This is a genomic window from Lonsdalea quercina subsp. quercina, assembly GCF_000688655.1.
GTDB classification, from domain to species: domain Bacteria; phylum Pseudomonadota; class Gammaproteobacteria; order Enterobacterales; family Enterobacteriaceae; genus Lonsdalea; species Lonsdalea quercina.
Map to the genome: position 1 here is coordinate 1 of NZ_JIBO01000008.1, position 115,343 is coordinate 115,343.

General features: G+C 52.3%; 102 protein-coding genes, 5 tRNA genes and 2 pseudogenes (1 of these 109 running past the window's edge). 32 read left to right on the plus strand and 77 right to left on the minus strand.

Annotated features, from left to right (window positions below):
• Positions 1 to 341: 341 nt before the first annotated feature.
• From phoH to fliF, 19 genes are all read right to left on the minus strand, one after another.
• Positions 342 to 1,130, minus strand: coding sequence for a phosphate starvation-inducible protein PhoH (gene phoH / locus RZ35_RS08910; protein WP_026742992.1), 789 nt, complete (start codon positions 1,128 to 1,130; stop codon positions 342 to 344).
• A gap of 494 nt (positions 1,131 to 1,624) precedes the next feature.
• A complete protein-coding gene (fliZ, locus tag RZ35_RS08915) occupies positions 1,625 to 2,161 on the minus strand; it encodes a flagella biosynthesis regulatory protein FliZ (RefSeq protein ID WP_026742993.1) in 537 nt (178 codons plus the stop codon).
• Positions 2,162 to 2,213: 52 nt separating this feature from the next.
• Positions 2,214 to 2,936, minus strand: a complete 723-nt coding sequence (locus RZ35_RS08920) for an RNA polymerase sigma factor FliA (RefSeq protein WP_036153050.1) — start codon at positions 2,934 to 2,936, stop codon at positions 2,214 to 2,216.
• A gap of 405 nt (positions 2,937 to 3,341) precedes the next feature.
• Positions 3,342 to 4,172, minus strand: coding sequence for a glycosyltransferase family 2 protein (locus tag RZ35_RS08925; protein ID WP_139171444.1), 831 nt, complete (start codon positions 4,170 to 4,172; stop codon positions 3,342 to 3,344).
• Positions 4,173 to 4,245: 73 nt separating this feature from the next.
• Positions 4,246 to 7,791 (minus strand): glycosyltransferase, encoded by a 3,546-nt coding sequence (locus tag RZ35_RS08930; protein WP_026742995.1) that lies wholly within the window; start codon positions 7,789 to 7,791, stop codon positions 4,246 to 4,248.
• A 235-nt stretch (positions 7,792 to 8,026) separates the two neighbouring features.
• Entirely contained in the window at positions 8,027 to 9,133 is a 1,107-nt protein-coding gene (locus RZ35_RS08935) for a FliC/FljB family flagellin (protein WP_026742996.1), read from the minus strand.
• A gap of 305 nt (positions 9,134 to 9,438) precedes the next feature.
• Positions 9,439 to 10,221, minus strand: coding sequence for a flagellar biosynthetic protein FliR (gene fliR / locus RZ35_RS08940; RefSeq protein WP_026742997.1), 783 nt, complete (start codon positions 10,219 to 10,221; stop codon positions 9,439 to 9,441).
• 2 nt (positions 10,222 to 10,223) lie between these two features.
• Positions 10,224 to 10,493 (minus strand): flagellar biosynthesis protein FliQ, encoded by a 270-nt coding sequence (fliQ, locus tag RZ35_RS08945; RefSeq protein ID WP_026741107.1) that lies wholly within the window; start codon positions 10,491 to 10,493, stop codon positions 10,224 to 10,226.
• Between the two features lie 21 nt (positions 10,494 to 10,514).
• Entirely contained in the window at positions 10,515 to 11,279 is a 765-nt protein-coding gene (fliP, locus tag RZ35_RS08950; protein WP_026742998.1) for a flagellar type III secretion system pore protein FliP, read from the minus strand.
• Positions 11,276 to 11,692, minus strand: coding sequence for a flagellar biosynthetic protein FliO (fliO, locus tag RZ35_RS08955; protein WP_026742999.1), 417 nt, complete (start codon positions 11,690 to 11,692; stop codon positions 11,276 to 11,278). The genes fliP and fliO overlap by 4 nt, the downstream gene beginning before the upstream one ends.
• 3 nt (positions 11,693 to 11,695) lie before the next feature.
• Positions 11,696 to 12,109, minus strand: coding sequence for a flagellar motor switch protein FliN (gene fliN, locus RZ35_RS08960; RefSeq protein ID WP_026741104.1), 414 nt, complete (start codon positions 12,107 to 12,109; stop codon positions 11,696 to 11,698).
• Complete coding sequence (gene fliM, locus RZ35_RS08965; protein WP_026743000.1) at positions 12,102 to 13,115, minus strand: flagellar motor switch protein FliM; 1,014 nt, start codon at positions 13,113 to 13,115, stop codon at positions 12,102 to 12,104. Before fliM ends, fliN begins: the two co-directional genes overlap by 8 nt.
• 5 nt (positions 13,116 to 13,120) lie before the next feature.
• Positions 13,121 to 13,600, minus strand: coding sequence for a flagellar basal body-associated protein FliL (fliL, locus tag RZ35_RS08970; protein WP_026743001.1), 480 nt, complete (start codon positions 13,598 to 13,600; stop codon positions 13,121 to 13,123).
• Between the two features lie 133 nt (positions 13,601 to 13,733).
• A complete protein-coding gene (locus tag RZ35_RS18185) occupies positions 13,734 to 15,227 on the minus strand; it encodes a flagellar hook-length control protein FliK (RefSeq protein ID WP_051625527.1) in 1,494 nt (497 codons plus the stop codon).
• Positions 15,224 to 15,670, minus strand: a complete 447-nt coding sequence (fliJ, locus tag RZ35_RS08980) for a flagellar export protein FliJ (protein ID WP_026743002.1) — start codon at positions 15,668 to 15,670, stop codon at positions 15,224 to 15,226. The genes RZ35_RS18185 and fliJ overlap by 4 nt, the downstream gene beginning before the upstream one ends.
• Positions 15,671 to 15,764: 94 nt before the next feature.
• The gene (gene fliI / locus RZ35_RS08985; protein WP_026743003.1) at positions 15,765 to 17,123 is read right to left on the minus strand and encodes a flagellar protein export ATPase FliI; all 1,359 of its coding nucleotides are present in this window, start codon (positions 17,121 to 17,123) and stop codon (positions 15,765 to 15,767) included.
• Positions 17,120 to 17,821: a flagellar assembly protein FliH gene (gene fliH, locus RZ35_RS08990; protein ID WP_026743004.1), complete on the minus strand. Its 702-nt coding sequence runs from the start codon at positions 17,819 to 17,821 to the stop codon at positions 17,120 to 17,122. Before fliH ends, fliI begins: the two co-directional genes overlap by 4 nt.
• The gene (gene fliG, locus RZ35_RS08995) at positions 17,814 to 18,806 is read right to left on the minus strand and encodes a flagellar motor switch protein FliG (RefSeq protein ID WP_026741098.1); all 993 of its coding nucleotides are present in this window, start codon (positions 18,804 to 18,806) and stop codon (positions 17,814 to 17,816) included. Before fliG ends, fliH begins: the two co-directional genes overlap by 8 nt.
• Positions 18,803 to 20,527, minus strand: a complete 1,725-nt coding sequence (fliF, locus tag RZ35_RS09000) for a flagellar basal-body MS-ring/collar protein FliF (RefSeq protein WP_071999785.1) — start codon at positions 20,525 to 20,527, stop codon at positions 18,803 to 18,805. The genes fliG and fliF overlap by 4 nt, the downstream gene beginning before the upstream one ends.
• Positions 20,528 to 20,780: 253 nt before the next feature.
• Here fliF and fliE point away from each other — a divergent pair, with 253 nt between their 5' ends.
• Positions 20,781 to 21,098: a flagellar hook-basal body complex protein FliE gene (fliE, locus tag RZ35_RS09005; protein WP_026741096.1), complete on the plus strand. Its 318-nt coding sequence runs from the start codon at positions 20,781 to 20,783 to the stop codon at positions 21,096 to 21,098.
• Between the two features lie 383 nt (positions 21,099 to 21,481).
• Here fliE and fliT read toward each other — a convergent pair whose 3' ends face one another.
• The 14 genes from fliT to flgB all read right to left on the minus strand — a co-directional run bounded on the left by fliT (position 21,482) and on the right by flgB (position 34,266).
• The gene (gene fliT, locus RZ35_RS09010) at positions 21,482 to 21,853 is read right to left on the minus strand and encodes a flagellar protein FliT (protein ID WP_026743006.1); all 372 of its coding nucleotides are present in this window, start codon (positions 21,851 to 21,853) and stop codon (positions 21,482 to 21,484) included.
• A gap of 119 nt (positions 21,854 to 21,972) precedes the next feature.
• Entirely contained in the window at positions 21,973 to 22,377 is a 405-nt protein-coding gene (fliS, locus tag RZ35_RS09015; RefSeq protein WP_026743007.1) for a flagellar export chaperone FliS, read from the minus strand.
• Positions 22,378 to 22,402: 25 nt separating this feature from the next.
• A complete protein-coding gene (gene fliD, locus RZ35_RS09020) occupies positions 22,403 to 23,896 on the minus strand; it encodes a flagellar filament capping protein FliD (RefSeq protein ID WP_051625528.1) in 1,494 nt (497 codons plus the stop codon).
• Between the two features lie 302 nt (positions 23,897 to 24,198).
• Positions 24,199 to 25,179, minus strand: coding sequence for a flagellar hook-associated protein FlgL (gene flgL / locus RZ35_RS09025; RefSeq protein ID WP_026743009.1), 981 nt, complete (start codon positions 25,177 to 25,179; stop codon positions 24,199 to 24,201).
• A 57-nt stretch (positions 25,180 to 25,236) separates the two neighbouring features.
• On the minus strand, positions 25,237 to 26,892 hold the full coding sequence (gene flgK, locus RZ35_RS09030; RefSeq protein WP_026743010.1) for a flagellar hook-associated protein FlgK: 1,656 nt from the start codon (positions 26,890 to 26,892) through the stop codon (positions 25,237 to 25,239).
• A gap of 104 nt (positions 26,893 to 26,996) precedes the next feature.
• Positions 26,997 to 27,980, minus strand: coding sequence for a flagellar assembly peptidoglycan hydrolase FlgJ (gene flgJ / locus RZ35_RS09035; protein ID WP_051625529.1), 984 nt, complete (start codon positions 27,978 to 27,980; stop codon positions 26,997 to 26,999).
• Positions 27,980 to 29,089 (minus strand): flagellar basal body P-ring protein FlgI, encoded by a 1,110-nt coding sequence (locus RZ35_RS09040; protein WP_036153053.1) that lies wholly within the window; start codon positions 29,087 to 29,089, stop codon positions 27,980 to 27,982. Before RZ35_RS09040 ends, flgJ begins: the two co-directional genes overlap by 1 nt.
• A 10-nt stretch (positions 29,090 to 29,099) precedes the next feature.
• Complete coding sequence (locus tag RZ35_RS09045; RefSeq protein WP_026743013.1) at positions 29,100 to 29,765, minus strand: flagellar basal body L-ring protein FlgH; 666 nt, start codon at positions 29,763 to 29,765, stop codon at positions 29,100 to 29,102.
• A 105-nt stretch (positions 29,766 to 29,870) separates the two neighbouring features.
• Positions 29,871 to 30,653, minus strand: coding sequence for a flagellar basal-body rod protein FlgG (gene flgG / locus RZ35_RS09050; RefSeq protein WP_026743014.1), 783 nt, complete (start codon positions 30,651 to 30,653; stop codon positions 29,871 to 29,873).
• 20 nt (positions 30,654 to 30,673) lie between these two features.
• Positions 30,674 to 31,429, minus strand: a complete 756-nt coding sequence (locus RZ35_RS09055) for a flagellar basal body rod protein FlgF (RefSeq protein WP_026743015.1) — start codon at positions 31,427 to 31,429, stop codon at positions 30,674 to 30,676.
• A gap of 22 nt (positions 31,430 to 31,451) precedes the next feature.
• Entirely contained in the window at positions 31,452 to 32,657 is a 1,206-nt protein-coding gene (gene flgE / locus RZ35_RS09060; RefSeq protein WP_026743016.1) for a flagellar hook protein FlgE, read from the minus strand.
• 86 nt (positions 32,658 to 32,743) lie between these two features.
• The gene (gene flgD, locus RZ35_RS09065; protein WP_026743017.1) at positions 32,744 to 33,424 is read right to left on the minus strand and encodes a flagellar hook assembly protein FlgD; all 681 of its coding nucleotides are present in this window, start codon (positions 33,422 to 33,424) and stop codon (positions 32,744 to 32,746) included.
• An 18-nt stretch (positions 33,425 to 33,442) separates the two neighbouring features.
• Positions 33,443 to 33,847 carry a flagellar basal body rod protein FlgC gene (flgC, locus tag RZ35_RS09070; RefSeq protein WP_026741083.1) on the minus strand — a complete coding sequence of 135 codons (405 nt, stop codon included), beginning with the start codon at positions 33,845 to 33,847 and terminating at the stop codon, positions 33,443 to 33,445.
• Between the two features lie 5 nt (positions 33,848 to 33,852).
• Positions 33,853 to 34,266 (minus strand): flagellar basal body rod protein FlgB, encoded by a 414-nt coding sequence (gene flgB / locus RZ35_RS09075; RefSeq protein ID WP_026743018.1) that lies wholly within the window; start codon positions 34,264 to 34,266, stop codon positions 33,853 to 33,855.
• Between the two features lie 454 nt (positions 34,267 to 34,720).
• Here flgB and flgA point away from each other — a divergent pair, with 454 nt between their 5' ends.
• The 3 genes from flgA (at position 34,721) to RZ35_RS09090 (ending at position 35,989) form a co-directional block, all read left to right on the plus strand.
• A complete protein-coding gene (flgA, locus tag RZ35_RS18675; protein ID WP_410425607.1) occupies positions 34,721 to 35,146 on the plus strand; it encodes a flagellar basal body P-ring formation chaperone FlgA in 426 nt (141 codons plus the stop codon).
• Between the two features lie 80 nt (positions 35,147 to 35,226).
• Positions 35,227 to 35,523: a flagellar biosynthesis anti-sigma factor FlgM gene (flgM, locus tag RZ35_RS09085; RefSeq protein ID WP_026743020.1), complete on the plus strand. Its 297-nt coding sequence runs from the start codon at positions 35,227 to 35,229 to the stop codon at positions 35,521 to 35,523.
• Between the two features lie 28 nt (positions 35,524 to 35,551).
• Positions 35,552 to 35,989, plus strand: coding sequence for a flagella synthesis protein FlgN (locus RZ35_RS09090; RefSeq protein WP_026743021.1), 438 nt, complete (start codon positions 35,552 to 35,554; stop codon positions 35,987 to 35,989).
• A 22-nt stretch (positions 35,990 to 36,011) separates the two neighbouring features.
• On the opposite strand, the gene RZ35_RS09095 is transcribed toward RZ35_RS09090, so the two are convergent.
• The 14 genes from RZ35_RS09095 to flhD all read right to left on the minus strand — a co-directional run bounded on the left by RZ35_RS09095 (position 36,012) and on the right by flhD (position 51,020).
• Positions 36,012 to 36,422 (minus strand): flagellar protein FlhE, encoded by a 411-nt coding sequence (locus tag RZ35_RS09095; RefSeq protein ID WP_139171446.1) that lies wholly within the window; start codon positions 36,420 to 36,422, stop codon positions 36,012 to 36,014.
• The gene (flhA, locus tag RZ35_RS09100; RefSeq protein ID WP_026743023.1) at positions 36,419 to 38,512 is read right to left on the minus strand and encodes a flagellar biosynthesis protein FlhA; all 2,094 of its coding nucleotides are present in this window, start codon (positions 38,510 to 38,512) and stop codon (positions 36,419 to 36,421) included. The genes RZ35_RS09095 and flhA overlap by 4 nt, the downstream gene beginning before the upstream one ends.
• Complete coding sequence (gene flhB / locus RZ35_RS09105) at positions 38,505 to 39,656, minus strand: flagellar biosynthesis protein FlhB (RefSeq protein ID WP_026743024.1); 1,152 nt, start codon at positions 39,654 to 39,656, stop codon at positions 38,505 to 38,507. Before flhB ends, flhA begins: the two co-directional genes overlap by 8 nt.
• Before the next feature lie 227 nt (positions 39,657 to 39,883).
• Positions 39,884 to 40,531, minus strand: a complete 648-nt coding sequence (gene cheZ / locus RZ35_RS09110) for a protein phosphatase CheZ (protein ID WP_026741075.1) — start codon at positions 40,529 to 40,531, stop codon at positions 39,884 to 39,886.
• 9 nt (positions 40,532 to 40,540) lie between these two features.
• Positions 40,541 to 40,930, minus strand: coding sequence for a chemotaxis response regulator CheY (gene cheY, locus RZ35_RS09115; protein ID WP_026741074.1), 390 nt, complete (start codon positions 40,928 to 40,930; stop codon positions 40,541 to 40,543).
• 37 nt (positions 40,931 to 40,967) lie between these two features.
• A complete protein-coding gene (locus tag RZ35_RS09120) occupies positions 40,968 to 42,020 on the minus strand; it encodes a protein-glutamate methylesterase/protein-glutamine glutaminase (RefSeq protein ID WP_026743025.1) in 1,053 nt (350 codons plus the stop codon).
• Positions 42,020 to 42,895: a protein-glutamate O-methyltransferase CheR gene (gene cheR / locus RZ35_RS09125; RefSeq protein ID WP_026743026.1), complete on the minus strand. Its 876-nt coding sequence runs from the start codon at positions 42,893 to 42,895 to the stop codon at positions 42,020 to 42,022. The genes RZ35_RS09120 and cheR overlap by 1 nt, the downstream gene beginning before the upstream one ends.
• Positions 42,896 to 43,542: 647 nt before the next feature.
• On the minus strand, positions 43,543 to 45,240 hold the full coding sequence (locus RZ35_RS09130; RefSeq protein WP_026743027.1) for a methyl-accepting chemotaxis protein: 1,698 nt from the start codon (positions 45,238 to 45,240) through the stop codon (positions 43,543 to 43,545).
• Positions 45,241 to 45,376: 136 nt separating this feature from the next.
• A complete protein-coding gene (gene cheW, locus RZ35_RS09135; RefSeq protein WP_026741070.1) occupies positions 45,377 to 45,874 on the minus strand; it encodes a chemotaxis protein CheW in 498 nt (165 codons plus the stop codon).
• A gap of 36 nt (positions 45,875 to 45,910) precedes the next feature.
• Complete coding sequence (cheA, locus tag RZ35_RS09140; protein WP_026743028.1) at positions 45,911 to 47,932, minus strand: chemotaxis protein CheA; 2,022 nt, start codon at positions 47,930 to 47,932, stop codon at positions 45,911 to 45,913.
• A 17-nt stretch (positions 47,933 to 47,949) separates the two neighbouring features.
• Positions 47,950 to 49,071, minus strand: a complete 1,122-nt coding sequence (motB, locus tag RZ35_RS09145; protein ID WP_026743029.1) for a flagellar motor protein MotB — start codon at positions 49,069 to 49,071, stop codon at positions 47,950 to 47,952.
• A complete protein-coding gene (gene motA, locus RZ35_RS09150; protein WP_026743030.1) occupies positions 49,068 to 49,955 on the minus strand; it encodes a flagellar motor stator protein MotA in 888 nt (295 codons plus the stop codon). The genes motB and motA overlap by 4 nt, the downstream gene beginning before the upstream one ends.
• 133 nt (positions 49,956 to 50,088) lie before the next feature.
• Positions 50,089 to 50,667 carry a flagellar transcriptional regulator FlhC gene (flhC, locus tag RZ35_RS09155; RefSeq protein ID WP_026741066.1) on the minus strand — a complete coding sequence of 193 codons (579 nt, stop codon included), beginning with the start codon at positions 50,665 to 50,667 and terminating at the stop codon, positions 50,089 to 50,091.
• 2 nt (positions 50,668 to 50,669) lie between these two features.
• A complete protein-coding gene (gene flhD, locus RZ35_RS09160; protein WP_026743031.1) occupies positions 50,670 to 51,020 on the minus strand; it encodes a flagellar transcriptional regulator FlhD in 351 nt (116 codons plus the stop codon).
• Positions 51,021 to 53,146: 2,126 nt separating this feature from the next.
• Here flhD and RZ35_RS18585 point away from each other — a divergent pair.
• The 3 genes from RZ35_RS18585 to RZ35_RS09170 all read left to right on the plus strand — a co-directional run bounded on the left by RZ35_RS18585 (position 53,147) and on the right by RZ35_RS09170 (position 55,305).
• On the plus strand, positions 53,147 to 53,224 hold the full coding sequence (locus RZ35_RS18585) for a tail fiber assembly protein (protein WP_139171464.1): 78 nt from the start codon (positions 53,147 to 53,149) through the stop codon (positions 53,222 to 53,224).
• Between the two features lie 267 nt (positions 53,225 to 53,491).
• Positions 53,492 to 54,625, plus strand: a complete 1,134-nt coding sequence (locus tag RZ35_RS09165; RefSeq protein ID WP_026743032.1) for a DUF3289 family protein — start codon at positions 53,492 to 53,494, stop codon at positions 54,623 to 54,625.
• Positions 54,622 to 55,305 (plus strand): hypothetical protein, encoded by a 684-nt coding sequence (locus RZ35_RS09170; RefSeq protein WP_026743033.1) that lies wholly within the window; start codon positions 54,622 to 54,624, stop codon positions 55,303 to 55,305. The genes RZ35_RS09165 and RZ35_RS09170 overlap by 4 nt, the downstream gene beginning before the upstream one ends.
• A gap of 40 nt (positions 55,306 to 55,345) precedes the next feature.
• On the opposite strand, the gene RZ35_RS17960 is transcribed toward RZ35_RS09170, so the two are convergent.
• The 3 genes from RZ35_RS17960 to RZ35_RS09185 form a co-directional block, all read right to left on the minus strand.
• Positions 55,346 to 55,495 (minus strand): hypothetical protein, encoded by a 150-nt coding sequence (locus RZ35_RS17960; protein WP_157755375.1) that lies wholly within the window; start codon positions 55,493 to 55,495, stop codon positions 55,346 to 55,348.
• 538 nt (positions 55,496 to 56,033) lie between these two features.
• Positions 56,034 to 56,120: transfer RNA gene (locus RZ35_RS09180), tRNA-Leu, on the minus strand.
• 7 nt (positions 56,121 to 56,127) lie between these two features.
• A tRNA-Cys gene (locus RZ35_RS09185) sits at positions 56,128 to 56,201 on the minus strand.
• Positions 56,202 to 57,796: 1,595 nt separating this feature from the next.
• On the opposite strand from RZ35_RS09185, the gene RZ35_RS09190 reads away from it, so the two are divergent.
• Together RZ35_RS09190 and RZ35_RS09195 are read left to right on the plus strand one after the other, a co-directional pair.
• Positions 57,797 to 59,026 (plus strand): hypothetical protein, encoded by a 1,230-nt coding sequence (locus RZ35_RS09190; protein ID WP_139171448.1) that lies wholly within the window; start codon positions 57,797 to 57,799, stop codon positions 59,024 to 59,026.
• 21 nt (positions 59,027 to 59,047) lie between these two features.
• Positions 59,048 to 62,449: a TIM-barrel domain-containing protein gene (locus tag RZ35_RS09195; protein WP_026743036.1), complete on the plus strand. Its 3,402-nt coding sequence runs from the start codon at positions 59,048 to 59,050 to the stop codon at positions 62,447 to 62,449.
• A 282-nt stretch (positions 62,450 to 62,731) separates the two neighbouring features.
• On the opposite strand, the gene RZ35_RS09200 is transcribed toward RZ35_RS09195, so the two are convergent.
• Positions 62,732 to 64,663 carry an oxidoreductase gene (locus RZ35_RS09200; protein ID WP_026743037.1) on the minus strand — a complete coding sequence of 644 codons (1,932 nt, stop codon included), beginning with the start codon at positions 64,661 to 64,663 and terminating at the stop codon, positions 62,732 to 62,734.
• A gap of 1,339 nt (positions 64,664 to 66,002) precedes the next feature.
• Here RZ35_RS09200 and RZ35_RS17965 point away from each other — a divergent pair.
• Positions 66,003 to 66,167: a hypothetical protein gene (locus RZ35_RS17965; RefSeq protein WP_157755376.1), complete on the plus strand. Its 165-nt coding sequence runs from the start codon at positions 66,003 to 66,005 to the stop codon at positions 66,165 to 66,167.
• Between the two features lie 281 nt (positions 66,168 to 66,448).
• On the opposite strand, the gene RZ35_RS09210 is transcribed toward RZ35_RS17965, so the two are convergent.
• The gene (locus RZ35_RS09210; protein WP_026743039.1) at positions 66,449 to 67,636 is read right to left on the minus strand and encodes a YbfB/YjiJ family MFS transporter; all 1,188 of its coding nucleotides are present in this window, start codon (positions 67,634 to 67,636) and stop codon (positions 66,449 to 66,451) included.
• Positions 67,637 to 67,747: 111 nt separating this feature from the next.
• Here RZ35_RS09210 and RZ35_RS09215 point away from each other — a divergent pair, with 111 nt between their 5' ends.
• Genes RZ35_RS09215 through RZ35_RS09225 form a run of 4 tightly spaced genes read left to right on the plus strand, consistent with a single transcriptional unit; the run spans position 67,748 to position 70,148 of the window.
• Positions 67,748 to 68,311 (plus strand): TetR/AcrR family transcriptional regulator, encoded by a 564-nt coding sequence (locus RZ35_RS09215; protein WP_026743040.1) that lies wholly within the window; start codon positions 67,748 to 67,750, stop codon positions 68,309 to 68,311.
• On the plus strand, positions 68,312 to 69,013 hold the full coding sequence (locus tag RZ35_RS18455; protein ID WP_051625532.1) for an aromatic ring-hydroxylating oxygenase subunit alpha: 702 nt from the start codon (positions 68,312 to 68,314) through the stop codon (positions 69,011 to 69,013). It begins immediately after the preceding gene.
• Between the two features lie 29 nt (positions 69,014 to 69,042).
• On the plus strand, positions 69,043 to 69,441 hold the full coding sequence (locus RZ35_RS18460) for an RHO alpha subunit C-terminal catalytic domain-containing protein (protein ID WP_051625533.1): 399 nt from the start codon (positions 69,043 to 69,045) through the stop codon (positions 69,439 to 69,441).
• A 44-nt stretch (positions 69,442 to 69,485) separates the two neighbouring features.
• The gene (locus tag RZ35_RS09225) at positions 69,486 to 70,148 is read left to right on the plus strand and encodes a class I SAM-dependent DNA methyltransferase (RefSeq protein ID WP_026743041.1); all 663 of its coding nucleotides are present in this window, start codon (positions 69,486 to 69,488) and stop codon (positions 70,146 to 70,148) included.
• Positions 70,149 to 70,936: 788 nt separating this feature from the next.
• Here the strand turns inward: RZ35_RS09225 and RZ35_RS09230 are convergent.
• From RZ35_RS09230 to uvrY, 4 genes are all read right to left on the minus strand, one after another.
• Positions 70,937 to 71,012 (minus strand) — tRNA-Gly (locus RZ35_RS09230).
• A gap of 140 nt (positions 71,013 to 71,152) precedes the next feature.
• The gene (gene pgsA, locus RZ35_RS09235) at positions 71,153 to 71,701 is read right to left on the minus strand and encodes a CDP-diacylglycerol--glycerol-3-phosphate 3-phosphatidyltransferase (RefSeq protein WP_026741056.1); all 549 of its coding nucleotides are present in this window, start codon (positions 71,699 to 71,701) and stop codon (positions 71,153 to 71,155) included.
• Between the two features lie 59 nt (positions 71,702 to 71,760).
• Entirely contained in the window at positions 71,761 to 73,599 is a 1,839-nt protein-coding gene (gene uvrC / locus RZ35_RS09240; RefSeq protein ID WP_026743042.1) for an excinuclease ABC subunit UvrC, read from the minus strand.
• Positions 73,592 to 74,248 carry a UvrY/SirA/GacA family response regulator transcription factor gene (uvrY, locus tag RZ35_RS09245; protein WP_026741054.1) on the minus strand — a complete coding sequence of 219 codons (657 nt, stop codon included), beginning with the start codon at positions 74,246 to 74,248 and terminating at the stop codon, positions 73,592 to 73,594. The genes uvrC and uvrY overlap by 8 nt, the downstream gene beginning before the upstream one ends.
• A 626-nt stretch (positions 74,249 to 74,874) precedes the next feature.
• Here uvrY and RZ35_RS09250 point away from each other — a divergent pair.
• Positions 74,875 to 75,099, plus strand: a complete 225-nt coding sequence (locus tag RZ35_RS09250; protein WP_026743043.1) for a DUF2594 family protein — start codon at positions 74,875 to 74,877, stop codon at positions 75,097 to 75,099.
• Positions 75,100 to 75,416: 317 nt separating this feature from the next.
• On the opposite strand, the gene RZ35_RS09255 is transcribed toward RZ35_RS09250, so the two are convergent.
• A tRNA-Lys gene (locus RZ35_RS09255) sits at positions 75,417 to 75,492 on the minus strand.
• A 350-nt stretch (positions 75,493 to 75,842) separates the two neighbouring features.
• On the opposite strand from RZ35_RS09255, the gene cycA reads away from it, so the two are divergent.
• Entirely contained in the window at positions 75,843 to 77,249 is a 1,407-nt protein-coding gene (gene cycA, locus RZ35_RS09260) for a D-serine/D-alanine/glycine transporter (protein WP_026743044.1), read from the plus strand.
• Between the two features lie 130 nt (positions 77,250 to 77,379).
• Here the strand turns inward: cycA and RZ35_RS09265 are convergent.
• Positions 77,380 to 77,646, minus strand: a pseudogene (locus RZ35_RS09265) (LysR family transcriptional regulator); the annotation flags it as partial.
• A gap of 371 nt (positions 77,647 to 78,017) precedes the next feature.
• On the opposite strand from RZ35_RS09265, the gene RZ35_RS09270 reads away from it, so the two are divergent.
• From RZ35_RS09270 to RZ35_RS09280, 3 genes and pseudogenes are all read left to right on the plus strand, one after another.
• Positions 78,018 to 78,093, plus strand: a tRNA-Asn gene (locus RZ35_RS09270).
• Positions 78,094 to 78,256: 163 nt separating this feature from the next.
• Positions 78,257 to 78,596, plus strand: a pseudogene (locus RZ35_RS17340) (Arm DNA-binding domain-containing protein); the annotation flags it as partial.
• A 138-nt stretch (positions 78,597 to 78,734) separates the two neighbouring features.
• Positions 78,735 to 79,403, plus strand: a complete 669-nt coding sequence (locus RZ35_RS09280) for an HAD family hydrolase (RefSeq protein WP_026743046.1) — start codon at positions 78,735 to 78,737, stop codon at positions 79,401 to 79,403.
• 59 nt (positions 79,404 to 79,462) lie between these two features.
• Here RZ35_RS09280 and RZ35_RS09285 read toward each other — a convergent pair whose 3' ends face one another.
• The 7 genes from RZ35_RS09285 to RZ35_RS09315 all read right to left on the minus strand — a co-directional run bounded on the left by RZ35_RS09285 (position 79,463) and on the right by RZ35_RS09315 (position 85,670).
• Positions 79,463 to 80,713, minus strand: coding sequence for a vWA domain-containing protein (locus RZ35_RS09285; RefSeq protein WP_026743047.1), 1,251 nt, complete (start codon positions 80,711 to 80,713; stop codon positions 79,463 to 79,465).
• 341 nt (positions 80,714 to 81,054) lie between these two features.
• On the minus strand, positions 81,055 to 81,630 hold the full coding sequence (locus tag RZ35_RS09290; protein WP_026743048.1) for a TerD family protein: 576 nt from the start codon (positions 81,628 to 81,630) through the stop codon (positions 81,055 to 81,057).
• Positions 81,631 to 81,730: 100 nt separating this feature from the next.
• Positions 81,731 to 82,309, minus strand: coding sequence for a TerD family protein (locus RZ35_RS09295; RefSeq protein WP_026743049.1), 579 nt, complete (start codon positions 82,307 to 82,309; stop codon positions 81,731 to 81,733).
• Between the two features lie 52 nt (positions 82,310 to 82,361).
• Positions 82,362 to 83,405 carry a TerC/Alx family metal homeostasis membrane protein gene (locus tag RZ35_RS09300; protein ID WP_026743050.1) on the minus strand — a complete coding sequence of 348 codons (1,044 nt, stop codon included), beginning with the start codon at positions 83,403 to 83,405 and terminating at the stop codon, positions 82,362 to 82,364.
• 27 nt (positions 83,406 to 83,432) lie between these two features.
• Positions 83,433 to 83,888 carry a tellurite resistance TerB family protein gene (locus tag RZ35_RS09305; RefSeq protein WP_026743051.1) on the minus strand — a complete coding sequence of 152 codons (456 nt, stop codon included), beginning with the start codon at positions 83,886 to 83,888 and terminating at the stop codon, positions 83,433 to 83,435.
• A gap of 22 nt (positions 83,889 to 83,910) precedes the next feature.
• Positions 83,911 to 85,083, minus strand: coding sequence for a TerD family protein (locus RZ35_RS09310; protein ID WP_026743052.1), 1,173 nt, complete (start codon positions 85,081 to 85,083; stop codon positions 83,911 to 83,913).
• Positions 85,083 to 85,670, minus strand: a complete 588-nt coding sequence (locus tag RZ35_RS09315; RefSeq protein ID WP_026743053.1) for a TerD family protein — start codon at positions 85,668 to 85,670, stop codon at positions 85,083 to 85,085. The genes RZ35_RS09310 and RZ35_RS09315 overlap by 1 nt, the downstream gene beginning before the upstream one ends.
• 321 nt (positions 85,671 to 85,991) lie before the next feature.
• Here RZ35_RS09315 and RZ35_RS09320 point away from each other — a divergent pair, with 321 nt between their 5' ends.
• The 6 genes from RZ35_RS09320 to RZ35_RS09345 all read left to right on the plus strand — a co-directional run bounded on the left by RZ35_RS09320 (position 85,992) and on the right by RZ35_RS09345 (position 92,453).
• A complete protein-coding gene (locus RZ35_RS09320; RefSeq protein ID WP_026743054.1) occupies positions 85,992 to 87,086 on the plus strand; it encodes an ATP-grasp domain-containing protein in 1,095 nt (364 codons plus the stop codon).
• A complete protein-coding gene (locus tag RZ35_RS09325; protein ID WP_036153062.1) occupies positions 87,076 to 88,218 on the plus strand; it encodes a phosphoribosyltransferase domain-containing protein in 1,143 nt (380 codons plus the stop codon). The genes RZ35_RS09320 and RZ35_RS09325 overlap by 11 nt, the downstream gene beginning before the upstream one ends.
• Positions 88,211 to 88,984, plus strand: a complete 774-nt coding sequence (locus RZ35_RS09330; RefSeq protein WP_026743056.1) for an HAD family hydrolase — start codon at positions 88,211 to 88,213, stop codon at positions 88,982 to 88,984. Before RZ35_RS09325 ends, RZ35_RS09330 begins: the two co-directional genes overlap by 8 nt.
• Positions 88,985 to 90,064 carry a cysteine protease StiP family protein gene (locus RZ35_RS09335; protein WP_026743057.1) on the plus strand — a complete coding sequence of 360 codons (1,080 nt, stop codon included), beginning with the start codon at positions 88,985 to 88,987 and terminating at the stop codon, positions 90,062 to 90,064. It begins immediately after the preceding gene.
• Positions 90,064 to 91,020 carry an HpcH/HpaI aldolase/citrate lyase family protein gene (locus RZ35_RS09340; RefSeq protein ID WP_026743058.1) on the plus strand — a complete coding sequence of 319 codons (957 nt, stop codon included), beginning with the start codon at positions 90,064 to 90,066 and terminating at the stop codon, positions 91,018 to 91,020. Before RZ35_RS09335 ends, RZ35_RS09340 begins: the two co-directional genes overlap by 1 nt.
• A gap of 959 nt (positions 91,021 to 91,979) precedes the next feature.
• Positions 91,980 to 92,453 (plus strand): hypothetical protein, encoded by a 474-nt coding sequence (locus tag RZ35_RS09345; protein WP_026743059.1) that lies wholly within the window; start codon positions 91,980 to 91,982, stop codon positions 92,451 to 92,453.
• A gap of 295 nt (positions 92,454 to 92,748) precedes the next feature.
• On the opposite strand, the gene RZ35_RS09350 is transcribed toward RZ35_RS09345, so the two are convergent.
• Both RZ35_RS09350 and lysM read right to left on the minus strand, forming a co-directional pair.
• Positions 92,749 to 93,144: a YidB family protein gene (locus RZ35_RS09350; RefSeq protein WP_026743060.1), complete on the minus strand. Its 396-nt coding sequence runs from the start codon at positions 93,142 to 93,144 to the stop codon at positions 92,749 to 92,751.
• A 44-nt stretch (positions 93,145 to 93,188) separates the two neighbouring features.
• A complete protein-coding gene (gene lysM / locus RZ35_RS09355) occupies positions 93,189 to 93,638 on the minus strand; it encodes a peptidoglycan-binding protein LysM (protein WP_026743061.1) in 450 nt (149 codons plus the stop codon).
• A gap of 845 nt (positions 93,639 to 94,483) precedes the next feature.
• On the opposite strand from lysM, the gene RZ35_RS09360 reads away from it, so the two are divergent.
• Positions 94,484 to 95,878 (plus strand): MFS transporter, encoded by a 1,395-nt coding sequence (locus RZ35_RS09360; RefSeq protein WP_036153125.1) that lies wholly within the window; start codon positions 94,484 to 94,486, stop codon positions 95,876 to 95,878.
• 160 nt (positions 95,879 to 96,038) lie between these two features.
• Here the strand turns inward: RZ35_RS09360 and RZ35_RS09365 are convergent, their stop codons facing one another.
• Positions 96,039 to 96,998 (minus strand): chemotaxis protein, encoded by a 960-nt coding sequence (locus tag RZ35_RS09365; RefSeq protein WP_026743063.1) that lies wholly within the window; start codon positions 96,996 to 96,998, stop codon positions 96,039 to 96,041.
• Between the two features lie 556 nt (positions 96,999 to 97,554).
• Between RZ35_RS09365 and RZ35_RS09370 the strand changes: the two genes are divergently transcribed.
• A complete protein-coding gene (locus RZ35_RS09370; protein WP_026743064.1) occupies positions 97,555 to 98,778 on the plus strand; it encodes an EAL and HDOD domain-containing protein in 1,224 nt (407 codons plus the stop codon).
• A gap of 171 nt (positions 98,779 to 98,949) precedes the next feature.
• Here the strand turns inward: RZ35_RS09370 and RZ35_RS09375 are convergent, their stop codons facing one another.
• The 3 genes from RZ35_RS09375 to RZ35_RS09385 are packed head-to-tail and all read right to left on the minus strand — an operon-like array spanning position 98,950 to position 101,892.
• Entirely contained in the window at positions 98,950 to 99,276 is a 327-nt protein-coding gene (locus RZ35_RS09375) for a metal-sensitive transcriptional regulator (protein WP_036153065.1), read from the minus strand.
• Positions 99,263 to 99,475 carry a heavy-metal-associated domain-containing protein gene (locus tag RZ35_RS09380; protein ID WP_026743066.1) on the minus strand — a complete coding sequence of 71 codons (213 nt, stop codon included), beginning with the start codon at positions 99,473 to 99,475 and terminating at the stop codon, positions 99,263 to 99,265. Before RZ35_RS09380 ends, RZ35_RS09375 begins: the two co-directional genes overlap by 14 nt.
• A gap of 2 nt (positions 99,476 to 99,477) precedes the next feature.
• A complete protein-coding gene (locus tag RZ35_RS09385; protein ID WP_051625535.1) occupies positions 99,478 to 101,892 on the minus strand; it encodes a heavy metal translocating P-type ATPase in 2,415 nt (804 codons plus the stop codon).
• A 1,229-nt stretch (positions 101,893 to 103,121) separates the two neighbouring features.
• Here RZ35_RS09385 and RZ35_RS09390 point away from each other — a divergent pair.
• Genes RZ35_RS09390 through RZ35_RS09410 form a run of 5 tightly spaced genes read left to right on the plus strand, consistent with a single transcriptional unit; the run spans position 103,122 to position 110,136 of the window.
• Positions 103,122 to 104,711, plus strand: a complete 1,590-nt coding sequence (locus tag RZ35_RS09390) for an ABC transporter substrate-binding protein (RefSeq protein WP_026743067.1) — start codon at positions 103,122 to 103,124, stop codon at positions 104,709 to 104,711.
• Positions 104,711 to 105,658 carry an ABC transporter permease gene (locus tag RZ35_RS09395; protein WP_026743068.1) on the plus strand — a complete coding sequence of 316 codons (948 nt, stop codon included), beginning with the start codon at positions 104,711 to 104,713 and terminating at the stop codon, positions 105,656 to 105,658. The genes RZ35_RS09390 and RZ35_RS09395 overlap by 1 nt, the downstream gene beginning before the upstream one ends.
• Before the next feature lie 7 nt (positions 105,659 to 105,665).
• On the plus strand, positions 105,666 to 106,496 hold the full coding sequence (locus tag RZ35_RS09400; protein WP_026743069.1) for an ABC transporter permease: 831 nt from the start codon (positions 105,666 to 105,668) through the stop codon (positions 106,494 to 106,496).
• A complete protein-coding gene (locus RZ35_RS09405) occupies positions 106,493 to 108,115 on the plus strand; it encodes an ABC transporter ATP-binding protein (RefSeq protein WP_026743070.1) in 1,623 nt (540 codons plus the stop codon). The genes RZ35_RS09400 and RZ35_RS09405 overlap by 4 nt, the downstream gene beginning before the upstream one ends.
• On the plus strand, positions 108,115 to 110,136 hold the full coding sequence (locus RZ35_RS09410) for a CocE/NonD family hydrolase (RefSeq protein WP_026743071.1): 2,022 nt from the start codon (positions 108,115 to 108,117) through the stop codon (positions 110,134 to 110,136). The genes RZ35_RS09405 and RZ35_RS09410 overlap by 1 nt, the downstream gene beginning before the upstream one ends.
• A 97-nt stretch (positions 110,137 to 110,233) precedes the next feature.
• On the opposite strand, the gene hisP is transcribed toward RZ35_RS09410, so the two are convergent.
• The 6 genes from hisP to astD form a co-directional block, all read right to left on the minus strand.
• Positions 110,234 to 111,010, minus strand: coding sequence for a histidine ABC transporter ATP-binding protein HisP (gene hisP / locus RZ35_RS09415; RefSeq protein WP_036153069.1), 777 nt, complete (start codon positions 111,008 to 111,010; stop codon positions 110,234 to 110,236).
• A 30-nt stretch (positions 111,011 to 111,040) separates the two neighbouring features.
• A complete protein-coding gene (locus RZ35_RS09420) occupies positions 111,041 to 111,745 on the minus strand; it encodes an ABC transporter permease (RefSeq protein ID WP_026743073.1) in 705 nt (234 codons plus the stop codon).
• Positions 111,742 to 112,428, minus strand: coding sequence for a histidine ABC transporter permease HisQ (gene hisQ, locus RZ35_RS09425; RefSeq protein ID WP_026743074.1), 687 nt, complete (start codon positions 112,426 to 112,428; stop codon positions 111,742 to 111,744). Before hisQ ends, RZ35_RS09420 begins: the two co-directional genes overlap by 4 nt.
• A gap of 139 nt (positions 112,429 to 112,567) precedes the next feature.
• Positions 112,568 to 113,572: a succinylglutamate desuccinylase gene (gene astE / locus RZ35_RS09430; protein WP_026743075.1), complete on the minus strand. Its 1,005-nt coding sequence runs from the start codon at positions 113,570 to 113,572 to the stop codon at positions 112,568 to 112,570.
• 12 nt (positions 113,573 to 113,584) lie between these two features.
• The gene (gene astB, locus RZ35_RS09435; protein ID WP_026743076.1) at positions 113,585 to 114,925 is read right to left on the minus strand and encodes an N-succinylarginine dihydrolase; all 1,341 of its coding nucleotides are present in this window, start codon (positions 114,923 to 114,925) and stop codon (positions 113,585 to 113,587) included.
• 74 nt (positions 114,926 to 114,999) lie between these two features.
• A protein-coding gene (astD, locus tag RZ35_RS09440; protein WP_026743077.1) for a succinylglutamate-semialdehyde dehydrogenase crosses the window boundary here: on the minus strand, positions 115,000 to 115,343 show its final stretch. Its footprint extends 1,141 nt past the window's final position; only the last 344 of its 1,485 coding nucleotides appear in the window; its start codon lies off the right edge, out of view; it ends in the stop codon at positions 115,000 to 115,002.

Consider the following 115,343-nt stretch of genomic DNA (forward strand, 5'->3'; position numbering starts at 1 on the left):
TCGGGCCACCCGCAGGGCAAGGCGCGTAGCGCCGCAGTGAATCCCTCCCTCACCGCCATATTTACAGAGAAAGTCTGAACTCACGTTCGGGCTTTTTTGTATGCAGAAATCCCCTCAGGGAGGGTGAGNACCCTCGTCAGGGTTCGACAAAACGGCATCGCCGTTTTGCATGGCCGTCAGGCCACCCGCAGGGCAAGGCGCGCAGCGCCGCAGTGAATCCCTCCCTCAGCGCGGTAAGCAACGATCGCCATCTCCATAGGAGAGGCTTTAAGAGCGGCAAGAAAAAGCCCCTAACACAGGTCCGGGGCTTTCAACAGCAAAAGTGCGATGACGCGTTTAAATCAGGCGTAAGCCAGTAAGGTGCGCTGACACAGCTCTGAACGGACACAATCATGTTTGTTAAAAGAGATCACACCCACCATTTCATCTTCCGTGAACCGTTCCAGCGCGTCGCGCAGACCCGACTTTACGCCTGATGGCAAGTCGCATTGGGTGACGTCGCCATTGACAATAACGGTAACATTTTCCCCCAACCGCGTCAGGAACATCTTCATTTGATTTACCGTGACATTTTGTGCTTCATCCAGAATGACGACGGCATTTTCAAAGGTTCGCCCACGCATATAGGCGAAGGGTGCAATCTCAACCTTTGCAATTTCGGGACGCAGGCAGTACTGCAGGAAGGAAGCGCCCAGACGTCGCTGCAAAATGTCATAGACCGGGCGGAAATAAGGCGCAAACTTTTCAGAGATATCACCAGGTAAAAAACCAAGATCTTCATCTGCCTGCAAAACCGGGCGAGTTACGATAATCCGCTCAATCTCTTTATGAATCAGCGCTTCCGCCGCTTTAGCGGCACTCAAAAACGTTTTACCACAGCCGGCTTCTCCGGTGGCAAAGATTAACTGTTTGTCGTCTATTGCAGACAAGTATTGTTCCTGGGCTTCAGTGCGGGCTTCAATCAGGGAGGTGTCACGATTTTCTCGCGCCATCCCGATGGACTCAATGCCCCCCAACTGAACCAGAGAAGTGACCGAATCTTCTTCACGCTGACGATGATTGCGGGCTTCACGTCTGATGACGCGTTTCGCTTCACGGCGTGCTTTGATCACTGCTTTTTGTCTTCCCATAGTGCCACCTTACAGTTTGTTTCACATACCGCATGAATAAGCTTCTACGGCGCTGCATGTACAAATGAGGTTTGGCTTCCTTATTAAGCCACTCGACAACACAAGGGGGGAAAAGCCGCCTGCATAAACGGTTAGACCACAGAACGTCGATGCAGTCGGTTTTCGATTAAAATGGATAACGCTTGATCGGAGACAGGAGGTTGATGATTTAGAACTGGGATGTTGAGAGAGAATGATAAAGGTAGAATAACCGCCGCAGTCGTTACGCGGTATTTGACGATGAAGCTTCGAACTATATCGTCCCTTTAAGGACTTCACCATTCTCACTCCTTACTATGACAATAACTATTCACAAGAATAATAATTGACAGACTAATATCCTGGCTAAAAATACGGCGAGAGGATGACAGCAATATGACAGTGCAATATTCTTTTCCTCCTGGCAAGACTTTTTACACCGTCATATTATAAACGTATAGTTGAAGATTCCCGGTTTACAACATCAACGCGGTTTCGCGGGAAAGATTTTTCTCCCAGTCCAAAAATTGATCGTATTTACGCAACGCGCTACGGTAGGTATTTTGTTCCAAATTGGGAATGTCGCTGCAAATTTGCTGCTGAACNCTTTCATTTTCAGCCAGACGCTCGGAAGGATAACGACGGGCAATAAGCAATTCATCCAATCTACGCAGACGAATAACATATTCTCGCATCGTGCTGTATTGCACTTCCGTTTGGTCAATAAGATAGCGAGTGAATGATTTTATATTGAAGTAATGCGCTGGCGGCTTGCAGAAGACCTCGCTGCAGAATCGGCATAGAGGTATTAATTCCTCCTGCATAGATTCCCAGGTATCGTCATCTATCTTCCTGTCCAGATATTCAAGCGCTTTTTTGTTGAGGGGCTTGGATTGATAAACCAATGAGACGCGGTCGAGCGATTTACCGCAGTTGGAACAATGAGTTTGTTTGTGTTTGAAATCTTTTAAATAACGACTAAGAAGCAGTTTCTTCCTGGCTGACTGAGACATGAATCCATTCCATGACAGTAAAAAGGGATAGCGACCTGCCTACGCTTCCAAATTAACTTTCATTCATTAATTTAACGCGCAGGCGCTTAATCGCTTGGCTATGTAATTGACTCACCCGTGACTCCCCAACCTCCAGAACCGCACCGATCTCTTTTAAATTGAGCTCTTCCTGATAGTAGAGGGTCAAGACGAGTTTTTCGCGTTCTGGAAGGTTATCGATGGCATCCATCACGCGCTGACGAAGATTGACATCCATAAGTTGTTGCAATGGATTAGCATCTTCGTTGCCTTCCAGCAATGCTTCGGCGCTGTCGCCATGTTCCTCACGCCATTCGTCGTAAGAAAAGAGCTGGCTGTTGTTGGTGTCGAGCAGGATCTGACGATAGTCCTCGAGGGAGATGTCAAGAATTTGCGCGACTTCTTGTTCCGTCGGAGCGCGTCCCAACTGTTGCTCGGCCTTTTGCATGGCATGAGCAACTTCGCGGGCATTACGACGCACGCTACGGGGAGCCCAGTCGCGGCTTCTCAACTCATCCAGCATCGAGCCTCGGATGCGCTGAACGGCATAAGTGGTGAACGCCGTCCCTTGCAAGGAGTCGTAGCGCTCTACTGCGCTGAGCAGCCCGATGCCGCCGGCCTGAAGAAGGTCGTCAAGTTCCACGCTCGCGGGCAAACGAACCTGCAAACGGAGAGCCTCATGGCGCACTAACGGTATATAGCGCTTCCATAAGGAATTTTTGTCCATTGTTCCTTCAGCGGTATACAGCTCACTCACAGTGACAAACACCTAGATAATAAAGTTATCGGTACTATTATGCGTTCGTATAGTGCAGACAATCGAATGAATAGGCGTTAAAAAGACATGCTATTTAAGATATACATGAAAGGTAAGGAAGTTTTACACCATAATCTGACAACGGCCAGCTTATTGAAAAATAAGAAAGATAAAGAATCACAAGACGTAATGAATGGGACAATAGGGTGTCTGAAATCGAAAATTTTGGCGGCGTATTCTAACCCCTGTAATTAAACATGTCTTCACGCTTTGAAAATTATTTTCTCGATAAAATCGTTTAGCTCGGAAACCATTACGCCCAGAATCCCTCCCCCATTTTATTTCAGCCGACAAAACGAACTTGGTTGATCTCGATGAACCAGGGAGGAGGGAGACGCTCAATAGCTACCGTCTGGTCTGACGCGATTTAGTTTGAAACAGCACGGGCTTGGCGTGCCGCCGCTTTATATCTCTCAATATTTTTAACGTTTCCGTCGGACCTAAGTCCGGGACATCCTTCACGCGCACACCGTGTTTATCACGAAAATAGTTGAGCGCCGTTTTTTGATTCTTCGTGTAATTTTCCTGAGTGAAAATCGTCGAATGCTCAAAGTCCTTATGGTCGAAGCCGATAAAATCTTTTGAGTTATCGATATCAGCGAAATACCAAAATGGTGGATGCATGCCCGCGTTAATTATCGCTAACGTATGATCCACATGCTCCAGGGCGTTATAATAAGTTTCATCCATATATCCTACACGGTCGATGCACGCCTTCGAGTAGTAAACGAATGCGCCGTCACACGTCTGGTAAAGCTGGATACGTCCGCCAGCATAGTCCGCGTTCATTCTTGGTTTGACGACGTCATCGAGACAGGCGGGGGTTGCCTGACTGAACATGAAATGTTGAATGCCACTGATCTTTGACGCCTGGATATATCGCTCGAATACCAATTTATTTTTGATAAAGACATCATCTTCAATTAAGAAAAAATGGTCGACGTTGCGTTCATGTAAATAGCGCAAGGCTATGTTTTTACTTTTCCCTACCCCCAGATTTTCGGGGTTATTGATCACCGTATGCGTGATCTCATGAAACTCGCAGAAAAGACGACCATCGTTAACAATCACGAGTTCATCCAGAATATCCATAGGCAAGGAACGATAGAGCTTAATCAACTCATCCGGACGATTATGAGTTATTATTCCCACCCCAATTGTTTTTCCGTTAATCATATTTCATCTGCTCAATAAGCCCAAAGGATACAGCCGGGGTCAGCAACCCATGCCTTCCCCGGAGAATGTCACATCAATCCGGCAACCAGGCTTTCTGCCACAGAAGTAAATTGTCTCCGCTTAACATCCAGTCGCGATAAACCGCCTGGCGTAATTCGTCGCCCATTCGCGCAGTCGCATCGAGGTCAGCCAGATGCATACGGATTGCATCCATCCAGTCTTTATAGCGGTTCCGGACGCGCGTGACCGGCAGATCGCACTGATAAGGTTCGATATCCGTACAAATCACCGGATAGCCGCAAGCGCCGTATTCCAGCAAACGCAAATTACTCTTACAGCGGTTGAAGATATTTTCTTCGAGCGGCGCCAGCGCCAAATCCAGGTTCAGAGAGGCCAGTTTCTGCGGGTAAAAATCTATATCCACCCCTTTGTGGAATTCATGGATATAAGGGCGCAATTTTTCAGGACACATCCCAAAGAACACCCACTCCACGTCGTCCGCCAAATCCCGTACGATATCGGCAATGAGCTCCAAATCTCCGGTATGGCTGCTACCACCGCCCCAACCAACACGGGGTTTCTTACCCTGCCGCCGCAGAGAGCTGAGATTAGACCACCATTCCACCGGCAGACGGTTTTCGACCACATGAATACGGTCATGAAGGCCAGCGAACGCCTCCGCCATCGGCTGCGTCGACACCACAAAGCGGTCCATGAACCCCAGGCTCTTACGCATTGCTTTCAGCGCATCTTTGGGGAGACCGGCGCGGTGCACGCTTTTCAGCGGAATATTGGGAAGATAGTCATCCAGCTCATAGACCTTGAAGGTGTTGCTAAGCTTGCTGATTCTTTCGATCCAGTCATGAAAATACGCCGACACCTGTTTTTGCAGTACCAGGACCTCGGGTTCATAGCGCGCCAACGTCGGGGTATTCAGATAGACGTTGGAGAGTTTGCCATCAATCATATTGGCGTCTTTCAGCGCATTAAACGGCTTGATAATACGGTAGTGCCCGCAGCCGGTTTGGTCAGACATATGCGCCATCACCACCGGCAATGGTCGCCAGGTCAACGGGCGCCAAATCAGGCCGGCATCCGGCTCGACTTCAAACCCGCGTCCATTTAAAGACAGATTGATATTGTAGGCGGGATCTCGGGCAATGACCGGCAACCACTTCTCGTACATGGCCATCTGTTCGCCCTGGAAGCGTTTTCTTTTCGCCTCCTGTGCAGCGGTATCCACCTTTTTCTGACTCACGCTGCCTTCATGCATCACCGTGGCAAATGGCGTCCACACGGTGAGATACCCCGCTTCACGCACTTTCAGACACAGATCCACATCGTTGTAGGAAACCTTGAAAGCCTCTTCATCTAACCCATTGACCTGCTGGTAGACGGACTTTCTAATCATCAGGCACGCTGCGGTGACGACGCTGTAATTTTGGTCTACTTTCAGGCGCTGCATATAGCCGGGTTCGTCCATTGGATCGCCGTTAAACGGATGTTCAGCCGGTCCGCGCAGTCCAAGAATGACGCCGCCGTGCTGAATACGCCCATCCGGATAAACCAGCTTGGCGCCAACGATCCCTACTTCTGGACGCAGCGCGTGGTTTAGCATGTTGTCCAGCCAATCCGGCTGCACGACGGCCGTATCATTGTTGAGCAGTAGCAGATAATCGCCGCGCGCCTGCTCGGCGGCCATGTTGTTAATCGCCGAGTAGTTGAAGGGATGAGGATAGCGGATAACACGGATACGATTGGGATCGACCTTCGCCACCCCGTCCAGCCAGGCTTTCGCTTCATGCGTTTCGCTATTGTTATCCACAATCAGCAGTTCGTAATTCGGGTAGCGCGTTTTCTCTAGCAGGCTGGTGACGCAGGCCACCAGCACCGGGAGCTGATCTTTGGTCGGGATGATGATCGAAACCAGCGGAGTCTCCTGATGACCGTAAATCATCCGGTAGTGTCCCGGCAACGTGGCCACTGCTTTACCAGCCTCATATCCACGACGCTGAAGATGGCGTTCGAGGACAGCAATCTCCCCCTCATGGGTGGAAATCGACAACTCGTCTGAAATCGTCAGAAATTCAGCCAAATGCCCGATAGACCCCATCCCCTGCTGTTCAATCAACCTGAGGATGTACTCCAGCTCCATGCAGCTGGCATGCTTGGAATCAAAGCCGCCCAGCGATAAGAACAGCTCTCGGTTGAACAACCAGTGTCGCGTCATGACGGCGGGAAGGCTCAGCAGATAATCAAGGTTGAAATCCGGACGGCAAGAGAGTCCTAATTGCCCGTCTTTGCCGTATAGCAGCTCGTCGCCGTAAATAGCGCTGCAGCCTTGAGCGGTAACCAGTCCTAAACTGGTCATCAGCAGGCCGCCTGCGGTAAAGATCTCACCCGCCTGAACCAGCATCAGCCAGTCGAAGGTCTGTTCGCGCACGACGTCATTGATAGTCCTGACGAGAATTTCCTGACGGATTTCCCGCACGGTACAAGAGGGGAAACGCGCCGCGATCTCCGAGGATGAAGTCAGGATGATGCGCTTGAGCAGGACGCCGTCCGACTCGATGGTCTCAAGACTCTCGACGGTCGCCTTCAATTTTTCTTCGTCGCCCTCGGTATCCATAATGAGAATGCCGAATTCGCGGCCTTCCAGATGCTGACCGAGATACTCCTTAATCAGTACCGACTCACTGGCTGTGGGATAACGGCTGGCGATCCAGTTCGGCGTAGTATTCTCTTCCGGTTTACCCTTTAAGGCGGTTTTCATACCTTCTTTGAGATCAAAGGGGTAGAAATGCTCTTTTTGATCCAGGTCTGCGACCTCAAGAAGATCGGGATTTTTGACGTCAGGCGAGAAAAAAATCGAGTTCTGGACCTCGCGAAAATACACCGCCTGCTCCTGGAACTCCGGACCGCTGATCGAGCCATCCACCCTTTCCGCAGGAACCCGCCTGTCGGTCAGCGGTTCGGACAGCATAGCGAAGTCGCCGTCACGTAGCAGCGAGAGGTAGAAAGCCAGCGGTGCCGTATAGTGCAGCTTGACGCCGTTGAGGGTAAACATGGTCTTGGGAGACAGCATTTCCTGCCGCAGTAAAACACAGCTCAGTTCACCAATAAAATTGGTCGCATATCGAGTCAGATAATCAATGACATTCTTACCACGAATCTGCACGTTGCCGGAAAATGGGTATGCAGTTTCAGCAATGTCATTGAGTATCTGCCCCTCTCCATCTATGCGTCGCCGGCGTGACGAACTGAACACCACGCGATCATCTTCTTCCAATACCGCTGTCAATAGTCGGATATGATCTTCCCTCAGTACATCGCTATCACTCAGGAAGTTAATGTATTTTCCTTCCGCATGCATGAGGCTTTTTGCGCAGAGATCGTATTCAGAGACGTCGAGGGACTCGCTGCGGAAATAACGAATGGTATGGNGAGACGCATCGGTCGCCTTATAGACGGCGCTTTCGATAAGTGTATCTGCGCTGGCATCGTGCACGATGATTTCTACATTGTCGTAATCCTGAAGGGTCGCACTCAACAGTGCGAGTTCAAAGTATCGTGGTTCCTTCGCTGGAATAATGATACTGACGAGTGGGGACTTGTTCATGACTAACCCTCTATATGCATTCGATGTAACCGGAGCTGACTCTAAATTGGCGCGATGTACCCCATAGTGGACGGGACATCGCCAGTTTAATAATACGGCGCTGAATGCCAGCTCAAAGACGTGAATTCATCTTCTTTATACCGGCTAATCTCGGTATTGCTTGCGCTGCAGGCGATATTCGCCATAAAAAAAGCCCCGCCAGAGGCGGGGCTTTTTNGACAGAAGATGAAACAGATTACTGCAGCAGAGACAGAACGGTCTGCGGAACCTGGTTCGCCTGCGCCAACACTGAAGTACCAGCCTGTTGCAGGATCTGAGCCTTGCTCATGTTGGAAACTTCTGTAGCGTAGTCAGCATCCTGGATACGAGACTGTGCTTCGCTCAGGTTGGTAGACGTGCTGGTCAGGTTGTTGATGGTGGAGTCGAAACGGTTCTGAATCGCNCCCAGGTTACTACGCATGTCATCTACGGTAGACAGCGCTTTATCCAGAGTCGTCAACGGGTTTTCCGTCTGAACACCCGTCAGGTTGTCGGTAGAAGCGTCAACGGTCACGGTCATCGCGCCATCATCGGTGATGGAGATGTCGTTAGACGTCAGTTTGTAGTAAGCAGCGTCGCCAGATTTGCCGACGCCTTCAACGTCTCCACTCAGTGTACCGCTAACGAAGTAGTTGCCGTTAGAGTCGGAAACCAGACCGGTTGTGCTCAGAGCGGAAGTACCAGAGAAAGAGACAGAGGCGTCTGCGCTCAGCGTGGTGCTGTTGTAGGTAGAACCGCTTGTAACAGCAGTCGTTGCGCTGCTTGCAGGACCGTCAACGTTAAAGCCAGACAGGTTCAGAGAAGCAGTGTTAACTTTCTGCAGGTTGATGCTGATGGTCTGGCCATCCTGAGAACCAACCTGGATAGAGATGGAAGTTTTGCTGCCATCCAGTACTTTCACGCCGTTGAAGTCGGTCTGCTGAGAGATACGGTCAACTTCAGACAGACGCTGAGTAATTTCGTCCTGGATTGACTGCAGGTCGGAAGCGGAGTTAGTACCGTTCTGAGACTGTACGGTCAGAGTACGGATAGCCTGCAAGTTGTCGTTAATTTCGTCCAGTGCGCCTTCAGTCGTCTGCGCCAGGGAGATACCATCGCTTGCGTTGCTGGAAGCCTGAGTCAAACCGTTGATGCTGGAAGTGAAACGGTTGGAGATAGCCTGACCAGCGGCGTTATCTGCAGCGCTGTTGATTTTCAGACCAGAGGACAGACGTTCGATCGCGGTGCTCAGAGAAGACTGAGATTTGTTCAGGTTGTTCTGTGCAACCAGCGAGATGCTGTTGGTATTAATTACTTGTGCCATAAGAGATTTCCTTTTAGATATCCGTCAGGACTTAAATCGTTAGGGTTCAGGCTTTTCCGCCCACGGCGTCAACCACCGTCTACAGAAATATCGGCGTTGCCCTAATGATCTTTAGTAATTAAACCCAATATTTTTAAAACATATGCTTTTCAGCAAGTTAAAATAAAAAAACCGAGCAGACAACGTCAGTTTTAACAAGCTGAAACGACTGAATCGCGGTGGAAAGGTGATTTATTGCTCAGTGTTGCGTAATAAAACCGACAGGTTTTCGTTTGCAAACGGCTAAAAAACACAATGGTCTGCAATTAAAGATTAAAGTTTGTCACCAGCGTCGCAATCATATCGAAGAACTCGCCAAATAAATGTTCAGCAAATTGGGGTATCAGCGTCATCAGCGTACCAATGGTCATTATCCCCACCGTCAGCGTAACGGGGAAACCAATGACAAATACGGACAGCTGCGGCGTCATTCGGTTTAGCAGACCGAGCGCGAGGTTAAGGACCAGCAACAGCGTCACCAACGGCAGCGCCAGCATCAGACCATTAATAAAGATAAGGCTGCCTGCTCGTGCAATAGAATAGAAGACGTTAGTGTCGATAGGTGCTGTATCGATCGGAATGACATGAAAACTATCGGCCAGCATGGAGATAAGCCACAAGTGTCCATCAAACGCCAGGAACAGCAGCATCGCCAACAGATTAAGAAAGCGCGCCAGCACCGGCATATTCGGACCGCCGGATGGGTCGAAAAACGTGGCGAAAGACAGCCCCATCTGTAACCCAATCACTTCCCCGGCCATACGAAAGGTCGCGAATGCCAGTTGCATCGTGAAACCGATGCACGTGCCGATCAATATTTGTTTGACCAACAACCAAAGCCCTTCGGCAGAAAATATGGGAACCGGTGTAATGGTCAGATGCGGACCAATCAAGAACGTCGCCAGCAGGCCAAGACCAATTTTAGCCTTGGTGGTGATTTCTTTTTCGTTGAGAACGGGCGCCGTGGAAATCAGCGCCATCAGGCGTATAAAAGGCCAGAAGAACTGATTAAGCCAGTAATAGATATCGGCGCTGGTCAGGTTAATCATGATTAACCAATCATGTTAGGCAAATTGCTAAACAAGGTACGCATGTAGTCAAGAAACAACCCGAGCATCCAGGGACCGGCGATGATGATGGTCAGGAAAACGGCCAGAATTTTGGGAATAAAAGAGAGCGTCATTTCGTTAATCTGCGTTGCCGCCTGCAAAATGCTCACAATCAACCCGGTAACGAGAGCCGCCAATAATAGAGGCGCCGCCAAAGCCAGCGCGATCTTCATTGCTTCGTTACCCAACGCCATGACCGACTCAGGAGTCATAAAATATCCTAATGCTGAATGTTAACTGTAAAAACTCTGCACTAATGAGCTTAGCAACAGCTGCCAGCCATCAACCAGGACAAACAGCATCAGCTTAAAAGGAAGAGAAACCGTCGCCGGCGGCACCATCATCATCCCCAACGCCATCAACACGCTGGCGACCACCAGGTCAATAATCAGGAAAGGGATAAAGACGGTAAAACCGATTTGAAAGGCCGTTTTAAGCTCGCTGGTCACAAACGCAGGAACCAACACCCGCATGGGGATAGCTTCCGGTCCTTCCAGCGGGGGAATATCCGCCAGTCGGGTAAATAGCGCCAAATCTGTCTCACGCGTCTGGCGCAGCATAAACTGACGCACCGGCGCAGAACCACGATCGATCGCCACTTCCATGGAGATCTTATCCTGACTGAACGGCAGATACGCGTCCTGATACACCTTGGTGATGACCGGGGACATAATGAAGAAGGTCAAAAACAGGCTCAGTCCAACGATAATCTGGTTGGGCGGCGCCGTGGCGGTCCCCATCGCGTTTCTCAACAAACTCAGCACGATGATGATACGGGTAAAACTGGTCATCATCAGCAGTACGGCGGGAATAAACGTCAATGACGTCAGCAGAACCAGAGTTTGGACCGGCAGGGACCAGCTCTGCGCGCCATTGGCCATCGGCTGACTGATGATGCCCGGCAGTTGCGCCCAAGCATTCGGCGCAATAAACACAATCACGCCAGCAAAGAAACCGCGCCGCAACAGCGACGCCCATCGAGATGAAAACCTGTTCATTCTGACTTTTCCGAGCGATTCATGACCTTACTGAGGAGTTTGCGAAAGTCTGCAGGATTGGCTTGAGCGGAAGCGTTAGCGTCATCAATTACTTTTGCCGGCAGGGTGTGAAGCGGGGTCACCTGCTGCGCGGTGACGCCGAGAACCAACCAGGTGTCGTCAACTTCGACAATCACGNCCTTTTCGCGCTGCCCGACCGGACAACTCGACACGACTTTCATCATCTGATTATTGCGAGCCTGAGGCGCTACGCCGAGTTTTTTGGCGAGCCAGGCTAACAGAAGGATAAACAGGAGAATGCCTCCCAACACAGCACTGACCTGGGTTAGCGCCGAGCCGGGAGTTTGTGACGGTGCCTGGCTATGCGTCGGCACCATGACGGATGCGGAGGTCTGCTCCTGAGTTTGCGCCATAAGTTAGCGGCTCAGGCGACGCATACGCTCAGACGGAGTAATGATATCAGTGATACGCACGCCGTATTTATCGGCTACCACCACCACTTCGCCCTGCGCGATCAGATACCCGTTGATCAGGATATCCAACGGCTCGCCGGCCAGACCATCCAGCGCAACCACCGACCCCTGAGAGAGGCGCAGCAATTCTTTGATGGTCATTTTGGTACGGCCCAGTTCAACCGTCAGTTTGACCGGGATATCCAAAATCAGGTCGATGTCCTGAGACAGTCCGGTCGCGGCATCGGCTTCCAGAGACTTGAATACGCCTTCGCTACCGCTTTCTTCTTTTTCTGCGGCTTGCTGCTCATTAAATGCATCAGCCCACAGATCGTCCACGGATTCTTTTTCTTCGGACGGGTTCTTGGTGTCACTCATGGGGCTGTCCCTCGTTGTTCAGAGAAGTCAAAATTGGATTCACTAACTGTTCGACTCGAAGAGCATATTGTCCTTTGTAGGTACCGTATTGACCGGTCAAGACCGGAACACCGTCGACATGGGCAATGATGCTGTCAGGTTTTTCTATAGGCAATACGTCGCCCGGCTGTAGCTTGAGCACTTTGGACAACCGCAGCGACACATCGGTAAAGTTGGCGACCAGCTCCAGCTCGGAATGCTGAACCTGCTTGGCCAACGTATCCCTCCAGCTCTGATCTTCCTGTCGAGAATTCTCCATCGGAGGATTCACCAGCAGCTCGCGCNGCGGTTCGATCATGGCAAAAGGAATACAAATATTGAATTCGCCGGTCAAATTGCCAATTTCCACATGGAAAGGCGTGGTGACCACAATATCGTTAGGTGACGTCGTGATGTTGGTGAACTTGACCTGCATCTCGGAGCGCACATATTCCACGTCCAATTTGTAGATCGCGTTCCACGCATCGCCGTAGGCTTCCAAAGCCAGGCGCAGCATTCTTTTCACCACGCGCTGTTCGGTGTGAGTGAACTCTCGCCCTTCCACCTTGGTAGGAAAACGGCCATCGCCGCCAAACAGGTTGTCTACCGCGATAAAAACCAGGCTCGGGGAAAACACAAACAGCGCGGTGCCGCGCAGCGGCTTCAGGTGTACCAGATTAAGGTTGGTCGGCACCGGCAGGTTACGCGCAAAATCATGATACGGCTGAATTTTTATCGGTCCGGCAGTGATATCCGGGCTGCGACGCAACAGGTTGAACAGCCCCATGCGGAACTGACGAGCAAAACGCTCATTGATGATTTCTAACGACTGAAGACGCTCACGAACCACACGGCGTTGCGTATTGGGGTCGTAAGGCCGAATATCGCTTTCGGGGCCAGCGGCCGACTTGGCTTTGCTATCGCCGTCGTCACTGTCACCGTTGAGCAATGCGTCAATTTCTGCCTGGGAAAGAATACTGTCACTCATAATATTTATCGCAGTATGAAAGCGGTGAACAGAACATCCGTGACCACCTGGTTGGGTTGCCCTTGAACCAGCGGCGGGCTAAGAACCTGTTTAATTTCATCAATCAGCTTCTGCTTACCTTGTTCGTTTGCCAACGCGGCCGAATCCTGTCGGGAAAGCAGCAGCAGCAAGCGGCTGCGTACTTCCGGCAAATAGCGGGTGAAGCGGCTCTTGGTTTCTTCATCTGGCAAACGCAGGGTGAACCCAACGTACAACACACGATCGGGATTGTTATCCGGATTAACCAAGTTAACAGTAAATGTATCCAATGGCATGAATACAGGTTCCGGGGGGGGCACTTCTTTTGCCACCGTTGGCTCAGCGTTTTTATGATAAAAGAACCACCAACCCGTGCCAGCAGCACATGTCGCTACCAATGCGATAACGATTAGTAGTATTAACAAGACAGAACGCTTGCGTCCCGACTGTGATTTTTCTTCAGCCATAGACTAAGATAATTCCTATACTCATTGCCATTGATGCAGCTCTGTGCTGCATATACCCCGTAATTATCCCGTCTATTCCGCCGTTCAATAGGATGAATAGACGAGGAAAATCACACTAGCTTACTGATTTGCTTCACGCAAAGGTATCGACGCCACTCGAGGAGGACGCCAATCTCTGCAGTGAGGCAGGCACATCCACGATGTCCATGTGGCTGTCCAGGCTGCTCGAATACTGAGACGAAGACGAACCGCCGCCTGCGCTCTGCTGTTGCCCCTGTTGCCATTCGGAGCCGGCGAAGGTCTCGCTGCCCACACTACTCTGGTTTAGCGTAATACCGCTTTCAGATAACGCCGTTCTCAGCTGCGGCATCGCCGCTTCTAAGGCTGCCCGAACCTGGCCATGCGCAGACGCAAGGTGTATTTGAGCCTGGTTATCATCCATCGTCATGCTGACCTGAATTGCGCCAAGCTCCTGCGGATGCAGACGCAGCTCAACGTTTTGCTGATTATTACGCGTAAACATCACAACCTGCTGGCTGAGCGCCTGTTGCCACTCATCGCTGCCCAGACGAGATGTCAGCACCGCAGTTTGCGGCGTCGCGGCGGCGGAGGTGTTGGCCTGAGTGCTGTTTAGCGCACCCAAGGCGCTATTCACCGTCGCGGCGCTGGAACTGCTGTTGTTGGCAGATGACGGCTCTTGGCTCACCTTGAACGCGTTGCTCACGGCAGCTGTGATATCCGATGACTGAACCTTGTTTGACGTCGCACTGGTATCAACCACCGTGTTTTTCAGGTCGGTCGTATCGTCTTTTCCGTTTCCTTTAGACGCCGTTTTACCGGAAGCGCGACCCAAAATATCGCTTAATGCCGCCTCGTCGTCCTGCCCTGTCGTCGCGTCATCAGCGACGGCATTCAGCATGGAGGTCAAGGACGTGCTCTGCTGACCATCAGTCAGCGTCTGCAAGGCATTTTGTCCATCGACACTCAGAGCGGCGACGCCTTCACTCTGGCTGGTTATCGGCTGAGCGGTGACTTTTTGTAACTGCGGAGCCAATCCTGCCCCCAGCATGGCCATAATCGTTGACGAGGCATCCTGATCGGAAATCACAACCGAGCTGTCGGTATCCGCAATCGCCTGCTCGCCCAACGTTAACGCAGCGTCATCGCGACTATCGGCTGCATCGGTCGTCGCGGTCTCGGCTTTTGCTGCCGTAGACTTACCGTGTGTCGTGTGCGACTGCTTCAGCAGCGCGCTCAGCGAAGACTGCCCGGAAGACGCCGTTGTCGTCGACTCTTCGCCCACATTCGCGTCCGCCAACTGCGCATCTTCACTTCCATCAGCCTGTTTTGCCGACGTATTTTCGGTTTTCGTCGTGGTGTTGGACGACGACTGAGTCGTGGGGTGTTTTACCGGCTGAGGCTCTATTTCTTTATTCTGAGTATGTTGAGAAGCCGCGTTCGACGCGTTTTGCTGTATACGATTTTGCTCTTCATTCAGGTGTGACGAAAACAGCGCCGTAAAGCTGTTAGGCTGTGACGCATTACTGTCTTGGCTGCTGCTGGACGAGCTCGAATCGGTTCGAGCGGTCTCAGACGCTGAAAGAGCAGTAACAGTGGTTAGATTCATGGATTCAGTTTCCTCAATGACGAGCGCTGTGCAAATTCATCCATCAGTTTCTGGTCTCGACGATTCTCACGAACCAAGAGTTCCTGAGCCGCCCGTTCTTTTAATGTTTCGAACGCATTCAGCCGCTGGCGCTTGGCCTGCCAGGTTTTCATGGCCTGCTCAAGGCGCTGTGCCCATACGGCCAGCTGTTTGCGATGTTGTTCGATGGCCAACTCGAGAGTTTTGATAAACTGTTGATAGTTATACCAATTCGCCGCATTAATACCGCTACCCATACTTTGTTGCAACTGTACACGGTAGTCATCTTCATACCCGAGCAGCATATCGAGCTGCTGCTGTGCCTGTACGTGCGACTGACGGATCTGCCCCAGCAGAGTAGCGGCATCGTCCGCTTCCTGCTGAGCCAATTCGCGAAGTTTGTCGAGAGGGGTTTCAGTTTTCATAGTACCTCAATCACATACAGTTACCGGCGGCCTGCTAGCTTTGCCCCTGTCGGGTAATGCTTTTCGCCCTGGTAATCAAATACACCACATGACATCACATGCCGAACAACGCATTGAGTTGCTGCAATGCCTGCTGTTCATCGCACCGTTCGAACATTCCCTGCTGTAAAAAGGCTTCCATCTGCGGATAGAGCTGAATGGCCTGATCCAGCAAGGGGTCGGTTCCCGATGCATAGGCCCCTACGCTGATCAAATCTTTGTTCCGCTGATAGACGGATAGCAACTGCTTAAATTGCCTTACTTTGGCGTAATGTGATTCGTCGATCAAAGCGGTCATCGCACGGCTAATCGACGCTTCGATATCAATTGCCGGGTAATGGCCGGACTCAGCGAGCTGTCGAGACAGTACGATATGCCCATCCAGTATGGCCCTTGCGGAGTCGGCGATGGGGTCTTGCTGATCGTCGCCTTCCGTCAACACGGTGTAAAACGCCGTGATAGATCCGCCGCCATGCATACCATTACCTGCACGTTCCACTAACGCGGGCAGCTTGGCGAACACAGAAGGCGGATAGCCCTTGGTCGCCGGTGGTTCGCCAATGGCCAATGCGATTTCTCGCTGCGCCATTGCGTAACGTGTGAGGGAATCCATGATCAAGAGAACATGATGTCCCTTGTCGCGAAAATCTTCCGCAATGCGGGTCGCGTAGGCGGCGCCCTGCATACGCAGCAGCGGGGAAACGTCAGCCGGTGCGGCAATCACTACCGCGCGGGCACGGCCTTCGGCGCCCAAAATATTTTCAATGAAGTCTTTGACCTCACGGCCACGTTCGCCGATCAGGCCCACCACGATGACATCAGCTTCAGTATAGCGGGCCATCATGCCCAGCAGCACACTTTTACCCACGCCGGAACCGGCGAACAGGCCCATACGCTGCCCTCGCCCAACGGTTAACAAAGCGTTAATTGCCCGGACGCCAACATCAAGCACATGGTCGATGGCCGTCCGCTGCAAGGGGTTCACCGGCGGCGTAATTAACGGCGCCTTGAATCCGGTTTCCGGCGGGGGCAATCCATCCAGCGGTTTGCCCGCGCCGTCCAGGATTCTGCCGAGCAGTTCGGGGCCTAGCGGAAGCTTTTTACCTTCGTGCTTTTCTCCGCCACGGGCGTATACGCGCGCGCCGGGGATAATGCCCTCAACTTCCTCGAGCGGCATCAGAAACAATCTTTGCCCATTAAAACCAACGACTTCGCTTTCCACTTCTTCGACTTTGTCGCCATTAACACGCTCTACATAGCAGGTCGCGCCCAGCGGCAAATGCAGACCCGAGGCTTCAAGCACCAGCCCCGTCGCGCGAGTCAAACGCCCGTAGCGACGAACGGTCGGCGTCGTGGCGATCTTCTTCTCGAACGCATCCAGCGTCGTCAGCCAGCGAGAGAGTCGGTTCGTCATCNCACCTCTCCCGGCGCAGCCATATGGCACAGCTCGTGCCAACGCGTCGCGATGCTGGCATCCAGATCGCCGTCTTCGGCGCTGACTTTACACCCCCCCGGATGGAGCTGGTTATCCGCCAGTAAACGCCAGCCGTGCTGCGCCAGCGTCGGACCCAACTGTTTCTCCACCCTTTCCATATCGGACGGATGAACGCGTAAATTAGGCTTACCGCTAAATAAAGGTTCCTGCTGAATCATCTGCTGTATCTGATTGAGCAAGGCGGTGCCGTCGCAGACCGGCGCCTGACCCAACACCTGCTTCGCGGCGGTCAACGCCATCTGCATCAGGCGTGCTGTAATCACGCTGTCCAGCGAATCGAGCGTCTGCTGGAATTCGGTTACCATGTGCTGCATCTGCTCAGTCAGCTTTTCTTGCTGCTGTTTCTCTTCCTGGGCGCCCTGCTGACGACCTTCAGTCAGGCCGACTTGGTAGCCCTCATCGTAGCCTTTCTGCTGACCATCTTTGTAGCCAGCATCTTTGGCTTTCAGCTGGACCTCTTCGCGCAGCAGTTCCAGTGACTCCAACGCCTCAACGGGAGAAGTCTCTTCTTCCTCTGAGTGGGATGGCTTTACCTCTTCCTGCTGAGCCGACGGCGGCGGCGCCGCCAAATCGGTCAACGTCCAGGGACGCCACGGTAACTCATTGGTATCAGACATACGCATCCTCGCCGCCACCGATAATCATCTCGCCACTGTCCGCCAGACGGCGCACGATAAGCAGGATGGCTTTCTGTTCGTTTTCGACCTGAGACATACGAACCGGTCCGCGCGTCGCCAGGTCGTCGCGCAGAATTTCTGCCGCACGCTGGGACATGTTGCGCAGGAACTTCTCGCGCAGCGGCTCTTCCGCACCCTTCAGGGCGATCAGCAAGGATTCGGACTCCACTTCCTGCAACAGACGCTGAATACTGCGGTCGTCCACCTCGACCAGATTTTCGAACAGGAACATCTCGTCGATGATTTTCTGCGCCAGCTCACCATCGAACTCGCGAACGGCATCGATAACGGCTTCTTCCTGTTGCGTTTTCATCAGGTTGATAATTTCAGCCGCAGTACGAATACCCCCCATTTTGCTGCGTTTCAGATTCTGTCCGTCCAACAGACCGTTCAGAACTTCCGTCAACTCAGCCAACGCCGCCGGCTGTACACCGCCGAAGGTCGCGATACGCAGCATGACATCATTACGCAAGCGTTCGTCGAACAGCGCCAGGATGTCAGCGGACTGTGCGCGTTTAAGATGGATAAGGATGGTCGCGATGATCTGCGGATGCTCATCTTTAATCAGGTCGGCAGCAGTCTGCGGCTCCATGAAGTTGAGCGTTTCCATCCCTGAAGAGGTTTCTTTGCTTTCCAAAATATCTTCCAGCAAGGTCGATGCACGCTCTTCACCTAGCGCTTTGACCAGAACGGAACGCAGGTAATCGCCTGCATTGACGCTTAGCGCCGCATACTGTTCTGCGGAAACCTCGAATTCTTTCAGCACTTCCATCAGTTGCTGATTGGACACCTGTTTCATGTTCGCCATGGCGGCACTCAGGTGCTGAACTTCACGCGTGGAAAGGTGCGTGAAGACTTCAGCAGCGCGGTCTTCGCCGATAGTCATCAGCAAAATAGCGCTCTTTTCAGTTCCAGTCATACTCATAGTTCAGTACTCATCCATTGGCGAATAACCAGGGCGCAGACGCGAGGGTCGTTCTCGGCCATGTCGCGAATACGCTGGCTTTGAAGCTCGGTATTGACGCGCTGTTGCGATTTACGCTGCAAGTCTTGCTCTTCTTTGCTGAGCTTGACGATAACGTCTTCATCGCCTTCCTGACCGCCAGATAAACTTTCCGCCATTGCCTGCTGCTCTTTCTTCTTGAGCTGCAACTGCGGACGAACCATTTTGCGCCACATGATCCAGGCGACAATCAGGACAAGCAGCCATTTGCCTGCGCTAATTAACAGATCAAAGAAGGCCTGTTTCTGCCAGAAGGGCAATTCGCTCGCCGCATCATTCGATTCCGTAAACGGCGCGTTGACCACATTGATGCTATCACCACGATCAGTTGAAAAGCCCATGGCTTCGCGCGTGAGTGACTCAATCTGTTTGATCTGCTCTTCGTTCAACGCAGCAGATTTGCCCTCAGCGTTAGGCGCGTAATTGACGACGACTGCCACGGACAAACGCTGTACGGCGCCAGCGCTTTGCTTGGTGTGACGAATGGTGCGGTCCACCTCGTAGTTGATGGTCTGATCGCGGCGGTTGTTGGAAGACTGTACCCCCCCGTTCGCTCCGCCCTGATTCGCACCATTGGCAGCGTTCGCCTGCTGCTGACCATTCGCATTATTCTGCGCTCCGTTAGCATTCGTGCCGGCATTTGGCGCGACAATCGGCGCCGTCGGCGTCGCAGGAGGCTGATTCGACAGAGCGCCAGGTACGCCGCCCACGTTTCTTCCGCCCAACTGTTCACTCTGGCTAGACTGCTGAGAACGAACAGCGGCTTGATTCGGAGCCTGATTCGGCTGGTACTGCTCATCCGTCTGCTCACGATTGGAGAAGTCGATCTGGGCTGTGACCTGCGCGTGAACGTTACCCGTGCCGACAATCGGTGCCAGGATAGCTTCGATACGACGCTGGAAGCGGTTTTCAACTTCGTTGGCATATTTCAGCTGCGCCGCGTTCAAGTCGCGTCCTGTGCCGTCCGTTTGCGTGAGCAGACGGCCATTCTGGTCAACAACAGTGACATTGTCGGGCGGTAAGCCAGCGACGCTGCTGGACACCATGTAGACAAGGGCGTTGATCTGCCCTTCGTCCAGTGCTCTGCCCGGCTGCAAGTTCAAGGTCACCGATGCTGAAGGGGATTTTTGTTCACGCACAAATAAGGACGGTTTCGGGATCGCCAAATGAACCCGCGCTTTTTGCACAGGACCCAGCGTCTCCATCGTTCGGGACAGCTCGCCTTCCAAAGCGCGCTGATAGTTAACCTGCTCGCTAAACTGACTAATGCCAAACTTCTCTTGGTCGAGCAGCTCAAACCCCACCGAACCGCCCTTGGGCAGCCCTGATTGTGCGAGTTTTAACCGGGTCTCATAAACATTTTCCGCCGGTATCAGCAAAGCCCCACCATTATCGCTGAATCGGTAGGGGATGTTCATCTGCGTGAGCTGGGTGACGATCTCCCCGCCGTCACGATCGTTAAGATTACTGTAAAGCACTCTATAATCAGGACTTTTCGCCCACAAAACCAACGCTGTAACCACAGCCACAGCAAAGGCTGCGGCGACTAATAAAGGTACTTTCGGATTAGCACGCAGCCGGGTAAGCACAGCAGTAAATCCGTTGATACTCATTGCGGGCGAACTGCTTTTAGCGGAGCTCATGCNCTATTCCTGCCAATTAACATTTTAGTAGCTATTGATAAAAACAAAATTTACTCCCTGAATAATCAACGGTTGCTCTGAAATTCAACACCCGCCTTTAAGATTTGGGCGATATATTATTTATCCCATAAGGCCAATTCTATAGGTGAATTAGCCTAGGTTTTTATGCCTATTTAGAAGCTTAGGGTTGCTGGTATTCTGCTACAGTTGTCGCCTATAAATATTTGGTCACAGAGAAAACCCGAGGGTTTAAATGTCTATACAGGGAATTGAATCCGTCGTTCAGCAGTTGCAAAGCGTAGCACTTCAATCAACCGGTAGTGCTTCTAACGCGATTGCTGAACAGCAAAGCGGCTTTGCGGACGAGATGAAGTCCGCGCTGGGAAAAATCAGCGAACAACAGACCACAGCACGTGCGCAAGCGCAGAAATTCGAGCTGGGTGAAGAAGGCGTAGCGCTGAATGACGTGATGGTCGACCTACAAAAAGCGTCTATTTCGATGCAGATGGGTATTCAGGTGAGAAATAAACTGGTTTCCGCTTACCAGGAAATCATGAATATGTCAGTGTAAATAAAGATGACGATTTGAATACACCTCGCCCATTAGCTATCCAACGATCAGCATCCTTCGGGCTATTCGCTTTCGCATAGCCTGGTCCCTCCCTTCCCCGAATGACTTCCTACTCTGTTTTTATGGCGTCTATCGCTATTGAGCACGCTCAATTTTATTTACAGCTGACGCTCTCTCTTAAAAAAAATTTAAGACGCGCTTCTAGGCAATTTAATTTTAGGGAGAGGGAACTCGGCAACTGGCAGGCGATAAATTTAGGAGGTTTGTTTGGGTATGACATCCGCACGGGCGAGCAGGTTTGCTCAGGGGCAACGTGTCTCCATGAACTTACTAAGGAAGCACGTCGGTACGTTGGACGACAAGCGGCATCAAGCTAAGTTGACTTATTCTTTGCCGCCGCCGGGTAACATGGAATCATGATCGGCGAACTTATGGTAAGCCGCATTCACTGACTGCTGCCTGGCCGATTGACCGATAAGCCCCTTCAACTCTTTGAGACGCGACTCCAGTAGTTGAGTAATTGCCGTTTCGTTGCTCAATATCGTGTCGAGGCACCGCTTGATCTGACCTTGTTCCGCGTTGGAAACGATATTGTCATGTTTAATCAGGCCTGGAAGAATGCCAACTTCCTCAAGGTAACGCTGTTCAACTTCGATCAATTCCGCCCATTCTGCTTTTTTTGCGAGTGCCAGCATACGATCGCTTAGTTCAAGGATTCGCTGATAACAGACAAGAACTGATTTGCTGGCTTCCATTGTAATTTCCTGACCTACACGGTGGATTATGATTAACGCAGAACGGCAAAAGACTAAAACTGTGCCGTACACAAAGGTATTCCGATGATAATTCCGGCACAGCTAAAGCCAATCACGAATCAATCAACAGCGGTATTTTTTTCAGGACCTATTTCTTTCCAGGAATCAGCAATGCCTCGCAAGAGTTCCGTGATGTTTTCTAATAGAGCGCGATCGTTGTGCAAGTTGGCATGAAGCAGCTGTCTAATCATATAGTCATACAGCTGCGCCAGATTCGCGCTAATCTCACCGCCCTTCTCCATATCCAGAGAAGCCAGTAATCCACTGTCAATGATCCTGATGGCCTTGGTAATCGCGTTACCCTTCTCCACCGTGTCTTCTTGTTCCATGAAAATATCTGCACGGACAAGGGCACTGATGGCACCATCAAACAACATGGTAATCAGTTTATGCGGGCTGGCGCTCATCACGCCGCTTTCCAGCCCCACCTGCGCATAAGCCTGTGAACCATACATCATCGCCATAAAAACACTTTCCTTACACTAAGCGTTAACTGCTGGAGCTACTGCTCAGCTGTTCGAAAGCCGAAGTCAGGTAATCGCCCGTACTATTCAGCTCTGAGACCAGCACATCCAACTTCGTGAATTGAGTTCTGTAGCGGCTCATCGTATTCTCGATGCTGCTTTGCACCTGAGAATACTGTGTCTTGAGCTTATCGATAATCGAAGTGATGCCTGATTCGGCATTATCGATCAATCCGTTGCTCTCTGTATAGGATGACACGGTAGAAACCAACTGTGTTGCCAGTCCCGTGGTTTTACCGTCACCCATGAAGAATTCGCCTACTGCAGAACCATTGTCGGTGAGCGCATTGACCAGCGTGGTGTTATCGATGGTTAGCGTTCCCCGGACAACGTTCCCCGTAGTGGAGTCCGTACTCGTTCCGAGCGAAATACCCATTTGCGACAACACTTTGAAAGTATCGCTACTTTGGGCTGAACTGATCATCGACTTTATCTGGTTTTTCACGCTGCTCAGGGTTGAGTCGCCCACTAAAGCGCCGTTGCTTGTAGACTGTGATTCGCCGGCGCTCACGCTGGTGTAAGCGCTCAACGAAGAGAATGACGTCAACAGTGTATTATAAGCACTCACCCAGTCAGTAATCGCGCTGGCGGCATCCGTGACGCTTTTCGTCACGACCAGGTTTTCCGAAGCGCTGGAAGCGGCGTTCAATGTCAGCGTGACACCTTCGGTCGGAACGTCGGTCACCGTGTTGCTGCTACGTTCGATTGCAATGCCGTTGACCGTCAGCTTGGCGTTCTGCGCCGCTACCTGCTCCGTCATCCCATTGGATGAGGCGCTGCTGTCATAACCCAGAATGCTGTTCAACGTGCTGTCGTCTGAGCTCACGCTCATCGTTGACGTTTCACCCGTAGAGTCTGAGGTCAGGGTTAACTGATAGCTGCTGTCGCCCGACTGTACAATACTTGCCGTCACGCCCGCTTTCGCGGAGTTGATCGCGCTGGCAATACCTGAGAGCGAAGTCTGGTCGTTCGTCAGGGAGATATTTACCGCACTGTTGCTACCAACCTGGAGAGTCAAATTGCGCGTCGTTAGGCTGCTATCGCCCAACTGAGTTGTCTTACTGGACTGAGAGCTGGTCGCCAGCGTTTGCGCGGTGGCCAGTTGGCTCACTTTTACCGTATAAGTCCCAGACGTTGCGCTGGAAGTAGCTGTGCTGGAGAACGAAGTATTGGTCGAAGTTTGCTTAGTGGCATACAGGGAGCTGTCACTCAGTTTTTCTGTTGCCGTAGAAAACGTTTCCAAGGCGCTTTGCAGCGTGCCATAAGCCGTCAGCTTGGACTCATAGCTGGTCTGTTTAGTCGTAATCGCGGTAAGTTTTTGGTTCTCGACTTCTTCCAGAGAGTCCAGAATGCCAGACAAGTCNAAGCCAGATCCGACGCCCAATGATGTAACCAATCCCGAACTGGAACTCGTTGTGCTTGATGACGTACTACTGGTCGTGCTTGATGTCGTAGCCATATTCTCTTACCCCTCAATAAATGTGTTCATCCATCTGCATAGATTATCGGCAGCATGTTTGAAAAGTTTAAGCTGCTGTCAACATTTAGAAGATAACCATGCAAGAATACCCCCTAATGCACGCGCTAACGGTGGGTGTACCCTCGCGAAACAGCAAGTTCCGCCTGGATTTCGTCGTGCTAACGGGCACAAAACGGCCCGATGCGTAAAATAAAAAAACGGCCGTATCGCCTGCTATAAACAGGACGATACCGCCTAAACAAATACGCCCGGTTTAAGCGTATTCCAAAATTTGATGCTAATTAACTATTCATCTCAAACAGCGACATGCCTTTCATTGAAGAGAATGTGCTTTGAGCAGCCTGCAACGCCACCTTTTGCATGGTGACGTTAGAAATCATTTCATACATATCGTCGACGTCAGACCCTTTCAAACTGGTCATTCGGTCTGAATAGATCAGATCGCGGCTGTCGCCAATACTGTCTAATGTGGTCAATTCGTTTAGCTTGCTGCCCACGGTGGCTTGCACCGTTGACACGTTATCCAGCGAGTTGGACATTCCCCGGTTAGCTTTATCAAACATCGCCTGGTAGGACTCGCTGCTCGTAGTGTCGTCACCGGTCTCATCCAGCGGAATATCGAGCGCTGTTAACGCATAGTCGATGCTGTTGAACATGTTGGTTTCACTGGCAGAACCATCCGGCTCGGTTTTATAACCCGCAGACAAGCTCATAAAAATGGTTGTCCCCGTGTCGCCCGTGGTCATCGTTCGGCTGGAGTCCACTTTCTGACTCACGGGGGTATCGCTGCCGACGTAGCTCACGTTACCTTCGCTGTCTTCAACAAAAGGGGCGGTATCGGTTTTGTAACCAGCGAAAATGTAGTTACCGTTGCTGTCGGTGGTATTGGCTAGCGTCAGCAACTGGTCTTTGTATCCTTGCAGCTCAGTCTTCATAGACTGACGATCGGAATCGCTGTAGGTGGTGCTCGCCGCTTTGACCAGCAAGGTTTGGACGTTCTGGATTACGTCAGTGACCTGATCCAGTACGGTAGATTCCAAAGACAGGTTGGTGGTCGCTGTGTCGCGCGCCGTCGCGAACTGCTCGTTGGTTGACTGTGATTGCGCCAGCACCACGGCTTGTGACGAAGCGATGGGATCGTCCGATGGTTTGTTGACCAGCTGTCCATTGGACAAATCTAACGCCGCGCTCTGATATTTCGAGTAGGCGTTCGTGATGCTCTGCATGTTCTGCTGATAAATCATCGATGAGCTAAGACGCATAACACAGTCCTTAAATTGAATTTATACATTATTTTCAATAAATTGGTGAAGCACTCGTTAGCCTGAAATTGCAGCCAGCAAGGAATCAAAAATCGACCCGGCGGTTGACAAAATTTTGGCGTTCGCCGTGTAGTATTCCTGATAGCGCTGTAGGTCGATATATTCTTCATCCATGTTGACCCCGGAGATCGACTGCTGCTTTTCAGTCAACTGCTCCACGATGCTGGATTGCGTCGTGGCGGTGGTTTCAGCGCTTTGCGTTTTAACACCGATTTCACTGACCAGTGATGCATAGGCTTCGCTGAAGGTAGCGTTGCCATTGACCTGGTTACTGCTTTGCAACGCCAGCAAGGCGGCGGCGTTTCGGTTATCACTCTCGCCGCTGCTATCGTCATTAAGCGCGGCGGCAATTTTCGCCGGGTCGGTAATCGCCACCGACATGTTTGAAATCACTTCGCTGACGGTGTTTAGCGTAAATTTGTCACCCGCGTTTGCTGTACCGCTCACCGCGACCTGGACGCCATCGAAACTGAGCATGGGATTGCCGCTGTCATCGGTGCCGCTGGTATAGTCAACGCTCGCGCCGTCTGAGTTGCGCGTAACCGCCCAGGCGCCATTGGCGTACTTTAACGTATAATCGCTGGCTTTCACTGCCGTCGAATCCGCAAAGGTCGCCGTTAAAGAGGCGCTGCCGGAGTTATTGGTATTGCTGACGACACCGGGCTGCGCGAAGCTGAAAAAGTCCGTTCCAACGTCCCCGTTTAGGTCAACGCCTTCCTTATGCTGGGTGTTGAAACTGTTAGCCAGCGTCAAAGCCATGAGCCCCAGCTGGTTGCGTGCGCTATCCAGCGTTTCTGTACGGAACGTCAGCAGTCCGTTGATGCTGCCGCTTTCCAGTGAGTCAGCGCTCAGCTGAATCGGATCACTGATACCATTGTCGTACGCGACCTCGACTCTTGACGGATCGTCAGGAGACGTGACGGTCACCAAGTCGTAAGACTTATCGCCCTGTACCAGCGTCATGCCGTTGGACAGACTGACGCTCACCATGCTGTCCTGAGTTGTCGTCGTAACGCCAACAACCTTGCTCATTTCAGTGATTAACTGGTCGCGCTGGTCCAGCAGGGAGTTGGCGGAACTGGAGCCGCTGCCTAGCTGAACGATCTTTTCGTTCAGATCCGCGATCTGCTTGGAATAGGTGTTGATCTGCGCCACGCTGGTTTTCAATTCAGAGTTAATCGACGAATCCATATCCTGAAGATATTTATCCGTGCTGCTGAACTGATTTAGCATACTTTGCGCGCTGCTGATCACCGTCTGACGCGCAGAAGAGTCGCTCGCGTTCGTGCTGAGCGACTGCAATGAAGAGAAGAATGAAGACATCAGTGTGGACAGGCTGTTGTCACTATCGGACAACAGGTTGTCGATCTGAGAAACCTGCTCAGAATAAGCGGTAGTGCCAGCGTAGTTGCTGGACGCAGCGCGCAGCTGACTGGTGACCAGGGAGTCATAGGCCCTGTCGACGGAAACAACATTCACGCCATTGCCAACCGTGCCATAAGGCTTTTGCGTACCGGCATTCTGGGCCAGGGAAACGCTCTGTTTGCTGTAGCCATCAGTATAGACATTACTGATATTGTTAGACGTGGTGCTAATAGCCACATTCGCAGCTTTCAGGCCTGACGACGCAATGTTTATCAATGAACTGGCCATGAAATTTCCTTTATATTACAAATTCTAACCGGCAATGGTGTCTGATAAAGTTATCGGCTGGGGCCACATAAACTTGAGCAAGAAAATAAAAAAATAAAAGCGGTTTAAAATAAGTTACTTATGTCGTGTGTATACGCCTTCACCGCTTTCTCCGTGGTGTTCTTTATCTGCCCGATAATTTGCACCAGCTTGTCTCCGTAACGCGGATCGGTCGCGTAGCCTGCTCTCTGCAGTTCATAGGCCGCCGCCTCTGCGCTATTCGCATTCACGACACCCTTATAACGCGCGTTGTCAGTCAGCAGGGAGATGTAGTCGTTGATCGAATCCAAATAGCTATCGTAGACGCGGAACTTCTCTTTGACCTTATAGGCACGACCGTTTTCGAACTCGGTCGTGACGATTTCGGTGACTTTTCCGTCCCAGTTGCTGCCGGCTTTCACACCAAACAGGTTATGGCTGGGTTTGCCGTCGCTAGTCGTGATCTCACGTTTTCCCCAGCCCGACTCCAGCGCGGCCTGCGCCATAATTAGATGATGTGGGATACCGGTTTTCAGGCTAGCGATCATGGAAGGCATCGACAAACGGTGAGTAAAGTCTTCAGACGACGGCGCTAATTCCGGCTGCGCCTTGGTTGCGCTCTCACCCTGCTGGTCTGGATTATGACGCTTCAAAAACTCGCCCATCAGCGCCGGGGTAAAAGCGGACGACGTTAAAAAGTCGTCCTTACTAACCGGCATTGGCGTCGTTCCCACCGCATTGTCAGGCAGTTCATTCACATTGCGGCTAAGCTGCTTCACCATCATGTCGGCCAGCCCCAGTCCTTTGGCGGAGAGGTCTTGTGCAACCTGTTGGTCATACATGCTGGTATAAAGCCGCGTCTGATCGCTGCTGAGCAAGCCGTCTTTCGGCAGCGCCGAACGCATGCTCTTCAACATCATGTTGACGAACAAACCTTCGACCTGCTTCGCCACTTTTTTCAGCGCTGACGGATCGTTTTTGACCGCATCATTGCGTAGCTTGTTCAGCGATCTGACGTCATAGGCCGCGGAAGCCTGATCGATCGAACTGGTGTTATCGAGCTTCATCATTAGATGATTTCCACTTCCGCCTTGACGCAGCCCGCGCTGTGCATCGCCTGGATGATGGACATCAGATCCATCGGCGTCGCGCCCAGCGAGTTAAGCGCACGAACCACGCTGTTCAAATTGGTGCCCGCATTCACGCGTTGAAGCGCCCCGCCTTCCTGACGCATATCGATCTGCGTCTGCTGGGTGACAACGGTTTGCCCACCGGCCAGCGGCGTGTTCGGCTGATTTACATTTTGCTGGTTGTTGACCGTAACGGACAGATTGCCCTGCGCGATGGCGCAAGAGTCGAGCGTCACGTTGCGGTTCATCACTACCGATCCGGTACGAGAGTTGATGATGATTTTCGCGTCCATTTCGCCGGTATTGATATTAATGTCCTGAATCTGGGCCAGAAAACGCACCTGAGACGTGCTACCGGACGGTAAAGTGACTTCCACCGTACGACCATCAAGCGGTCTGGCGACGCCAGAGCTATTGAACTGGTTGATAGAGTCGCTGATGCGCTGCGCCAGGCTGAAGTTTTCCTGCTTCAGCTGAAGTGTCAGATTGTTAGTAGCGCCAAACGTGGTTGGCAGCTCGCGCTCAATGGTCGCGCCGCCGTTGATTCTGCCGCCGGACAATTGGTTCACCTTGACCTGGCTCCCGCCGGAGGAAGCCCCCGCACCGCCGACAAGCATGTTGCCCTGCGCCAGCGCGTAGACCTGATTATCGACCCCTTTCAGCGGCGTCATCAATAACGTGCCGCCGCGCAGACTTTTCGCTGACCCCAACGACGACACCACGACGTCAATTTTCTGCCCGGCGCGAGCAAATGCCGGATAGTTAGCAGTAACCATGACCGCCGCAACGTTTTTCAACTGCATATTGGTACCGCTAGGCACGGTAATCCCTAGCTGAGACAACATGTTGGTCAAACTCTGCGTCGTAAACGGCGTCTGAGTGGTTTGGTCGCCCGTACCGTCGAGACCGACAACCAGGCCGTATCCAATCAGCGGGTTATCACGTACGCCTTGAATATCAACCAAATCACGTAAACGCTCGGCGTGTGCTGATGACAAGAGCGTCAGTGATAATGTGATAAATGAAAAAATAAGGTGACGAACCCGCATGATTAACCTCTTAAAATGGTGAAACGTTCAGGAAGAAGCGCTGTAGCCACCCCATTTCCTGGGCTTCATTGATATAGCCTTTGCCGACATATTCGATCCGGGCATCAGCAACCTGTGTGGATACCACGGAGTTGGATCCGGTGATCGTTCTTGGATTCACAATGCCGGAGAAGCGGATATATTCCGCGCCTTGGTTGATGGCAATCTGCTTTTCGCCTACCACGTGCAGGTTGCCGTTACTCAGCACGTCTTTCACCGTCACGGTTATCGTACCGGTAAAGGTGTTTTTCGCGGTCGCACCACCGGAGCCGTCAAAGTCATTTTTCCCTTCTACGTCGAAGTCGGCGCGCTGGTTGCCGAACAGCCCTTGCAACAGACGAGGTGCTGTCGTGACACCGAGCGAACCAGAGCCGTCACGGGATGAGTTCGCACTCGAACTTTTGCTGGCGCTGACATTTTCCTGCAGGGTGATCGTCAGGATATCGCCGACGTTACGGGGACGACGGTCCTCGAACAAAGGTTGGTAGCCGTAGTTCATCGGCTGAACCATCTGAAAGATCGATCCGTTGGTGGCAACCAGGTTAGGCGGCGCAGGCTGCGCCGTCGTTTCGCCTTCGACCAGCTCTTTGTGCGGGAAATAGGCGCATCCGGCTAATGAAGCGCATACCGACAGCATAAGCGCCGGTGCGACGACATTTTTCCACCCGGCACGGCATAGGCGAACACCGCGCATGCGCGGTGCGTTCACTTCTTTTTTCATTAACACCATAAATGTGCTTTCTTAAATTTGCGTAAGCCGCTGTAGCATGGCATCGGAAGTCGTCACCGCCTTACTGTTTATTTCGTAGGCACGCTGTACTTGGATCATATCGACCAGCTCTTCCGCCACGTTGACGTTAGAGGTTTCGACATAACCCTGATAAAGCACACCGGCGCCGTTCTGACCCGGAGTCGACTCTGTCGGCGCGCCGGAACTCTGCGTTTCCTGATACAGGTTCTCACCCAGGCTCTGCAAACCGGTCGGGTTGATGAATGTGCTGAGCGTCAGCTGGCCGATCTGTGTCGCTGCCGCCTGACCCTGTTCAGTCACGCTTACCACACCGTCACGCGCTACCGTCATGGATACCGCGGTGTCTGGCACGGTAATCGCAGGCTGAACCTGGTAGCCGCTGGACGTCACCATCTGACCATTCGCATCCAGCTGGAAAGAGCCATCGCGGGTATACGCGGTGGTGCCGTCCGGCAGCAATACCTGGAAGAAGCCCTGACCATTGATGGCGATGTCTTTGGTGTTTTCCGTCTGTTCCAGGTTACCCTGGCTGTGCAAACGTTCTGTCGAAACCGGACGAACCCCTGTACCCAGCTGCAAACCAGATGGCAGATTGGTTTGCTCCGAAGACTGAGCACCCGGCTGACGAACCGTTTGATACAGCAGATCTTCGAAAACCGCGCGCTGACGCTTAAAGCCGTTGGTACTGACGTTAGCGAGGNTGTTCGAGATGACATCCATGTTGGTTTGCTGAGCATCAAGCCCGGTTTTTGCAATCCACAGTGAACGAATCATAGTGTTACCCTTAAAATTGATTAACTAACAGACAGCAGCTTGTTTGCGCTCTCGGCGTTTTGATCGACGTTCGTGATCACTTTCATCTGCATTTCAAAGCGCCGGGCGCTGTTGATCATGTCAACCAGCGTTTCGGTCGAGTTCACATTGCTGCCTTCCAGGACGCCTGGCATCACTTTCACTGTGTCATCCGCCGGCAAGGCGTTGCCGACTTGCTGCTGAGCCTGAGGGGAGATGTGAAACAGGCCGTCATCACCACGAACCAACTGGTTCGGTTCTGACTTGACCAGCTTCANCGCGCCCGCCGCTCCAACCGTGTTTGGCGCATCGCCGTCGCCTAGCGCGGAAATCGTTCCGTCTGCGGCGATGGNGACAGTGGACTGCACCGGCACCGTCAGCGGACCATCGTCGCCGACGACCGGATAGCCCTGAATGGTGAGCTGACCGGTTTCATCAAGCTGAATAGCACCATTGCGGGTGTAGGCTTCTTCGCCGTTAGGCAGCTGTACGGCCAACCAACCGTCGTCCTGCACAGCCACGTCCAGTGGACGAGACGTATAGTTCAGCGGCCCCTGTGACATATCTGCACCCGGAGTCGACGCCACGACCAGCGTACGGGTTGGGAGCGTAGGCCCCTCGACCGGCACCGCGCGCATGGCGTTCAACTGCGCCCGGAAACCGGGCGTGGACACATTGGCCAGGTTGTTGGCGATGACCGACTGCTGTTCCATCGTCTGACTAGCGGCGCCCATCGCTGTATATATGGCGTGATCCATATCGTTACCTTGTGTGGCTTAATTAACGCAGGTTAACCAGGGTGTTCAGGATGGAATCCTGTGTCTTGATGGTCTGGGCGTTGGACTGATAGTTACGCTGAGCAACGATCATATTGACCAATTCAGAGCCGACATCGACGTTGGATGATTCAAGCGCGCCGCTGGTCAACGACCCCAACAGACCCGTGCCTGCTGTGCCCAAAGAGGCTTCGCCGGAAGAGGACGTTGCGCTCCAGACGTTATCCCCTTCTGATTTCAGGCCCTGGTTGTTAGAGAATGTCGCCAAAACAATCTGTCCCAACAGCTGAGTCTGTCCATTGGAATAGGTGCCGTTGATGGTGCCGTCATCATTGATGGCGTATTCGACCAGGTTACCGGTGGTGTAGCCGTTCTGCGTTTTGCTCAGCTCGGAGCTGGACGCGTTCTGCTGCGTTGAGCCGGCAAAGTCGATGGTGAAGGTGTTGGCTGCGGAACCGTTCAGCGAGTTGGTCGTGACGTTGAAGGACGTCGTTCCGGTCAACTGACCGCTGGTGCTGAAGTTCAGCGTTCCCAGATCCTGAGCGGTCGCCGTGCTATCGCTGCTATCCAGCGCGTGCACTTCCCAGGTATTGTCAGCCGTTTTGGAGAAATAGAGGTTCATGACGTGGGTGTTACCCAGGCTGTCATAAGTGGTCATCGACTTGGTCCAGGAGTAAGTGCTGGAATCGGTCGCGTCAAAGGTAGTACCGGCAGCCAACGCATCGGTGGTGGAGTTCAGGTTGGCGACGTAGGTAGAAGTTGACGTCTGCTGAGCGGCGATGGAACCCGCAGAGATGTTAATCGTAGTCGGTTCAGCGCCCGCAGCAATGGTCGGCGGCGTACCGGTAGCGGAATAACCCGTCACGTAGTAGCCGGTTTTAGTCGTCAGGTTGCGATCCGCATCCAGCTGAAATTCGCCGTTGCGGGTGTAATAAACCGAACCAGCGTCATCCGCTACGCGGTAGAAGCCATTACCTGAAATAGCAACGTCGGTGCCGACGTCGGTATTCTCGATCGTCCCGTCGTTAAAGTTCTGCGTCACGGCGGCGACCTTAACACCCAGGCCGACGGCCGAATCGGCGAAGATGTCCGCGAAAGAAACCGTTGCGCCCTTAAAGCCTGTCGTTTCTGAGTTGGCGATGTTGTTACCAATGACATCCAGATTACTGGAGGCGGCGTTTAATCCGCTGACCGCTTGTGAAAAACCCATTTGGTGATGCTCCTAAAAATAGTTGTTTTGCTGTGTGTTGTTTTAGGCGGCTGGTCTGCTTGTCTTGTCAGCCGCACGATTCACAATCAAATAATCTGTTTCACGTCGCTGAGCGACGCTGTGCCTGACAGGCCGAGGTTCAACACGGCTTCCGAAGAGTCCGTGTTAACGCCGTAGACCAACGCATATTTCAGCGGGGTCGCTGTCACGCTGGCGCCGTCGGAGCCTGTCGCACTCACCGTGTAGGTGTAAGTACCGGCGTCGACGGTGCCACCGCTGTCGTTCGTGCCATCCCAGCTGTAGGTCTGTACGCCGGCACTTTGAGCACCGAGATCTACGGTTTTCACCGTATTACCGCTCGAGTCTTTAATCGTTACATTGACGTCCGTCGCTGCATTGGCCAGTTCGACACCAAATGCAGTGGTCGAGCTGTCAGAGCCGACTACAATGCTGTTGCCCTGGATCAGAACGCCGTTGCCGATCAGAGAGCTAGCCTGTAGGGTTTCAGAAGTGTCCAACTGGCTGGAAATCGAGCCGAGCGTAGTGTTCATGCTTTCTATGCCGCTCAGCGTACTGATCTGGGCAAGCTGTGTAGTGAGCTGGCTGTTGTCCATTGGATTGGTGGGGTCCTGGTTTTGCAACTGCGCAACCAGTAAGGTCATAAATTCGTTCTGCAGGTCGGCACTGCTGCTCGCACTGGACGAACTGCTTGTTGTGCTAACGCTACTGCTATCTGTTGATTCTGTAAGTGAAACTGAGACGCTCATGGCTATTCCCCCACGTTATTATTGGCCTATTGTCAGCGTTTTCTGCATCAATGACTTAGCCGTGTTCAGCACTTCCACGTTTGCCTGATAGCTGCGTGATGCAGAAATGGAGTTCACCATTTCAGCAGTAACATCCACATTAGGCATACGTACGTAGCCACGTTCATCAGCCAGGGGATTCCCCGGTTGATAAACCAGTTTATCTGGAGAGGTGTCCTCAACGACGTCGTCCACTTGCACGCCGCCGATGGCCTGTCCATCCGGAGCAGCCACTTTAAAAACGACCTGCTTGGCACGGTATGGCTCGCCATCGGGTCCGGTCACGCTATCCGCATTCGCCAGGTTACTGGCGCTTACATTCATGCGTTGGGACTGCGCGGTCAGCGCAGAACCTGAAATTTCGAAGATATTAATTAGCGACATACGCGTTATTTATCCTGTAACACTGACATCATGCTTTTGATTTGGCCGTTTAACAGCGTAAGATCCGTTTGATACCGCAGACTGTTGTCTGCGAAATTTGTCCGTTCTCTGTCCATATCTACGGTGTTCCCGTCCAGGGCCGGCTGGTCGGGTACGCGATAGAGCAGATCTAAATCAGGCATTGACGTAGTAGATGCGGGGATATGGCGGGCCGACGTGGTGGCCAACGACGTTGTTGTGCCGGACGCGCGACCTTGCTTCAGGGCTTTATTCAGCTCGCTGGAAAAGTCTATATCCCGGGCTTGATAACCTGGAGTGTCCGCATTAGCGATATTCGCAGAGAGGATCTCCTGGCGTTGAGCCCGTAAATTCAACGCTTCCTGCTGGAAGCGGAATGAAGCATCTAATTTGTCGAGCATGCTTTCCCTCAGGAAAAGTAATTAAAGAAGAGTGACGATAGACAGGATAAACTTCGCGCGGCAACTTTATCGACGGAATAGACGGGAAATGAGTGGCTATTTTCTCGTTTGGCACAGACCGCATCTCTGTAAACTGCACAGGCGATGNTGTGTACTTCAGCAGTCGACTCGACTTCATTTGAGAAAACGGACAGGGGAATTTTTGATGGGATTTTGGCGCAAATTAATCTTATGTAAGATTTTTTTCCTTATCTCACTGCCCCCGGCAGCGGCCGCTGACCGCGACCAGATTACGGCTCAAATCAAGACGTTTATTCAGGGACAGCTCTACGTTCCCTCTGCTGAAGTCAATGTCATTGTTAAAACACCGATCGAAAGAATTGAATTATGCTCTGAGCCTCAGCTGTCGCTGCCTTCAAGAAAGAAAATATGGGGCACCCTCAGCATTCGAGCCATGTGCGGGACCACTCGCCATTTTCTGCAGGCGAGTGTTGAGGTGACTGCGCCATACCTTGTCGCCACCCGTCCGATACCGCCCAAACAGAAAATTCAGGCTGAAGACGTCGCGCTGCAACGCGGCCGTCTTGACGCATTGAGCGTATCGCCGCTGGCGGACCCCACGCTCGCCGTGGGTGCTATCAGCATTCGCATGATTGGCGCCGGACAGCCTATCTCTGCCAACATGTTGCGAAATCCCTGGGCCATCAAAATGGGCGAAACCGTGAAAGTCACGGTTTCGGGAGACGGATTTAGCATCGTCAGCGAGGGGAAATCCATGGATAACGCCGCGCTCAACGACGTCGTCAGGATTCGCATGGAATCTGGACAAATTATTACTGGAATAGCGGCTGAAAAAGGGCTGGTAAAAATTGTACAATAAGCGTTAAAGCTTCGGGTGGATCGTCCGATATAAGTATTCAGTCACTATACCGATATCATATTTGTAAGTAGGGAGGCCTCATGAGCATTGATAGTACTCGTCCGGTATCTGGAGTAAAATCAATACAAAATACGGAAGCGGATTTACTTCACGCCACAAAAAGTAAATCTACTTCTTCCAGCAGTGCAGCGAGCACCAGCGGTCAGACGCAGGTCAGCCTGAGCGAGACTCAGTCCAGCCTGTTGCAGCCGAGCAGCCAGGACATCGATATGGAAAAAGTCGATACCCTGAAGCAGGCTATCAAGGACGGCAAGCTGGAAGTCGACGTGGGTAAAATCGCCGATGCCCTGCTGAGCGAAGTACAGACAACTTACTGATTAGATTATTAAAAGGCAACGTTGGCCCATGCAAATGAATGAAGTTTTGGAACAGATGCTGAATAGCCTTGTGTCGCTTAAGGACATTCTCTCTCAAGAGCAGGATGAACTCAGTGCGCGCCAGGTCAATCCGTCGTTTTTGCATCGGGTGACTGAGAATAAGAATGAGCAACTATCCATTCTCAAGCATTTTGATAACCAGCGCCTGACGCTGGATGCGCAGTTGTCGATTCGCCCTCCCTACCCCGACTCTCCCCAATTGAATGCTCAGTGGTCTCGGATACATGAACTTACTCGCGAGCTGAGTCAGAACAACCACCGCAACGGCCTGTTGCTTAATGCTCAGTTGGAAAATAACCAGCAGCTGCTGGGTTTTCTGGAACAAAAACAGAGTCAGGGAATTTACGGCCCGAATGGTCAGGCCAAGAACACGGGTACGCACCTGGGACGCAAGTTCAGCGTCTAAGACATCATTCAAAGCAGCGACGTTATTTTTTGGCGTAGTTGACAATCAGCTGGTATTTCGTGACTCGCATAGGCTGCCGTAAAGCGCCTTTCCCAGGAACATGAAATACCAGATAGAAAGGCGTCTCCGCCGACAATCCCGCAAACATTTCCGTACTTCCATTTTGCCCATTCAGACGAACACACTGCCCTGGAATACAAAGTGAGGCGTGAAGACCTGTCGAATTGCGTGACAACAGTTCATAACGCCAGAGGACCGAGGTCAAAACGGCCCCTTTTGGAAAGGAGCCGTTTGCATGAAGCAAAGCTGAACGTTTGGCGATACCTTTCTGACTGATCAGCAGATTAGCGCCTTCCCATACAGGTTGCTTATTTGCGGCGACCGCATTCACGAAGCCAGTCGCCAATAACAGCATTAAGGCAAAACGTTTCACTGCCCTGACCCGCCAATGACTGACGTCATGCGAATTTGACGGGTATCGGTAATTTCCTGATTGGAAAGGACAATCAGCTGCGGCAGGCTGCGGCGCAGGAATCGCGACAGCAGAGGGCGAAGTGCGTGCGTGACCAGCAGAACTGGCGGCGCGCCCAGCGCTTCCTGATGTTGAACCGCATCCTGAGCCTGGGAAAGCAGCCTGTCGGCCAGCCCCGGCTCCAAACCGCCGCCGTTCTGCATCGCCTGCAGCAATACGCGCTCCAGCGACGACTCCAGACCAATCACCTGAATATCATCATTCCCCGGGAACCATTGCTGGGTGATGGCGCGGCCTAGTGCTACACGAACAACCACGGTAAGCTCATTCGGGTCTTTCTGGATCGCTGCATGCTCTGACAAGGTTTCCAGAATCGTACACATGTCACGGATGGACACACGCTCAGCCAGCAGGTTTTGCAACACCTTGTGCAGTACCGTCAGCGTGACGACATTCGGGATAAAGTCATCGGCCAGCTTCGGCATATCTTTCGTGACGCGATCCATCAGCTGCTGCGCTTCCTGACGACCAAACAGCTCGCTGGCGTAGACATTGATCAAATGGTTCAGGTGAGTCGCCACGACGGTACTGGACTCAACGACCGTAAAGCCCTGCGCCTGCGCCTGATCTTTCAACGCGCTTTCAATCCATACGGCAGGCAGACCAAATGCGGGGTCTTTCGTGATTTCGCCGGTCAATTTACCTATGGCGCTACCGGGGTTAATCGCCATCCAACGGCCCGGATGAGCTTCCCCACTACCGATCTCAACCCCTTTCATCAGGATGCGGTAACCTGCGGGCTGCAGTTCAAGGTTATCTCGAATGTGGACAACCGGAGGTAAGAAGCCGATTTCCTGCGCGAATTTTTTACGAATACTTCTAATACGTCCCAGCAGTTCTCCGTTTTGTTGAAAGTCCACCATCGGGATAAGACGATAACCCACTTCAAGACCGAGCTGGTCTTCCAGCTGTACGTCATCCCAACTCGCTTCAACGATTTGCTGCTGTTGACTTTCCGCCAGGGCAGGCTCTGCCGCCGCTGCGGTCGCTTTTTGTTCAGCTTTCCCTCGCGTCCNCCAAGCAACGCCTAGCAATATTGCGGTAAACAGCAGAAAGACGAAGTTAGGCATGCCCGGAACCAGGCCAATCAGCCCCAGTACGCCGGCACTCAGCACCATAACCTTCGGATTACTGAACAGCTGGGTGACCATCTGCTCGCCGACATCTTGCTCGGTGCTAACACGAGTCACGATCACACCAGCCGCGGTAGAAATCACCAACGCCGGGATCTGTGCGACCAAACCATCACCGATGGTCAACAGCGTATAGCTCTGAGCGGCGTGCCCCAGATCCATGTTGTGCTGAATAACCCCAACTAACAGACCACCGATTATATTGATGGCCATGATCATCAGCCCTGCGATGGCGTCGCCGCGTACAAACTTGCTAGCACCATCCATCGAGCCGTAAAAATCAGCTTCCTGGGTCACATCCGAACGCCGCTTTTTCGCTTCGGCTTCGCCAATGAGGCCGGCATTAAGATCGGCGTCTATCGCCATCTGCTTACCCGGCATCCCGTCCAGCACGAAACGAGCGCCGACTTCGGCGATACGCCCGGCACCTTTGGTGATGACCATGAAGTTGATCAAGACCAGGATGATAAACACGACGATACCGATGGCGAAGTTACCGCCCACCAGGAAGNGGCCGAAAGCTTCAACGACCTTCCCTGCAGCTCCGGCTCCCGTGTGACCTTCCATCAGAATGATTCGCGTAGAAGCGACGTTAAGCGACAAACGTAACAGCGTGGAAAAGAGCAGAATCGTCGGAAATGCGGCAAACTCCAGCGTACGCTGGGTGAACATGGCGACGAGGAGCACCATGACAGAAAGCGCGATGTTGAAGGTAAACAGCAGATCCAGAATAAATGGTGGCAGCGGTAGCACCATCATCGACAGGATCATTAAAATCAGGATCGGTCCTGCCAAAACCTGCCACTGCGTGTCTTTCAAGTTGCCTGGCAAGCGTAGCAATGAAGCCAGATTAGCCATCAGTCGTGTTCTCTTTTGCGAAGTCCAGTGAATCTGGCACAGATAAATGAGTTGGTTTTTGCGGTGTCAGCCCGCCTTCACGTTTCCAACGTTTAATTTGGTAAACCCAGACCAGCACTTCGGCAACAGCCGCATACAGTGTTGCTGGGATGCTTTTTCCTATGTCAGCGTGCTTGTAGAGCGCCCTTGCCAACGGCGGCGCCTCCAGCGTCGGTACGCGATGTTCAGCGCCGATTTCACGAATCTTCAGAGCGATATCTCCGGCGCCTTTGGCTAGCACTTTAGGCGCGCTCATCTTTTTGTCGTTGTATTGCAGCGCGACCGCGTAATGCGTCGGGTTAGTCACAATCACATCGGCTTTAGGTACATCAGCCATCATGCGCCGTTGAGCAATCGCTCGCTGCATCTGACGAATACGTCCCTTGATATGTGGGTCGCCTTCGTTCTGTTTGAACTCGTCCCGAATATCCTGCTTACTCATACGCAGTTTTTTTAAGTGACTCCAGATCTGCCAAAAGACGTCAAAGGCCACCATCGGTATCATACTAAGCAGTACCAGAAAACCACAGTAAATCGCCAGCTCCAGTGCATCGCCAAGCGCCGTGACCAGCGGCTCTGAAATCAAACGCAGAATCTCCGGCCATTTGTGCCAGAGAAACAGCCCTGTCACAAAACCGACGACGACCGCTTTGATGATCGCTTTGAACAACTCGGCCAGCATCTGTGACGAGAACAGTCGTTTAAGCCCCGCAATCGGGTCGAGCTTTTCAAGACTGAACTCGATGGATTTGGTACTAAACACCAGACCGCCCAACATAACCGGCGCGCCAATGGCGACCAGGACCATTCCCAGCATGATTGGAACCAGAGCCATCGCAGCGAGTTTCAGCAAGGCGAAAACATGGCGCCCCATCTGCTTGTTGTCATTGATGATGTCATGATTGAAATACAATCCCTGGCTCAGCATCGTGCCAAGCCTCTGGTACATCATTTCACCGGTCATCCACAATATCCCCAGCCCAATAATGAGCATGAGAATAGATGTCAATTCACGGGATCGAGGAACTTGACCTTCCTCGCGGGCTTTTTCCGTTCGGTGGGCTGTGGGGGCCTCTGTTTTTTCCAGATCGCTATCGTCTGCCACGTTAGCTATTCCTGTTTGTTACTGACCAAAACGAAAAATACACGCGATTAGCATGACAAATAAGAAAAAACTTGATGGGTGGAAAAAAGAAGAAAAGAGGCGGCTATTTGATGCATCAGTTAAAAGAGAGGGGATTTACGGTCGGAAGAGGCCCGACCGTAAAAATCCACATACCTTTGCCTGATATTCCCAACGCTATATTTATATTCTGTCGGGGATCGGGCTAATCAGAATCCAAGACTGTCGAGCAAATCGTCGACCTGATCCTGATTTGATACAATGCCAGCGGCAGTTTTGTCAACTTGAGGGCCGTTGAGCAATCCATCGTCAGCACGCTTCGGTTCGGCCTTTTTCTCTGGCATATTTTCCAGCAAGACCATCAACAGTTGTTTCTCTATCTCCTGGACAACATCCATCATACGTTTGATGACCTGTCCCGTCAGGTCCTGGAAGTCCTGCGCCATCATGATTTCCAGTAACTGAGCATTGGTGAAAGAGGTATGTTCGGGAACTTCCTGTAGATAACTGCGGGTATCCGTTACCAGCTCACGCGCATCGGCTAACTCAATCGGGTTTTCAAACCACTCATCCCAACGCGTGGTGAGGGATTTAGCGTCTTCTTCCAGCTTGTTCTGACGCGGCTGAGAAGCCTCAACACAGCTCAGAGCGCGCTCCGCCGCCTGTGCAGTCATCTGGACAACATAATCAAGACGATCCCGAGCGTCAGGTATCGCTTCCGCCGCTTCGGCAATAGCATGATCCAAGCCCAGTTCTTTCAGGCTATCACGCAGCATGCGAGTCAACTGACCAATGCGGGAAATGATCTCGGTCGCTGACGCGTTATCGTTAACAGGGGGCACCGGATGTGGATTCATGACATCTCCTTACATACCCAGCTTTTCGAAAATTTTACCTAGCTTTTCTTCAAGCGTAGCCGCAGTAAACGGTTTAACCACGTAGCCGCTGGCGCCAGCCTGCGCCGCAGCAATGATGTTCTCTTTCTTCGCTTCCGCAGTCACCATCAGTACTGGAAGTTTAGAAAGCGTGCCGTCGGCCCGGATGGTCTGCAACAGTTCCAAACCATCCATATTCGGCATATTCCAATCGGAAATGACGAAGTCAAAACCACCGGTACGCAGCTTGTTCAAAGCATCCGCACCATCTTCTGCTTCTTCCACATTGTTAAAGCCCAGCTCTTTTAGCAGATTTCTTACGATGCGACGCATTGTCGAGAAATCATCCACCACTAAAAATCTGAGTTCTTTATCAGCCATACCTACTCCTACAGTTTTTATTGCTCACTCGGAGCTGCTATATACGTAATGCCTGTCCGGCAGAAATTTGAGCCAGCATTCGCTGACTTACCTGGTGCAAATCCACCACTTCGTCGACACCACCGAGCGCAATAGCCTCTCGAGGCATACCGAAAACGACACAGCTGGCTTCATTTTGCGCCATTGTGTACGCNCCAGCCTGATGCATTTCCAACATTCCCATCGCGCCATCGTTGCCCATTCCCGTCAGAATGACGCCGACTGCGTTGCGACCCGCATATTTCGACACAGAGCGAAATAACACATCAACGGAAGGACGGTGCCGATTGACCGGCGCTTCGTCATGGAGCTTGACCTGATAGTTAGCTCCGCTGCGCGAAAGCTCCATGTGCCTGGCCCCCGGCGCGATATAAGCATGCCCCGGCAGAACACGTTCTCCATCTTCCGCTTCTTTAACCGTGATTTGGCATAGCTTGTTCAGGCGCTCGGCGAAGGATTTGGTAAAGCCCGGCGGCATGTGCTGCGTGATGATCACCGCAGGGCTGGTCGGCGGCAACGGCTGAAGCACATGGCGAATCGCCTCTGTCCCCCCGGTTGACGCCCCGATCGCGATCAGCTTTTCACTACTCAGCAGCGGCGAGCTAAGCACTTTGACCGGCGCCGAAGCGCTCTGGCTATGCTGGGGAAGACGCGCCTTGGCGGCTGTCCGGATTTTGTCCGCGATGAGCTCGCTGTACGACAGCATCCCTTCACGGATCCCCAACTGAGGTTTGGTCACAAAATCAACCGCGCCTAGTTCAAGCGCCCGCAGCGTGATTTCCGATCCCTTGCCAGTCAGCGATGACACCATGACGACCGGCATCGGTCGCAATCGCATCAGCTTTTCGAGAAAATCCAACCCATCCATGCGCGGCATTTCGACATCCAACGTAAGAACCTGTGGATTGAATTTTTTGATCAGATCACGTGCCACCAACGGATCTGGCGCAGTCGCGACCACTTCCATATCAGGATGGCTGTTGATGATCTCAGTCATGATTTGACGCATGAGCGCGGAGTCGTCAACGCACAATACTTTTATTTTGCTCATTATCTTTCCTTAGCCAGCCCATACACTGTCTGCCCGCGCAGATAGAATTCCCGACTGATCTGACTGAAATTCTCTGAATGACCTGCAAATAGTAATCCGCCGGGTTTAAGCAGCGGGACAAAGCGACGCAGGATGCGTTCCTGAGTTTCTTTATCGAAATAAATCATGATATTACGGCAAAAAATAGCATCAAACGGCGCGGGAACAGACCACTCCGGCGCCAAGAGATTCAACTGCTGAAAATGAACCATTGAAGCCAGTTCAGAGCGCACGCGAACCAAGCCGCTATGCGGGCCTGTGCCGCGTAAGAAGAAACGCTGCATCTGTTGTGGCGAGAGCGAGCGTAATTCATCCTGCCGATATATGCCGGCAGCGGCCTTTTCCAACACTTGAGTGTCGATATCGCTGGCAACCACTTGGCAGTGATTCTGGGATTTGTCTCCAAAAACCTCAGCCAACGTCATTGCTAACGAGTAGGGTTCTTCACCCGTAGAAGCAGCGGTACTCCAGACGGAATAATTACCCTGACGCTTGCGGGCGTGTTCAGCCAAAATCGGGAAATGATGCGCCTCACGAAAAAAAGCCGTCAGATTGGTGGTCAATGCGTTGGTGAACGCCTGCCATTCAGCGCTGTTGGGATCAGACTCCAATAGGGCCAGATATTGACCGAAATCGTTGATGCCCAGCAGTCGTAGACGCCGAACCAAACGGTTATAAACCATTTCCCGCTTGTGGTCGGCCAGCACGATGCCAGCGCGTTGATAAATAAGCTGGCTGATACGTTTAAAGTGCGTATCAGAGAGCGGTAACCGTTCAACCATCTGCGACAGGATTGACGCAGATCCGGAATGATGTGGCGATGTCGTATTTTTCATTGTCTAACTGCCCGAAAATGGATAGGTTATCTTCTTGTTTTTCAATATGGGCTCATCCCTAACAGCAATTACAGGCATACCATTTTTCAAATATCCATCTTCTGCAGATGTATGGCACAGCCACTGCGTCTTACTGGTAAACATATAACCGCGCGCCTCTCAACCTCAGAGACGCGGCTAATGTTGTTTACCAACGCCGAATTAGCTTAGGTGACTGTCCATCTTAGTCACTGCTTTACCCACTTCGATACCTCTGTCCTTGCTGCCAGAGGCTACAGTCGCCATGTCTACATATTGTCAACTACGGCCATCAATTAAGAATTGCTTTTATAATGCGCTGCCGGTTTCCCGGCAGCGCTGCCTTTCAGGCTATAAGTTTGCTGTGTGAACTACGTCTTTGCCTAACTCTCGCGAAGCTGTCAGCCAATGTTTCGGCGCGACAAGTCCCCTACACTAACTCCATCGGCTAATGCCGCCCTTTCTTTAACTCAATCCGCATTTTCAGCGGGTAATAGCTGAAAATATAACCTTTCTGCTGATGAAAACGAATTTGCCGGCCTCAAACGGAGGCCGGACAAACGCTTTTCAGTACATAATTCAGCCTAGCGTCAATTCGTGTAGAACATCCCGCAAAGCTCAAGGAGAGGTTAGAATTTCTCCCAATTATCACTGGACTCACTGACCGCCACGCCATTTTTTTTGCCGGAGGGTTTCTCCGCCGTCTGGCTCAGCAGCGCCGTTTTAGCGGCCGCAGGAGCGATAGCGGGACGGAAGGCGTTTCCTTCGTCTGGCAAACGGAACAACGACACCGAATGGTTCAATCCACGAACCTGTTCTTCCAACGCGACCGCAGCAGAGGCTGACTCTTCCACCAACGCGGCGTTCTGCTGAGTCACACGATCCATTTCAGTCACCGCCTGACCAACCTGATCAATCCCTTTGCTCTGCTCATCCGAAGCGGAGGCAATTTCGCCCATAATATCGGTCACTCGGGTTACCGCTCCGACAATCTCACCCATGGTTTCACCCGCCGTTTCGACCAGTTTCGAACCCTCATCTACACGTCCGACGGAGTCGTCAATCAGAGTTTTGATCTCTTTTGCCGCTTGGGCGCTACGCTGCGCTAGGTTACGGACTTCACCGGCTACTACAGCAAAACCACGGCCTTGTTCGCCGGCACGCGCCGCTTCAACCGCGGCATTCAGCGCGAGGATGTTGGTCTGGAAGGCGATACCGTCGATCACACTGGTGATATCAGAGATTTTCTGCGAGCTGCCTGCGATATCGTGCATTGTTTTCACCACGTTATCGACAACCTGACCGCCCTTCTGCGCCGTTTCGGAAGCGCTCAGCGCCAGTTGGCTAGCCTGCCGCGCATTTTCGGCGTTCTGTTTCACTGTTGCAGTCAGCTGTTCCATACTCGCCGCCGTTTCTTCGAGGGAAGCGGCTTGCTGCTCTGTACGGGAAGACAGATCGTTGTTGCCAGCGCTGATTTCCGATGAGCCAGTGTAGATGGCTTCTGCCCCCTGACGTACGGCACTCNCCGTGCTGATGAATTCACTCTGCATATGTCGAAGGCTGTCAGCCAGGATGCCCATTTCATTGGTGCCCTGGAACTCAAGACGATGAGTCAGATCGCCTTTCGCCATATAACGGATATTTTCGACAATCTTGTTCAGCGGTTGAATTAGTGCCCGGTTAACACCCAACCAAACTAGCCCGGACATGACGAGCACGAAGACCACAATTGAACTCAGAATCCACAGTGCGGACGCATAGGCCGACTCGTTCTCATCAATCGCATCTTTGTAGATCGCATTATAAGAATCGCGATAGGTGAGGTAGGTTTTTTCGAATTTATCCTGATAACTCTGCGTAGGTTGGTCCAGGAAAGCCTGGAGCCTGTCGGTGGTGATAAACAATACCAGTTCGTTTAACGCTCCATTCAACGTGTCATAGTCGGCTTTAACCGCAGCCTGAATCATTACGCCCTGCTTTGGTGAATAGGGAATGTTTTCATACTCACGGAAGTGTTCGTTTGCCGTCTGCAGCTGTTTTTTAGCAAGATCGATAAGCTCTTTCGCAATAGCACTATCCGCAGACTGACCGTTTTGATTCAACGCCAGACGAGATCCCGCACGATTGAGTGTATTGCGCGCCTGCAGCAGATAAGTCCAGGTTGAGTCCAGTTCCGAACGCTGCTCATTGAGAATGCGTGTGTCGCGAAAAATATCGCGATCCGTTTTAAGCGAATTAAAAAACAGACCACTGGAAATGAATTGAATAACGCTAAACAATGCCAAAATGAGGACTAAACTCGTTACCACTTTTATACGATTAAGCATGTGAGCCTTTTCCATAGTTCCTTGACCCTATCACCGGTATTTGGACCTTACCTGGATAGTTTTCCGTTTGAAGAAAAATTTATGACATATGACTCGGGCCATAATTTTATGGCCCGTCGTTATGCGTGTTTGTACCTCAACCTTTCAACACGCTATCAACCAGCGCCATCTCTTCGCTGCTTAACAACTTTTCGATATCCACGAGAATCAGCATCCGCTCGCCCAGAGAGCCTAAGCCGGTGAGATATTCCGTCGACAGCGTCACCGCAAACTCCGGAGCCGGACGAATTTGATCCGCCGTCAAAGACAGCACATCAGATACGCCGTCAACGACGATCCCCACAACGCGTTGTCCAAGATTCAGGACGATAACGACGGTGTTGTCATCGTAGTCAACTTCCTGCTGTGCGAATTTAATGCGTAAGTCAACGATCGGAACAATAACGCCGCGCAGGTTAGTTACACCTTTAATAAAGGAAGGCGTATTGGCAATACGAGTCACCTGATCGTAACCCCGGATTTCCTGCACCTTGAGAATATCGACGCCGTATTCTTCGTCGCCAAGCGTAAAGATCAGGAACTCCTGCCCTACGGTTTCACCTGCCAGTTTTGTGACGTTTGCAAGTCCAGTCATGTTACTCACCTTATTATCAATAGCCGTTATTTTTTGTTAAGCGGTCTCTACCACACGCTTTTCACGATAAAGCGCCTGCAATGCCGACACATCAACAATCAGCGCAACACTACCATCGCCCAAGATTGTTGCGCCTGAAACGCCCGGCACCTTGCGGTAGTTGCTTTCCAGGTTTTTCACAACAACCTGATGCTGACCAATCAGTTGATCAACCAGCAACGCGTAACGACGTCCCGCACTTTGCAGAATGACGACAATACCCTGAGTCGCATCCGTCTTCGCATTTTCTACATCGAATACCTGATAAAGCTCGATCAACGGCAGATATTCACCGCGAACCTGCAATACACGCTCGCCGCCAGCCAGCGGATAGAGATCTTCAGATTGAGGCTGAAGAGATTCCATGACCGCATTCAGCGGCAGAATGAAGACTTCGCCGTTGACCTTGACGGACATGCCATCCAGAATCGCCAGGGTCAATGGCAGCAAGATACGGATAGTCGTCCCCTTCCCTTTCTGGAAGTAGATTTCCACGTGACCNCCCATTTCCTGGATGTTTCGTTTAACTACATCCATACCTACGCCGCGGCCAGAAACATCTGTGACCTGTTCCGCCGTGGAGAATCCAGGAGCAAAGATCAGCATCCCGACTTCTTCATCCGTCATGCTGTCGCTGACGGAAAGCCCCTGGGATAGGGCTTTGGCAAGAATACGTTCACGGTTTAGGCCGGCGCCATCATCGATGACTTCGATGCAAATGTTGCCGCCCTGATGTTCAGCCGAGAGGGTCAGATTGCCCACGGCTGTTTTTCCGGCGGCCACACGATCCTCTGGATGCTCAATACCGTGGTCGAGGCTGTTACGCACCAGGTGAGTCAGCGGGTCAATGATGCGTTCGATCAGGCTTTTATCGAGTTCGGTAGAGCTACCTTGCAACGTCAGCTCGACTTCCTTGCCCAGCTTCGCGGCCAAATCGCGAACCAAACGCGGGAAGCGGCTGAAGACATACTCCATCGGCATCATTCGGATGGACATGACGGATTCCTGAAGATCCCGCGCGTTACGCTCTAGCTGTCCCATGCTGTTCAGAAGGTCGCCATGCACTACAGGATCCAGCGCGCTGGAACGCTGAGCCAGCATGGACTGAGTGATCACCAGCTCACCAACCAAGTTGATGAGCTGATCGACTTTTTCGACAGCCACTCGAATGCTGGTATCGCCGGTTTTGGGTCGAGCCTTGGCCGCTTCGGCAGGTTTGCCCACTGACGCGGCCGGTGCGGCAGGTTTAGCCGGCGCTGCCTCAGTCGGAGCTGGAGCAGGCTCCACGGCTTCAGGTTTGGTTGCCTCTTGCGGCGGCGCAGCAGTTGGAGCCGCTTCCGCGTCGACGGTTTTAAAGTTGATCTGTTCTGGTTCCAGTACAAAACATAGCACCGCAGTGATGTCATCCTGGCTTTCAGTCGTTACCAACGTAGCTTCTACACTGTTAGCCGTCTGGTGCGAATCTTTTAGCGTACCCAGATTGCCCAATTCTTCTAGCAGCTGTGGAATTTCCTGTTCTTTCAGATTGGTCAGCGCAATATGCAGTTCATTGTGTCCCGCTGGCGTCGAGGGCGCTGCCGACGTAGTGGAAGCACTTTCGTTGGTCGCAGCGGCAGGAGCAGCCCCGCCCTCAGCTTCTTTAGACTCAAGCGCAAGCTGACGAAGGGCCTTGCAGATGTACTCGAAGCTTTCGGCGTTCGGTTCCTGCGCGGTTTTATAAGCGTCCAACTGATCCTGCATAATGTCTTTTGTTTCCAGAAACAGGTTGATAATGTCAGTGCTCAGCCGCATTTCGCCGCGTCTGGCACCATCTAACAGGTTCTCCAGCAAATGTGTGGTTTCCTGTAATACCTTGAAACCGAACGTCCCGGCGCCCCCTTTTATCGAGTGAGCCGCCCGGAAGATCGCATTCATCTGTTCGGTATCAGGGCTTGACGGGTCGAGCAGCAATAAATGCTGTTCCATATCCGCCAACAATTCATCTGCTTCATCAAAGAACGTTTGATAGAAAGCACTCATGTCCATGCTCACGTGGGTCACCTCTGCTGTGAATCGTGGCTTGTTGAAGAAGGCGTCGCCTGGCTATCAGGAGAAGCGGGCAAAGCGGTAGTCGGCTGTGGGCGACTGGCAGCAGATGCGCTGTTCGTCTCGATGACGGAAGCGGATCCCGGCGTTCCAGCCGCGCCTTGTGCCGGTGTTCCATTTTCGGCCCCAGGCGAAGCACCGCTACTACTATTATTGTCGGCAGGGGTCGGGGTAGGTTTAGCCTTATCAGGATTGATATTTTGTAAATTCTCTGTTTTATCAATATCAACGGCATTGCTTTCCGCGTTTTCACGCTCAATGCTTTCCTGAGTCTGCTTGTTCAGTACGACCAGGCTGATGCGCCGATTTATCGCGTCGTCTCCGCCCTGGGCCTGCTTCAGCCCCATCGTGGCGGCCATGCCAACAACACGCAGCACCTTGCCCTCGGACAACCCGCCGGCGATGAGTTCACGCCGGGATGCATTAGCGCGGTCCGCAGACAGTTCCCAATTACTGTAACGCCGTTCCCCGGTCACATAAGGCGCGTCATCCGTGTGACCCGATAAGCTGATTTTGTTGGGAATATCATTCAGGATTGGAGCGATAGCGCGAAGGATATCGCTCATGTACGGCTCCACCTGAGCGCTGCCCCGTTTGAACATAGGCCGCTTCTGGCTATCAATGATCTGAATTCTCAAGCCTTCTTCGACCATTTCAATCAGCAGATGCGGACGCAATGCACGAAGTCGCGGGTCAGCCTCGATTAATTGGTCAAGCTTGTCGCGGAGTTTATTTAATTTGGCTTCTTCGCGCTGACGTTGGTCTTTAGAAACATCGATCTGTTTCCTAACTTCACCATCCTGCTGAGTAAAGTCTTGTCCGCCGCCGGGAATCGGGCTGGAAGCATCGCTAATGCGCGTACCATTCGTCATTGCAACCTTAAGCGGAGTGCGGAAATATTCCGCTATCTGTACCAGCTGGGAAGGCGATGAAATGGCGATGAGCCACATCACCAAAAACAGCGCCATCATGGCTGTCATGAAGTCGGCATAAGCAATCTTCCAGGCCCCGCCGTGGTGGCCTCCATGACCTGATTTGCGCTTTTTACGAATAATGGGGTGCTGATGTTTCATGCGTCACTTTCCGCTGACTGCGCTGCCGGTGCCTTCACATTGCGAATGTGCTCCTCCATTTCAGTGAATGAAGGACGGATCGTGGAGTAGAGTGTCTTGCGCCCGAATTCGACGGCAATCTGCGGCGCGTATCCGTTGAGGCTAGACAGCAACGTTACTTTTATGCATTGCAATACTTTGATCTTCTCTGCGTTTTTCTGGCGAAGCAGCGATGCGAGAGGCGATACGAACCCGTAGGCCATGAGAATGCCCAAGAAGGTCCCCACCATCGCATGCGCGATCATCATCCCGAGTTCTGCGGCGGGCCGGTCAACATAAGCCAAAGAATGCACTACGCCCATAACCGCAGCGACGATCCCAAATGCGGGAAGACCATCTCCGATCTGAGTCAGGCTGGACGCAGGCACTTCGCATTCATGTTCGACAGTCTCGATTTCCTCGTCCATCAACGTTTCAATTTCGAACGCATTCATGTTGCCGCTGACCATAAGACGCAGATAATCCGTCACAAACTCAACAACATAGTCGTCTGATAATATGCGGGGATAACTCGAGAAAATTTCACTTTCTTTGGGGTTGTCGATATCGAACTCCAGCGAAAGCATGCCTTGTTGACGGGATTTGGCCATGAGTCGAAACAATACGGCCATGAGATCCATATACACCGCTTTGGTGTATTTCGAACCTTTGAAGAGCAGCGGTAACGCCTTGATTGTGCCTTTAATTGCCTTACCGTTGTTTCCTACGATAAACGCACCGATGGCAGCGCCACCGATAATCAGCAACTCGGAAGGCTGATAAAGTGCACCTAGCTCTCCACCGACGATAAGATAACCGCCCAGGATGGAGCCTATAATGACGATATAACCCAATATAACCAGCACAAGCATTCCTTATAGTAACAAGGGGTAGTGGAGTGAGGTTAAAACGCAGTCTTATCGCGTACGACTTCAGAAGGAAAGAGCCCTGCCATTATGCCTACAATGCTCAATGGCAGGTTCACTAGCGCTACCAAGCTCAGACTGCGTGCTTAACCTGCTCGTCCAGCAGTTGAGGTAGGATATCGGCAACGTTTGGAGAAAGTTTACGTCTTTTTACTGCCCGGGAAGGCGGTTGGCATAAACTGCAGACGAAAACGTTTTTGGGCTGGTGCGCATGAGTAATAAACATACCGTTACAGCAGTTGCAGGCCGATAACTGCAACATGCCGCTGTCGACAAAACGCACTAGCGTCCAAGCCCGCGTTAGCGCCAGCAAGGGAGTTTCGTTGTGCGGTGAACATTGTTCGATATATAGGCGATACGCCTTGATGACGGCTTCCACCCCGCTACATTTACTGATTTTGAGTAAATACAGGTAAGCGTTGTAGAACATGGATGAGTGTATATTTTGTTCCCACGTCATGAACCAATCGGTGGAAAACGGCAGCATGCCTTTGGGCGGAGGGCTGCCTCGCAATTCTTTATATAACTTGATGAGACGTCCGCGGCTCAGCTGCGTTTCACTTTCCAGCATTTGCAAACGTGCACCAAGCGTGATTAGTTCCATCGCTAACTGAATATCTTTAGCTTCCTGAACAATACTTTTCTCAACCATTATTATGCCCTTTTCTTAGGCACGTTCTCTTCTTTTGAAGACAACTGTTGAAGTAAATGACTCGACAGAAGAATACCGGTATGGATCTGCTGCAAATCATCCACGCGGGATTCTTGAGTCAGTTGCTTAATAGTCGTGTGATCGCTGAATCGGAAATGACAAATCAACTGATTTGTTTCAGCCAGTTTAACCATTTGAGGCAATGTTAACTGCATCAACGCATTGGCCATTTCATCATCAATACCCAGACGAAACATCGCAGATGCTTTTTCGTCATTAATCAGACGTTGTGCCAGTAACAAATAAGACAGGTTTATGTCATAAATGTGCTTGAGTAGTTCAGAGGTACCCATAATTCATCCCAACAGGCTATGTTTCAAACATAAAACAGGTGATATTTACTATCGCCCAGTTCAATAATCACTCTCCATAGGTGGCATGAAAACTATCGGTGCCAGATGTGTCTACTGCTTTATGCAATTTTGATTCGACGTGTTTTACCATGCCGACTTCAACATCTTTTAGGCTCCTATTATCCATCACCTCACCAGCTCCCTACCGTCAATTATCGTCCTTAAACGAGGCATAGGATTAATCCTAAACGGTTGTCACTCTACCGCCTATGCCCCAACACATACAACGCAGCCGCATGTGAATTTTGACAATTATGTGATCTACGTCACAAAAATGAAAGTTTTTGCTTTCATTTATGCGGTTTTTTTTTCCACACACTGAAAGTTTTTTATACGAAAAACAGCCAAAAACCCAAATAATCCACATTTTGTAAATATTTTACAGGTTGTCACGATAACCACAACCAGCTGTTTTTAAAAGAAAAACAAATTGTTCTTATAATGCAGATCATCTCAAGAACAAAAAAACATCAAAATTCCATTAAAAAAAACAAACTAATAACCCTGGTAATTATTGTTCCGATAACTATTTATTAGGACAAGATATAAGATAAATCCATGTATCTCGTGTCTACCCCCACAAAAATTAGAAACAAAATTTCCAAAAACCCTTGTGTAACCTGTGGTTAATACTCACTAGGAAACATGCTGAAACTAAAAGAGATATTAAGTTCATTACCACTATGTGCGCTGCTCTTAAGCCCAGCGACGACTCGACAAAGCGGTGTGTCTTAATACCTAAAGCAGTAGCGGCTTTCCCTGAAGTATGAATCTTTTTATAGCGCCACTACCTATAAAAACCATGAAATGATCTTAGATGATTTGAAAAGATGAACATTATTCGCTACAGAATAGCTACTAGTACTGCTGTAAAGTTAGCATTTTTCATCTCATGCCTTCACAATTTATTAGCGGGCTTATAAAAAGGTCGGACATGATTTACTATTTTCGACCAGCTTTAATCCTTTTCCTTATTACGCGGGCAATGATCTATTCGCACTCAAACGTTTGTTCAAACCGTTTAGAGTAAATAAATTTGAAGATGATTATTAGCATATTTATTATATTAGGGTCATTGAAGCGACAAATTTGTCCGACAATAAACACGGGTGCCGTTAAGCAGTTAACGGATGTCCGGCTCGCAATGGTACCTAAGCGCCCTTACCCTCCCCCAGAATAAAAATCTTCGAATACTTTATGTTGATAGGCTATTTGGCATTTATCGCTACGTTTTCGGTTGTTTTTTTCTCAAGGACAAAGTTAAGGCATAACGTCGATAGTCACTTAACACATTGGTATCTTCTCTAGACTTGTTATTCAGAATAGCAGACGTACCAAAACCGTTATGTCTTATGCCCTCCCTTTTTACCTATCAATGGAATAGACACGCATCGTCTTCCTGGATGGTATGTGGGCACCCTCTCATTCCATCACTAACCAGTGATGCAAAATGCATAGGCTATTAAATATGCTTCTGCTTCTCGTTTAACCTATAACGCTTTGTCGTCACGCGCCTCTAACGCCCTAACTGAAAATGCAGGTGCCAATAATCACAAGGCCTCTGTTTGATAATTAACGATCGAGGATGCAGAAAGTCATATGAAAAGAGGCTCTGGTTAATCTGTGATTAACCGTCGGATAGACATCGAGTGGCAATGCCTGGATCACAACGCCGGACGACATTTCTGCGGTTTTCGAAATAACAATCGGGCGGGTCTATCCGTGTATTAGGTCATAGGCAGCTGGTAGCTCAATCGCAAATACCAATATGTGCAATAAAAGTTAAATGTAGCAGCGTGGTTGAGACATAACGACACAAAGTCTCAACACTGCAGTTTCCAATTTATGGTCAAGTCACACTCGATAGCCAGACCGGACGTATCAGCCTGGAGCGTCTCCTCCAGGACACAACATCGCGTTAGGTATAGGTATGCTAGCTTTCTGACTATTGAGTCGCTCGATTCAGGCAAAGTACAGCGATACGTCAGCTAGAGTGGGTGGCAAATAATGCGTAAGACTGGCATTGAATGATTCAATCGAGAGGTAAGGCAAAGCTATTCAAATAGCTGTCATATAGAAAATCGGTTCCACCTGTAGATATCACAACCGCGCCGGATATCACCTGGCCGGATGAGCCTGAGTAATGCCGCAGCCGGTAGCGAAAACCGGCTTGAACGATTGATCGCGCATACCGAGCGAAATCGAGAAATTGATCTGTAGAAACGTTTATAAAATAAACAGCCCTGATGTCATTATACGTCTGCATACTAAAAACACATGCTGACACCCGGGAAAATTAAACCGCCGATTTTGGCGGTTTTTTCGTGGCCTATCGTTCATTTACATAATTATAAGTTGCGCATAGACTATCCGCGCTTCACAGGGATAGATCTGTTTACAGGGAATGAAACATGCTGATCACCAAGCGTCTGGATGAACTCACCCCAGATGAATTTACGCGTATCTTATCGCCCGAAAAAGGCAGTGCGCTGGACGCCCAAACCGTCGTATTAGGCTCGCAAGAGCACGCCTGTTGTTCATTAACGGCGGGCACCCTAGACATCAACGCCAACCGCGATTTCGCCAACACCGTCCGAAATGCCTATGACCGCGCCAGGGTGAATGCGCCGGCACAGAAAGTGGGCTGGGGATTTGCGCCCCGACCTGCCACGCCGCGAACCGAACCCGAGCCGACGCTCAAGGTCACCGAAGTGACCGACACCACCAGTGCGACGCGGATCCATGTCCCCGTTCTGGTATATCAATCAAGACGCAAACCCGGTTTTAATGCCGATGGTAGCCCGGCTGCGGATATGACCTATGGCGATATGACCGAAGAAGAGATCAAAGCCATACCAAATTTTGGCCATTTACACATTTTTTCGAAGGATGGTTATTTTTTTGGCTTCTATTCTGCCTCCCTTAATTTCTTTAAATTTAGGTTAATGGCTACGCTTTTTTTCTCAGCTGGTGAATTAAAGATGGTTATCCTAGCGATGATTGCCAAATTTGAAAAAAAGGAGGGTGGAGAATTTAGACATCCTGCTCTAACGCGCGCCGTTCGTGCGCACCCAAACACACAAGCGTTCGTAAAAACATTACTGCAGGGCGTTGATGACACAATCAAACAGAACCATGGCGAAATTAATCCTGTTGCTTTAAATGATTGGATGATGAGCTATCAGAATATAATTAAAAAATCACTTCGCCCCCCGGCTTTCAATACATTCGAAGATAAATACTTAGGCTGGTTAAATGGTGGACTGACGTTTGCCATCAATGACGTTTGGGCGGCTAAGGCAGAAATTGTTGACTTTGACCGTTGTGGTCGGTTTTATAAAGGTAAGGTTCGGGTGACCTTTTATGATCATTTTGGACTGGATATCCCTGATATTGGCCCAGATCCAGATACTGCGGAGATAAAGGTTTACAGCGTGCTTGGAGGCTTTCGATCTTGGTTCATACTTCAACATTTAAATAAATTCAGTTATAAGCCGTTCATCACCGTAGTCGAAATGGATTACCCCATTAAAGGGAATATATGAAAAAGACATTTATATTTCTCATTATAAATTATCTATTGGTTATGTTGGAACGTTTATATTCCTTCAATAACGAGACGCTGTTTTGGGATCACTATTCAATAATAGTCCCACTGTCATGGTTCATTACTCCCATATGTACCCTTGTTTTCTTATTCAGCAAGAAGTGGCGTTATGCTATATGTACCGTTCTCCTTCATGTAGCCATGCTGCTATGGATCAACCACATCGGCCCGTTTTCAACGCATTTCTTTTTCGGGACACCTTTAATTGAAAAACGACAAGGGTACGAGTTTTATATAGATGTATCTGGCGAGCGAGGTTACGACTATATCGTCACGTCTCCGCCTAAAAGTCAGCGCGCTTTTACTGCTCTCATCGCAGATTATTTCAGTAAGCATCCGTTAGGAAACAAGGATTATAGTGGGGTGTTGTACATAAAGAGTATCGACACGATGAGTAACGGCAAAATTGCTAAAGCTCATTGGTGGGATCAACCTATGCGTGGCAGAGCATTGATTGATGCTGATATTTCAGAGTACGAAATTGCTACCGTCGCTAATCTTGGAGATGGATCGCTGAAAATCTGGTTTATCGGCGGTTACGGAGTGACGTGCGAGAATAATCAGTCAGGCAACGTGATCATCAAACCCGATGGTACTCACACCCCCACCTGCGATTAACCCCACTAAGCAACAAACAGCGCGACGCTGAGCACCTCGTTCAGCGCCGCTTTGATATTCGGCAGCGGATCGGTATGCAGGGAATAGCCTGCTCCGCCTGCCGATGTACTGCCAGCCAGCCGTCATCGTTAAATACCGCATCGCTATCCACTGGGCAGTAGACCAGATCGCCCATGCATTCAGCGCGCAAATGTCACTCCAACCATTGTCGCTTCTCGCGGCGTACATTTGCAGCAACGATCCGCTATTCGCCTTCAAGTTCATACCCAAAACGCGTTTGGTATAAGGATTTTTCTGGGGGGCGGATTAACAGTCAACGATGAGATTTTACTGATAGACAACGCCGTCATCGAATTCTCAAATAGCAGGCCTGGTGAAATGTCTTAGTGAAGACAGGAGGATATCTTTTACTAAGGCCCCGCACATACACATTAGGCAGACTCATCCTCACTAAGGTGGATGACACCTGACGCATCTGCCAAAAATTGCGGATGACGACATTTTGCGCAGCCAACCTGACTCAATTTTCTCTGATGATGACAGGAACAGATGCGGGAAGCGGATCCGTGCATTTTTCTTATTTAGCGGCGAAATATCACAATCTTAAGAATCTTTGTCGCCATTCCGGCGCCACTTTTGATTTCGAGGGGGATTTAAAGACACAAAAAAACCGCCATAGGGCGGCCGATGACTTTTGCTAGGAGATTGTTATTATGGGTTTTATTCAATGGTGCCCAGGGCGGGACTTGAACCCGCACAGCGCGAACGCCGAGGGATTTTAAATCCCTTGTGTCTACCGATTCCACCACCTGGGCCAAAAACTGGAGGCGCGTCCCGGAGTCGAACCGAGGTAGGCGGATTTGCAATCCGCTGCATGGCCACTCTGCCAACGCGCCTTAATCACTTACCTACATTGATAATCATAATGTAGTTTTGAATGGGGACCAGATTGTTATTCCACTCTAACCAATTGATTAGAATCGATTTTCTTATTCCCTAACCAGGAATGGACGCTATTATGGACTGGTTAGGAATGGATGGCAAGCCCTTTGTACTCCACAAAATATCAAGTGCCTAAAAGTTGATCTGCTTGCATTATATAGCCTGTCACCGCAGCAAGGGAGCACCCTTTGCATCCACGTGAAACGCCTGTACGCCTGACGAGCACTAGACACCTTCTCAACGCCCTCACCCCCGATATGTTGGCGTCATACAGCGATAGGCGCGAGGAGACCCGCTCGTTCCTGAAGGGGGCTTTAAGAATAGACGATATGTCGCATCGTAAATAGGCAAGCCCGAATATATCGGGCTTGCTGCGCCGTCACCGCAACGTGAGTCTACAACTATAGTACGTACCTGTTGAGGTTGACTCACGACCGCTCAGCGTATAGCCCGCTGTTGCACATTTCCCGCTCTATCTCGTTATATGAAGCATCGCAAGTCACCAAACATGATGCCCTAATCTTGCAAAGCAAAAAACTTAAAGCCCCTCGATGGAGGACGACACAAATACAAGATAATAAATAAACTTATCCGTATTGAAGTTCAATTTAGGAGCACATTATTCCATCTGACTGTTTTTCACTCAGCGCGCTCAAACTCCGTTAAATAGAAACGGTGGTTATGACGGTATAGTGACTCCCTTTTAACGGCGGGATAGAAAATATAAATGACGTGATATTCATTGTCTATCAGAGGCTGACACTGTCGTCACATATTGAGCCATGATTAGCAAGTGAAATAAAATATGATTTCATTCAAAACGTTCTCTATTTTTGACCAAGAACAGGATGTTTATATAAAGGGTTGTTAAAATATACACACGTGAAGAATTGAGATTTAAGAAAGAAAGTTTATACGCCGTGAACAGCATAAATAAACATTCAATCCTAATTAATTGCCTGTTATGTATTGGGTTATAAAACTGAGCTTCTGCCCTTATCTCGCGTACACGTATTAATCATTAAAGGGGGACATCAAATACTGAGCTGGCTAATAATATATTCACCGAGAGTTCTACCGCTCTGTTTATAAATTAAAAAGAGGGTCACTGTTAGTTGAAACAGCCATTGGTCGAGGCACCGACAGGNATTTCACCTGTTAAGCGGAAGCATGCGGCCTGGCTTCGGGCAGGCGTTATTTATGCCAACGGTAGGTTGTTTTATCGTGACAACACTCGCAACAACTATATTGGGCGAATTTTTATCCATCAAAATCGAAAGGAAATAACGTGGACGCGACTATCATCAGCAGGGAATACCGTCTTTAAAATAATGGCGAAAAGTTATTTACATCGATTTATCGATTGCGTTCTCTCCGGCTTTCGAGATCCCAACCGATAAATTGATGACAACATAAATCAAATATCACCACCGATTTACTCTGTTTTTTTCGATGTCAAACCAGACATTCAGAAATAGGCGTCATTGGGTGGCCGTCATTTTAATGACAGATAACAGAATTGTTAATTCATAAATACTTAGAGGTCATAATGAAAACTCAATTGAAGAATAAATCGGCAGAGGCTTGCCCTTTATCTCAACAAGAAGAGAATCAGCGCACGCTTTCCCGGCGTAAATTCCTGCTCTATGGGAGCTGCGTCGCCGGAACGGTCGCGCTGGCCGGCACCGCTCATAAGACGATGGCAAAAGAGGCCGTATCGACTAACGCCGCACCGGTAAAATGTCCTCCCGGCGTGATTGCTTCCTCGTGTGTCGCCGCTGACCCGACACTGGCCCCCGGTGCGAACCCCGCTGCGCCGAAAACTGTCACCATCACTCCCCGTGCTGCAGAGAATGTCGTGACCGAGTACCCTTTCAACGGCGGAATGCTGTTCGGCGTTATGGTCAGTAATCTGCACGAGTTCGATACGACTGGCCTTTTCGCTCATCAGGACAACACCAACGTCATTCTCACCAATCTGGGCACTCAGCCGGTCTTTGTCGCCGCGACGTCACACGTCAACAGCGATCTACACAATGACACGCCGCTGCGTCACGCCGTTCCCCCGCTGCAGAGCATCATCATCCGCGCGGGCGCGGTGATTACCACCGCTGATGCCTCGGCGAACGGGGTCGTCTCGCTAATTCAGGTCCGCAATACTCGCAATGTCGAATCGGACGTCTTTTCACGCGATACCGAGTGGGCGAAATATGCTTTCCCTGCTGGGACTCCTGCGCTTCCTCTGTGGATCTCCAATCAGCTTCATTTGAACCACAAAATACAGGTGAATCCGTGGCAACTGACCGGTTTGCCAGCGCCTGCCGGCAGCAAAGTCCTGCCTTACGAGCTGTACGTCAATCTGTGGTGGTTGCCGGCCGGTTCCGATGCGGGGATCCACGCCGCGCACGGCAGCAACCTGTTCGAGATCCACACGCAGTTGATTGGCTGTGGCCGCATGCAGAAGTTCACCGATATAGACAAAGCCCGCGCCGCGATTGCCGGCAAACGGCCAGTATTGCCCGAGGGCGGTGTGGCATCACCGTTTGATACCGGTAAAGCTTTCCCTGAACTGTATGAGGAATTCAGACTGGCGCCCGGCAACACGCACTTGCCGATGCCGATTGTGACAGAATATGACGCCTGGAAAGGCGTGTCGGACATTGCCAAGAATGCCAGTATGGACGATCCCTGCTTCTTCTACCCGCCTCATCAATATTACGCCGATACCGATAGCGTTTGGATTGCCTTTGAATTTCACCGTTCAGCAGACAAGCACTAATCGACTATCAAGGACAGCGTAATGATGAAAAATAGACAACTTCCCGCGTCGTGGCGTGCTTATAACACTTATGACTATGTCCCTGTGGACGATTGGTCCGTCGGCGACGACATTGAGCTTTATTCAGTTTACTGGGATGGCAAGCCGCATTCCCCCAACGGGTTTGACACGGACTGGACGATATATATTAATGCCAAAGCCAAACCGAAGTCCGACTCGACTACCGCCGAGCGTGACGTTTATCTCGTACTGCAGGTTACGTCCTGTGAAAAAAATGCCTTCCGGGTTCGGTTTGCACCTGCCGCCGCCAGCATTGACGACTACCCGGACAAGGTCTATGGGCCAATCGTAGTAGAACGTCTTGAGCAAATACGTCGATATGAACAGGCGGCTGGCTTTCGTCCCCTCCTGCGCTGGAATCGGGATGGCGTCAGCATCCAGTTGCGGTCTATTCAGATTCAGTTTTTACGAGACAAAGACGATTTACTGTCGATCCAAATCAAGCGGCTGTCAGACGGCGCGGTCACGGATATCTCGTCCGGCCCGCTATGCCACGCCAAACCCGGCGTCGGCACCGTGGCGAATATGAAGCGTAAAGCCGAGTCGGCGACGCACTACTTCGGTCTTGGCGAAATCGTGAACTACAACCTGACCGGAAAAAGTAATGCGACCGTTGGGCATGCTATCGAACAGTGCTACAGCTACAGCGGCTATTCCCTGTTGGATCACACCGGCTCACAGGTGACCTGCTACAACTATGACAACCTGTGGTACAACCAACCGGAAGTTTTCCCCATCAAAGCAGACTACAAGGATGCGTTCAAGGCCAATGCCAACATTCCGCTATACCTGAACGCCCCTTTTTATATCGAACGCGCCGTCGTGGAGGGGCAGCAGCAGTTTCTCGGTGTGTTCCTCGATAACACCGGCCAGAGTTATTTCTCCCTGAAACACCCCTCTCGCGATGCAAATGCCGTTGAGGCCGGGGTCCAACACGGCGAATTCGACTGCCACTATATGTTCGCTGAGCAAGGTTCAGGCGTCATGGACGCCTTCACATTCCTGATGGGCAAAGGCAATCTAGATGCGCCGAGCAAGCAAGAGATCACGTTAAACGATCGCGCGGTGATGCCGCCCAAATACATCTTTGGTTATTTCCAGGCCAAATACGGCAGCCCCGGCCTGCTGCGCCCCGATGATGTCAACGATCCGATCAAGGTCTACGTTGAGGATATCGTTAAGGGACACCAAAAAGCGGGTATTCCGATCGAAGGTCTAGGGATCGACATCGACATACAGGAAGACAAAAAAGTCTTTACCATCAAAGACAGCTTCTGGACGAAAGGTAAGGTGGACGAAGGGATCTCGGTATTCGATTGGGCGGCCAAGTTCAATCTGCAGTGCCAAACCAACATCACGCCGTTTATCCGCGCGGACAAGGTCGCCTATGACCCTGCGGATAAATCGAAGAAGCAGTATGCCACCGCTCAGGGGCTGATCGAAAAAGGCTATTGCGTCGCCAATGAAGGCGAGTCCAACATCCCCAAATTCCGTGGTCCGAAGCATGAGAGCGACTATCCGGGCCTGACGTTCACTCGCATTGGGGAGACTAACTACCCTGATCAAAACCTGCTGGTGCTGGATTACGGCATCAACGCGCAAACCGCCGAGCGCGACATGATTGGCGCGGTGGTCACCGACTACGGCAATCCGGATGCGGCGCGCTTTTGGGGCGAGCAGTACACTTATCTGCTGAAAAACGGGCTGGGATTCATCTGGCAGGACATGCCCGCACCGGACTCCATGCCTCACGTCGAAGACGGTAAAAATTTCGCGGATACGGAGGCGCCGCGTAACCAATTCGGTTGGTCTCTTACCGGCGAGCCGCCCAGCGACGACAGAAGGAGAACCAACACCTTCAACTGGCGCAGCTACCACGGTCAACTCCATTTGACCGATCCCCGCTTCGGGGACGGTCGTAAAACGCCTTATGTCGAACTCCGCAATTTCCATGCTTATATGCTGGCGAAATCCAGCTACGAGCATGGACTCAGCGCGCATGAAGATTTGCTTAAAGGTTACAAACGCAGCTATATCATCTGCCGCAGCGGCTATCCCGGTTTGCAACATTACGCGGGTCACTGGGTGGGCGATAACGCCTCGACCTGGCATCACCTGCAGGCGACGCTGCCCATGGTTCTCAATCTGGGGATGTCCGGCCTGCCGATTTGCGGTTCGGACGTTGGGGGCTTTGCGCCGGGCGAGGCGCCGGAGGATCCCACCAGCGTATTCTACGGCGATCAACACTGTCGCAATCATAACCCTATGGTCTATGACCGTTTAGTGCTGGGGCCAGACGACATCGACATCGGCGACATCTGCGAACACGAGCTGATGACCCGCTGGACTCAGGCCGCGTGCCTGCTGCCGTGGATGCGCAACCACTACGATGCGATGAAACCCTATCAGGAGATTTATCGCTTTAACGAAAAAGCGCCGGTCAGCGGCAATCGCACATTCGCCGATATCATGTCGGCCTTTGTCTGCTTCCGCGTGCGCTGGCATCATCTGCTGTATGACGCGATGTTTCAAAATACTCAAACGGGTATTCCGATTTTACAGGCGATGTGTTTATGGCAGGGCGACGACCAGATTTTCGATAAGCGCAATAAAGACGTACTGGCGACGCAGTGCTTTATCGACGGTTCTGTGCTCTATGCGCCAATCATGACGCGCAGTACTGCCGGCAGCGAAGCGGCCTACATGGCTGAAAAAGAAGTCTACTTCCCTAACGCGATCAAAGGACAGACGCTGAACTGGTACCGTTACCATGTCATCGAAGACACGGTAGATATCGCGAATCCCATCAAGGGGGGACAGCGCCTTTCCGTCAGTGCCGATATCACCAGCCTGCCGCTGTTTATTCGCGAAGGGGCAATTATCCCTGAGCGACATACGCAGTCCGATCTGCAGGCGCCGTTCAAGAATATTCAGGTAATGGATAAGTTCGAGCAGCCGCTGGTATTGGCGCTATATCCGCTTGGGGAGTCCGGCGAAGGTCACCATCAGCTCTACTGGGACGATGGCGGGGTAACCCGTTCGGCAGAACGGCAAGGGCAGTTCTCGGTGATCGATGTTCGCCAACGTCGCGTAAAAGGTTCGCTGGAAGTGAGCCTGACGCCGCGTAAGTATGACTATCCACTGCATGCTTTCGTCTATCTTCGTGTTCGCACAGACAAGCCTGCGCCACAGCGCTTAACCGTGGGTTCCTCCCCCCTCAGCGCGCGCGTTGATTCGACGGATGCCCTCTTCAAACATAATGGAGAAGCGGCCTATGTCGACCCGCGCGGTAGTCTCTGGATTAAAGTCAGAACCCGCGCGTTATCCGCAACTAATGCGTTGGTGTTGAATATCGCGTTCTAACGCATCAGATCTTATAACGGATAGGCCTCTCGCCTGTCCGTTATTTCTCTCCCCTCCACGCCCTTCGCCTCAACCTCTTCTCAAGCATCTGCTTTGTTCGGCAAGGCCATTCCAGGTATCACGACATCATGCCGTTCTCACGAACGATCAAAAAAGAGAGCCAAGAAAGAAATGGAACGAAGAGGAACTCACGGCGACAGATAAAATACGGGCCTTCCATTTAGCATGAAAAGCCCGTGTCACGAGTGTTACACGCCGAAGTTAATCGGCGCTGTGGTTCGGTTAGNCCAGGCACATTCCCGCGTCGAAACCTTCACGCGCGGCCACCAGCGCATTGCTGGTTTTGACGGCGCCGCCGATGACAATCGGATCTTTCACGACCCCTTGCAGCTCTTCAGCCAGCTCTTTCACCGGCGCGTATCCCAGAGCGATAACGACCGTATCCGCTTCTAACTCCAGCCGTCCTTGCGCATTTTCAAGGATCACCTGATGTTCGCCGATTTCACATAATTTGGTGTTGGGATACTGCTTCACGTCATACTCTTCCAGCACGGACATCAGATGCAACTTGCTGACGCCATCCAGCTCCTGCAACAGACGGTCGCGCATTTCAACAACAGTCACCTCTTTCTGTTGCATGGCCAGATGTGCGGCGGTTTCGCCCCCTACTTCACCACCGCCCGCGATAACGACACGCTGGCCGGTGACCACGTTACCCAGCAGGACATCCTCAGCCAGCACCACGTGCGGCTGGTTGATGCCTTTGATCGGCGGAACAGCTGGTTTACCGCCGGTCGCGACGATGACGGAATCTGGACGCGCTTCCGCGACGAACGCTTTGGTCAGCGGCGTATTCAGTTTGATCTCCACGCCCAGTTTTTCCAGTTCCCGGCCCAGCCAGGCGGTGTAGGTCGCCAGTTCGCCTTTACCCGGCGGGAAAGCCGCAGAGCGGAACTGACCGCCAAGATAGCCGGTTTTTTCAAATAGCGTGACTTTGTGGCCGCGCGTCGCCGCCACGCGTGCCGCTTCCAGCCCCGCCGGACCAGCGCCCGCGATGAAGACGCGTTTAGGGCTGTCGACTTTGCTGTAATCCAAACTGTTTTCACGCGCCAGAGATGGGTTGACCAGACAGGTGAACGGCACGCCCAGCGGCAGACTGGCGAGACAGCCCTGCATGCAGCCGATGCAATAACGAATAGACGCCACATCGCCCGCTTTCGCTTTGTTGGGCAGATGCGGATCGGCCAGCGAACCACGTCCCATCGCGATGAAGTCAGCTTTGCCCAACGCCAGAACGTTGTCCGCCATACGCGGATCGTTAATGCGATTCACGGTGATGATGGGCATATTCACCGTTTTCTTTAGTTCTTCGGAGAAAGAGACGGCCCAGGCATGGCCCACATACATCGGCGGCACGGTACAAGCCTTGTTGTGATCGCCATACACGCCCATGGTCATATGCAGAGCATCCACGCCCCACTCTTCGAAGATCTGCGCCAGCACGCGCGTTTCAGAAATATCGCGTCCGCCGAGGAAACCTTCGTCAGCGGAAAGTCGGATGGTGACCGGATAGTCCATCCCGACTTCTTTACGCACCGCCTGATAAATCTGTTTCAAGAACAGAATACGACCATCGAGATTACCGCCGTATTTGTCGGTACGTTTATTGGCGTAAGGCGATAAAAATTCGGCGATCAAATAACCGTGGCCGGCATGGATTTCAACACCGTCGAACCCCGCCTCTTTTACCCGGCGCGCGCAGTCGGCGAATTCCGATACCAACTGCTGAATTTCATCGATACCCAGTTCCCGGGGCATTTCCTTTAACGCAGGACACGGGATTGCGGAAGGCGCCACCGGCTGCACACCGCCGTTCACATGCTCTGACGTCTGGCGGCCTGCGTGGTAAATCTGGCAGAAGATTTTGCTATCGTATTGATGGATGGTGTCGGTGAGTTTACGATGGCTGGCGATTTGCTCATCGCGCCATAATCCACCAATGTATTTACAGCCCATCGCATTTTCGTTGATGGCGTAGTTCTCGGTGATGATCAGCCCCCAGCCGCCCTTTGCTTTTTCTTCGTGATAGGCGATATAACGGTCTGACGCTGTACCATCGCTATGACACAAGTTGGTGACCATCGCGGGGACAACCAGCCGGTTAGGAATCACGCACTGATTAATCTTTTCGGGTTGAAATAATTTTTTGAACATATTTTATATTTTTCCTGCTAATGAATATAAAAGATATTATTCTAATAGCATCAGAAATGCCTTTTAAAAAATATCGTCCTCAGATTTCATTATAATAATTCATGTCATTTCTAAACAATGACTATCTATTAATACCCATCCCAACATTGAAGCATGTCAAAATAACCCTAGAAACAGGGCCTGACTTTAAAATAAATAAAAACAAAAAAGATAATAAGATGTTTGGTAAATGGAGATAATGTCGTTATCGAATTGTGTTGGATAAATAGGAGGCAATTAGTCAGTTGCAAATATCATTCGGGCGATAACTATTCAGCTTTCAACATCACAGCATTATTCGACCCTCGCGTTAACTGTAATAGCCTGCAATGTCTGTAAATGGCGTTTCAACTTCACGCTGTCAGGCTTGGTACACACCGACGGCACAACATGCTGCTGCTCCACACGCCCCGTCACTTACCGCGTCGCCCGCGTACATCCTGTCCAACACTCTGATTTTGATCGCTGTTCAACAAGGCCGCTATAATGGCGGCTTTATTCCGTAGGGCATTATTTTTCCTGATAATGATGATTATATTGCTCGGCGGGAAGTGATCGCCTTTAATGACGTAAAGATCGTCGTCGGAACCAGCGCATGAATTATCCGTGTCGTGATACGGTCCATAATTCGCTGCCTTGTGACCTATTTGACCTGATCACTACTTAGCCATTTTTATTCTTTATTTTAATTTACTCTGAAGAGTTGCGAGGTGATTATCCATTGTGAGGTTTTTGTGAAGCTTTATATCTTATTTTCAAACAAGCACGAAATAAATACAACCGTGGCTTTAGCGCTTATTTCCCTGAAATATCATTTATCAACGTAATTTTGACAGATTTTCGTCACCCTATTCACTGTGAATGTTGCCAATCTGGTGTCGTTTTTTTTCCGCTATAGCGGCTGCCGTCACCGTATCGTATTAATATTTCCTTCGCGCTTCTTCGCTGTAGCGCTGTGCTCTGGATGTTGTTTTTATTGGACTATCAGTTGTGTGAGATCTGGTAATCAGCGCCGCTATTTATGGGAGAAAATTTAGTCGACCACGGCACTCTAAACGAATTTTTGATGCGCTGTGCGGTTTTGATCTTACGGCACCATCCAATTTTCCCGGCCTGCACATCCGCCGTGGAAATAATGCCGGGCAATGCTATGCCGAGGGCGGCTATGAGAGCATCGCCGAGGCCTTGTTCAAGGACACGCGGAGCTTTGACCTTTATTCTCTGGAATACGATGACCCTCTTTCGGGCAGCGTTGACCCCTGGCCCAGGTTCCCGATGGCAAAGGATCACTCTTGGATTAGTGTCGACCCAACACCCGGCTCTGGAGGCTAAAGAGCTGCTCAAGCCGCGTATAAGCGAAGCGACCCGTTTTATCCCGCTCGAACGCATTGGCCTTTCACCTCCATGCGGATTCGCTTCAACCTGGGAAGGCAATCCGCTGACCATGGCAGACCAGACCCAATAACTACAGCTGCTCCGCGAGGNGGCGGAAGAGGTGCTGCAGGCGCCTGCCAGTCAATCCTCCTCGGACTAACAAAAAACCAATGAATGGATGGGTAGCCCCTACAGGAGGACTATCGTCTCCCATCTATTTTTAAGCCCATAGGATATGAAAATGTCTATGGGCCGTTTGGTTTTGTGTCTCGGATGGTCGGGTTACAGGTACTTATATTGATTGGTTATGCAACTTTCTCGAAATCATAATAAACAAAGGTTTTAGCCAGCAAACTCTGGCTGAATTGTAAGTCATATCGCATGGTTACCTAAGGCGCGAGTGGCATTTTTGCAGGCCAGACAAGGGGACAATGCCACTAAAGCCGCCAGATTAAACACGAAAGCTTGCCCATAAACGCTCGCAATAATACCGCTCACCGTAGGTCCCGCCGCCGCGCCCGCGGTAAAGAGTAAAAACGTCACCCCAAATCCCATTGAGGGACGATGTGGGAAAATGGCCATACTCCATACCCCTAGAAGACCGGTAATGAATATAAACGCTGCGCCAAAAATTATCCCTGAGGCCAGCACCAGCAGGATTATATTGGGAAACAAGCCCAGGATAGCGAGCGCAATCGAAATCGCCACCATGGTCAAAACAAGTACGTGTCCCAGCCCCTTATTGTTAACCGCATCCCCCGTCAGCGCTCCCAGAAATCCAGAGAATCCGGTGACCATCCAAAATAGCAAAGCAGGATCTTTGATTCCCCAGGCTCCCGGCAAAGAACGACTCAACGTTTCAACAGAAAAGGTCCAGTAAATGGCAGTGACAAACCCCGCGACGATAGCAACGGAATAAAGCGGCAAAGCCGACGGAAAAACCAAATCGCGAAGACGGAAAGCGTCAGCGGTAAGAGACGACGCTTTAGTCTGATGGAATACCCTTTTTGCTGGCGCAAGCCAGGCGGCCAATCCACCAAATACAATCGCGCAGGCGGAGAATAACCACCAGGCGTATTGCATTGAAACCGAAGTAAAAGCAACAAGCCCGGCCGAAACAATTATCCCTGCCCCCGTGCCGGAATTCATTATTGTGAACAGGCGATTTTTTTCCGTGCTGTTGGCAACAGCCGTCACCCAGTCGGACAAAGCAGGAAAAATAATCCCCGGACTCGCGCCCGAGACAATGACGCCGATTGCCAACATCAAAGTCGAAGAGGCTTGCGCGACGATGGCTGTCCCCAGCGCCGCACAAAAAGCGCTGGCGATAAGCATCGATCGAGGACCAAAACGACCGGAGCCCCATGACGCGATAAGCGTCGCAATCAGATAGCCCGCGTAAGACCCACTACCTATTAACCCCTGTGTCGTTTTATCCAGGGAGTACCGATGAATAAACTGAGGGAGATAAAGGCCATATCCATAGCGGGCCATGCCAAACGTCACTCCGACCAACGCGAGGCCTGAGAGTGCAGTAAGTATCAACTTTTCTTGTTTCATTCTACCTCGAGAGGGTTTAAAATTGACCGATAATATACAACAATGTATATATTTGAACAAATGATTCAAGGGACATATCGATAAGACCTTGTCCAGATGGAGTAGCCGGGAATGATTCAATACAAAACAATAATTGCGCAAAAAGCGAGTGACCTGCTTCACAAGAGAGGGTTTTCTGATGTGTCCGTGGGAGACATTCTTGAGGGTAGCGGCGCTTCGAGAGGCACTTTTTATAAATATTTTTCGGATAAAGAAGACGTAGTATGCGCGGCGCTTGAATTCAGGGACCAGGAGTTCCGGGATTTTATCGACAGAGTGACAGCGGAACAGAACACCGTGACGGGTTATATCGACGCGCTGTTCGGAGCCCTCCTGTCCTGGCAGCACATAAATGGCTGTCACGGTTGCTTATTCCAAAGCGCTTTAACGGAATACCAACATTTGTCAGAACGCGTAAAAGCCATCGCCAAGGCGCACAAGCAGGCATTTATCCAGCAACTCACGGATTCGTTAACCATTTTGGGAGTTCAACGCCCCGATCACGCCGCATTGACCGTCGCATTGTTGATCGAAGGGGCCGTTGCGCTTGGAAATTTCTTCGGTTCGGAAGCCAACATTCAGCAGGCCCGCGACGCAGCGATGGAACTTGTAGTCAACCAGAAGGAGGAACCCTAGATGTCTACTCCACATATGGATTCGTTAAGAAAAACTCGGTCATCGCTCGAAAAGACGTGTGATAAAGCGATAGGACTACCGTCCGCAAGCTATAGAGATGAAGATTATTTCAATCTGGAAAAGCAGGCCATCTTTAATAAACGATGGATTTCGATTGGATTCGCTAGTGATGTCCCGAATCCTGGCGATGTATGGCCTGTCGAAATCCTCGGAAAATATTTATTTGTAATACGTGACGGAAATAAAGTTCGTGTGTTCCATAATTTTTGTCCACACCGCGGAACCTTATTAGTTAAAGGGCAAGGAAAAGATATCAAAAAATTTGTTTGCCCATATCATTCATGGTCGTTCGACTTAAAAGGGAATTTAATCAATGCGCCCAATAATAAAGACTGTATTAAAACAGCCTTTCATTTGAATGAGGTAAGGTCAGCCATTTGGAATGATGTGATATTTATTAATTTTGCCGCAGATGCCCCCGATCTGGATAAGTTCATCGAACCACTGAACCACCGTTGGAAAGATTTTGATTTCAGTCAACTTCATCCCGGTGGTGAAATGACTTATGATTTCCCAGCAAACTGGAAACTCATTACTGAAAACTTTCTAGAGTGCTATCACGTTCCCTCGGTTCATCCCAGACTAGCTACTTACTCTAAGTTTAGAAACAGATATCCTATTTATTTCGATGAGGATTTTTAGGTCAGGGAAGTCGGGTTTATAAACCTGAGGTGACTGAATTCGAGTTACCCCGTTGGCCGGGAGTCTCCGGTAAACTCGAGTTTCAGGCTGAATATGTTGCGATATTCCCTAACACGCTCGTCGGCCGCATGCCAGACCATGTTTTCATCTGGACGGTGACACCGCTTTCCGCACAGAGAACCCTTGAACGTCTGAAATTTTATTTCATCGGTGATGATGCGACGCATAGCCGGTTCGCAAAAGATCGAGAAGCCACGTTGAAAAGATGGAAAGAAGTCAATGATGAAGACTTTGAAGTTGTTTCTCTGATCCACGCGGGAAACCGTTCTGAAGCTTTTTCTGGGGCACGTTTCATACCAGAGCATGAAAAAAACATTTATTTCTTTCAGAAGTTGGTTCTAAAGGAAATATTAGACTGCGTTGATTAACAGCCTATTTCCGAATTGGACTCACTAACAATGAGGAGCTAAAAATGAATAATCCCCACGCATCCATTCATTCATCCCATTTACTCAACGGGAATTCCGGTAAACTCAAGGATTATTATAAAAGGTGGGCCATACGATACGAAAAGGACGTAAAAAACGAGCACTACAGTGGGCCGGGAGTGATGGCAAGTATTACCTATATGACCTGTTTATCTTTTCTCGAAAAAAGTCCAGAACAAACACGAATACTGGATGCCGGTTGTGGGACAGGGCTGGTCGGCACCGCGCTTGTCAACAGTGGATTCAAAAATATAGATGGTCTTGACCTGTCTGAAGAGATGGGAAAAATCGCTGCTCAAACGAAAAGTTACAAAAATATTTGGACCGATATCGATCTCAGCAAAGAAATGTCTCACATACCGCCTTCGCCACTGGATCACATATCCTATGACATTATTGTATGCTGCGGCGTTTTTACACTCGGACATCTGGAACCTACCGCGCTATCGACGCTTCATCGTTTCGTAGCAAAAGATGGCTTTATAATCGTTAGCACCCGTAAGAGTTATCTTGAACAACATGACTTTGAAAGAACCACTGAAGGCTTACTCCAGCAGCGGTATTTCTCCTCTGCGATATGCATACCGAATGCGCGATATATCGGCGAAGAGCGCGCGCATTACTGGATCTTTCAAGTGGATAAATAGCGTTAGGCTGGATAGATTAACCCTGCCTGTAACTGAATACGATGCTAAAATCAGCGTCATTATCGTTCCCTCTATCCACTCCCGCCTATTAGCAAATGCCGGCATCCACCGCCGAATTTAGCGCAAGACGTCAAGAATATGCGACGGCTCAACGTCAAAATCGGCAGACTATTTAACGGCAATAGAACCTTTTAGACAATGAGGTGGTTAATTTGCAACCGCGCACTTTGCGTCCGCGTTTAGACTCCTCGCTTTGAAGTCACGCTATAGGCGAAACACTCTAATAATGGTATTTTGCGCCGCAGCGCTGGACTGTCGGCGGTAGCAACGAAGATCGTTACCCGCAGCCAACTGCGCACATAGTTCGTCGCGCTGCTGGCGCGCCTGTTCCAGGTCAGTGCGGAGAAAGTATCGAGCGATGTGCGCTGCCATTTACCCGACGACGAGAAACGGAAGTGCCATTTCTTGGCACTTCACCGGTCACGAACAGTGACAACCATCGGTATCGCTAAATGTTAGAGCTTTGCTGGAGGTTCGTGTCGGCTACGACATCGGTTAACATTAGGGGTCAGCCACCTGCTGGGTGAAGAGAAATGTACCGCGCACAGGGAAGCAGCTCAGCAAACAATCCGCATCGATAACGCACCCGATTTTCGTGTACTGATTTGTGTACTACTTCGGCGTGGTTGACGGTGGTGTTCAGTGGGTTTATCTGGAGGCTTAACAGGACGATTGCCCTGTTTAATCAGAGAGCTACAGACGTTGGTGGCTGTCTATAGAAAAGAAATTGGAGCGGGAAACGAGACTCGAACTCGCGACCCCGACCTTGGCAAGGTCGTGCTCTACCAACTGAGCTATTCCCGCATAACCGACTGACATCGTCGGCTGACGTGACTAACAAGCCATGCTTGCCGTCGATGCGTTGCATTCTACTGACCTAACGCGATGAGTCAATGAAATTATCGGCCAGGATGACTCGCCCGCTGTTTTTTACGCCAGCTCGATTAATGTTCGAACAAATCGTGCCGTGACGCGTTCAAATATTGGAACATCGACCAAAACGTTAACACCGCAGCCACGTACAACGCCGCAATGCCAATGCCTTCGGCCAGGGGTTCGGGACGCCACAGCAGCGCGAACAGCGCCAACATTTGGGCCGTGGTTTTTACTTTACCGATCCAGGAAACGGCCACACTGCTTCGCTTTCCAATTTCCGCCATCCACTCGCGCAGGGCGGAAATGATGATTTCACGCGCAATCATCGTCGCGGCAGGTAGTGTAATCCACCAGGAGTGGTAATGTTCGGCGACTAAAACCAAGGCCACGGCCACCATCACTTTATCCGCCACCGGATCAAGAAAAGCCCCGAAGCGTGTCGTCTGTTTCCAACGCCGGGCCAGGAATCCATCAAACCAGTCAGTGACGGCCGCCCCAACAAAAATAACCGCGCATGCCAGAGGTGCCCAGGCGAAAGGAAGATAAAACGCCAGCACAAAGAAAGGAATTAATGCAACGCGAAACAGGGTAAGCCATGTAGGTATATTAAATTGCATAGTTCTTTTGATAACTGTCTGGCCGGAGTGGGTATTGTGAGTATGTTGCTACATTGTCCCTAGTGTTTCAATGCATAGTAAATTTTTTCTGCCAAAGCGGAAGAAATGCCCGGCACATTAGCAATTTCTTCGATGCTGGCATTCTGAAGCGGTTGCAGCCCGCCCATGTACTTAAGCAACGTTTGACGACGCTTCGGCCCTACGCCCTCGATCAATTCCAGACTACTGGTATTTTTGACCTTAGCTCTCTTCTTACGATGGCCGGAGATAGCGTGGTTGTGGGAATCATCACGGATATGTTGGATAACATGCAGTGCAGGCGAGTCCGGCGGTAAAGCAATGCCCTCTCCCCTAGCCTCCAGAAACAGCGTTTCCAACCCGGCTTTTCGATCGCTTCCTTTCGCAACACCGAGAAGCAGCGGCTTCGTCTTATCCCAGGGAACCTGTAATTGATCGAAAACGGCTTTCGCCTGACCTAACTGCCCTTTCCCACCGTCGATGACGATGACGTCCGGAATTTTACTGTCATCCAGCGCCTTGCCATAACGCCGTTTCAATACCTGCGTCATCGCTGCGTAATCATCACCTGGCGTGATCCCGGTAATATTATAGCGTCGATACTCAGAACGGAGCGGTCCATTGGCGTCGAAGACCACGCAGGAAGCGACCGTTTGCTCTCCCATCGTGTGACTGATATCGAAACATTCCATTCTTTTGATCGCAGGCAGTTGCAGTACGCTGGCTAAAGCAGTCAACCGTTGATGGATGGTCGATTGCTGAGAGAGCTTGCTGACCAGTGCGGTGTTGGCATTAGTTCGCGCCAACTTGAGATAACGAGCGCGGTCGCCACGCGGACGGCTTTGTATTTGCACTTTACGCCCGGCAATGTCGGTCAATGAATCCGTCAAGAGCTTTTGTTCAGGCAGCGAGAAATCCAACAGGATTTCTGTAGGCAGCGTCCGGGAAATACTGCCCTGGAGGTAAAATTGCCCCACAAAGGTTTGGACGACCTCAGCCAGCTCAGTGCCTCCCGGAATTTTGGGGAAGTAACTGCGGCTGCCAAGCACCTTGCCCTGGCGAACGAACAAAACATGCACGCAGGCTAGCCCCGCATCGAAGGCAACGCCGATAACGTCCAGGTCTTCACCATCGCCCGCACCGGAAACGAACTGTTTTTCCGTTACCCGGCGCACAGACTGAATCTGGTCGCGTATCCGCGCCGCCTCTTCAAAATTTAGCGTCTGGCTTGCGGCTTCCATCTGGCCTATCAGACGCGTCAACACCTGCTGGTCTTTACCCAGCAAAAAAAGTCGAACGTATTCTACCTGCTGACGATATTCTTCATCGCTGATCAGCCCTGAAACGCAAGGCCCGAGACAACGACCAATCTGATATTGCAGACACGGACGGGAGCGATTGCGATAAACGCTATCTTCACACTGACGAATAGGAAACAGTTTTTGCAGAAGCATCAAGGTTTCGCGTACTGCATTCCCGTTGGGAAAAGGCCCAAAATACTCGCCTTTCGCATGCTTCGCGCCGCGATGGATGGATATCCGGGGATGCTTGTCTGAACTCAGAAAGATAAGCGGATAAGATTTATCATCGCGCAGCAACACGTTGTAGCGGGGTTGATAGCGCTTGATGTAGGTATGTTCAAGCAGTAAGGCTTCCGTTTCGGTATGCGTGATCGTCACATCGATCTGGTGAATGCATTTGACGAGCGCCTCCGTCTTGCGGCTACCTACGTTGCGACGGAAGTAACTGGAAAGACGCTTTTTCAGGTCCTTTGCCTTACCCACGTAGATAACCGTATTGTCAGCATCATACATACGGTAAACCCCAGGTTGGCTGGTTACCGTTTTCAAAAACGCCGGGGCATCAAAGCTTTCACTCACTACTGGTCAACGTCTCCGCATTAAAAAGACCGTGCCGGATGGCAAGGTGGGTCAACTCCACGTCCCCGCTGATATTCAGCTTGCTGAACATTCGATAGCGATAACTGTTCACCGTCTTAGGACTGAGGTTCAGTTTATCTGAAATCTCGACCACTTTCTGCCCCTTAGTGATCATCAGCATAATCTGTAATTCGCGATCGGAAAGGCATTCCAGGGGCGTTTTTGTTTGCGGAGCCAGCTGACTCAGCGCCATCTGCTGAGCGATGTCAGAGGCGATGTAACGTTTACCGGCATGAACAGAGCGGATGGCGCAGATGACTTCCTGGGGCGTCGCGCCCTTGCTCAGATAGCCTGCCGCGCCAGCTTGCATCACCTTAGTGGGAAGAGGACTCTCTGTATAAATGGTCAGCATAATGACTTTTATTTCAGGAGAAAATCGCACGATTTTGCGTGTTGCTTCCAGACCGCCGATACCCGGCATGTTCATGTCCATCAGGACAACGTCCACGCTATTGTTGCGACACCACTTGGCCGCATCCTCACCACACGCGGCCTCGCCTACCACCTTGAGGCCTTTGATGTCGTCAAGAATGCGCCGTATCCCTGCCCGCACCAATTCATGGTCATCAACAAGAAAAACGCTAATCAAAGAACAATTCTCCAAAAAGAGAGTAACACTTAAAATTGCTAATTCCCGTGGTGATACTCTATGGCTTAATTACGATGAATACACTTTTCCATCAAAAATGTATTTTTATTGACTCTGTGTAATAGATTTCATATTGGTTATATGTTCTCGCGACGTCAACAGCAACCTGTTTGACTACGATACATCATGATTATGACAAAAACCGGATTTTTAAGGGAAAGGGGCTATAGCCACTTTAAAATAAAAAAACAATGCCAAATCAACATATTAAGAATAATCTTTCTACATATATATGTTACGACTCGGCTTATAGGTCGATTATAGCCTCACTTGTGCCTCAGGGCGACTATTTTCTACAGCATAAAATGCACCCTAAAAATACCAAAATAGTGCCATAGAGATACATTTTTTTGGTATTAAAGCTTAGAGATACATTTATGAAAATATAACCACCGGCGAAATAGTCCCTCTAATTCCATATATAAAAACAGGCCATTCATTAACTGAAACCGTACTGAGATTACCTATGTTATAATGCGGCCCAATTTTTTGGTATGTCCGTCATTTCAAGGTATTGACGACATAACAGATCAATCTTACTGGACTTATCTTTATAAGGAGTAAATATGAATAAGGCCGATTTTTCGACAGAAACCTCTGTCGAAGCTCTCGCTCATGAGGTGACCTGTCTTAAAGCCGTACTAACGCTGTTGCTGAAATCCATCGGTCAGGCCGATGCCGGTAAAGTGATGGTGAGAATGGAAAAATATATTGAACAGTTGGAAGATCAAAATCAGTCTGCGGTTCTAAGTCATACGATGAAACAAATTAAAACGGTTTACCGCAGATAACCTTCTCCTGCCGGTCAGTATCTGCCGATCGGCAAGACATCCTTCGCTTTGGCTCGATTCGTACATAAAGAATCACGACGGTGCACTCTTACCCCAAGCATGCTGATGAAAGCGCTCATCCCCAAAAACAGTACAGAGACGATCGGTTTCCTTATTACACGCTTAACATTCCAAACACATATTAGAAATAAAACACATTTTGTATATCAATAAAAATTGATAAATAGTGAGTAATTTTATTCTTTAGAGAAAGTAAGGGGGAAATATAATGAATTACGAGGTGTTGATGGAGTGTTGGTGGAGTGTTGGTGGAGTGTTGGTGGGTCGTCGGGGGCTCGAACCCCGGACCAATTGATTAAGAGTCAACTGCTCTACCAACTGAGCTAACGACCCAACGGGGACGGATTATTACCTCCCCATCGCTTTCTGTCAAACAGTTCTTATTATTTTTTTACCCCAAAGACGAGAAGGAAATTGAATTGGTGATAAATCACAGAATGGCTGGTCTCTTCAACGCCAGATGCTTTATCTTTATATTGTTTGACCGCGCCTAAATCTTGATTGCTAATATTTTCGCCTTCCTGAGCATTATTTCATCATGGTTCAATCACATCATTTTCTCTCCATATAATCATCGCCGTCACAGTGTGATATTATTGCCTGCTTTCAACATAAAAAGCCAAGAGCCACTTAAGAGCTCAATAAAACACCACATCACGGACAAGAACAGGAAACATACTTGAATGTCTGAACAATCCAAAACGGGTACCCAGACCGCCGAAGCGAATCCGCATGGCGACCTGCGGAGAAACCTCAACAACCGACACATTCAGCTCATTGCTATCGGGGGGGCGATCGGTACCGGTCTTTTCATGGGATCGGGAAAAACAATCAGCCTGGCCGGCCCTTCTATCATCTTCGTCTACATGATCATCGGCTTCATGTTGTTCTTCGTTATGAGGGCGATGGGTGAACTGTTACTCTCAAACCTGAACTATAAATCCTTCAGCGACTTTGCCGCGGATTTATTGGGCCCCTGGGCCGGCTTCTTCACCGGTTGGACGTATTGGTTCTGCTGGGTCGTCACAGGGATCGCCGACGTTGTAGCCATCAGCTCCTACGCCCAGTTTTGGTTCCCCGGCCTATCACAGTGGATATCCTCCTTGCTGTGTGTTTTGCTCCTGTTAACGCTGAACTTGGCGACGGTAAAACTCTTCGGCGAAATGGAGTTCTGGTTCGCCATGATTAAAATCATCGCCATCGCCGCCCTGATTATCATCGGCGCCGGACTAGTCTTTATTCACTATCCGTCCCCCTCAGGAAATACCGCCTCCTTCACCAACTTATGGAGCCACGGCGGCATGTTTCCGCAGGGTATTACCGGCTTTTTTGCGGGTTTCCAGATTGCGGTGTTTGCCTTTGTCGGCATCGAGCTGGTGGGGACCACCGCCGCCGAGACCAAAAACCCTACGGTCGTTCTGCCGCGAGCTATCAACGCTATTCCCATCCGCATCATCATGTTTTATGTTTTCTCGCTGGTGATGATCATGTCGGTTACCTCCTGGGATCACATTGCGTCCGACCGCAGTCCGTTCGTTGAGATGTTTATTTTGGTCGGTCTGCCTGCAGCGGCCAGCGTCATCAACTTTGTCGTACTGACTTCCGCCGCATCCTCCGCCAACAGCGGCGTATTTTCCACCAGCCGCATGCTGTTCGGGCTAGCCAAACAAGGTGATGCTCCGCGACGTTTCAGTGTGTTATCAAAGCGCGCCGTCCCCTCTGCCGGACTCCTTTTCTCCTGCACGTGCATGCTGTCCGGCGTCGTATTGATTTACCTTATCCCGAACGTGATGACGGTGTTCACGTTAGTCACCACCGTTTCGGCGATTCTGTTTATGTTTATTTGGAGCATCATCCTCTGCTCATATCTTGCCTACCGTAAACAGCGACCACAGCTACATGAAGCGTCCCAATATAAAATGCCGCTGGGCAAATTGATGTGCTGGGTCTGCCTTGCTTTCTTCGCATTTGTTTTGGTATTGCTGACTCTTCAACCGGATACGCGTCAGGCGCTTATCGTTACCCCCGTATGGTTCCTGGTCCTGACCGTCGCTTACATCCTGATGCGTAAGAAAAAACAGCACGCCTGACCAACAACGGCCATGTAACCCGAACGCTTCATGGTCGATTAGATATCTAAAAGGATTGTCATATCAGGTGGGCAAGACGAAAAACGGCCGGCAATGGATGATTGCTGGCCGTTTTCATTTTTCAGACGTTAACAGTTTGGCGCACTCCATTAACGGCCGTCTTAGCTTGTTCGCACTGGTGTAAAATGGCTTGCGCATGGGAATATAAAACTTTACCAGCATCAGTTGGGGTAACGCCACGGCGACTGCGCACCAGCAATTGCTGTTCAAGCTCGCTCTCCAACGTGGCGACTTGTTGACTCAGCGCGGGTTGCGCAATGTGCAGCAACTCTGCTGCTTGCGTGAGGCTACCGATATCTACAATTTTCACAAAGTATTTGAGCCGTCTCAGATTCATGCGTACCTCCAGAATGGTTACCTCACAAGAGGTAGCAAGAACTACGCCAAATCAAAAATTTTTGGTAAAAAAAAGTGTTATGGGACTTAACTGACTTAAAAATAAGTAAAAGCAATGGTCCAGGCGTGTGGCGTTTCCCTCTCCTGACTGGCATATTCGAACCCAGCCAACCGAACTGCACCGTGATAGTGCATTCACTGCCACGGTGAAGTGCATTTCCTCTACTGCCGCCGTAGTATTCCTGATCAAATATGTCCACTAAATCCGAAAATTCAACGGGTTGGTTATAAGTTCATCAAACAAACATGGAGATACGTATCTTGCTTTGACAAGGCCCGCCGCTGCCGCTATTATCCTCCGCACTTACCGATTCCTCTGTAGTTCAGTCGGTAGAACGGCGGACTGTTAATCCGTATGTCACTGGTTCGAGTCCAGTCAGAGGAGCCATTTTCCTGTTTTCATGCATCCCTGCGAATCCCTATTTGCACATTTGATTCAAGAGGTTAGCGTAAAAGCTCTTCCCGATGTATTTTCATTTCCCCCTCTGCATCGGGCAAGATAGGTGGTCTGATTTGGGGTCATTTCAGCTCGATGACGGAAAGCCCCCCAAATGTCTCTTAACGACACAAAAAATCCGCAGCTTAAAACCATCCGCTAAACCCTTCAAAGTTTCCGATTCTCGCGGCCTGTCCCTTTTGGTCAATCCCCGCGGCTCACGTCTCTGGTATCTCAAATATCGTATCAATAGAAAAGAATCCCGCCTCGGCTTGGGTTCCTATCCTGATGTCTCTCTGGCTGATGCTCGTCAACAGCGCGACGGTATTCGTAACTTGCTGGCGCAGAACCTCAATTCGGCGCAACAACGTACCGCTGAGCAGGCGGCGCGTCCACCGGTTAAGCATTTCAATGCCGTGGCGCTGGGCTGGCATAAAAGCAACAAGACATGGTCATAAAACCAAATTTTATCGCGCCTGAGTCGAGTCAATGGGCCATTGAGAGAAAGACGGTTAGAATGGCGTATTCACATTGTAAAAGTGCTGCTTCCCGAGTTTAAAGGTAGCAGCGTGACTCATGGAGTAGATGGACAGATGGTAAATGAGGTCGTAAACAGCAGTAATTCTCTCTCAGTCTTTGATTTCGACGGAACGCTCACCAAGCGTGACAGCTTTATTCCCTTTTTACGCTTTGCCTTTGGAAAACGTATTTTTGCAAAGCGCCTTGTCCGTCTTGTGATCCCCACGCTGAAATGCATAGGCCGCAGGATCACCCGTGATGAACTAAAAGAAGTTTTGATCCGCACCTTCCTGACTGGCATCGAAGCCCAGTGGGTTGAGCAGAAAGCCGTTGAGTTTTGTGATAAATACTGGGACCGTCTGATGCGCCCTTCAGGCCTGACTGCCGTGGCTGCGCAGGTCGNCTCCGGCGTCATTGTGACGATTTGCTCGGCTTCACCCTCGATCGTGCTACAGCCCTTTGCCGATAAGTTAGGAATCCGTTTGATAGGGACAAATTTAGACGTCAAAGACGGCGTGCTGACGGGCCGTATCCGTGACCGCAACTGCCGGTGTGCGCAAAAAGTGGCAAGACTGGAGGCTGAGTACGGGCCGCTTTCTTCCTATCATCTGCGGGCGTGGGGCGATACCCGTGGTGATTATGAGATGCTGGCCGCGGCGCAAGAACCCTACTGGCGGCATTTCCACAGTGCCTGGGGGAGACGTAAACCTCCCATCGCCAAAATTAAAGGCCTACGTCACTAGCCCCGTAGGGGCTCATGTTCAGACATTAAAATGAAACCATCGCCAACAAAGGCTTATGATTAAGCAAAAAGGGCTTCTTTTCTCGCAGTCTGGTTCCAGTCGTTAAATTCTTCGAGCAGCAAATCGTAGAGTTTCTCATCACTCATTTTTGCAAAATCATCAATCGGGAAGAAGTGAGTGTTATCAATCCGGCGATCGGTAAAATCATCCAACTGCTCAAGAATGCCATAGTGGCTGCCACCCAGACCGACAAACTTCCAGAAAATGGCATGATTTGCCGAACGGCGGATTGCATCTTTGATGGCTCGGGTTTTACTGATTCCCCCGTCAGTGATGAACACCACATAAACCGGTAATTGACTGTCTTCGAAGAAATCGACGATTTCTGTCATGCAGGGCGGTTCGTTATTAATGCCGCCTAGCCCCGGTAACAACTCTCTTGAGCCACGTTTGCCGGTTTTTTGGATCCGCTCGATATAGCCATCCAGATTATCCAGCGTCACGTCTTCATATTTTTGATGTTTCGCTGCAAATCCCCAGACATCCATGGCCCCGTCGTCATCAAATTGCACTGCCAGCACTGCAATACGATCTAGTACAGCCTGCACATGACCTTTCTTAAACTCACTATTCATGGAACCTGAAGCATCCAGCACAAACGCCACCTTTGCTTTAACCGATTGGAGGTTAAATTTTTGCAGACTGACGCTGGCATTTTTAGCCAAACTGACGAGCCGTGGCGATTTTTCCTGTACACGTTTTTCCAAACTTACGGTCGGATTTGCAGGTATCGGGGCGGCAGTGGGCGATAACACGTCAACCCCGTAATTGAGGGCCAGCGGCTCAAGCCCTCCATTGAAGCCCTGCCCCTGTGCCCTGAATTTCCAGCCACCATTGTACCGATATACCTCACCCAGAATTAGAGCCTTTTCAGTTCTTCCGGCCAGAGGCGACACACTGAACGTCGCACTACCCTCAACATTCAGCTGAATACGCTGTAAGCCTGAGACAGAATCCGCGCCGTCGATCGCCAACGCAATGGCAATTTTCGAGATATCGCTGTCGATACAGTTAAGGTCTAGCGTAAAGATGCCACATTCCCCTGATGAGGACAGGTTGACGCTTCCGTTCGATGTCGAGGGCTGATTGAAGAAAATGAAATCATTATCTCCACGTACCTTATTCTGAGCCGTAAGCATGAAAGCGGAAAGATCGATATCACTGCGAAATGTTGCTGTTTTTGGATGCAACACAGAGATGCGTAACGCGCTTTGGTTTAACGCGATGTTTTGCCCGGATTGTAATTCCATGTCTGACAGTCCTGTTTTCAGTGAAAGATTATTACGCAGCTGTAACACGAACAGGCATTCGTCTTTTGTCTGTTGGTTCGCAAGAGTGAATAACAGAGGAGTGAAATCACCAAAGATCTGAAAGCGTTTTCCTTTCCCGCCTGTAAACGGGTTATCTGGCGGTAGTGCTGCCGTTCCACGGCAATGATCGCGAAAGGAATACCCCCTGCGCACCGATAATGAGGGAAATTATTCCCGTCCCTTCATCATTTTTTTGCCCGGTATGTAGCAAGCTTTATCCTTTTTTTATAAAAAAAAAGCCCCGATGTTTTACCAACGGGGCTATCAGGTTTACGTGAACGTTAAATGTTCACGCCGTGCTGTGAAGCCAAGGCGGCTAAACCACCCGCAAAACCCTGACCTACCGCTTTAAATTTCCACTCAGCGTTGTGACGATACAGTTCGCCAAACACCATTGCAGTTTCAGTAGATGCATCTTCCGACAGATCGAAACGGGCAATTTCAGTGCCGTTGTCGTTGTTGTAAACACGCATATAGCTGTTGCTAACCATGCCGAAGTTTTGTTTACGCGCTTCCGCATCATAAATAGTCACAGCAAACACCAGCTTTTTCACTTCAGCAGGGATTTTAGCCAGATCAACTTTGACCTGCTCATCATCGCCGTCGCCAGCACCGTCACGGTTATCNCCCATATGGTTTACGGAACCGCAGGTGCTGGTTTTGTTGTTAAAGAAAATGAAAGAGGCATCAGAGATGACTTTGCCGTCATCCCCAACCATGAAGACAGACGCATCAAGGTCAAATGCTGCACCATCGGTCACGCGAGCATCCCACCCCAAACCGGCCATCGCGACATTCATAGTCGGCGCTTCTTTCGTTAAGGATACGTTACCGCCTTTAACCAGTGATACTGCCATTTTTGAACTCCTGTAATAATTTAATATTTATAAAAGCAGGCGGCGAAAACCGCCTGTTGGGTTACGACAAAAATGCCGTTGCAACGTGACGTTAAGTCAATTAAGACGCGTTGATACCGTACTGCGCGCAAACAGACGCCAGACCCCCAGCGTAACCCTGGCCTACAGCACGGAATTTCCATTCGGCGCTGTGACGATACAGTTCACCAAACAGCATGGCGGTTTCGGTTGAGGCATCCTCAGTCAGGTCATAACGAGCCACTTCCTGTTGATTGTCATCATTCACCAAACGAATGAATGCACCGGAAACCTGACCGAAACTTTGACGACGGGCCGTTGCGTCATGGATAGNCACCACGAACACAATTTTGTCCACGTCAGCAGGGATCTGGTCGAGTTTGATTTTCAGGGCTTCATCATCACCGTCGCCTTCGCCGGTACGGTTGTCGCCAGTATGCAACACGGAACCGTCGGTGGATTTCAGGTTGTTATAGAAGATGAAGTCCGTATCGCCGCGTACTTTACCGTTGCTGTTAAGTAGGAATGCCGAAGCATCAAGATCGAAGTCCTGACCGTCAGTAGAGCGAGCATCCCACCCCAGACCGACCAACATATTTTTCATTGTTGGCGCTTCTTTGCTCAAAGAAACATTACCGCCTTTAGAAAGAGAAACACCCATAATTCTATCCTCAATGGTTAACGCGATTAGTCAAAGTGAAGGTCTTGGGGTCTTAACCCTCTTTACCTTCCTCAGCATCAGCTTTTCCAGGGAACAACACGCTGACAATAATACCCACAGCCAGTACCCCTAGAACAACGAAAAGACTCGCATTGGCAGAGATATTGTAGCCGTGGTGCCACAGATGATCGGTCGCATTCAGCCCCAGTTTCACACCAATGAAAAACAGCAGCACAATGACGGCTTTTTCGAGGTGGGCCAGGTACTGCTTGAGCGCTTCCAGTACAAAGTACATAGTACGCAGACCGAGAATAGCGAACATCATGGCGCTGTACACAATCAGCGGCTCGCGGCTTACAGCGATAACAGCGGGTACGGAGTCGAAAGCAAACATCACATCGGACAGTTCCACAACCGCAAGACAAAGCATCAGCGGGGTTGCGTACAGAGCCGCTTTGCCCGCGCGGCCGACTTTAATGTCTTTGTTTTCTGGTTTTGCCAGTTCAACATCAACTTCTTTCTGGCTTAACAGGAACGCGTGCCCTTTCAATTTCGGCCAAATCGGGAAGAAACGCTTCACCATACGGTAGGCAATATGCTGGGAGTAATCTTCAATTGCGTCATCGTCGTCACCGCTTTTCAGCATCATGACCGCCGTCCACAGAACGACTAAGGCAAAGACGATTTCAACCCATGGCCCCAAGGTCAGCAGGCTGGCCCCGATAGCCACGAAGATCCCACGGAAGACGATGGCGCCAATAACCCCCCAGTAAAGAACACGGTGGCGGAGATTATCCGGCACTGCGAACCAGGAGAAGATCGCCATCATCACAAAGAGATTATCAACGGAGAGGACTTTCTCCAGTGCATAACCGGTGACAAACAGGCTGGCGACTTCAGCGCCGTGATGAACATAGAGGAAACCGGCGAAGGCCATCGCCACCACGATCCAGAACACGGTCCAAAGCGAAGCGCTCTTCAAAGAAATCGGTTTGTCATGACGATGCATGAACAGGTCGATAAAGATGGCCCCGACAGACAGTAAGACAAAAACGATGACCGTTTCTGCCGGGAAACCAATATGCGTGGATACCATAATGAGTCCTTAACCCAGAGTATAAAATTAAAGGCCGAATTCAGCCGGAGTAAAGCCCAACGCCAGTGCTATTTCTCTTACAGCCGTTTGTTCAGACTGATCGAAGTCACCATCACTTTTTGCTACGGCGATACCGACGCGAATGGCCAGCTGTGCCGCTTCCGGCTGATCTTTGAGCGCAAGAATGTATTTCATGGTTTCGCCTTTACCAATTTCGTAATCGAAACTGAAGCTGGCCACCAATTCATTGAAGAACGCGATCACTTCTTTAGTCTCGAAAACTTTCAGTTCAGGTGAAGCCTGGAGAAAACCAATCATTTTTTGTTTTTCTTCGGAGCTCACACCATCACTGGTGACCGCGATTCGAGCACAAACAGCCACGGTACCCTGCATGAATTTTTTGTTTTTAAAGCGTCCGACCTGTTTGGTCAGTTCATCGCGACCGGCACTGAACGCGCCTTTCATTTTGTTAAAGAAACTCATTATTCCACCCTTAGGATTTAAATTATTTTGAACCGGCAGACCAGCGAAACCCCCAACCCAGCGCTTTATCCATGTCTCTGTGTCCACTGAAGAATTGGTTGATTCGTTCAACCTTGATGGTCCCATTTTCATTCACCAGACGGGCGATCGCACACATATTGTGGCGGTTAGACCCTTCGGTTAAGCGTGTTTCAATCGGGGGTTGTTCAGGAATATGCAACGTCACGACGCCGTCCGTTTTATCCCAACTTGCCACTCCTTCATAAATGAAAGCATAGATCAGCACCTGTCGGACTTTCTTCCATTCACCGCCGTTGACATATAACCACTCGCCGTCATTCACCTGCCCAGTGCGGTCATCCCCCTGTAATTCAACGAAAGGCTCTGAATTCAATCGGCCAAAGTTGTTTCCAAGCGCCTGAACAACCCCTTTCGAGCCATCCTGAAGTTCAATAAATGCGCCTAAATCCAGATCGATTCCCTTGGTTTTACTGAACATCCCGCCAAACATGCCGCTAGGTGCCTGTCGGTCCCGACTCCAGTTAAGGTTAATTTTAATTTCGCCGAAATTATCCCGCTTAGCCAGGCTGATGGAGGGCTTTTCTTTGGTCAGGGAGACTTTACTCAAACTGATTTTTGCAGGCTCCGACTTCGGTTGTGGAACCGGTGCAGGCTCAGGTGCCGGCGCCGGCGNCGGCGCTTCAGAAATGTCTACCCCGAAATGTTCAGCCAGCGGTTTCAGACCGCCGTTAAAACCTTGCGCGATAAAGCGGAATTTCCATTCGGCGTTACGGCGATAAATTTCGCCGAGGATCAGCGCGGCCTCCTGGCGACCAGACACATCCACATGACCGGTCAGCAAAACGTTGCCGTTCGACTCGACCTGGATAGAGAGATGTTTCAGGCTGGAAAGCGTGATATTGCCGTCACACGTTGCGGTGAAGGCCAGCTTTTGCACTTCGGGGCGAAGACGGCCGATATCGACCGTAAAGGCCGTATCTGTACCGGCACCGGAGAGTTTTACGGACGCGTCGTCGTTGACGGGTTGCCCATAAAACACCATATCCGGGTCGCCCTGCACTTTACCTGATGCATATAGACGGAACGAAGAGGCGTCGACCGGAACGCCAGAAAGAACGCGCACTGTCAGCACCTGTGATGGAATGGGGGCATTGCCCCCCGGCGTCATCGTCATCACCGCACCACCGTAGCAACAATGTCAGCCTGCATATCGTCTATGGTGCGGCCGGTAGAGGCTTTACCGTGTGCGGTGAAGTCCCAACTGCCGCCCTTGCGTGCCAAGGAGGCAATGATAATACCGGTATGCGAGCCTTGTTCAGTGAGCTGATACCGAGCCAGCTCTTTGCGGGACTGATCGACAACGCGGCAAAAAGCGTTGTCGACTTCATTAAAGGTTTGACCACGGAAGCTATTAACCGTGAAGGCAAGATACTCCACCTGTGAAGGTAAGCGGGTCAGGTCTACGGTGATGACTTCATCATCGCCGTCTCCTTCGCCGGTCAGGTTGTCGCCCTGATGAACAACGGAGCCACAGCTTGATTTAAGCTTGCGGAACCAAATGGTATCGATAGCATTGCCAGCGTTATCTAACAGAACGCAGCCTGCGTCTAAATCAATAGAGTCGGTGCCTCCCCCCAGCAGGTTACCGAAAAATCCTTTTTTCTTTTTCAAAGGATCCCAGCCTAAACCAAATTGCAGCTGGTTTAATGATGATGTTTCTTTGCTGAGTGAAACAGTTTGATTTTTGCTTAATGAAACCATTATTCATTCCTTCAGAAATAGGTTAATTCATTATTTTTTAAAATCTAGAATCCTCGTACTGAAAAATCATATCATGACGAAGTTGCACGAGGGATACATTTTTGACACACTTTGAAAAATATAAATTAACCAGATGATTTTAAGTAATATTTCTTAAATTTTTTACGTTTTTTTACGAAGTAGAATCCGTTTTTTAAACAAAAAATCGCAAATTATCATTTCGACAAAATTAATCATATTATGATTGACATGTGTATAAAGCGTCCCCTAGACTCGTTCCTGGAAATCTCCCCTCAACTCATCCTGGGAAATATAAAGCCGATGGGTCACACAATCTGGTTCATGGAAGGTCTATCGTCACAGCGCGATCTAATTTTAGGCGTAAAAGACTTTTTTAAAGGAACGAATAAAGAAATTAACGTTGTTGCCTCTCATCGCAACAATCGAAATGAGATCCTGTCTCTGGCTGATATTGCACTCATTGAACCCGCTGATGATGAACAGCGTTTAAGCTTCATCGAAACCACCATAGATAATTATGGTGTTCAGGTCATTCATGCCGGCCACAATAGCCCGTGGTTCGAAGCCCATCGTCGGGAAATTGAATCCCTTGGTGTTTCCCTCACCACAGGTGCCACCAGCACCGCGATGTTGGCGCTGGCAGACGACAAAGTCCAGTTTGCCTTGACCATGGAAGCCCAAGGCCTGCCCGTTGTCCCTTCGACGCGAATTGAGAGCGCGGAAGCCCTTCGCCATCAGATCGAGTGCAACACCCACACCACAGAGGATAAACCGTTACTTTGCGTAAAACCGGTCACCGGCATTTATGGCATGGGATTCTGGTGCTTCGATGACAATGCCACCCCGATGTCTGCGTTTATCCATCCTAACAGCCGTAAAGTGCATCCTGAGATGTATTTGCATGCGTTGGAACAGCAGGGAAATTTTGAACCGCTGGTTCTTATGCCTTATCTGCCCGGTCCTGAGTACTCCGTCGATATGTTGGTTGAAAAAGGTCACGTCATCGCGGCCGTCGCCCGCCGTAAAGAAGGGGCGTTGCAATATATTGAGCAATCAGGCCCTGCCTATGAACTGGCTAAAAAGTGCGCGCGGATTATGCAGGCCGATGGCCTGGTAAACGTACAAACACGCAACAACGATCGGGGTGAACCCGTCCTCCTTGAAATCAACATGCGGCCATCGGGAGGCATCGGTTATACCCGTCACAGCGGTGTAAACCTGCCCGCGCTTTTTGCCCTGCGTCAGCTTGGGCTAATCGAGGAACCGCAGGCCAAATTGCTTGCTATTGAAAGCTTTTCCCCCGCCGTTGTCCGTTCTATGACTGACGTCATTAGATACAACCCAATTCTCGATAACTTGTCAGCCAGCCAGGGGGCGTATAGCCATGACGATTAATGAACAACCTGTCTATCGCAAAGAACTGTCCGGTGGAACGCTCACGGTCACCCCAACTAACGGCACAACACTGCCATTAGATTCACTCTTCGATATCGCCGAGCGGCGTAATCCCAAGCGGGCTTTTCTCTTTGTCAGTAAGGTGCTAGGTCGACATATTCCTACTTCGCCTTCCATCATGCGCTCAGCCTACCGGCAACTCGCGCAGCAACTCCCTGCCGATTTGCCGCAGCCAGTGCTCTTTATCGGCATGGCGGAAACGGCCGTAGGGCTGGGCGCAGGCGTATTTGATGAAGCGGCGAAGCTTTTCGACGATGCAGTTTATCTGACCTCAACACGCCATCCCGTCGACGGCGAGCTGATGTGCGAATTTAAAGAAAATCACTCACACGCCACCGATCACCTGCTCTATTACCCGGCGGACCCCGCGCTTCGTGATCATGTCAGCAATGCCCGAACGCTGGTGCTTATCGATGATGAAGCCACGACGGGAAGGACATTTATCAACCTGCTGGAAGCGCTGCGAACGGAAGCGGGTCTGTCCGCCGTAGAACGCGTCGTCACCGTGACGTTAACGGACTGGAGCGGAAACGCCATCACAGAACAGTGCCCGCTGCCCGTCACACGGGTTTCTCTCGCACAGGGAGACTGGCGCTGGGAAGGGAAACCGGATGCCCCCGTCCCCGTGATGCCAAATGTGAACGTCACAGCATCAGGCCGCGTGGCCATCACCGGCAAGCAAAGCTGGGGACGTCTGGGCATGGCTACACCCGCAAGAGATTTGGGGATAACACTCACGGCGTCAGCCGGAGAAAAAGTCTTAGTGCTAGGTTCTGGAGAATTCGTCTGGGAACCTTTATTGCTGGCAGAGCGTCTGGAATGCCAAGGCGCAGAAGTCAGATTCAGCAGCACAACGCGCTCACCCATATCCACCGGTTTTGCCATTGAGTCTGCCATTGCCTTTACGGATAATTACGGGCTGGGCATCCCGAATTTTGTCTATAACGTTGCTCATCAGCAATTTGACCGCATTCTTTTGTGCATCGAAACTCCGCAGGAGAGCGTAGATCCCGCCCTGCTTGCTGCCTTAAGCGCTGTAGCGCCATCCGTTGAGGTAATCGTTTATGAATAAACCGGTGGTTTTCTCCGATCTCGATGACACGCTATTCCAGACCCGCAGGAAAATGGTGGATGAACTGGCGCTTGAGCCCTATCGGACGGGTGCTTTAGACCGAACCATGACAGCCCGCAGCTTTATGACCGAAGAACAATCCATACTGGTGGACTGGCTACTTGAACATGCAGATTTCATCCCGGTCACTGCCCGGGGTACGGAAGAGATTAGCCGCGTCACGATCCCATTTCGCTCATGGTCCATCGTGACTCACGGAGCCGTCATCCTGACGCCGGAAGGAAAACCTGACGAAGCCTGGAAAGCACAGATGCTGGACAGCCTGGCGGCCTATCGGGAACAACTGCTTACCATGCAGCGCGACATCACCGCGCTGATGGAAGCGCGCGGCATTCAGGGTTGGGCGCGTATCAATTATGAGTATGACAACACCCCGGTATATTTGGTGATGAAGCACACCGATAGCACCAAACTGGATGAACTTTATACCCTCGGCGATGAAATCGAAGCCGCCTTCCCGACAGAAGGTTTTTATATTCATAAAAACAGCAACAACATTGCCTGGCTACCCACACCGGTAGAAAAAGGACTCGCCACCCAGTATTTGCTAAACAAACTGCGTGCCCAACGCGGCGTTTTTCCTGTCATAGGTCTGGGAGACAGCCTGAGCGATCATCGTTTCATGAAGCTATGCCACTGGTTTGGTCTGCCTCGTCAGAGCCAGTTTGCCGAACAAATCAGCCGTCATGTTTTCGGAGAGAAATAAATGCAACCCTTTGCCCCTTTTTCCGGTTCTTATTTGTCTGACGACGTTCACTTTCTTCTCAAGCCAGTTGAAATAGAAATGACGCCCGTCGACCAGAAAGAGCAGCTTATTCAGTCCGGAGCCAAGCATTACTCCGAGATGCTAAGTCAGGAGCCTGAGCCGACTGGCTGGCATCTGGATTTATTTACCCGTGCGTTGGATCAGGGTGCTGATCGTCTGGCGAGAGAAGTCGTGATGCTGGCGAAAGCCCTGGCCGATCGCTTTGGCGATACGCCCATTGTGTTGGTCAGTCTGGTGCGGGCTGGCGTGCCTCTTGGCGTGATGTTGCATCAAACACTGCGAGACATGGGCAAGCAGTCTTACCACTATGGCGTCAGCATCATTCGGGATCGCGGTATTGACGAAACGGCCATGGACTGGATTGAACGCCGGCACGGTACAGAAGGTGTGGTATTTGTCGATGGCTGGACAGGAAAAGGGGCGATTACGGGCGAACTTCGGCGCTCGCTCGCATCACGAACCGGGTATCCGCAAGACCCTCGCCTTGTTGTATTGGCTGACCCCTGCGGTGTCTCCTGGCTCGCCGCCAGCGATGATGACTGGTTAATCCCCTTCGGTATTATGGGCGCCCCCGTTTCAGGGCTTATCTCCCGGTCTATCTGGTCATCAGAGGGGTTACACGGCTGCGTTCAATGCGAACACCTCCGTCGGTTTGAGTGCAGCCGTGAACTGGTCGACACGGTAGCCGATTGCCGCCGATCTCTCGATTTAAACACGATCCCCGCGAGCCAGTGGAACCCAGCCGAGTTTGTACCGCTGAAGTCGCAAAGTGAACAGGTCATCGGGTCGCTGGCTACCGAATACAATATTGACAGCATCAACCGGATCAAACCCGGCATCGCTGAGGCCACACGGGCGGTATTACGCCGGGTGCCGGAGCACGTTCTCGTCCGTTCGGTTAACGATCCTGACGTTGCCCTACTGGTGTATTTGGCCCGTGAAAAAAATATTACCATCACTGAGGNCGGTGATCGCATTGGGCAGTACCGTGCCGTCACCATCATTAAAAAGGTTCACTGATGACAAAGAGACTATCGCCTTACCGGCTGGGCGCCACGCTCTACATGCCNGCAACGCGTTCTGATATTGCCAACAGCGTGCTCAATAATGACATTGAAGGACTGCGTTCGATTGTTATTTGTCTGGAAGACGCGGTGAGTGAGGCTGAGGTGCCTGCTGCCATGGATAATCTCAAGCAGGTATTGGCGGCATTACGCTCCGCTAAGGCTGAGGGACAAGGCGCTGAATGGCCCTTGGTGTTTATTCGTCCCCGCCACGTCGAGATGGGCCGTTACCTGACGCGCTCTTTAGATTTGTCGCCGGTCGACGGACTTGTGTTGCCCAAGTTCACCCTTGCCTCCCTGCCTCACTGGTGGGACATCATGAAAGACACACACCTCTGCATGATGCCGACGCTAGAAACTGAAGACGTCTTCGACGTTATGCGGATGCACGAACTCGCCACGACGCTGGTGGCGCATCCGTGTCATGACCGGATCATTGCGCTGCGTATTGGCGGAAATGACCTGATGAACGTCATTTCGCTGCGCCGTCCGCGCAATCTCACGCTGTATGACGGCCCGATGGGGTACGTTATCAAGATGCTGGTGGCCGTTTTCGGCTCACGCGATTTTTCACTAACTTCGCCGGTCTGCGAACACATTGACGATCATAACGTGATGGAGCAAGAACTGGCTCTTGATATGGCCCACGGACTGGTCGGCAAAACCGCCATCCATCCGAACCAGATTGCCAAAATTGAGCGAGCGCTGATGGTGACGCCAGACGACCATGCAGATGCCCTGCGGATCCTTAACTCGAGTCAGGCTGTCTTCAAATCGCAAGGTGCTATGTGCGAACCGGCCACCCACCGTCGTTGGGCATCAAGGGTGCTCGAACAGGCTCAGATTTATGGCATTACATCGGAAAATACGCCGGAAGGTGTGCGACTGGTGACACTGACCCATCAACATTGAGGGGAGTGCCCTTGGGGTTAAGATTGCGCAAATCGATCGGTATCGTTCTGGGCTTGCGCGTAAATTTTAGTCATGTCACCCCATAGCTGAGCATGGGGTCACAGGACGTCTCCGTCAGCAAACGCTGTACCAAGGCGGGCCTGAGTTATCGTTCCGACCTGGATAAAGCCGCCCATTCGTCATCACAGAGCACGGATGAGAACACAATGGCACGACTTCGGGTACGCGACGCGTTATCCCTTAACGAGCCTATATTCACCCCTTTCCCCACTTTGGGTGGGGACTGACCATGAATGAACGAGCAAAAATTGATCCTACGTTATTATCAGCAACAGCGTATGACGTGGGCAGAACACCATGCCCTTGGGCGATTTGTGGCGGCCGAACTTCAATAACTTGACGATAATCGTTCCGATATACTCAGCAGGATTTAGTGCTGGCGGATACCGCTTCTATTTAACAGCGTGCTGAGCAAGCCTGATCTCCACCGGCAACAGGGGGCGCTTCACAGAGCAAAACCGCCCAATTGATTATTTTTCTGCCCGTCGATTTACCTAAAATAGAGGTTATTCCTGATAGGCTCTAGGTCGTTAAGGCAAAGGGATGAGAACTCACTGAGATGGCGTTCAACCCAAACGCTGTGTGAGACTTTTACGGTCTGTTCATGGTTGTCTGATGAACTGGCGCGGATCGTTCTGAGCACACGACTTTTTAAACATGTCATCGTGCCTGGCTTCACCCTGCGCCTCAGCGTGAAGACCGATGATTTAGAAATGAAGTAGAAGTAGATGTTGTCCTGGGTATCGACCCGCGGCAGCAGTCCGAGTTCAACTTCAGCAACACGGTTCAGATTGGTCCGATAGCAGCACCCGAACGATTTCACCTAGCGAGAAACATGACGATAACCTGTATTTTCTAGGATATTGAGCCATCACAACAACAGTAGGCAATCACCATTTATGCAACTTAGTACACGACAGGCACGCATTTATCGGTTAGTCATTTTGTTAAGCTCAGGCACGCCAGTACCGACCCAAAAGATCATGACTCAGCTTACCTGTTCCGAGCCCACTTTAACGCGTGCGCTAAGAGCGTTACGGGAAACATACTCTGCCGAGATTAGATACAGTAAAGCGACTCACTCGTATCAACTTGTTGAGCCTGGATTGCTGGATAAAAAAACGATTCGTCTCATGAATGAAGCACTGAACTCTCGTGCTGATATCAAAGCGGGCAAAACTGTCAGCAAAGTGTCACTGGATAAAGAAAAGAAAAAGGCGGTATCGCTATCTTTGCGCATGTCCGTGTTACGTAAAATAGATCAACTCGCCATGCTGGTGGGAACGACGCGAAGCGATATTGTCGAACTTCTGGTTGATCACTCTATTGCTGAGCTTTCTGCAAGGCTGTCCAAACGGGATACCTCTCACTAACACACATCTCTGAGCTTACCGGCTCTTGTAATTTGCATTTCCCGGCGGTCATTGTGGTGGTTTTGAGTGGACTGATCCTTCCCCTTTTAGGAATAGGGCCTGACCGGTTTACGACGGGTAGCCTCATACCTATGCCAACTTCTGCTTCTCGCACAAAGCCGACAGTCCTTGGGGTATGCTGATCACGGCGATGAGCAAGCCGTTGACATTAGGTAACCAGGTTAGCTGATGATCAATGACAGGCCTGATTAGAAGCCCGTCATTGACTGAGAGTGGATACTCATATGACGAAAACCTAACTGAATAGCTTACCTTTCAGCAGATTTAGACCCGCAGAGACCAGATCGCCATGGGCCGGCGTTTCGCCCTGCGGTGACAGACCATCGACGATTTTTGGCAAGTATTCGGCAATCAGCGCCGAGGCAGTATGCAAATCAACGCCCAGTTTCGCGCCAAGATCTTGCAACGCAGGCGAACCAAACACCGAAGTGATCTGTTCACTATTCACCGACATATTGCTCTGCTGACTGAGCCACGACTGGAAAATTTCACCTAAGCCGCCGTTACGAAATTTTTCCATAATGCCTTGGATACCGCCCTGCTGTTCAACCCAGGTCATGATCGCCTGTAGTTGTTCAGTCTTACCGGCCTGCCCGCCGAGCATGCCGCCAATTTGATCTAATAATCCCATGACAAACTCCCTACAATCATTGCTACAAATCTCTGATTTACGGCCTACTTCGTCGGAATAATCAGAACCTGACCCGGATAGATTTTGTCAGGATGCGTCAACATCGGTTTATTGGCTTCGAAAATACGCTGATAGTCATTGGCGGTACCATACATCGCTTTAGAGATCGCGCTCAGGGTGTCGCCGGATTTTACCGTGTAATAACGGCTCTCCGCCCCGCTTTGCGATACGGTGACACTATCGTTGACTTGGCTAACCCCGGTAACGTTCCCTACCGCCACCAGAATTTTTTCTTTATCTTCCTGTGAGCCAACGTCGCCCGTCACCGTTGCGGTACCATCGTCCGCGATGTCAATATTGACCTTTTCAGCACCAGGCAGATTAAGGCTATCAATATGTTTTTTTAGTTTCTCTGCCTGGTCTTCCTTGCTACCGCCGGATACGGCATCCCAGATTTTCTCGCCCGCTTCTTTCACAAAACTTAATAAACCCATCGATCCCTACCTCCATTACTGTTTCACAATGAAAATCACATAAGACCTAATAACCATATACCAATATACTCAAAAGCGCAGGGGATGCGCTTGGATACCTCTGTCATCACCGCAACAGTGAAAGATAAATATCAACGTCATCTGTTTCGTGCCACGACAAAAACACNAAGACGTTAACGTTCGAAGCGGACACAAAGTCGCCTCAAAACATTTGGGGCCGTTATCAACAGAAACGGACTAACTTGCCTTGGCCATCAGGGTCAATATGATGACATCACTCGCAGAAATGTTTATTAAACAAGGAGAGCCTTTCCATAGTCATCTTCATGACGAGATTTGTCGGCAGGGCGAAGAAATATGGGCTGAATGTCGCAAACCGTGATAGCGGGTAAACATCGTCCTGTGGATTTGATGTGAAGTCGGTGCTGCCAGGCACTTCGGGTTTGGGTTGCAGGGCAAATTTTATGATTCAAGAACGGCTACGCATCGACTCGAAAGGGGCGTATGACTTAATTTGCCGAATAAAGCATCAGCATCGTTTTTCTCTTAATGCCCTACCGGCGTTATAACGCTAAAAAAACGCGACATCATCCAAAAGGGCTTGTGTGTGATCCCTGGCGCTCTATCTCCTATTCCGCTCCCTCCGCGCATACGCTCACAGCCCGTAGGTTGATGAGCGAACAAACCGTTTGGTTGATCTCTGTTGAAAAGAGAGACCATAATGAGACCACAGGGAGGCCCAGCGCTTCCCTGTGGTTTTTTACCCCCTTTTCAACGCATTCTTTCTGATGATAAAAAAGTGCCGCTCTCGTTATCACGACGACGGTATGGAGATGTTCGTAGCGATGAAACCTTCGTCAACTGCACAGACTTCCATCCCCTCTCAGGAAGAGGGTCTACCCGGTTCGCGGCGGGTGTGGGCTGTCCTGTCCGTCTCACTGGCTGTCGTGCTAAGCGTACTGGACGGCACGCTGGCGAATGTCGCNCTCCCCACCATCGCGCATTCTTTGAATGCCAGCGCGCAAACCTCGGTATGGGTGGTCAACGGCTATCAGCTGGCTATCATCGCCACGCTGCTGCCGATGGCCGCACTGGGCGAATTCATCAGCTACCGTAAAGTTTTCAGCGCGGGCGTGGTGGTTTTTACGCTGTCATCATTGGGATGCGCAATGGCCGACTCCATGTCGGGCCTGATCGCCGCGCGCGTCATCCAGGGCGTGGGCGCGGCAGCCGTCATGTGCTGTACGTCGGCGCTGTTGCGCCATACCTATCCGGCGAAAACGTTCGGCCGGGGACTCGCGCGCAATGCGTTTGTCGTGACCGCCTCCTCTGCCGCCGGGCCTTCCATCTGCGCCGCAGTGCTCTCCGTCGCCCCCTGGGAGTGGTTATTCGTGATCAACTTTCCCATCGGGATTTTGGCGCTAGTCTGCGCCCGTGCGCTGCCCATGACGCCGCGTCAGCCGCGCAAATTCGACCTCCAGGCCATCGTGCTCAATGCGTTGGGCATGAGCCTCGGCGTGATCGGTCTCAACCAGCTCAACGAATCCCCCGCGCTGGCCTTGACGCTGATTCTGTCTGCGGCGCTATGCCTGTGGCGGTTGGTGAAGCGCTGCCTCGGCGACGAGTCGCCCTTGCTGCCGCTCGATCTGTTCAAGATCCCGCGCTTTCGCTGGGCGATCGCCGCGTCATTTTGCATGTTTGCGGCACAAATGTGCGCATTTGTCGCCCTGCCTTTTTACATGCAGCATTCGCTCGGCCGGACTATCGTGCAAACCGGTCTGCTGATGACAGCATGGCCCGTCGGATCGNCTTTGGCGAATCTCGGCCTGTCCTCGTTCGTCGATAGGGTTCAGGCAGGTAGCCTGTGCGCCACTGGTGCCGGTCTACAGATTATCGGGCTGATACTGATTGTGGCGTTGCCGCACGGCACTAGGGATCTCTGGCTGCTCTGCGGGCTGTTTTTAGCCGGCGTCGGGTTCGGTTTTTTCCAGTCGCCTAACAGCCGCGACATGCTGTCTGCGCCACCGCGCAGCCGCAGCGGAGCCGCGGGCGGGATGCAGGCGGCCGCCCGCGTAAATGGACAAGCTTGGGGTGCCGCGTTGGCCGGGTTGTGTTTCTCTCTGTCCGCCAGCGAAGGCGATGATCTTGCCCTGTCGGCATCGATCGGCTTCAGCCTGATTGCACTACTACTGAATCTGCGGCGGCGTCGGTTGTTTCAGNCCGCTCCGCTGGCGGATTAAAGAANCCGCGTAGGCCCCCGGCGAACGACCGACGAATGTCGAGAGATCGCCGCGAAGTCACGTGAATGGCCAGGTTGTCAGGAAAAAAGTCGGGAAAGGGATTTCTCCGCCCGCATCGCGGGCGTGATGCGGGCGGAGTTGCGCGAGTCTAGCCCGGCGTTTACTTCACCAGCACGCTTTGGACCGCAGCCGCCAGTTCGTTGATTTCGAACTTCGCTACATAAGCATCGGCGCCGACTTTACGCACGTGATCTTCGTTGGCGCTGCCAGACAGCGATGAGTGAATAATCACCGGAATGTGTTTCAGGTAGGGATCGCCCTTGATATGGCGTGTCAGCGTAAAGCCATCCATTTCTGGCATTTCCAGGTCGGTCAGCACAAACGCGATCTTATCGGAGATAGGCACATTTTCCGCCTGCGCCTGTTTCGCCAACTGTTGGATCTTGTTCCACGCCTCCTGACCGGTAACATGCATCTGGCCGGGGACCTGCATCAGTTCCAGGCCTTGTTCAAGCAACGAACGCGCGACCTTGGAGTCTTCGGCAACAATCGCGACCGAGCCAGGCTTGATAGGAAACGCTTTGTTTTCCATATCGTTGATATGGATATCGCGATCGACCGGGATCATGTCGTGCAGGATCTGCTCCACGTCCAGCACCAGGGCCAGGTTGTTACTTTCTTTGTCAGTGTCCAGCCGTGCGATGCTGGTGATATAACTGCTGCTGACGCCCGCCTCAGCGGTCAGCACCTGGCTCCAGTCAAGACGAACAATATCGTCGACGGATTCAACGGCAAACGCCTGCGTACTACGCGCATATTCCGTCACCAGCAAAATATTCAACCCTGTTTGCGGCTTGCATCCTGCCNCCGCAGGAAGATCGATCACGGGGATGACCTGTCCGCGAATATTCACCATACCCATCATGGGCGGCTTCATACCCACGGCCTTGGTCAAAGACGGCATGGGGACAATTTCACGCAGCTTGAAGACGTTAATGCCGAACAACTCGGATTGCCCCCCCTGTTGCTCGGAGCCTCCCAATCTGAACAACAAGAGTTCCAGCTTGTTGGCGGATGTGAGGTTAGTCCTCTCATCGATATCTTTCTGAAAATTATCCATGCAGTCCTCAATAATACGAATACTTAATTAATGTCCGGCCAGAGCCGCGTGCATTTAGTCATTTTATTCAAGTTACTCTTGCCTGTTATCGGCTGTAGAAATGAAAACTATATGCTAACAATAGCCGTCTTTTCTTATCCATCTGACAATAACTATTATTGAGGAAAAAATGCGCGACAACGAGATCCCGTCAACGTTAAATGACACCGCAATCGATTATCCCCATCGAGATAGCCCGAAGACACGTGACCGGTTGTTGCTTTGAAAATCACCGCCCCTCTTTCATTACTTATAAAAATCAATTAGGTATCGCAACACACCCTCACAGTATCTCTCCTGCGGTCACGTGGACGGCCGGTTCAATTAATGAACCATTATGGCTAGCCGATTGAAATCAGGGGCATCCGCCAGAAAAAAATCAAAAGACTGTTAGAATTGTTGAAGGAAGATGGTACTGCCCCTCCGGCTATGCAGGGACAAAATAATATTACACGGAATAATTTGTTAATAAGGATCCAGTTACCTCTTTTTACCTTTTTCAGTCTGGAGGTTTCTTATGTATTCATTCGTTGCACGGCAACCCATTTTAGACCAACACTTACAGCCAGTAGCTTATGAGCTTCTATTTCGCCAGGGTATTACGAATAAGTTTCCTGACGTTAGTCCGGAATATGCCACCGCTCAGCTAATATCAGAACAATTTCTCACCACCCCGTTGAATAAACTCACCGGCGACCACCTCAGCTATATTAATTTCCCCTATCAGCTCCTTGTCGAAGGACATGCGGAAATTTTACCGGCGGATAAAGTCGTGATCGAAATTCTTGAAAGTTCCACGCCGGACGAAGAACTGTTTTCTGCCGTTAAGAGGTTAAAGAGAAAGGGCTTCACGCTCGCGCTGGATGACTTCAGCATGGACCCCATTTGGGATCGTTTTTTGCCTTATGTGGATATCATCAAGTTTGACCTGCAACAGTCGACCTTTGAAGAGATTGGACGTTACATCAGCACGCTAAGACACAAACACCTCCGCTACCTGGCTGAAAAGGTCGAGACCAACGAGCAATTCTTGCGCGTCAAAGCCATGGGATTTACGCTGTTTCAGGGCTATTTCTTCAGCCATCCGCAGATGTTCAAAGCTAAACGGCTCTCCAACGATCATAAAAACGCCATTCAACTGCTCAAGGAAGCGAATGAACAGGAGCTGAACTACGACCGAATTGAACGGCTGATCAATAGCGACTTATCTCTCGCCTACAAGCTGATGCGGTATTTCAACAACTTCCGCTACAAGGCCAACCTGTCCGTCATCACGACATCCATGTCGTTTCGCAGCATCGCCATATTTCTGGGACAACGGGAATTGCGGCGATTCATTTCACTGATCAGCATCACGATGGGGAGTAAGGACAAATCCTGCGAGCTGTATCGTATGAGTCTAATCCGCGGGAAATTTTGTGAATTGCTATCGATCAGCCTGCATGGCCGCGAAGATCCCTTCGAGGCCTTTTTATGCGGTCTCTTTTCCATGCTGGACGCCATTCTGGACTCTCCGATGAGCCTTTTACTGGAGCAAATCCCGGTCTCGTCGCATATCAAATGCGCGCTGATGGAAAACACCGGGGAGTTGGCGAGTTATCTCAGCGTCATCTCGTATTATGAAAAGCAAAATTGGGAACAGCTGAACACCTACATGGAAATGATGGAGGNCAATGAAGACCAGATGCTGAAACTCATCACCGAAGCGACCCTCTGGGCTGACGAACTGTTGGATTTGTAATTACTCTTCGCGTTGCCTGTCCTGCCGATAGCACCTCCTTCATCCCATCCAGATCCCCCCTTTCCTCGGGCTTTCAGCGAGCGCGATACCGCACGCCCTGTTTAGGGGCGAAGGTTCTGTACGTCAGAGCTGCGACCCGCGGTGAAGCGTCATCAGCATCGCGACACGTCGTCACCGCATACGCTGAATCACCTGCAACAATTCGGCAATGGCATCCTCGCCGCCGTCGGTCAGCACCGCCTTACGGACGCAGCCGTTGGCATGGTCGGCCAGCATCTGGTTGGCGACGGCGCTCAACGCGGAGCGTACGGCGGTGATCTGATTGAGAATATCCACGCAATACCGGTCTTGCTCCACCATCTGCGTGATGCCGTTAACCTGCCCATTGATCCGCTTTAAGCGGTTTAACAAGGCTTTTTTGCGTGGCTGCACCACCTGCTTCGCGTCAGCCTCGCCCGCGCTGGCGTCAAGGCACGCGTCACACTTAGCCGGCAACATCGAAACCGAGCTCTTCAATGACGTTGCGGAACGCGCTGGGGTTGGCCGTCACTGTTTCAGCGTACTCCACGTCGACCAACCCCTTCTCCAGCGTCACGTTGACCTGAGTCACGCCGTCCAAAGCCTGCAACGCGTCCGTCACCTTGCTGGCGCATCCGCCGCAAACCATCCCCACAACCGTTAATGATGCATGAGACATCGTCACACTCCTCTGTTCTGAACGTTGGTTAACCCGTTATTACGCTTGCCCCGCGGCTTCCAGCGACGCAACCACAGTGAATTACTCAAGACGGAGACTGAACTTAGCGCCATCGCGCTACCAGCGATCACCGGACTCAGCAGACCGAAGGCGGCTAGCGGGATCCCCAGCACATTATAGAAAAAGGCGAAAAACAGGTTTTGCCTGACCTTATTGAGCGTCGCGCGCGACAGGCTGATGGCGTCGGGCAGCCCGCCGAGACGGCTTTGCATCAGCACCACATCTGCCGTGTCCAACGCGATATTCGACCCGGCGCCGACGGCGAATCCCACGTCGGCGATCGCCAGCGCGGGCGCATCGTTGATGCCGTCGCCGACCATCCCCACGCAGTGCCCCTCCGCCCGCAGGCGGGCGATCTGCTCCGCTTTCTGCTCCGGCAGCACTTCGGCGAAAAACGCGTGGATCCCGGCCCGCTCGGCCACCCGCGCCGCCGCCCGCGCGTTATCGCCCGTCAGCATGACGACGCGGATCCCTTGCCGATGCAGCGTCTTCACGGTCTCCACGGCATCCGCACGCAGCCGATCGTCGAAACAGACATAGCCGAGCAGTAGACCGTCGCGAGCCAGCCCTACCACCGTCAGCCCCTCTTGCTCTTGCACCGCGGGGATCGCGGTATCAAACACCACGCCGCGCGACGTCAGGAACCTGGGTGAGCCGAGAATCAATGTGCTGTCGCCCATCTGCGCGCGGATGCCGCGCCCCACGATAGCGCTAAAGCCGTGAACCTCTGCCGCGCTCGCCCCAACCTGCTGCGCATATTTCACCAGCGCCTGACCCAGCGGATGTTCGGAATGCTGCTCCAGCCCCATCGCCAGACTGAGCAATTCGTCCTCCGAGACGCCGTCAGCGGGAAGCACCTTGACCACGGAAGGTCGCCCTTCGGTCAGCGTCCCGGTCTTATCCATCACCAGCACCTGTAACCGCCGGGCGTTTTCCAACGCGCTTGCATTGCGAAACAGGATCCCGGCGCGCGCGCCCTGACCGGTCCCGACCATAATCGCGGTCGGCGTCGCCAGCCCCAGCGCGCAGGGACAGGCTATCACCAGCACGGCGACGGCGTTGACCAGACCGGCGTCCCACAGCCCTGTCACCAGCCAATTGGCGGCAAATGTCAGCACGGCGATGACGATGACGACGGGAACGAAGATGGCGGAAACCCGGTCGGTGAGCCGCTGCACGCTAGCTTTGGAGCCTTGCGCCTCTTCCACCAGACGGACGATACGCGACAGCGCGGTATCGCTGCCGACGCCGGTCGCCCGCACACGTAGCGCGCCGCTATGATTCTGCGTGGCCGCATAAACCTGCGCCTCCGCCTGCTTCACCACGGGCTGACTCTCCCCCGTCAGCATCGCCTCATTGACTTCGGACAGTCCGTCGATCACCACGCCGTCAACGGGCACACTCTCCCCCGGCCTGACCAGAAACACCTCGCCACAACGCAGCGAGGCGACGTCTCGGTCCTGCCATTCGCCGTCCACGTCGACGTGCGCTAGCTGCGGCTGCAAACGCAAAAGGCTCTCAATGGCGTCGCCGGTTTTGGCCTTGGCCCTGCCTTCCAGCAGTTTTCCCAGCAGGACCAGCGTAATAATGGCGGCGCTGGCCTCGAAGTAGAGGTCGCCGTGCTCCGACATCAACAATGTCACCAGNCTCGATAGGTAAGCAACGCTGGTGCCCAGCGTCACCAGCACATCCATGTTGGCCGTTCCGCTGCGCAGCGCGCTCCAGGCCCGTCGATAAAAGTGACGACCGCACCAGAACTGCACCGGCGTCGCCAACAGCCACTGACACCAACCCGGCAGCCAGTGCGTCTGTCCGAAAAACATGGCGGCCATTTCCAACAGCAGCGGAAACGACAGCACGGCCGCCGCCACGCACGCATTGCGATCTTTTTTCCATGCCTGCGCGCGCCGCTGACGTTCGGCCTCCCGATCGCCGACCGTCACCTGACGGGCCGTAAATCCGGCGCGTTCAATGCGCGCAATGAGGAATTCCGGCGTGGCGCTGCCGGGGGTGACGCTGACCTGCGCCCGTCCGGCGGCGAAATTGACTGTCGCCGTCACCCCATCCACCTTGTTCAGTACCTTTTCAATGCGCGCTGCACAGGCGACGCAGCTCATGCCGTCCACGGCCAGCGAAACCCGCTGGTCCGCCACGTCGAACCCGGCCTTGCGGATAGCGGCAATCACATCGGTGGACGAACTGCGCGCGTCATCAAGGCTGACCACCGCTTTCTCGCTGGCGAAGTTCACGTTGGCGGAGACGCCATCCAGGCGATTAAGGACGCGTTCAATGCGGCTGGCGCACGCGGCGCAGGACATACCGGTGACGGTAAGATGCAGAGGCTGGGATTGGCTCATGTTGGGTCTGTCCTGATCTGTTTGCAGACAAGGGTGTCATCGCGCCGACGGCCGGCAAGCCGCGGAAACTACCGCGAAACCGCAGGGTCGCTGTTGACGCTCAATGGTTGAAACCTGCTTATCAACATACGCCCTGAAGCCGGTTAATCATACCCCATAGGGGTATTTTATTCGACGGTCCGCACCTTCTCGCAGACTGGACCCAGTGAAAGACATTACCGGCAAGGTATTTCCCCGATCAAAAACACCTATTTATTCCCTTACCTCAGCGATAAATTCCACACTGAAAAACGGCCACGCTACAATCAGCTTCAAATATAAGTTTTCGTGATGATCAGCTTTCAACGGGAATATATCGTAGTTAATTCACAGCGATGGCACCGTGCATCCACCTTAAAATCACCGTCAATGCGCGGCTGACGACAAGGGATTTAAAATGACCGTTAATCGGCATATTCACTGGCGCAAGAATAAGGCGATGAGCGGACATATAACCGGGATAAAAATAAAACAATATTCCCTCATCACATGATCACGACAGACCTATTTTGACGACAAAAAAGGAAAAACGACATGCAATTTTCCGCCATCCTATTCGTGGCTGACAACCGTAAAATAATAACAGCGAAAGTTTAATTCCTGCTCATTTCATCGCCGTCGCACCTTCACACTCATAATGACAAAAAACCATTCATTTACAGATAAATAAACCACATTGGACTTTATTTTAAATCAGCCTGGCGACGTAAATTTCTCCTCCGCCGTTTTTGTATCTCAAGACAGCGCTATTTATCGACGTCAAGCGGCGGTTTCTGATTCATTATTTTTTTGATATCAATGGATGCTGCGGGAATAACCACAGCCGGCGCATCACTGACCCAACCCGCTATTTTTCACCCGTTCGATGACCTGCCAAAATCGCATCTAAGGCAAAAAAACAGATGACGACAACAACGCCTTACCCCTGTGCAATCCCCCGCAGGAAATAGCCCTTTTGACCGAGCCAATTTCACGATATTGCCTGCTGATTTTCCTCGGTAAGATTTCTCTTCTGACGTCGTCGATTAGAAAAATGGGCCTTTTTGCAGTATCCTGAGCCGCGTTTTGCCATTATTGGATAGAGAAAACAGAAAATATAAAACATCAGTAAGATGACGGGACACGGACTTATTTCACTCCTCGACGAGTGGTCTATACGCATATGAAACCAACACCATGGAGAGAAATAAATGAAAAAAGAGCATTCGGACTTACAGAAATGGCTCGGGCAGGCTCAGTTCAGCCGCCGGTCGTTTCTCAATACTGCCGCACTCCTTGGAGCGAGTAGTGTACTTTCTTCATTTCCTTTGAGTAGTTCTGCCGCACAAGCCGTGCCCAAGCGGGGCGGCACGCTCAAACTGGGTATGTCCGGCGGTAATACCAGCGATACGCTCGATCCCACGCTGTTCAGCGACTGGGTGCCGCTCAATCAGGCCTACATGCTGATGAACGGCCTGGTCGAAATCGACGAGAACAATCAGGCGACGCCGGAGCTGCTGGAGAGCTGGCAGGTCGAGCCGGGCGCCAAAGCGTGGCGCTTCAAAGTGCGTCAGGGCGTGACTTTCCATAACGGCAAAACGCTGGATGCGGATGACATCATCTACTCCATCAACCTGCATCGCGGTGAAAACTCGCGCAGCGCCATTCGCTCCCAGTTGGCCAGCATCACCCAACTCTCCCGCACCGCTCCTGACGAAATCGCCATCACGCTCGATAGCGGCAACGCGGATCTGCCTTACCTGCTGGCGGACTATCACCTGCTGGTCGTGCCGAACGGCTTCACCGACTGGTCGCACCCCATCGGCACCGGCGGATTCACGTTCGACTACTACCAGCCGGGCGTGCGCTCCCGCTTCAAGCGCAACCCCAATTACTGGAAGCCGGACCGTGCGTTCGTCGACGCCGTGGAAGTGCTGGTCATCAACGATCCGACGGCCCGCACCAATGCGCTGATCTCCGGTCAGGTACACGCCATCAACCGCGTTGATTTCAAAACCGTCGACTTTCTCAAGCGCAGCCCGATGCTGAATATTGTGCGATCTTCCGGCGGCCAGCACTTCACGTTCCTGATGGACTGCCGCGCCACGCCGTTTAACAACAACGACGTGCGCCTCGCGATCAAGTACGGCATTGACCGTGAAAAAATTCTGGCTACCGTGCTGCGCGGCTACGGCAGCCTCGGCAACGACCACCCGATTCCGAAAACCGACCGCTTCTTCAACCACGAGCTGCCGCAGCGCGCATGGGACCCAGATAAGGCCAAATTCCATCTGAAGAGGGCCGGCCTCACCGCGCTGCCGCTGGAACTCTCCTCTTCCGACGCCGCTTTCGCCGGGGCGCTGGACGCGGCGGCGCTGTTCCAGGGGCAGGCCAGTCAGTCGGGTATTCAGGTCACCATCAAACGCCAGCCGGCCGACAGCTACTGGGAAAACGTGTGGATGAAAGCCCCGTTCAGCATGGGCTACTGGGGTGGGCGTCCGACCGCCGATCAGATGTTCTCCACCGCCTGGCAGTCCACCGCCAAGTGGAATGACTCGCACTGGAAAAATGACAAATTCGATGCGCTGCTGTTGCAGGCCCGTTCCATGCTGGACGAGAAAGCGCGCGCCGACATCTACGGCGAACTGCAAAGCATCGCACGCGATGACGGCGGCGCGATGATTCCGCTGTTCGGCGACTATCTCGATGCGACCAGCAAAAAACTGGGCGGCGTCACCCCCCATCCGTTGTTCAACTTTATGGGAGGACGTCTGGCTGAGCGCGTCTGGCTGGAGTCGTAATGAAAAAGCATATCCTTCATCGACTGCTGCTGGGGCTATTGACGCTCTGGCTGGTTTCCATGCTGATCTTTCTCGGCACCGAGCTGCTGCCCGGCGATATCGCCAGCGCGCTGCTTGGTCAGAACGGCACCCCGGAAACCATCGCCGCGCTGCGCACCCAACTGGGGCTGGACCAGCCCGCCATCGGCCGTTATCTGCACTGGCTGAGCGGCATACTGCATGGCGATCTCGGCACCTCGCTGGCTAACGGACGTCCTATCAGCGAAGAATTGCTGCCAAGACTGGAGAACACCCTGTTCCTGGCCGCCTATGCCGCGCTGATCGCCATTCCGCTGGCGGTGGCGCTCGGTATCGCCTGCGCTATCTGGCGCGGTTCGCTGTTCGATCGCCTCGCCAACTCGTTGACGCTGTTGAGCATCTCCGTGCCGGAGTTTTTCGTCGGCTACCTGCTGGTGATCTTCTTCGCCATTCACTTCGCCTGGTTCCCCAGTCTGGCGATGGTCAGCCCGGACGACACGCTGACGCAGCGTCTGTATAACGCGACGCTGCCGATGCTCACGTTGGTGCTGGTGGTGCTCGCGCATATGCTGCGCATGACGCGCGCCTCCGTGGGTGCGGTCATGTCCGCCAGCTATATCGAAACCGCCCTGCTGAAGGGCGTGCCGCGCTGGCGCATCGTGATGGGCCATGCCCTGCCCAACGCGCTGGCGCCCATCATCAACGTGGTGGCCTTTAACCTCGCGTATCTGGTCGTCGGCGTGATCCTGGTCGAAGTCGTCTTCGTCTATCCGGGAATCGGACAGCTGATGGTCGATGCGGTCAGTAAACGCGACCTGCCGGTGGTGCAGGCGTGCGGACTGCTGTTCGGCGGCACGTATATTCTGCTGAATACCGTCGCCGACCTGCTGGCTATCTGGTGTAACCCCCGTCTGCGACATACGAGGTAAGCAAGGCATGAACATCACTAAAATGCGCGGAGTGCCGCTCTCCGCGTGGATCGGGCTGTTAATTATCGCCGCCAATCTGATCGGCGCGCTGTTCGCGCCCTGGCTGGCTCCGCACAGCGAAACGGCGCAGGTCGGCGATATCTGGATGTCGCCGTCGGCTGACGCCCTGCTCGGCACCGACAGTCTGGGGCGCGATATGCTGTCCCGTATTCTGTTCGGCGCCCGCACCACCATCGCCATCGCGCTGGTGATCACCTTCAGCTCCTTCGTCATCGGGATCATCACCGGTTTTAGCGCGGCGATTTATGGCCGCTGGGTCGACGTCGTGCTGACGCGCATCGTCGATACGCTGATGTCGATTCCGGTCCTGATTCTGGCGCTGATCGTCCTCTCCGTGCTGGGAACGTCGATTCCGGTGCTGGTCGGCACTATCGCGCTGCTGGACGCCACCCGCGTCTTCCGGCTCGCGCGTCTGGTCGCGCAGGACATCGTGTGTCAGGAGTATGTGGAACTGGCCCGACTGCGCGGCGAAGGCCTGCGCTGGATTTTGACGCGGGAAATTTTGCCCAACGCCATTCCGCCGCTGCTGGCCGAATTCGGCATGCGCTTCTGCTTTACCTTCCTGTTCATCGCCGGTCTCAGCTTCCTCGGCCTTGGCATCCAACCGCCGTACGCCGACTGGGGAAGCATGGTGCGCGACAACGCGCAGGCCATTAACTTCGGCCTGCTGGCGCCGCTCTACCCGGCGGCGGCCATCGCGCTGCTGACCATCGGCGTCAATTTGGTCGTGGACTGGCTGCTGCTGCGCAATAACCTGTCACTGGGGGATGAAGCATGAATCAACCTGTACTCGACATTCGCAACCTGCGTATTGAAACCGAGGAAGAGGGACGCGCGCTGGTGCAGGACATTTCGCTCACCCTGCAACGGGGCGAAGTGCTTGGCCTGATCGGCGAGTCCGGCGCGGGCAAGTCCACCATCGGGCTGGCCGCAATGGGCTATACCCGTCCGGGCTGCCGCATCGGCGCAGGCGAAGTCCGCATCGACGACCAAGACATCGTACCGCTCTCCAACGCGCAGAAGCAGGCGATCCGCGGCCGACGCGTCGCCTACGTGGCGCAGAGCGCCGCCGCCGCGTTCAACCCGGCGCTGACCATCGGCAAACAGGTCTGCGAAGGCCCGTTGCGCCACGGTCTGATGAGCCGCAGCGAGGCGAACGCGTGGGCTACAACGCTGTTTACCGCGCTGGATCTGCCCGACCCGGAAAACATCGGCAAACGCTATCCGCATCAGCTTTCCGGCGGACAGCTGCAACGCGCGATGGCGGCGATGGCGATGTCCTGCAAACCTGACCTGCTGATCATGGACGAACCCACTACCGCACTGGACGTCACCACGCAGATCGAAGTGCTGGTGATGCTGCGTAAGCTGGTGCGGGAGTTCAACACCGCCGCGCTGTACATCACGCACGATCTGGCCGTCGTGTCTCAGATTGCCGACCGCATTCTGGTGCTGCGTCAGGGACGCGCCGTCGAATGCGGCGCCACCGACATCATTTTGCAGACACCGCAGGAAACCTATACGCAGCAGCTGGTTTCCGAGCGGACGCACGCGCTGACGCCGGGCGAAGACACGCCGTCCGACGCCTCGGCGCTATTGACGCTGGATCGCCTGAGCACCGGCTACAGTGGCAAACGGGTGGTGCACGAGGTGTCGCTGACGCTGCCCAAAGGGCAAACGCTGGCCGTCATCGGCGAATCCGGCAGCGGTAAGAGCACGCTGGCGCGGGCGCTGTGCGGTTTGTTGAACGATACCGAAGGCGACGCGATCTTTGACGGCGTCAAACTGTCGCACCGCTATCAGCAACGCGACAAAGAGACGCTGCGCCGCATTCAGATGATCTACCAGTTGCCGGACGTCGCGCTGAATCCGCGGCAGACGATTCGGGAAGCGATCGGCCGCCCTGTCGCCTTTTATTTCGGTTACAACCGCCAGCAGGTGCGCGCCCGCGTCGAGGAACTGCTCCAACTGACCGAGTTGCCGACCTCGCTGGCCGACCGCTACCCCGGCGAGCTTTCCGGCGGGCAGAAGCAGCGCGTCTGCATCGCGCGGGCGCTGGCCGCCAATCCGGACCTGATCATCTGCGACGAAGCGACGTCCGCGCTTGACCCGCTGGTCGCCGAAGGCGTGCTGAATCTGCTCAAGCGGCTGCAAGAACAGTTGGGACTTTCCTACCTGTTCATCACGCACGATCTCGGCACGGTCAAACGCGTCGCTCAGCAGGTCGCGGTCATGTATCAGGGCAATATCGTCGCGCAAGGCCCGACGGGGAAAGTCTTTAGCGCCCCGATGCACCCTTACACCGAAAAACTGCTGACCTCCGTCCCTGAAATGCGCAGCTCCTGGCTCGACGAAGTTCTGGAGACTCGCAGCAATGAAATTTCGACAGGAATATGATGAAAGAANCCGTAACCCACTTTCCCCACAACGTCGTTGTGACCGAACATTTCTGGATCACGCTGGCCGNCGGTACCCGTCTGGCGGCGCGGATGTGGCTGCCCGAGCAGGCGCATCAAACGCCGGTTCCGGCCATTCTGGAATACATCCCTTACCGCAAACGCGACGGCACCCGTACGCGCGATGAACCGATGCACGGCTGGTTTGCGGGCCACGGCTACGCCGTCCTGCGCGTGGACATGCGCGGCAGCGGCGAATCCGACGGGCTGATGGCCGATGAGTATCTGCCGCAGGAGCAGGAAGATGCGCTGGAAGTCATCGATTGGATCAGCCGTCAACCGTGGTGCAGCGGCGCGGTCGGCATGATGGGCAAATCCTGGGGCGGCTTTAACTGCCTGCAACTGGCGGCGCGCCGTCCGCCGGCGCTGAAAGCCATCATCACCGTCTGCTCGACCGACGATCGCTACAATGACGACATCCACTACAAGGGCGGCTGCCTGCTAAACGACAACCTGTGGTGGGGCGGCATCATGATGGCCTACCAGAGCCGTCCTCAGGATCCGGCGCTGGTCGGCGAGAGCTGGTATCAGGACTGGATGCACCGGCTCGACAACATGCCGTTCTTCCCCGCCCAGTGGATGGACCATCCGCTGCGCGACGCCTACTGGCGCCACGGCTCCGTGGGCGAAAACTGGTCGGACATTCAGTGCCCGGTCATGGCGATCGGCGGCTGGGCTGATTCCTACACCAATGCCGTATTCCGCCTGATGGACAACCTGGCGGTCCCGCGCAAAGCCATCATCGGCCCGTGGGCGCACATTTATCCGCAGGACGGCACGCCGGAACCGGCCATCGGCTTCCTGCAAGAGGCCGNGCGCTGGTGGGACCATTGGCTGAAAGGCGAGGACAATGACGTGCTGGACGGCCCGCGTGTACAGGCCTGGATGAACGACAGCCAGCGCCCCAGCTCGCAGCGGCCCACAGCACCGGGCGAATGGATCGGCATTGACGGCGATACCGCCTCGGCCACCNCGCCGCGCACCTTTTGGCTACAGCGAGGCCAGCTGAACGACCAGCCAGATGAGCGCGCCGGCTGGCAGAATATCTGTTCGCCGCAGAGTCACGGCGTGATGGGCGGTGAATGGATGGGCGCAGGCGTGTTGGGCGAAAGCCCGAGCGACCAGCGCATCGACGATGGTCTGGCGACGTTTTATGAAAGCGAACCGCTGCCGGAGATGCTGACGATCTATGGCCTGCCGCAGTTCAGCGTCGCGCTGAAAAGCGATAAGCCCGCCGCCATGCTGTATGTGCGCCTGTCGGACGTCGCGGAAGACGGCGCGGTGACTCGCGTCTCTCACGGCTGGGTGAATCTCAGCCATTTGCAGGGGCAGGATCGAAATACCCCGCTGACGCCGGGAGAAACCGTGCAGGTCAATGTTCAGTTGGACGGTATCGCCTGGCGCTTCCCCGCCGGGCATCGTCTGCGCGTCTCGCTGGCGACCACCTACTGGCCGATGGTGTGGCCGATGGCCGAAGCAGCGACGCTGAGCGTCGATCTGGCGAGCGCGCAGCTGCGCCTGCCGGTCTGTGAATCCGTGCAGCCTATCTCCGGCCCCAACCCGCATCCCAGGACCGCGCCGGACGTCCCGCTGACCGTGCTGTCGCCGGGACGGGTCGATCGCCATGCGTCTTACGACATCGTCACCGATACCTGGACCTACGTCACCGAAGGCGTCGGCGGCGTGTTCGGCGAAGGGGTTTACCGCTTCGACGATATCGATACCACCGTCGACCACAGCCTGCGTCGTGAGCTGACCATCAATAGTCAGGACCCGCTGTCGGCCCGCTATCTACTGACGCAGTCGATGAAGATGGGGCGCGAAGGCTGGTGGACCGAGGCGGAGATCACGCTGGAGCTGCGCGGCGATCTCACCCACTTCATCGTGACGGCGGATATGCGCATCCAGCATAACGGTCAAGAGGTGTTTAACCGCCAGTGGGATCGCCGTATCCCGCGTTGATCAACGCCCGCAGCGGCGCGGAGTCACACGCCGTTTAACGCCGCGCACGTTGGCTCATGCTCAAACCGCCCGACTGTCGGGCGGTTTTTTATTGCGCTTATTTCAATGCGCCGGACAAGAACTGCCGCAAGCGGGGACTTTGGGGATGGTTGAACACCGCCTCCGGCGGCCCTTGCTCTTCAATCACGCCCTGATGCAGGAACACCACCTGCGAAGAGACATGACGGGCGAACTCCATTTCATGCGTCACCACAATCATGGTTTTACCCTCTTCCGCCAGCTGCTGCATGATTTTCAGCACTTCCCCGACCAGCTCCGGGTCCAGCGCCGAGGTCGGTTCGTCGAACAACAGCACCTCCGGCTCCATCGCCAGCGCGCGCGCAATCGAAACGCGCTGCTGCTGCCCGCCAGACAGGCTGGAGGGGTATTTCCCGCGCGCCCGTTCATCGATGCCGACTTTGTTTAGATAGCGAATCGCCCGTTCGCGTGCGTCAACGCGGCTGATGCCCAGCACCTGAATCGGCGCCTCCATTACGTTTTCGAGCACCGTCATGTGGCTCCACAGGTTGAAGTGCTGAAACACCATCGTCAGCCGCGTACGCAGCAGCTGTAGCTGTTTTTTGTCGAACACTTTCAGCTGGCCGTCTTTGTCCCGCACCAGCCGGATCGCCTTCTCGTTAACCCACAGCGTGCCTTCCGTGGGCTTTTCGAGAAAATTGATGCAGCGCAGCAGCGTACTTTTACCCGAACCGGAGGAGCCGATGATGGAAATCACGTCGCCGGCGCTGGCGGACAACGAGACGCCTTTCAGCACCTCATGTTCGCCGTAATACTTGTGAAGTTCGGTCACGACGAGTTTTTTCTTCTGAGACATACACATTCTCCTGCTATCCAGCGCGGATGATTAGGGTTTCAGATGGATCAGCCAGCGTTTTTCCGCTGTGCGGAACAGGCGAATCAGGCCGTAGGAAACGACCAGGTAGAGCACGGCGGCAAGGCCGAAAGCATAGAAAGGCTGATAGGTGGCGGCGTTGATATCACGCGCCACTTTCAGCAGATCCGGCACCGTGGCGGTAAACGCCAGCGCGGTGGAGTGCAGCATCAGAATCACTTCGTTGCCGTAGGCCGGCAGCGCGATACGCAGCGCCGACGGCAGGATGATGCAGCGATACATTTTGGCGCGCGAAAAGCCATAGGCCTTTGCCGCCTCCACCTCGCCGTGCGGCACCGCGCGGATCCCGCCGGCGAAAATTTCCGAACTGTACGCACAGGTATTCAGCACCAGCGCCAAAATCGTGCAGTTCATCCCACTGCGGAAAAAAGCGTTGAGCACCTCGGTGCCGCGTACCGCTTCCAGACTGTACATGCCGGTGTAGATCACCAACAGCTGCACATAGAGCGGCGTGCCGCGAAAGATATAGCTGTAGAGCCAGGCGGGAAAACTCAGCCAGCGCGACGAGGAAACCCGGGCCATCGCCAGCGGCAGCGCCAGTAATCCGCCCAATAGCACGGAGACAATCAGCAGCCACAGCGTGATCGCCAGACCGGTGATGCGATAGCCGTCAGACCACAGCAGCGGTTGCCAATACTGTTGCAGGATCTCGATCATAGTTCGGCCCTCTTCACGCCCAGAGAGTAGCGTCGCTCCAGCCATAGCAAGACGCCGTTGGAGACGGTGGTCAGCAGCAGATAGATCGCCCCCGCCATCAGGGTATAGAAGAATGGCTGCCAGGTGCCTTTACCGGCCAGCTGGGTCGCTTTGACCACATCGTGCAGCCCCAGAATGGACACCAGCGCCGTCGCTTTCAGAATGATCATCCAGTTGTTGCCAATGCTGGGCAGGGCGAAACGCATCATGGCGGGGAACAGCACCCGACGGAACACCTGCATTCCGCTGAAGCCATAGGCCTGCGCCGCCTCAATCTGCCCGCGCGGAACGGCCATAAAAGCGCCGCGAAACGTCTCGGTGAAATACGCGCCGTAGATAAAGGCCAGCGTGATCACGCCCGCCGAAAGCGGGNCGATGTCGATCTGACTCATCCCCAGAGACTCCGTCACCTGGTTGAGCGTGATTTGCAGCCCGTAGAAAATCAGCAGCATCAGCACCAAATCCGGCACGCCGCGAATCAGCGTAGTGTAGGCGTTGAGCGCCGCAGCGAGCGGACGGATGCGCGAGAGCTTGCCGCTCGCGCCAAGGAGGCCGATGATCACGGCCAACAGCACCGAACTCAGCGCCAGCTCTATCGTCACCAGCGTGCCTTCGAAGATCAATTTATTGTATCCCTGCAACATTCGTCGTCCTCTCTCTGTTATTGGATGTCTGGCTGTTGCCGCACACAAGGCGCTTGAACGACAGGGATCTATCGACCCTCAACGATCTCCCCGCCGTCGATTCAAGCGGCGCGCAGCACAGCGTAAGGACGGACTGTGGTCAGGACGGAGCCGTCAGGCTGTCCCACTCGCGTTCGGTCAGGACCAGTCCCGCCCGCAGGCCCAGCGCCACGTTCGGATTAGGAAACAAAATCCATTCGTGATGATGTTTGACCCGATCGCTGTCACCCGCCTGCTCACATAGCAGCGTGCCGTGATCACAACGGGTGAAATTCGGCGTGTCGTCCGCCAGAAACAGCTGAAAGTCATCGCTGCGCTTAATCAGCGAACGATCCACGCCGAACACGCGCAGCGGCGCACCTTCGCGTGACGGAACGTCCGCTGCGCTCACCAGTGCGCGCAGCACGCAATCGATCGCCGAAAACCGCCCAAGATCGTTCTGGCCGAACGGCCGCGCTTTCCCCAGCTCCAGCGTGCAGCTCTCCGCCTGAAAATGTTCGCTGCTGAAGTGGCTGAAGGTGCCGCCCGGCTCGCTGTGCACCACCAGCGCGTCCAGCTCCGCCCCCGCCAGCGCCGCCAGCAGCGCCGCGCTGTATGGCCGCGGCTGGTAAGGCAACACTCCGAAACGCGGCAGCAGCGACTCCCGGATAGCCGTATGCAGATCGTAATGATGTCGTTCTATGCCGCGTTCCGGCGCATCCGCCTCGAAGAAGGCAGCCAGCAGCGGCTCCAGACGGCGCGCGCGGGCCGTGTCTTCCCCCGGCGCGAACTGCCTATGACGCCCGCCGAACATGCGATTCATGTCGCTGTGTAGATAGCGTTTCCCCGCCCGTATCGCCGCCGGATTGCCCAGGACCGCCAGCAGCCGCACGCCCAGATCCACGCGCCCCGCCAGCAGATCGCCCACCAGTGCATCGAGCAGTTCCATCGGCGCCGTCTCGTTGCCATGCACGCCCGCCGAGAGCACCACCGCCCGGCGATAGCCCGCGCGCGGCGTCAGCTCAAGCACGCCTTCGTCCCGCCAACGCCAGCGCAGTCCGGGCGTCTCGCCTGCGGTTGTCGGCGGCGACTCGCCGCGCAGCGTCCACGCTAAAAATTCGTTCATACGCCGCGCTCCTTACCGTTGGAATTCGTAGACGGCGCCCAGGCCGAGGATCGACGTCAACGCGTCCAGCGCTTCGCGCCCTTCCCGCAGCAGCTGCGGGTCGGCCAGATCGCCCGCGCTCAACCGGTCGCGATAGTACCGGTCAACCCACTGATTCAGCGTGTCAAACAGCGCATCGGTCATCATCACCTGCGGATTGACCGCCTGACGCTCCTCGTCGTTCAGCGCCACGCGCAACCGCAGGCACGCCGGACCGCCGCCGTTACGCATGCTTTCGCGCAGGTCGAACACCTGGATATCGTCGATCGGGCCGCCAGAGGCCGCCATTTCGCTCAGATAGTTCCACACGCCGCGGTGGCCGCGCGTCTCTTCCGGCACCACTATCGTCATGCGGCCGTTTTCACGGGTCAGGATCTGGCTGTTGAACAGGTAGGTCGTCACCGCATCTTCCACTGACACCCGGTTTTCCGGCACTTCGATCGACACTAGCTCCTGTTCGATGCGCGCCATCTTGCGGCGGATCTCGTCCAGCGCCTGCGCCTGATGCAGAAACGCGNGCTGATGATGGAACAGCACCTGCTGGTTACTGACGGCGATCACGTCATTGTGGAACACCCCTTGGTCGATGACCGCCGGGTTCTGCTGTACGAACACCGTGTACGCCGGGTCAAGCTGATGCAGACGTGCAATCGCCTCGCTGGCTTCGCGCGTCTGACGCGCCGGATAGCGCTGCGGTCCCGCCTCCGTACCAGAGTGATGCTGTCCATAGACGAACACCTGCACGCCGCGGCGGGCATAGTCGCCGCCCAAGCGGTTGTGGTTGGCCGCGCCCTCGTCGCCCAGCAGCGCCACCTGAGGCAGCGCCTCGTGGTGCACGAAGTATGACTCGTCGCGAAAAATGGCCCGCAGGAGGGCGGACGTTGTCGGCGCTTCAATCGCCCGGTGGAACTTGTTGTTCAGGTTGGCGGCGGTGAAGTGGACACGGCCGTCCGCGCTGTCCGCCGAGGGCGATACCGTGGCGGCGTTCNCCGTCCACATGGAGGACGCGGAGCTGAGCGAGGAGAGCAGACGCGGCGCTTCACGCATGGCCTGCGCCAGCACGTTTTCGTCGCTGCCGCTAAAGCCGAGGCGGCGCAACGTCGGAACGTGCGGGCGCTCCTGCGGCGGCAATACCGCCTGGGGATAGCCGAGATCCGCCAGCGTTTTCATCTTCAGCAGCCCCTGCTTCGCCGCCAGCTTCGGATTGGAGAGGCTATTTTGATGCTGCGTCGAGGCCTCGTTGCCGAATGACAGCCCCGCATAGTGGTGCGTCAGCCCCACCAACCCATCGAAATTGATTTCATATCCACGCATGTTGACTCCGGAAAACAGACAGTGAGGGTGCGGTCCCGTCCCCGCTCGTGACGCGCGGGGAGCGGAGCGGCCGACTAGGCATCCGACTCGTCAAACGAGATGCCCGGCGATAGTGCCGTGGGCAAAGACAGCGTTTCGCTTTCCAGCGAGGCCATCGGCCACGCGCAGTAGTCTGCGGCGTAAAACGCACTGGCGCGGTGGTTGCCGGATGCGCCGACGCCGCCGAACGGGGCCGCGCTGGAGGCGCCGGTCAGCGGTTTGTTCCAGTTGACGATGCCCGCGCGCGCTTCCAGCAGAAGACGGTCGAACAACGCGCGTTGCGTCGACACCAGGCCCGTCGCCAGCCCGTAACGCGTCGCATTGGCGATACGCAGGGCCTCGTCGAAATCATCGTAGCGAATAACGCAGACCAGCGGTC

What these genes read in the sequence shown, in the direction of transcription:
- phoH (WP_026742992.1), bottom strand. Translation starts at nt 1,130, where the DNA reads ATGGGAAGACAAAAAGCAGTGATCAAAGCACGCCGTGAAGCGAAACGC.
- RZ35_RS08925 (WP_139171444.1), bottom strand. Translation starts at nt 4,172, where the DNA reads ATGATTAACGGAAAAACAATTGGGGTGGGAATAATAACTCATAATCGT.
- fliR (WP_026742997.1), bottom strand. Translation starts at nt 10,221, where the DNA reads ATGATTAACCTGACCAGCGCCGATATCTATTACTGGCTTAATCAGTTC.
- fliQ (WP_026741107.1), bottom strand. Translation starts at nt 10,493, where the DNA reads ATGACTCCTGAGTCGGTCATGGCGTTGGGTAACGAAGCAATGAAGATC.
- fliP (WP_026742998.1), bottom strand. Translation starts at nt 11,279, where the DNA reads ATGAACAGGTTTTCATCTCGATGGGCGTCGCTGTTGCGGCGCGGTTTC.
- fliN (WP_026741104.1), bottom strand. Translation starts at nt 12,109, where the DNA reads ATGAGTGACACCAAGAACCCGTCCGAAGAAAAAGAATCCGTGGACGAT.
- fliL (WP_026743001.1), bottom strand. Translation starts at nt 13,600, where the DNA reads ATGGCTGAAGAAAAATCACAGTCGGGACGCAAGCGTTCTGTCTTGTTA.
- RZ35_RS18185 (WP_051625527.1), bottom strand. Translation starts at nt 15,227, where the DNA reads ATGAATCTAACCACTGTTACTGCTCTTTCAGCGTCTGAGACCGCTCGA.
- fliJ (WP_026743002.1), bottom strand. Translation starts at nt 15,670, where the DNA reads ATGAAAACTGAAACCCCTCTCGACAAACTTCGCGAATTGGCTCAGCAG.
- fliI (WP_026743003.1), bottom strand. Translation starts at nt 17,123, where the DNA reads ATGACGAACCGACTCTCTCGCTGGCTGACGACGCTGGATGCGTTCGAG.
- fliG (WP_026741098.1), bottom strand. Translation starts at nt 18,806, where the DNA reads ATGAGTATGACTGGAACTGAAAAGAGCGCTATTTTGCTGATGACTATC.
- fliF (WP_071999785.1), bottom strand. Translation starts at nt 20,527, where the DNA reads ATGAGCTCCGCTAAAAGCAGTTCGCCCGCAATGAGTATCAACGGATTT.
- fliE (WP_026741096.1), top strand. Translation starts at nt 20,781, where the DNA reads ATGTCTATACAGGGAATTGAATCCGTCGTTCAGCAGTTGCAAAGCGTA.
- fliT (WP_026743006.1), bottom strand. Translation starts at nt 21,853, where the DNA reads ATGGAAGCCAGCAAATCAGTTCTTGTCTGTTATCAGCGAATCCTTGAA.
- fliS (WP_026743007.1), bottom strand. Translation starts at nt 22,377, where the DNA reads ATGGCGATGATGTATGGTTCACAGGCTTATGCGCAGGTGGGGCTGGAA.
- flgL (WP_026743009.1), bottom strand. Translation starts at nt 25,179, where the DNA reads ATGCGTCTTAGCTCATCGATGATTTATCAGCAGAACATGCAGAGCATC.
- flgK (WP_026743010.1), bottom strand. Translation starts at nt 26,892, where the DNA reads ATGGCCAGTTCATTGATAAACATTGCGTCGTCAGGCCTGAAAGCTGCG.
- flgJ (WP_051625529.1), bottom strand. Translation starts at nt 27,980, where the DNA reads ATGATGAAGCTCGATAACACCAGTTCGATCGATCAGGCTTCCGCGGCC.
- RZ35_RS09040 (WP_036153053.1), bottom strand. Translation starts at nt 29,089, where the DNA reads ATGCGGGTTCGTCACCTTATTTTTTCATTTATCACATTATCACTGACG.
- RZ35_RS09045 (WP_026743013.1), bottom strand. Translation starts at nt 29,765, where the DNA reads ATGCTGTCGGTATGCGCTTCATTAGCCGGATGCGCCTATTTCCCGCAC.
- flgE (WP_026743016.1), bottom strand. Translation starts at nt 32,657, where the DNA reads ATGGGTTTTTCACAAGCGGTCAGCGGATTAAACGCCGCCTCCAGTAAT.
- flgD (WP_026743017.1), bottom strand. Translation starts at nt 33,424, where the DNA reads ATGAGCGTCTCAGTTTCACTTACAGAATCAACAGATAGCAGTAGCGTT.
- flgC (WP_026741083.1), bottom strand. Translation starts at nt 33,847, where the DNA reads ATGTCGCTAATTAATATCTTCGAAATTTCAGGTTCTGCGCTGACCGCG.
- flgB (WP_026743018.1), bottom strand. Translation starts at nt 34,266, where the DNA reads ATGCTCGACAAATTAGATGCTTCATTCCGCTTCCAGCAGGAAGCGTTG.
- flgA (WP_410425607.1), top strand. Translation starts at nt 34,721, where the DNA reads ATGTGCGGGACCACTCGCCATTTTCTGCAGGCGAGTGTTGAGGTGACT.
- flgM (WP_026743020.1), top strand. Translation starts at nt 35,227, where the DNA reads ATGAGCATTGATAGTACTCGTCCGGTATCTGGAGTAAAATCAATACAA.
- RZ35_RS09090 (WP_026743021.1), top strand. Translation starts at nt 35,552, where the DNA reads ATGCAAATGAATGAAGTTTTGGAACAGATGCTGAATAGCCTTGTGTCG.
- cheZ (WP_026741075.1), bottom strand. Translation starts at nt 40,531, where the DNA reads ATGAATCCACATCCGGTGCCCCCTGTTAACGATAACGCGTCAGCGACC.
- cheY (WP_026741074.1), bottom strand. Translation starts at nt 40,930, where the DNA reads ATGGCTGATAAAGAACTCAGATTTTTAGTGGTGGATGATTTCTCGACA.
- cheR (WP_026743026.1), bottom strand. Translation starts at nt 42,895, where the DNA reads ATGAAAAATACGACATCGCCACATCATTCCGGATCTGCGTCAATCCTG.
- cheW (WP_026741070.1), bottom strand. Translation starts at nt 45,874, where the DNA reads ATGACTGGACTTGCAAACGTCACAAAACTGGCAGGTGAAACCGTAGGG.
- motB (WP_026743029.1), bottom strand. Translation starts at nt 49,071, where the DNA reads ATGAAACATCAGCACCCCATTATTCGTAAAAAGCGCAAATCAGGTCAT.
- flhC (WP_026741066.1), bottom strand. Translation starts at nt 50,667, where the DNA reads ATGGTTGAGAAAAGTATTGTTCAGGAAGCTAAAGATATTCAGTTAGCG.
- flhD (WP_026743031.1), bottom strand. Translation starts at nt 51,020, where the DNA reads ATGGGTACCTCTGAACTACTCAAGCACATTTATGACATAAACCTGTCT.
- RZ35_RS09165 (WP_026743032.1), top strand. Translation starts at nt 53,492, where the DNA reads ATGCTGATCACCAAGCGTCTGGATGAACTCACCCCAGATGAATTTACG.
- RZ35_RS09170 (WP_026743033.1), top strand. Translation starts at nt 54,622, where the DNA reads ATGAAAAAGACATTTATATTTCTCATTATAAATTATCTATTGGTTATG.
- RZ35_RS09190 (WP_139171448.1), top strand. Translation starts at nt 57,797, where the DNA reads ATGAAAACTCAATTGAAGAATAAATCGGCAGAGGCTTGCCCTTTATCT.
- RZ35_RS09195 (WP_026743036.1), top strand. Translation starts at nt 59,048, where the DNA reads ATGATGAAAAATAGACAACTTCCCGCGTCGTGGCGTGCTTATAACACT.
- RZ35_RS09210 (WP_026743039.1), bottom strand. Translation starts at nt 67,636, where the DNA reads ATGAAACAAGAAAAGTTGATACTTACTGCACTCTCAGGCCTCGCGTTG.
- RZ35_RS09215 (WP_026743040.1), top strand. Translation starts at nt 67,748, where the DNA reads ATGATTCAATACAAAACAATAATTGCGCAAAAAGCGAGTGACCTGCTT.
- RZ35_RS18455 (WP_051625532.1), top strand. Translation starts at nt 68,312, where the DNA reads ATGTCTACTCCACATATGGATTCGTTAAGAAAAACTCGGTCATCGCTC.
- RZ35_RS09225 (WP_026743041.1), top strand. Translation starts at nt 69,486, where the DNA reads ATGAATAATCCCCACGCATCCATTCATTCATCCCATTTACTCAACGGG.
- pgsA (WP_026741056.1), bottom strand. Translation starts at nt 71,701, where the DNA reads ATGCAATTTAATATACCTACATGGCTTACCCTGTTTCGCGTTGCATTA.
- RZ35_RS09250 (WP_026743043.1), top strand. Translation starts at nt 74,875, where the DNA reads ATGAATAAGGCCGATTTTTCGACAGAAACCTCTGTCGAAGCTCTCGCT.
- cycA (WP_026743044.1), top strand. Translation starts at nt 75,843, where the DNA reads ATGTCTGAACAATCCAAAACGGGTACCCAGACCGCCGAAGCGAATCCG.
- RZ35_RS09285 (WP_026743047.1), bottom strand. Translation starts at nt 80,713, where the DNA reads ATGGAATTACAATCCGGGCAAAACATCGCGTTAAACCAAAGCGCGTTA.
- RZ35_RS09300 (WP_026743050.1), bottom strand. Translation starts at nt 83,405, where the DNA reads ATGGTATCCACGCATATTGGTTTCCCGGCAGAAACGGTCATCGTTTTT.
- RZ35_RS09305 (WP_026743051.1), bottom strand. Translation starts at nt 83,888, where the DNA reads ATGAGTTTCTTTAACAAAATGAAAGGCGCGTTCAGTGCCGGTCGCGAT.
- RZ35_RS09315 (WP_026743053.1), bottom strand. Translation starts at nt 85,670, where the DNA reads ATGGTTTCATTAAGCAAAAATCAAACTGTTTCACTCAGCAAAGAAACA.
- RZ35_RS09320 (WP_026743054.1), top strand. Translation starts at nt 85,992, where the DNA reads ATGGGTCACACAATCTGGTTCATGGAAGGTCTATCGTCACAGCGCGAT.
- RZ35_RS09325 (WP_036153062.1), top strand. Translation starts at nt 87,076, where the DNA reads ATGACGATTAATGAACAACCTGTCTATCGCAAAGAACTGTCCGGTGGA.
- RZ35_RS09330 (WP_026743056.1), top strand. Translation starts at nt 88,211, where the DNA reads ATGAATAAACCGGTGGTTTTCTCCGATCTCGATGACACGCTATTCCAG.
- RZ35_RS09345 (WP_026743059.1), top strand. Translation starts at nt 91,980, where the DNA reads ATGCAACTTAGTACACGACAGGCACGCATTTATCGGTTAGTCATTTTG.
- RZ35_RS09350 (WP_026743060.1), bottom strand. Translation starts at nt 93,144, where the DNA reads ATGGGATTATTAGATCAAATTGGCGGCATGCTCGGCGGGCAGGCCGGT.
- lysM (WP_026743061.1), bottom strand. Translation starts at nt 93,638, where the DNA reads ATGGGTTTATTAAGTTTTGTGAAAGAAGCGGGCGAGAAAATCTGGGAT.
- RZ35_RS09375 (WP_036153065.1), bottom strand. Translation starts at nt 99,276, where the DNA reads ATGTTGCCGGCTAAGTGTGACGCGTGCCTTGACGCCAGCGCGGGCGAG.
- RZ35_RS09380 (WP_026743066.1), bottom strand. Translation starts at nt 99,475, where the DNA reads ATGTCTCATGCATCATTAACGGTTGTGGGGATGGTTTGCGGCGGATGC.
- RZ35_RS09390 (WP_026743067.1), top strand. Translation starts at nt 103,122, where the DNA reads ATGAAAAAAGAGCATTCGGACTTACAGAAATGGCTCGGGCAGGCTCAG.
- RZ35_RS09395 (WP_026743068.1), top strand. Translation starts at nt 104,711, where the DNA reads ATGAAAAAGCATATCCTTCATCGACTGCTGCTGGGGCTATTGACGCTC.
- RZ35_RS09400 (WP_026743069.1), top strand. Translation starts at nt 105,666, where the DNA reads ATGAACATCACTAAAATGCGCGGAGTGCCGCTCTCCGCGTGGATCGGG.
- RZ35_RS09405 (WP_026743070.1), top strand. Translation starts at nt 106,493, where the DNA reads ATGAATCAACCTGTACTCGACATTCGCAACCTGCGTATTGAAACCGAG.
- hisP (WP_036153069.1), bottom strand. Translation starts at nt 111,010, where the DNA reads ATGTCTCAGAAGAAAAAACTCGTCGTGACCGAACTTCACAAGTATTAC.
- RZ35_RS09420 (WP_026743073.1), bottom strand. Translation starts at nt 111,745, where the DNA reads ATGATCGAGATCCTGCAACAGTATTGGCAACCGCTGCTGTGGTCTGAC.
- astE (WP_026743075.1), bottom strand. Translation starts at nt 113,572, where the DNA reads ATGAACGAATTTTTAGCGTGGACGCTGCGCGGCGAGTCGCCGCCGACA.